At 48.0% G+C, this 115343-nt stretch carries 109 protein-coding genes, 7 tRNA genes, 4 pseudogenes and 1 riboswitch (1 of these 121 running past the window's edge); of the genes and pseudogenes, 32 read left to right on the top strand and 88 right to left on the bottom strand.

Annotation, left to right across the window (positions count from 1 at the left end; genetic code table 11):
• The 5 genes from cbiM to CAGA_RS09800 form a co-directional block, all read left to right on the top strand.
• A protein-coding gene (gene cbiM / locus CAGA_RS09820; RefSeq protein WP_135660331.1) for a cobalt transporter CbiM crosses the window boundary here: on the top strand, positions 1–873 show its 3' portion. 129 nt of this gene lie to the left of the window's left edge; the window shows 873 of its 1002 coding nt (coding positions 130–1002); its start codon lies beyond the left edge, outside the window; it ends in the stop codon at positions 871–873.
• A 20-nt stretch (positions 874–893) separates the two neighbouring features.
• The gene (locus CAGA_RS09815; RefSeq protein ID WP_135660329.1) at positions 894–1682 is read left to right on the top strand and encodes an energy-coupling factor transporter transmembrane component T; all 789 of its coding nucleotides are present in this window, start codon (positions 894–896) and stop codon (positions 1680–1682) included.
• Positions 1683–1687: 5 nt separating this feature from the next.
• Positions 1688–2473, top strand: coding sequence for an energy-coupling factor ABC transporter ATP-binding protein (locus CAGA_RS09810; protein ID WP_135660327.1), 786 nt, complete (start codon positions 1688–1690; stop codon positions 2471–2473).
• A gap of 271 nt (positions 2474–2744) precedes the next feature.
• Positions 2745–2927 (top strand): DUF1540 domain-containing protein, encoded by a 183-nt coding sequence (locus CAGA_RS09805; protein WP_413814395.1) that lies wholly within the window; start codon positions 2745–2747, stop codon positions 2925–2927.
• A gap of 402 nt (positions 2928–3329) precedes the next feature.
• Positions 3330–3737, top strand: a complete 408-nt coding sequence (locus CAGA_RS09800; RefSeq protein WP_135660323.1) for a phage holin family protein — start codon at positions 3330–3332, stop codon at positions 3735–3737.
• Between the two features lie 836 nt (positions 3738–4573).
• Here the strand turns inward: CAGA_RS09800 and CAGA_RS09795 are convergent.
• The 4 genes and pseudogenes from CAGA_RS09795 to CAGA_RS09780 all read right to left on the bottom strand — a co-directional run.
• The gene (locus CAGA_RS09795) at positions 4574–5005 is read right to left on the bottom strand and encodes a hypothetical protein (protein WP_135660322.1); all 432 of its coding nucleotides are present in this window, start codon (positions 5003–5005) and stop codon (positions 4574–4576) included.
• Positions 5006–5071: 66 nt separating this feature from the next.
• Entirely contained in the window at positions 5072–5839 is a 768-nt protein-coding gene (locus CAGA_RS09790; protein WP_135660320.1) for a DUF4367 domain-containing protein, read from the bottom strand.
• Entirely contained in the window at positions 5833–6399 is a 567-nt protein-coding gene (locus tag CAGA_RS09785) for a sigma-70 family RNA polymerase sigma factor (RefSeq protein ID WP_135660318.1), read from the bottom strand. Before CAGA_RS09785 ends, CAGA_RS09790 begins: the two co-directional genes overlap by 7 nt.
• Positions 6400–6813: 414 nt before the next feature.
• Positions 6814–7080: pseudogene (locus tag CAGA_RS09780) on the bottom strand (transposase); the annotation flags it as partial.
• A 508-nt stretch (positions 7081–7588) separates the two neighbouring features.
• Here CAGA_RS09780 and CAGA_RS09775 point away from each other — a divergent pair.
• Positions 7589–7702, top strand: a pseudogene (locus CAGA_RS09775) (sporulation transcriptional regulator SpoIIID); the annotation flags it as partial.
• A 225-nt stretch (positions 7703–7927) separates the two neighbouring features.
• A pseudogene (locus CAGA_RS12840) lies at positions 7928–8103 on the top strand (IS3 family transposase); the annotation flags it as partial.
• Between the two features lies 1 nt (position 8104).
• Here the strand turns inward: CAGA_RS12840 and glf are convergent.
• From glf to CAGA_RS09715, 11 genes are read right to left on the bottom strand one after another with little or no spacing between them, the layout of a single operon-like run.
• A complete protein-coding gene (gene glf / locus CAGA_RS09765; protein ID WP_135660311.1) occupies positions 8105–9268 on the bottom strand; it encodes a UDP-galactopyranose mutase in 1164 nt (387 codons plus the stop codon).
• On the bottom strand, positions 9269–9835 hold the full coding sequence (gene rfbC, locus CAGA_RS09760; protein WP_135660309.1) for a dTDP-4-dehydrorhamnose 3,5-epimerase: 567 nt from the start codon (positions 9833–9835) through the stop codon (positions 9269–9271).
• Positions 9836–10753 (bottom strand): NAD-dependent epimerase/dehydratase family protein, encoded by a 918-nt coding sequence (locus CAGA_RS09755; RefSeq protein WP_135660307.1) that lies wholly within the window; start codon positions 10751–10753, stop codon positions 9836–9838.
• Positions 10750–11808, bottom strand: a complete 1059-nt coding sequence (gene rfbG / locus CAGA_RS09750; RefSeq protein ID WP_135660305.1) for a CDP-glucose 4,6-dehydratase — start codon at positions 11806–11808, stop codon at positions 10750–10752. The genes CAGA_RS09755 and rfbG overlap by 4 nt, the downstream gene beginning before the upstream one ends.
• A 10-nt stretch (positions 11809–11818) precedes the next feature.
• A complete protein-coding gene (rfbF, locus tag CAGA_RS09745) occupies positions 11819–12592 on the bottom strand; it encodes a glucose-1-phosphate cytidylyltransferase (RefSeq protein ID WP_135660303.1) in 774 nt (257 codons plus the stop codon).
• 19 nt (positions 12593–12611) lie between these two features.
• Positions 12612–13580: a DUF4422 domain-containing protein gene (locus CAGA_RS09740; RefSeq protein WP_135660301.1), complete on the bottom strand. Its 969-nt coding sequence runs from the start codon at positions 13578–13580 to the stop codon at positions 12612–12614.
• Positions 13573–15513 carry a DUF4422 domain-containing protein gene (locus tag CAGA_RS09735; RefSeq protein WP_135660299.1) on the bottom strand — a complete coding sequence of 647 codons (1941 nt, stop codon included), beginning with the start codon at positions 15511–15513 and terminating at the stop codon, positions 13573–13575. The genes CAGA_RS09740 and CAGA_RS09735 overlap by 8 nt, the downstream gene beginning before the upstream one ends.
• Entirely contained in the window at positions 15510–16325 is an 816-nt protein-coding gene (locus tag CAGA_RS09730; RefSeq protein WP_167875214.1) for a DUF4422 domain-containing protein, read from the bottom strand. The genes CAGA_RS09735 and CAGA_RS09730 overlap by 4 nt, the downstream gene beginning before the upstream one ends.
• Before the next feature lie 25 nt (positions 16326–16350).
• Positions 16351–17079, bottom strand: a complete 729-nt coding sequence (locus CAGA_RS09725) for an ABC transporter ATP-binding protein (RefSeq protein WP_207669571.1) — start codon at positions 17077–17079, stop codon at positions 16351–16353.
• 15 nt (positions 17080–17094) lie between these two features.
• Positions 17095–18591, bottom strand: a complete 1497-nt coding sequence (locus tag CAGA_RS09720; RefSeq protein ID WP_135660295.1) for an ABC transporter permease — start codon at positions 18589–18591, stop codon at positions 17095–17097.
• Positions 18588–19715: a glycosyltransferase family 4 protein gene (locus CAGA_RS09715; RefSeq protein ID WP_135660294.1), complete on the bottom strand. Its 1128-nt coding sequence runs from the start codon at positions 19713–19715 to the stop codon at positions 18588–18590. Before CAGA_RS09715 ends, CAGA_RS09720 begins: the two co-directional genes overlap by 4 nt.
• Before the next feature lie 607 nt (positions 19716–20322).
• Between CAGA_RS09715 and CAGA_RS09710 the strand changes: the two genes are divergently transcribed.
• The 3 genes and pseudogenes from CAGA_RS09710 to CAGA_RS09700 all read left to right on the top strand — a co-directional run.
• Positions 20323–20505, top strand: a complete 183-nt coding sequence (locus CAGA_RS09710; RefSeq protein ID WP_135660291.1) for a hypothetical protein — start codon at positions 20323–20325, stop codon at positions 20503–20505.
• A 135-nt stretch (positions 20506–20640) separates the two neighbouring features.
• A complete protein-coding gene (locus CAGA_RS09705; protein ID WP_135660289.1) occupies positions 20641–22173 on the top strand; it encodes a recombinase family protein in 1533 nt (510 codons plus the stop codon).
• Positions 22160–22309, top strand: a pseudogene (locus CAGA_RS09700) (sporulation transcriptional regulator SpoIIID); the annotation flags it as partial. The gene CAGA_RS09705 and the pseudogene CAGA_RS09700, both read left to right, overlap by 14 nt.
• A gap of 99 nt (positions 22310–22408) precedes the next feature.
• On the opposite strand, the gene CAGA_RS09695 reads toward CAGA_RS09700, so the two are convergent.
• Positions 22409–23692: a phosphodiester glycosidase family protein gene (locus tag CAGA_RS09695; RefSeq protein ID WP_135660285.1), complete on the bottom strand. Its 1284-nt coding sequence runs from the start codon at positions 23690–23692 to the stop codon at positions 22409–22411.
• A 317-nt stretch (positions 23693–24009) separates the two neighbouring features.
• On the opposite strand from CAGA_RS09695, the gene CAGA_RS09690 reads away from it, so the two are divergent.
• The 3 genes from CAGA_RS09690 to CAGA_RS09680 all read left to right on the top strand — a co-directional run bounded on the left by CAGA_RS09690 (position 24010) and on the right by CAGA_RS09680 (position 28064).
• The gene (locus tag CAGA_RS09690) at positions 24010–25512 is read left to right on the top strand and encodes a spore germination protein (RefSeq protein WP_135660283.1); all 1503 of its coding nucleotides are present in this window, start codon (positions 24010–24012) and stop codon (positions 25510–25512) included.
• Positions 25509–26645 carry a Ger(x)C family spore germination protein gene (locus tag CAGA_RS09685; protein WP_135660281.1) on the top strand — a complete coding sequence of 379 codons (1137 nt, stop codon included), beginning with the start codon at positions 25509–25511 and terminating at the stop codon, positions 26643–26645. Before CAGA_RS09690 ends, CAGA_RS09685 begins: the two co-directional genes overlap by 4 nt.
• A gap of 228 nt (positions 26646–26873) precedes the next feature.
• Positions 26874–28064, top strand: coding sequence for a GerAB/ArcD/ProY family transporter (locus tag CAGA_RS09680; RefSeq protein WP_135660279.1), 1191 nt, complete (start codon positions 26874–26876; stop codon positions 28062–28064).
• A 29-nt stretch (positions 28065–28093) separates the two neighbouring features.
• On the opposite strand, the gene CAGA_RS09675 is transcribed toward CAGA_RS09680, so the two are convergent.
• From CAGA_RS09675 to CAGA_RS09660, 4 genes are all read right to left on the bottom strand, one after another.
• Entirely contained in the window at positions 28094–28684 is a 591-nt protein-coding gene (locus CAGA_RS09675) for a hypothetical protein (protein ID WP_135660278.1), read from the bottom strand.
• Between the two features lie 96 nt (positions 28685–28780).
• Positions 28781–29302 (bottom strand): transcription repressor NadR, encoded by a 522-nt coding sequence (locus CAGA_RS09670; protein WP_135660276.1) that lies wholly within the window; start codon positions 29300–29302, stop codon positions 28781–28783.
• Positions 29303–29441: 139 nt separating this feature from the next.
• Positions 29442–30347, bottom strand: a complete 906-nt coding sequence (locus CAGA_RS09665) for a DUF2156 domain-containing protein (RefSeq protein WP_135660274.1) — start codon at positions 30345–30347, stop codon at positions 29442–29444.
• A gap of 125 nt (positions 30348–30472) precedes the next feature.
• Positions 30473–32317, bottom strand: a complete 1845-nt coding sequence (locus CAGA_RS09660) for a hypothetical protein (RefSeq protein ID WP_135660272.1) — start codon at positions 32315–32317, stop codon at positions 30473–30475.
• 204 nt (positions 32318–32521) lie between these two features.
• On the opposite strand from CAGA_RS09660, the gene CAGA_RS09655 reads away from it, so the two are divergent.
• A complete protein-coding gene (locus tag CAGA_RS09655; protein ID WP_135660270.1) occupies positions 32522–33946 on the top strand; it encodes an amino acid permease in 1425 nt (474 codons plus the stop codon).
• 199 nt (positions 33947–34145) lie between these two features.
• Complete coding sequence (locus tag CAGA_RS09650; RefSeq protein WP_135660268.1) at positions 34146–35456, top strand: AAA family ATPase; 1311 nt, start codon at positions 34146–34148, stop codon at positions 35454–35456.
• Between the two features lie 191 nt (positions 35457–35647).
• Here CAGA_RS09650 and CAGA_RS09645 read toward each other — a convergent pair whose 3' ends face one another.
• The 9 genes from CAGA_RS09645 to CAGA_RS09605 form a co-directional block, all read right to left on the bottom strand.
• Entirely contained in the window at positions 35648–37573 is a 1926-nt protein-coding gene (locus CAGA_RS09645; protein WP_135660266.1) for a hypothetical protein, read from the bottom strand.
• Positions 37548–38447 (bottom strand): ABC transporter ATP-binding protein, encoded by a 900-nt coding sequence (locus tag CAGA_RS09640; RefSeq protein WP_135660264.1) that lies wholly within the window; start codon positions 38445–38447, stop codon positions 37548–37550. The genes CAGA_RS09645 and CAGA_RS09640 overlap by 26 nt, the downstream gene beginning before the upstream one ends.
• A gap of 3 nt (positions 38448–38450) precedes the next feature.
• Positions 38451–38822: a GntR family transcriptional regulator gene (locus CAGA_RS09635; RefSeq protein WP_135660262.1), complete on the bottom strand. Its 372-nt coding sequence runs from the start codon at positions 38820–38822 to the stop codon at positions 38451–38453.
• 181 nt (positions 38823–39003) lie between these two features.
• Positions 39004–39999 (bottom strand): ABC transporter ATP-binding protein, encoded by a 996-nt coding sequence (locus tag CAGA_RS09630; protein WP_135660259.1) that lies wholly within the window; start codon positions 39997–39999, stop codon positions 39004–39006.
• Complete coding sequence (locus CAGA_RS09625; protein WP_135660257.1) at positions 39996–40976, bottom strand: ABC transporter ATP-binding protein; 981 nt, start codon at positions 40974–40976, stop codon at positions 39996–39998. The genes CAGA_RS09630 and CAGA_RS09625 overlap by 4 nt, the downstream gene beginning before the upstream one ends.
• 15 nt (positions 40977–40991) lie before the next feature.
• Complete coding sequence (gene nikC, locus CAGA_RS09620; protein WP_135660358.1) at positions 40992–41900, bottom strand: nickel transporter permease; 909 nt, start codon at positions 41898–41900, stop codon at positions 40992–40994.
• A gap of 12 nt (positions 41901–41912) precedes the next feature.
• The gene (locus CAGA_RS09615; protein WP_135660255.1) at positions 41913–42929 is read right to left on the bottom strand and encodes an ABC transporter permease; all 1017 of its coding nucleotides are present in this window, start codon (positions 42927–42929) and stop codon (positions 41913–41915) included.
• Between the two features lie 108 nt (positions 42930–43037).
• Positions 43038–44624 (bottom strand): ABC transporter substrate-binding protein, encoded by a 1587-nt coding sequence (locus tag CAGA_RS09610; protein WP_135660253.1) that lies wholly within the window; start codon positions 44622–44624, stop codon positions 43038–43040.
• A 323-nt stretch (positions 44625–44947) separates the two neighbouring features.
• Entirely contained in the window at positions 44948–45700 is a 753-nt protein-coding gene (locus CAGA_RS09605) for a tRNA threonylcarbamoyladenosine dehydratase (protein ID WP_135660251.1), read from the bottom strand.
• Between the two features lie 210 nt (positions 45701–45910).
• Between CAGA_RS09605 and CAGA_RS09600 the strand changes: the two genes are divergently transcribed.
• Positions 45911–46492, top strand: coding sequence for an HD domain-containing protein (locus CAGA_RS09600; RefSeq protein ID WP_135660249.1), 582 nt, complete (start codon positions 45911–45913; stop codon positions 46490–46492).
• On the opposite strand, the gene CAGA_RS09595 is transcribed toward CAGA_RS09600, so the two are convergent.
• Positions 46484–48511, bottom strand: a complete 2028-nt coding sequence (locus CAGA_RS09595) for a thioredoxin domain-containing protein (protein ID WP_135660247.1) — start codon at positions 48509–48511, stop codon at positions 46484–46486. The two genes, CAGA_RS09600 and CAGA_RS09595, sit on opposite strands and share 9 nt — an antisense overlap.
• Positions 48512–48713: 202 nt before the next feature.
• Here CAGA_RS09595 and CAGA_RS09590 point away from each other — a divergent pair, with 202 nt between their 5' ends.
• Positions 48714–49160 carry a cupin domain-containing protein gene (locus CAGA_RS09590; RefSeq protein WP_135660245.1) on the top strand — a complete coding sequence of 149 codons (447 nt, stop codon included), beginning with the start codon at positions 48714–48716 and terminating at the stop codon, positions 49158–49160.
• Here the strand turns inward: CAGA_RS09590 and CAGA_RS09585 are convergent.
• The 9 genes from CAGA_RS09585 to CAGA_RS09545 all read right to left on the bottom strand — a co-directional run bounded on the left by CAGA_RS09585 (position 49103) and on the right by CAGA_RS09545 (position 57583).
• The gene (locus CAGA_RS09585; protein ID WP_135660242.1) at positions 49103–49741 is read right to left on the bottom strand and encodes a hypothetical protein; all 639 of its coding nucleotides are present in this window, start codon (positions 49739–49741) and stop codon (positions 49103–49105) included. The genes CAGA_RS09590 and CAGA_RS09585 overlap by 58 nt on opposite strands.
• Positions 49742–49763: 22 nt before the next feature.
• Complete coding sequence (locus CAGA_RS09580) at positions 49764–50462, bottom strand: ABC transporter ATP-binding protein (RefSeq protein WP_135660240.1); 699 nt, start codon at positions 50460–50462, stop codon at positions 49764–49766.
• Positions 50463–50482: 20 nt separating this feature from the next.
• A complete protein-coding gene (locus CAGA_RS09575; protein WP_135660239.1) occupies positions 50483–51133 on the bottom strand; it encodes a hypothetical protein in 651 nt (216 codons plus the stop codon).
• A gap of 15 nt (positions 51134–51148) precedes the next feature.
• Complete coding sequence (locus tag CAGA_RS09570) at positions 51149–52525, bottom strand: ABC transporter permease (protein ID WP_243113016.1); 1377 nt, start codon at positions 52523–52525, stop codon at positions 51149–51151.
• Positions 52522–54339 (bottom strand): efflux RND transporter periplasmic adaptor subunit, encoded by a 1818-nt coding sequence (locus CAGA_RS09565; RefSeq protein WP_135660237.1) that lies wholly within the window; start codon positions 54337–54339, stop codon positions 52522–52524. The genes CAGA_RS09570 and CAGA_RS09565 overlap by 4 nt, the downstream gene beginning before the upstream one ends.
• Positions 54340–54448: 109 nt before the next feature.
• Positions 54449–55813 (bottom strand): sensor histidine kinase, encoded by a 1365-nt coding sequence (locus CAGA_RS09560; protein ID WP_135660235.1) that lies wholly within the window; start codon positions 55811–55813, stop codon positions 54449–54451.
• Entirely contained in the window at positions 55776–56489 is a 714-nt protein-coding gene (locus CAGA_RS09555) for a response regulator transcription factor (protein ID WP_135660233.1), read from the bottom strand. The genes CAGA_RS09560 and CAGA_RS09555 overlap by 38 nt, the downstream gene beginning before the upstream one ends.
• A 283-nt stretch (positions 56490–56772) precedes the next feature.
• Positions 56773–57306 (bottom strand): hypothetical protein, encoded by a 534-nt coding sequence (locus tag CAGA_RS09550; RefSeq protein WP_135660231.1) that lies wholly within the window; start codon positions 57304–57306, stop codon positions 56773–56775.
• 31 nt (positions 57307–57337) lie between these two features.
• On the bottom strand, positions 57338–57583 hold the full coding sequence (locus tag CAGA_RS09545) for a hypothetical protein (RefSeq protein ID WP_135660229.1): 246 nt from the start codon (positions 57581–57583) through the stop codon (positions 57338–57340).
• Between the two features lie 180 nt (positions 57584–57763).
• On the opposite strand from CAGA_RS09545, the gene CAGA_RS09540 reads away from it, so the two are divergent.
• The 8 genes from CAGA_RS09540 to hydF all read left to right on the top strand — a co-directional run bounded on the left by CAGA_RS09540 (position 57764) and on the right by hydF (position 65965).
• The gene (locus CAGA_RS09540; protein ID WP_135660228.1) at positions 57764–58516 is read left to right on the top strand and encodes a DeoR/GlpR family DNA-binding transcription regulator; all 753 of its coding nucleotides are present in this window, start codon (positions 57764–57766) and stop codon (positions 58514–58516) included.
• Positions 58513–59436: a 1-phosphofructokinase gene (pfkB, locus tag CAGA_RS09535; RefSeq protein WP_135660226.1), complete on the top strand. Its 924-nt coding sequence runs from the start codon at positions 58513–58515 to the stop codon at positions 59434–59436. Before CAGA_RS09540 ends, pfkB begins: the two co-directional genes overlap by 4 nt.
• Position 59437: 1 nt before the next feature.
• Entirely contained in the window at positions 59438–61318 is a 1881-nt protein-coding gene (locus CAGA_RS09530; protein ID WP_135660224.1) for a PTS fructose transporter subunit IIABC, read from the top strand.
• A gap of 31 nt (positions 61319–61349) precedes the next feature.
• Positions 61350–61607, top strand: coding sequence for an HPr family phosphocarrier protein (locus tag CAGA_RS09525; RefSeq protein WP_135660222.1), 258 nt, complete (start codon positions 61350–61352; stop codon positions 61605–61607).
• Between the two features lie 367 nt (positions 61608–61974).
• Positions 61975–62241, top strand: coding sequence for a TM1266 family iron-only hydrogenase system putative regulator (locus CAGA_RS09520; protein ID WP_135660220.1), 267 nt, complete (start codon positions 61975–61977; stop codon positions 62239–62241).
• Between the two features lie 12 nt (positions 62242–62253).
• A complete protein-coding gene (hydE, locus tag CAGA_RS09515; protein ID WP_135660218.1) occupies positions 62254–63306 on the top strand; it encodes a [FeFe] hydrogenase H-cluster radical SAM maturase HydE in 1053 nt (350 codons plus the stop codon).
• A 13-nt stretch (positions 63307–63319) separates the two neighbouring features.
• Positions 63320–64738 (top strand): [FeFe] hydrogenase H-cluster radical SAM maturase HydG, encoded by a 1419-nt coding sequence (gene hydG, locus CAGA_RS09510; protein WP_135660216.1) that lies wholly within the window; start codon positions 63320–63322, stop codon positions 64736–64738.
• Positions 64739–64771: 33 nt separating this feature from the next.
• Complete coding sequence (gene hydF / locus CAGA_RS09505; RefSeq protein WP_135660214.1) at positions 64772–65965, top strand: [FeFe] hydrogenase H-cluster maturation GTPase HydF; 1194 nt, start codon at positions 64772–64774, stop codon at positions 65963–65965.
• Positions 65966–66009: 44 nt separating this feature from the next.
• On the opposite strand, the gene CAGA_RS09500 is transcribed toward hydF, so the two are convergent.
• From CAGA_RS09500 to CAGA_RS09425, 17 genes are all read right to left on the bottom strand, one after another.
• Positions 66010–66198, bottom strand: a complete 189-nt coding sequence (locus CAGA_RS09500; protein WP_135660212.1) for a ferredoxin — start codon at positions 66196–66198, stop codon at positions 66010–66012.
• Positions 66199–66339: 141 nt separating this feature from the next.
• Entirely contained in the window at positions 66340–66483 is a 144-nt protein-coding gene (locus CAGA_RS12695; RefSeq protein ID WP_167875212.1) for a hypothetical protein, read from the bottom strand.
• An 8-nt stretch (positions 66484–66491) separates the two neighbouring features.
• Positions 66492–66731, bottom strand: coding sequence for a heavy-metal-associated domain-containing protein (locus CAGA_RS09495; RefSeq protein ID WP_135660210.1), 240 nt, complete (start codon positions 66729–66731; stop codon positions 66492–66494).
• 42 nt (positions 66732–66773) lie between these two features.
• A complete protein-coding gene (locus tag CAGA_RS09490; RefSeq protein ID WP_243113015.1) occupies positions 66774–67319 on the bottom strand; it encodes a flavodoxin domain-containing protein in 546 nt (181 codons plus the stop codon).
• 15 nt (positions 67320–67334) lie between these two features.
• The gene (locus tag CAGA_RS09485) at positions 67335–67955 is read right to left on the bottom strand and encodes an HDIG domain-containing metalloprotein (protein ID WP_330566980.1); all 621 of its coding nucleotides are present in this window, start codon (positions 67953–67955) and stop codon (positions 67335–67337) included.
• Positions 67956–68148: 193 nt separating this feature from the next.
• Complete coding sequence (locus CAGA_RS09480; protein ID WP_135660206.1) at positions 68149–68613, bottom strand: methylated-DNA--[protein]-cysteine S-methyltransferase; 465 nt, start codon at positions 68611–68613, stop codon at positions 68149–68151.
• A complete protein-coding gene (locus CAGA_RS09475) occupies positions 68610–68858 on the bottom strand; it encodes a YwbE family protein (protein WP_135660204.1) in 249 nt (82 codons plus the stop codon). The genes CAGA_RS09480 and CAGA_RS09475 overlap by 4 nt, the downstream gene beginning before the upstream one ends.
• Positions 68824–69369 carry an RNA 2',3'-cyclic phosphodiesterase gene (thpR, locus tag CAGA_RS09470; protein WP_135660202.1) on the bottom strand — a complete coding sequence of 182 codons (546 nt, stop codon included), beginning with the start codon at positions 69367–69369 and terminating at the stop codon, positions 68824–68826. The genes CAGA_RS09475 and thpR overlap by 35 nt, the downstream gene beginning before the upstream one ends.
• A gap of 5 nt (positions 69370–69374) precedes the next feature.
• Complete coding sequence (locus tag CAGA_RS09465) at positions 69375–69656, bottom strand: DUF503 domain-containing protein (RefSeq protein ID WP_135660200.1); 282 nt, start codon at positions 69654–69656, stop codon at positions 69375–69377.
• A gap of 255 nt (positions 69657–69911) precedes the next feature.
• Entirely contained in the window at positions 69912–71384 is a 1473-nt protein-coding gene (locus CAGA_RS09460) for a transglutaminase domain-containing protein (protein ID WP_167875211.1), read from the bottom strand.
• 172 nt (positions 71385–71556) lie between these two features.
• The gene (locus CAGA_RS09455; RefSeq protein WP_167875210.1) at positions 71557–72507 is read right to left on the bottom strand and encodes a leucine-rich repeat domain-containing protein; all 951 of its coding nucleotides are present in this window, start codon (positions 72505–72507) and stop codon (positions 71557–71559) included.
• A gap of 580 nt (positions 72508–73087) precedes the next feature.
• Positions 73088–74848, bottom strand: a complete 1761-nt coding sequence (locus tag CAGA_RS09450) for a glycoside hydrolase family 9 protein (protein ID WP_135660193.1) — start codon at positions 74846–74848, stop codon at positions 73088–73090.
• A gap of 102 nt (positions 74849–74950) precedes the next feature.
• Entirely contained in the window at positions 74951–75724 is a 774-nt protein-coding gene (locus tag CAGA_RS09445; protein ID WP_135660191.1) for a response regulator transcription factor, read from the bottom strand.
• 102 nt (positions 75725–75826) lie between these two features.
• Positions 75827–76699, bottom strand: coding sequence for a carbohydrate ABC transporter permease (locus CAGA_RS09440; protein ID WP_135660189.1), 873 nt, complete (start codon positions 76697–76699; stop codon positions 75827–75829).
• Between the two features lie 13 nt (positions 76700–76712).
• Positions 76713–77609: a carbohydrate ABC transporter permease gene (locus tag CAGA_RS09435; RefSeq protein ID WP_135660187.1), complete on the bottom strand. Its 897-nt coding sequence runs from the start codon at positions 77607–77609 to the stop codon at positions 76713–76715.
• A gap of 122 nt (positions 77610–77731) precedes the next feature.
• Positions 77732–79123, bottom strand: a complete 1392-nt coding sequence (locus CAGA_RS09430) for an ABC transporter substrate-binding protein (RefSeq protein WP_135660185.1) — start codon at positions 79121–79123, stop codon at positions 77732–77734.
• Positions 79124–79245: 122 nt separating this feature from the next.
• A complete protein-coding gene (locus tag CAGA_RS09425) occupies positions 79246–81000 on the bottom strand; it encodes a sensor histidine kinase (RefSeq protein WP_167875209.1) in 1755 nt (584 codons plus the stop codon).
• Between the two features lie 261 nt (positions 81001–81261).
• A riboswitch (cobalamin riboswitch) is annotated at positions 81262–81443 on the top strand.
• A gap of 165 nt (positions 81444–81608) precedes the next feature.
• Between CAGA_RS09425 and CAGA_RS09420 the strand changes: the two genes are divergently transcribed.
• The 7 genes from CAGA_RS09420 (at position 81609) to hypB (ending at position 90845) form a co-directional block, all read left to right on the top strand.
• Positions 81609–82871 (top strand): DUF4430 domain-containing protein, encoded by a 1263-nt coding sequence (locus CAGA_RS09420; RefSeq protein WP_243113014.1) that lies wholly within the window; start codon positions 81609–81611, stop codon positions 82869–82871.
• On the top strand, positions 82855–83757 hold the full coding sequence (locus CAGA_RS09415; protein ID WP_135660181.1) for an energy-coupling factor transporter transmembrane component T: 903 nt from the start codon (positions 82855–82857) through the stop codon (positions 83755–83757). The genes CAGA_RS09420 and CAGA_RS09415 overlap by 17 nt, the downstream gene beginning before the upstream one ends.
• Positions 83730–85406, top strand: coding sequence for an ABC transporter ATP-binding protein (locus CAGA_RS09410; RefSeq protein ID WP_135660179.1), 1677 nt, complete (start codon positions 83730–83732; stop codon positions 85404–85406). The genes CAGA_RS09415 and CAGA_RS09410 overlap by 28 nt, the downstream gene beginning before the upstream one ends.
• Positions 85379–86110 (top strand): ECF transporter S component, encoded by a 732-nt coding sequence (locus CAGA_RS09405; protein WP_135660177.1) that lies wholly within the window; start codon positions 85379–85381, stop codon positions 86108–86110. Before CAGA_RS09410 ends, CAGA_RS09405 begins: the two co-directional genes overlap by 28 nt.
• Positions 86111–86179: 69 nt before the next feature.
• Complete coding sequence (locus CAGA_RS09400) at positions 86180–89578, top strand: DUF4430 domain-containing protein (RefSeq protein WP_135660175.1); 3399 nt, start codon at positions 86180–86182, stop codon at positions 89576–89578.
• Positions 89579–89809: 231 nt separating this feature from the next.
• Entirely contained in the window at positions 89810–90151 is a 342-nt protein-coding gene (locus tag CAGA_RS09395; protein WP_135660173.1) for a hydrogenase maturation nickel metallochaperone HypA/HybF, read from the top strand.
• Between the two features lie 43 nt (positions 90152–90194).
• Positions 90195–90845, top strand: a complete 651-nt coding sequence (hypB, locus tag CAGA_RS09390; protein WP_135660171.1) for a hydrogenase nickel incorporation protein HypB — start codon at positions 90195–90197, stop codon at positions 90843–90845.
• A gap of 93 nt (positions 90846–90938) precedes the next feature.
• Here the strand turns inward: hypB and CAGA_RS09385 are convergent, their stop codons facing one another.
• The 32 genes from CAGA_RS09385 to CAGA_RS09230 all read right to left on the bottom strand — a co-directional run.
• Positions 90939–92819, bottom strand: coding sequence for a type I phosphomannose isomerase catalytic subunit (locus CAGA_RS09385; protein WP_135660169.1), 1881 nt, complete (start codon positions 92817–92819; stop codon positions 90939–90941).
• Positions 92820–93319: 500 nt separating this feature from the next.
• A complete protein-coding gene (locus CAGA_RS09380; protein WP_135660166.1) occupies positions 93320–93544 on the bottom strand; it encodes a MerR family transcriptional regulator in 225 nt (74 codons plus the stop codon).
• Between the two features lie 525 nt (positions 93545–94069).
• Complete coding sequence (locus tag CAGA_RS09375) at positions 94070–94900, bottom strand: phosphoenolpyruvate hydrolase family protein (RefSeq protein WP_135660164.1); 831 nt, start codon at positions 94898–94900, stop codon at positions 94070–94072.
• Between the two features lie 49 nt (positions 94901–94949).
• A complete protein-coding gene (locus CAGA_RS09370) occupies positions 94950–95468 on the bottom strand; it encodes a DUF1097 domain-containing protein (RefSeq protein WP_135660162.1) in 519 nt (172 codons plus the stop codon).
• Positions 95469–95483: 15 nt separating this feature from the next.
• On the bottom strand, positions 95484–96692 hold the full coding sequence (locus tag CAGA_RS09365) for a Tm-1-like ATP-binding domain-containing protein (RefSeq protein WP_135660160.1): 1209 nt from the start codon (positions 96690–96692) through the stop codon (positions 95484–95486).
• Positions 96693–96875: 183 nt separating this feature from the next.
• Complete coding sequence (locus CAGA_RS09360; protein ID WP_135660158.1) at positions 96876–98078, bottom strand: phosphoenolpyruvate hydrolase family protein; 1203 nt, start codon at positions 98076–98078, stop codon at positions 96876–96878.
• 310 nt (positions 98079–98388) lie between these two features.
• A complete protein-coding gene (locus CAGA_RS09355) occupies positions 98389–98631 on the bottom strand; it encodes a hypothetical protein (RefSeq protein WP_135660156.1) in 243 nt (80 codons plus the stop codon).
• Between the two features lie 230 nt (positions 98632–98861).
• Positions 98862–98947 (bottom strand) — tRNA-Tyr (locus CAGA_RS09350).
• Between the two features lie 38 nt (positions 98948–98985).
• Positions 98986–99061 (bottom strand) — tRNA-Thr (locus tag CAGA_RS09345).
• A 297-nt stretch (positions 99062–99358) separates the two neighbouring features.
• Positions 99359–99535 (bottom strand): IS3 family transposase, encoded by a 177-nt coding sequence (locus CAGA_RS13005; protein ID WP_135660154.1) that lies wholly within the window; start codon positions 99533–99535, stop codon positions 99359–99361.
• Entirely contained in the window at positions 99462–99692 is a 231-nt protein-coding gene (locus tag CAGA_RS12690; protein ID WP_167875207.1) for a hypothetical protein, read from the bottom strand. Before CAGA_RS12690 ends, CAGA_RS13005 begins: the two co-directional genes overlap by 74 nt.
• A 502-nt stretch (positions 99693–100194) precedes the next feature.
• Positions 100195–100270, bottom strand: a tRNA-Lys gene (locus tag CAGA_RS09330).
• 89 nt (positions 100271–100359) lie between these two features.
• Positions 100360–100435 (bottom strand) — tRNA-Gln (locus tag CAGA_RS09325).
• Between the two features lie 45 nt (positions 100436–100480).
• Positions 100481–100557, bottom strand: a tRNA-His gene (locus tag CAGA_RS09320).
• Between the two features lie 7 nt (positions 100558–100564).
• Positions 100565–100641, bottom strand: a tRNA-Arg gene (locus CAGA_RS09315).
• A 7-nt stretch (positions 100642–100648) separates the two neighbouring features.
• A tRNA-Gly gene (locus CAGA_RS09310) sits at positions 100649–100722 on the bottom strand.
• Between the two features lie 71 nt (positions 100723–100793).
• Positions 100794–103076: an ATP-dependent Clp protease ATP-binding subunit gene (locus CAGA_RS09305; RefSeq protein ID WP_135660149.1), complete on the bottom strand. Its 2283-nt coding sequence runs from the start codon at positions 103074–103076 to the stop codon at positions 100794–100796.
• 47 nt (positions 103077–103123) lie between these two features.
• Positions 103124–103735, bottom strand: a complete 612-nt coding sequence (locus CAGA_RS09300) for a CDP-alcohol phosphatidyltransferase family protein (RefSeq protein WP_135660147.1) — start codon at positions 103733–103735, stop codon at positions 103124–103126.
• A gap of 16 nt (positions 103736–103751) precedes the next feature.
• Entirely contained in the window at positions 103752–104270 is a 519-nt protein-coding gene (locus CAGA_RS09295) for a CvpA family protein (protein WP_167875208.1), read from the bottom strand.
• Positions 104271–104332: 62 nt separating this feature from the next.
• Positions 104333–105571: a DUF5711 family protein gene (locus tag CAGA_RS09290; RefSeq protein WP_135660142.1), complete on the bottom strand. Its 1239-nt coding sequence runs from the start codon at positions 105569–105571 to the stop codon at positions 104333–104335.
• A gap of 2 nt (positions 105572–105573) precedes the next feature.
• Positions 105574–106323 carry a tRNA pseudouridine(38-40) synthase TruA gene (gene truA / locus CAGA_RS09285; RefSeq protein WP_135660140.1) on the bottom strand — a complete coding sequence of 250 codons (750 nt, stop codon included), beginning with the start codon at positions 106321–106323 and terminating at the stop codon, positions 105574–105576.
• Between the two features lie 90 nt (positions 106324–106413).
• The gene (locus CAGA_RS09280) at positions 106414–107229 is read right to left on the bottom strand and encodes an energy-coupling factor transporter transmembrane component T family protein (RefSeq protein WP_135660138.1); all 816 of its coding nucleotides are present in this window, start codon (positions 107227–107229) and stop codon (positions 106414–106416) included.
• Positions 107222–108088, bottom strand: coding sequence for an energy-coupling factor transporter ATPase (locus CAGA_RS09275; protein WP_135660136.1), 867 nt, complete (start codon positions 108086–108088; stop codon positions 107222–107224). Before CAGA_RS09275 ends, CAGA_RS09280 begins: the two co-directional genes overlap by 8 nt.
• Positions 108075–108950: an energy-coupling factor transporter ATPase gene (locus CAGA_RS09270; protein WP_135660134.1), complete on the bottom strand. Its 876-nt coding sequence runs from the start codon at positions 108948–108950 to the stop codon at positions 108075–108077. Before CAGA_RS09270 ends, CAGA_RS09275 begins: the two co-directional genes overlap by 14 nt.
• 23 nt (positions 108951–108973) lie before the next feature.
• Positions 108974–109837 carry a class I SAM-dependent methyltransferase gene (locus CAGA_RS09265; protein WP_135660132.1) on the bottom strand — a complete coding sequence of 288 codons (864 nt, stop codon included), beginning with the start codon at positions 109835–109837 and terminating at the stop codon, positions 108974–108976.
• Between the two features lie 33 nt (positions 109838–109870).
• Positions 109871–111220: a phosphoglucosamine mutase gene (gene glmM, locus CAGA_RS09260; protein WP_135660131.1), complete on the bottom strand. Its 1350-nt coding sequence runs from the start codon at positions 111218–111220 to the stop codon at positions 109871–109873.
• Between the two features lie 84 nt (positions 111221–111304).
• Positions 111305–112318, bottom strand: a complete 1014-nt coding sequence (gene ruvB / locus CAGA_RS09255) for a Holliday junction branch migration DNA helicase RuvB (protein ID WP_135660350.1) — start codon at positions 112316–112318, stop codon at positions 111305–111307.
• A 94-nt stretch (positions 112319–112412) separates the two neighbouring features.
• Positions 112413–113015 carry a Holliday junction branch migration protein RuvA gene (ruvA, locus tag CAGA_RS09250; RefSeq protein WP_135660129.1) on the bottom strand — a complete coding sequence of 201 codons (603 nt, stop codon included), beginning with the start codon at positions 113013–113015 and terminating at the stop codon, positions 112413–112415.
• A gap of 34 nt (positions 113016–113049) precedes the next feature.
• On the bottom strand, positions 113050–113565 hold the full coding sequence (ruvC, locus tag CAGA_RS09245; RefSeq protein ID WP_135660127.1) for a crossover junction endodeoxyribonuclease RuvC: 516 nt from the start codon (positions 113563–113565) through the stop codon (positions 113050–113052).
• Between the two features lie 188 nt (positions 113566–113753).
• The gene (locus CAGA_RS09240; protein ID WP_135660125.1) at positions 113754–114194 is read right to left on the bottom strand and encodes a threonine/serine exporter family protein; all 441 of its coding nucleotides are present in this window, start codon (positions 114192–114194) and stop codon (positions 113754–113756) included.
• A 3-nt stretch (positions 114195–114197) separates the two neighbouring features.
• The gene (locus CAGA_RS09235; RefSeq protein ID WP_135660123.1) at positions 114198–114962 is read right to left on the bottom strand and encodes a threonine/serine exporter family protein; all 765 of its coding nucleotides are present in this window, start codon (positions 114960–114962) and stop codon (positions 114198–114200) included.
• A 112-nt stretch (positions 114963–115074) separates the two neighbouring features.
• Positions 115075–115343: transketolase C-terminal domain-containing protein (locus tag CAGA_RS09230; protein WP_279222002.1), on the bottom strand; the 269-nt coding region annotated here is incomplete at its 5' end.

The following is a 115343-nucleotide window of genomic DNA, read 5'->3' as shown; positions in this document are numbered from 1 at the left end:
GGCATCGGTGCTTCGTTCTCATTTCTGATGATGATGTTTAACGTTCCCCTTCCGGGCGGGACAACCGGCCACGCCGTTGGCGGAACGCTGCTGGCAATCCTTTTGGGGCCGTATGCGGCGTGTATTTCCGTTTCGGTGGCACTACTGATTCAAGCGCTGTTTTTCGGGGACGGAGGGCTTTTGTCCTTCGGCGCAAACTGCTTCAACATGGCGTTTGTCCTCCCCTTTGTCGGTTATTTCCTCTACAAATTCATCAAAGATCACACAGAAGGTAAAAAGGGAGAATACATCGGTATCATTATCGGTTCCTACGCCGGACTCAATGCGGCCGCCCTGTGCACGGCAATTGAATTCGGTATTCAACCCCTTCTTTTTAAAAACGCGGCGGGGCAGGCGCTTTACTGCCCGTATCCCCTGTCCGTATCCATCCCCGCTATGATGATCCCCCACCTTGTGGTTGCCGGGATCGTGGAAGCGCTGTTTACGGTTGCCATCTTCACTTTTATAAAGAAAGTATCCCCGGGAACCATATATGAAGGAAAGAAAGAAAAGAACAAGGCCGTTTACGGCCTGCTCGCAGCACTTATCTGCCTTACCCCCCTTGGGCTTCTCGCCACCGGAACCGCATGGGGCGAATGGAGCGCGGAAGAAATTCAGGCCGTCCCCGCAAGCAGCGGCCAGCCCCTTGGTTTTATTCCGGAAGGTATGCTCAACGGAATAAATTTTGAAGCCGCCATGCCCGATTATTCCATCGCCGGGCTTCCACCGTACGCGGGGTATATCCTGTCTGCCGTAGCGGGGGTTGCTATCCTTATGATAGTATTTAAAATTATCCAAAACGTAAAATCCAAAAATAATAAGGAAATACAATAATCCAGCTGGAGGAAACCGCAATGCCCGAATGGCTACTGAAAGAAGAACAGTACGAACCCATACCGGACAGGGATTCCTTTATCGATAAAAGCATCCTGTCCCTGCTGGGGATTCTGTCGCGCATCCGGGCGCAGAGCGGTATTCCGTCGGGAAAACATTTTGTGCATGCGCCCTTCAAGGTCGCATGCACTTTTCTGCTCGTTATCCTGCTTTCCCTTTCGAAAAGCCTCTTTTTTATCCTGACAATCAACGTTGCCCTTTTGGCGGCGACAAGCCTTTTGCCTGCCGATAAAATTTTCCATATCTTGAAAGCGGGATTTGCGGCCGCGCTTTTCACGCTGGTCATCCTTCTTCCGTCTGCCTTCTGGGGGAACCGGTATGGCATCGTCATGCTCCCGCTTAAGGTATTCGCCGCCGTAACCGCCGTGAATATCCTTTCGCGGACAACGCAATGGCGGCATATAACTGGGGCTTTGAAAACCTTTTTTCTTCCGGATATTTTTATCTTCGTGCTCGATATTACCATCCGGTATATTTTTATGCTTGGGGAATTTTCGCTCCCCATGCTCTACGCGCTGAAACTCCGATCCGTTGGAAAAAACAACCGGAAATACGCTTCTCTTTCGGGCATTACAGGCACTATGTTTATAAAATCGAAGGAAATGGCGGAGGAAATGAACGCCGCCATGGAATGCCGGGGCTTTACAGGCGAATACCGTAAAAGCGGCCGCATCCGCATGAATTGGGCGGATGCCGGGTACCTGCTGGTCCATATTCTTGCTCTGCTGATATTCTTATATTTGGGATGAATAACATGATCGAATTATCGGATGTGTCGTATTCCTATGAAGGCACGCCGGCGCTGAAAAACATCACACTACGCATTGAAAAGGGAGAATCCGTCGCGCTGATGGGCATGAACGGGAGCGGTAAGTCTACCCTGCTAAAGCTGATCAACGGTATCCTCTTCCCCGACAGCGGCACATACCGTTTCGCGGGGGAGAAAATTACGCACAAAAAAATGCAGGATCCCCTGTTTTCAAAACGCTTTCATCAGAAAATCGGGTTTGTCTTTCAGAACGCAGATACCCAGCTGTTCTGTGCCGACGTATACGATGAAATCGCCTTCGGTCCGCGCCAGATGGGACTGGATGAGGACGAAACGGAAAAACGGGTGGAGGACTGCCTGTCGCTTCTGAGCATTGAAGCCCTGCGGCACCGCCAGCCCTACCATTTAAGCGGCGGTGAAAAACGGAAAGTCGCCATTGCCAGCGTTCTGTCGCTTAACCCGGAGGTGCTCGTCTTTGATGAACCGCTGTTGGGGCTTGACCCCCGCACGCAGAGATGGTTTGTCTCTTTTCTTATGAAGCTGCATGAAGCCGGAAAGACGCTGCTTGTTTCTACACATAATCTGGAAATGGTGCAGGAAATGGCGGAACGCGCCGTCCTCTTTGACGAAAGCCATACGATCGCCGCGGACCGCCCCGCCGGAGAGCTTTTGAAGGACGTCGACCTGCTGATCAGGACAAATCTGGTCGACGAATATTATCACCACCACCCAGGCGCGGGGCACCAACATTTTCATATTCATCCTTTTTAAAAAGTCTGAGAAAGCATAAAGCCAAGCCTATTGGAATACGAATTGTATCCCAATAGGCTTTAATACTGTCTGTATATAATTTTACCTTCTTCTAGATGCTCTCAATGTATATGAAATCAAAAAGCTTTGCAAAATTAAATTTGTACTAATCTCAGTTTTTGTTTATATAGAGCACGACAGATACTTCCGTTTTGCAGGTAAGTTCTTTTGCTTCTATTTTCTTGCTATATTTTCTCCCTTCGTGGACAAACTAATCCATGGAAAGGAGTGTATGAAAATGGAAAAATCAAATGCGAACCCAAGCATTGAATGCACAGTAACTGAGTGCGAATATCACTGCCAAGATCAACAATACTGCTCGCTGGACAGCATTAGAGTCGGCACGCATGAGCAAAACCCGACACAGAAAAGCTGTACAGACTGCGAGTCTTTTGAATTAAAAAAATCTTATTAAATCAAAAAATTTTTGTCATAAGCAAACAGGCAAAAAATATGAGGTTAGCAAAACTGGCGCCGTTTTTTCACGGCGTCAGTTTTGTTTTTACAAAAGCAATTCACAAAAAAAATTTGCGGTTTTTCATTTTTTCCTGTTGCAAAATATATGAATGGTTGTCCTTACATAACAGAGAGGAAATAAATGTAAACAATGGTATTTTTAGTAATTTAGGCAATGGGTATTGATCTCCATGGAGTAAGCCGGAAGCATCATTTTTGGAAAGAGTATGGGACAGGCTTATGAACAGAAAAGTTGCGTGAGTTTTTGGGTTGCAGCAGGTCAGAACCAAAGTAAAATCCCGCTTAATAAAACGCGGAATCCAATGCTTCGGACATGCCGCAGGAAACAGAAGGGGTCAATATGAATCCGTTTTTCGAAAGCTTAAATCGAATTCTAATTTTCTCAGGCAGCCTCATAAACTGGCTGCTCGGTGGTTTTGACTCACTCATTTTTGCACTAATTGCGTTTACGGCTATGGATACCCTCTCGGTCGTCTTGCTCGGTGTAACCGACAAACGAGTGACAAAAAAGATCGGAATAAAAAGTATTTCCAAAAAAATGATGATGTTTGTTCTAGCCTCTCTGGGGAATATCATTGACCAGCATGTAATAGGCTATGGCAGCTCTCTTCGCACAATGATCATTCTTTTCTACCTATCTAACGAGGGAATCAATATCATTGGAAACGCAGGCAAAATGGGACTTCCTCTACCGGATAAGCTAAAAGAAGCCATTCATCAATTAAACGTGAGCGACAACAAAAAATAAAGTTCTCATTCCTGTTAAACTACCTGCTCATACCCAGAATTCTGGGCTTTGCGCCGGGCAAAACGAGCAGGATGCTGAACGGTAAAAATTCTTCTACGCGAAGGTCGATCGAGCTTTGAGCGGCTGCACTTAATGGAGCAATACCCTGAACAAGTCAATTAAGGAGGTGAAATCCAAAAAAGGAGCGGCGGGAATGCCCCGCCGCTCCTTTTTTGCCTTTGAAGTATTCTTATTAACGCTTCCGCGTTGTAAAAAAAGAATGCAAGTTCATGGTTTGAATCAAGAGGATACGTCGACTTTTCTTACCCACGACCAGCTTTCTCCGCTCTCAGATGTTTTAATTGCGCGCAATTTTAGGGAATAGCATTCCCGAAGCGATTGGTTGCCCTTACCGCCAATTGGTGTAGATTTCACCGTTTAATACTGCTGTTAAAAATTATTTCTCGCTCCCAGCATTGCTGTTCGTCGTTTCCATTTACCGGATCTGTCTACACTTCTGTTGACAGTATTCATACGTTGCGTTTTCCAAAAATATTATTTTTTCCGTCCATTACTTCTCTTCCGAAATCATACCTTAGTGTGGGGCACGGAAGCTATTTTACTAGCGCCCCCGCAAGAACCGGTTGCGCCTTTATATCAGCGCGAAAATCCGAATCCTTCTCGGGGGCGCTATGCGGGAAGGCGTCCGAATTCGGGGAGACTGCCTCGGGAAGTGGATTAAATTCATAAAATTAGATTAAAATAATCAAAATTCCATACGCGAAATATTAAGGTTTTTTCATTCCATAATGGACGAAGTCGCCCTCATTTTAAGGGCCGTATGTAGATTAGACGGATTAATAAGTCCTTTCAGCAGAATACGCCGATTCCGTTTCCACCAGCTTCCCGGCCGTGTTGTAAACCCTTGCCGTAGTGCAAACTCTGTATTTACCGCTGGTAACGTAGTAGCTTTCGGACAACTGGGCACCGGCGTTTCCCTTTCCGTTCTTGCTCCAGGATTTCACACCGGACCAGCCGTTTCCATTGTACTTCTGAAGCGTAACAGTCATCTTGACTGTATAGGAATTGTCATAGAGATCAACCGAACCCGTGCAGGTGGCTTTACCGGCCGCGTTAATGGAAAGACCCGCGCTTAAGGACATAATGTTCACAAAGCTGGGACGAACCACACCCGACTGACCATCGGCTTTCTTCTCCGCCGCGTAAGCGGGCAGGGATGAAAAAGCAACTACAAGAACCAAAAGAATTACGCTGACCAACTTTTTCATACTGGACACTCCTTTTCTTTTATTTTTTATATTGATAAGACAACCTAGTTGGATTTTTGCAACAAATTATTTTACAAAATTTACATTTTGGGCAATTTTAATAACTTCATCCTCGTTTTGCTTTGCTTTTACAGTAAAAATGTGCCCATCCATTTCCCATGTAACGGATACTATGGAATTTTTTATAACGAGAGTCCCCTTATGCCCGTGAACCAGAATAATTTTAATCAGCGACGCATTTTCGGTATCAAGCTCCACATCGTTTGAAGCGTCGTATTCCGAATAAACGATAAATTCTTTATTGTTCCCCTTTTTATGGTAAGTGATGGTTTTCAAAGGGTCTGAATAGTAAAGACTGTCGGCCTTAAAGTCATCGGGGATGTACGCAGGCACATATGCATTTTTCCAGTTTACCGCCAGGTTTTGCTCCTTATTATTTTCACTCCCGTCAAGCTGAATGGAAGTATATTCCGGCTCGATACGGATTAAAAAATTCAATACGTCTGCGCGGAAAGCTTGAACCGTAAAAACGGCTCCCGTAAACGCAAAAACAACGACCAGCATGGCAACGGCAACCTTATTGGCAAAGCTGCACAGCAGCTTTCCGCCGGAGGGATATGTCCTTTTCCGAATATTGCGATTCAACTGTTTCCGGAACCGATTTTCTTCATCTGCAGACGGAAGATACGCCGGATCTTTTTTTAACTGCTCATTTTCTTCCAGGAATACCCTTCCTTCTTTTTCCGCCGCCTCAAACATGATGAGTTTAAACAGGCTGTTTTCGTAATCTTCGTAAAGCTTATTCCGAAGCTGGTCTTTGCCCCTGTCTAGCATTCCGATGAACCCCCGCTCTCTATTAATTTTTTCGCGGCCCTTCTGGCCCTAGTTAAATATTCGCGTACGCTGTCCGGACTGATGGAAAGATCTTGGGCAATTTCCATATCCGTTTTCCCCAACACATACTTAAAGTACAATAAATCCCTTTGCCGTTCAGGCAGCTTTAAAACAGCATTTGACAGGGAATTCATTGTCTCGTGACGAATAATAAAATCTTCAACACTATCCGCTCCGGCTATTTCATCTTGCATATCGGATTCGCCCCCGTAAAAACCATGTTTCCTCTGCACATCCCGATGCTTTATGTAATTGATTGTTACGCTTTTAGATGTATAGACAACATAGGCGGCCGTTTTGCAACAGTCTAAAGAGCGAATTAACGGAATTTTTTCAATTAATTTAATAAAAACATCATTTACAAGATCGTCAATATCCCTGCCGTCCAGCAGAATACGATAAATGGTTTTGCGCACAAGCGGGTAATATTCCTTATATAACTCCATCATAAACAATTTGTCATCGCTGTCATCCATAGCGGCAAGCATCAACAGGAACATATTATCACTCCCTATAACAACTAACGATTTTCTTCGATTATCTCGTGTTTTCATAGGATTACATCAAATCAAAAAGAGCAATTGCGAAGCAGCACCGCATCCGGTAGGCCATGGAAAAATGGGTATAAGAACCAAAGCGTCGCCAGTTTCACGATTTGGGGGCCATGGTAACCCATTCTTCCTGCGGCAGCAAACCTCCCATGTCTAACAGGGTCATTGCCCTAAATTCCTTCGTTCTGCCTACCCGCAGATGGGTATCAGTAATGCTCCTAAACCGTCATTGCTCTGATGGTTAATATCCGACTGACTACCTGCTCTTTTTTATTGACTTGCATTGCTTCAGCCCGGTTGTGACGCTTCCGAAAGGGCCAATCAATGGTGCTTTTTTACACTGCCACTACTACTGGATGGCGAAGCAATGAGGGATTGTTTTTTCTTCAGCGGATTACCCTTGCGACTGGTGTAATAGTTATGGATTTCGGCGAATTCTCTGTTTGTTGCTACCAGCGGAAGAACGGCTCGGAACAGTAACGCCCGAAGACACCGCCTTCCTTGTTTGCTGATTCCGCTTTGTCCGTGGTATTTACCGGAACTGTTTTCACGGATAGCCAAGCCCGCCAACTTCTGAATCTGTTTGGGGGATCGGAAGCGTCCCAAATCTCCGACCTCGGCAAAGAAGCCCGCGAATCCTTCTCCGTTATTGGAGAAGCGGTATACCTTTCCTAAGTCAATGCCCCGCCAGTCAAACGTTCTGGCGTAATGCGTTTCACTACCAATGTCTACTCCGATGACGATTGTTTCGATTGTGACTTGATTTAACTTCTCATTCTGGGTAAAATTCATATTGATGCCCCTCGTTATTTTGAGTTGGATTCCACCCGGCTAGGTTTCATCCGCTCAAATTTTACGTGAGGCTGTCTTTTTTTCAAATCTCATTTTTACCCCTTACAGGAATGCGCCTATCTTAAAAAAAATACAGGGAAGCTTCCATTTTTTCATGGTGACATTATATCACTTTTTTATATAGAAAAATATGGATTTTTGTTTAAAATAAAAAAGGCACTTAAAGAAGTGCCTTTTTTGAAAAGACTTGTTGTCCGGTGCAATTTTGCCCACATCCTACGGAATCTGTACTATTTCTCCCCCTCCATGCATAACTATTACCAATTGGAAGTTGGGAGGAAGAAACGTGAAAGGCATTGTTGAAGAGCGCGCCGTGGAGCTCGGCGAGTACATAATCAAAAATAAAACCACCGTGCGCGGCGCAGCCAAAAAGTTTGGTGTGAGCAAAAGTACTGTACATATGGTTGTAGCTTAAATGAACGATTTTACATTTTGGTAGGACAGAGAAAAAAGCCAGGGATTCCGGATCTTTGATTATGAGAAGGGAATCCTTGGCTTTTGTATTTCGAATGTTGCTCAACAAATTTTTCTAACCGGAAAGGGAAATCAGATATTATAAAATGCAGATGGAGTGATTAACATGAAGAAACGGTTCAGCGAGGAACAGATCATCAGGATTCTAAAAGAGCATGATTACAATACTTTTAAGGCGAAATTGATAAATCGATTCAACTTTCGAACCGATGAAGAATTGACACATGCTATTTCAGAATATGCATATGTTTGGTACAATCAGGTTCGTCCACACACTCATACAACGATTATCGAACGCCATATGAAGCAAGGTATGGATTGGCTTAATTTAGACAGTGGTGTTACAAAATTGCTTGACCATTACAATTTTACATAATTCCAAAGCCCGCTCTAGCGCCTGATCCATATTGTAATACTTAAAGTCCGCTAAACGTCCACAATAATAAAGGTTCTCCACCTTATCGGCCAGTTCCTTGTATCTGTCATATTTTCGTTTACTTTCTTCAGTTAAAACCGGATAGTATGGTTCTGATTTACTATTATCGCAATAAGTCAGGGGATACTCTACCGCATAAGTAGTCCCCTTTACATTTTGTACAGGCAACTTTTTATATTCGGTGATGCGAGTATAGCCTGCTGCCTGTGGATAAGCAACTACAGGTGCTTTCTGCTTGCTTTCAATGTCTTCGTGCACCCATTCAAAGTGTAGAGAACGATAAGGTAGTGATCCCTCTATACAGCCAAAAAGTTCATCAAGGGCTCCTGTATAAACGACCGTACAAGGACAGATTCTATCATCAAGAAACAGTTTGGAATCTTTTACCGAAAGACGCGTAAGCGCATCAATGTTAAATTTGACTGTAATATTAGGGTGGTTTATCAGATTCTTGAAAAAATCCGTATAACTAGGCCGGGGTATAACCTGATATTCATCATCAAAATAGCCCGTATCATATGAAAAGCGTAAAGGGACACGCTGTAGAATACTCACATCAATTTCATTAGGCGATACTCCCCACTGTTTTGCGGTATACAAGCTGTAATCTTTGTCAAACAAGAATTGGCCATAAGCCCGAATTAATGGGTCATCGTGCTGTATCACTTCCACCACAGTCGCTGTCTGCCTATCCCCAAAAGCCGCTTTGATATGTGCTTTCAGTTCTATGGCTTGCTTAGGAGCATAAAAATCATCAATCGTTTGAAAATTGAACGGAGTCGGCGTTGCAATGCCATCAATTTCAGTCATGCAGGTAAGTTTATAATCCACCCAGCTAGCAAAGCGACATATATAATCGTACAATTCTTTCTTCTTAGTATGAAAGGTGTGTGGACCATATTTGTGTACCAAAACACCATATGAATCCACGTAATCATACATATTCCCTGCAATATGATCCCTGCGTTCCCATATCGTAACTTTATAACCCCGTTCTGCCAGATTACGTGCTACAACACAACCCGACAAACCACAACCTACTACTAAAAAATCCATTTAAAAGCCACCATACTTTTCCATGAACTGTGAAAAAGTTTGAAGGTTCTTATCTTTATCGGATAGGATAATTTGATTATCTACACGTTCCAGCGGCCACTTTACATCGATGTCTGGGTCATTCCACATAATACCATCATCGTACTCTCCATAAAACTTTTCTGCACATTTATAAGAAACCACCGAATGCTCCAATACTAAATATCCATGGGCACAACCGGCAGGGACCAACAACTCATCTTTGTTTTCTTCCGAAAGTTCAAAGCCAAGCCATTTTTTAAAGGTAGGCGAGTTTTTGCGCAAGTCAACAACTACATCATAGACATGCCCCCATACACAACGAACCAATTTAGGCTGCTGTTTTTCACGTTGAAAATGCAATGCACGAATTACCCCTTTATGCGAATTCGTATAAAACACTTCTTTTAAATCATGTGTTATCCCATTTTGCTCAAACACTTCCTGAGAATAGTCTTTAATGAAATAACCACGAACATCTTCTGCTAAAAAAGGTTTAACTAAAATCAAACCATTAATTTCAGTTTCCTGAAAAGAAAACTTTTGCATTTATTTTTCCACCTCTTTCAACCACTCTAAAGTACGCTTACACCCTTCTGCAAAACTTACTTGAGATTTAAATCCGGTATCTTCTTCCGTTTTTGAACAGTCAAAAACAGGAAGGGGTAGGTTAATCCCCGTAAATCGGACATCTCCGAACGTAAACTCTTTCTCCGGTGCAACGGCTGATTTCATTTCCAGCACAAATTCTCTAAGTGGCTTTGCATTAGAGCTGCCAATTATATATTCACAAAATGGTTTTCCATTTTCTCCAATTAAGTGAAATGCACGTGCCACATCATCGATATAAACAAAATCATAGTTCTGCGTGCCGGAAGTAAATTGCAATGGTTCTCCATGAATGATCTTACGCAAAGTAGTATTCACAAAGCGAGGAGAGCGTTCCCCGACTCCGTAGGCGTTTGTGATCTGCACCCATACTAAATCGATACCAATGTCAGCAGCTACTGATTTACACATAGTATGTGCTACCAGTTTGCCGCTTCCATAGATATATCCCAGACCAGGTTTATTGCCAGCCGAAAAAGCAGCAGCAATGGTTTCATGTTCCATAATGCTGCCAGCACACACAAACCTCTTACATCCAAGTTCCTTAGCGAAACGTAAGCAGTCTACTGTCCATTGAGCATTTTTTAATTGAAGGGCTGTATCTGCACGGGCGGGTCCGGCAGAACCGGCCCAAGCAAAGTGGAAAAACGTATCACAACAGCCAATTTGTATTTTATCCTTTAGTGAAGTGAGATTTTCCAAAGACATGGGGATAAAAGTAACTAGTGGAGATTCTGGCAGATTTCCATTGCAACCTTCCATATCCAATGCTATGACTTCAATGCCATGGGTAATTAATTCGCGGGTTACGGCTCCACCGACAAAGCCATTCGCCCCAGACACAATAACTTTTTTCATTGCATTTTCTCCCTATAATCTTTAATTTGCCGATCCATTTCAGCCGGGATATCCTGTCCGGAAAGCCATACTCTTGTCCATTTACAGGTGTTCTCAATGGCGTCTGTAATATGCCAAGTAGGCTTCCAGCCGAAAGTAGCTTTAATCTTAGAACAATCCAGTTTTAAGAAATTAGCTTCGTGCGGGCCGCCTGTCCACCGATTCTCCCATGATGCTCCTTCGCCCCATGTTTTGCAAAACAGATCAACCAGTTTTCCTGTTGTTACACAATCGCATTCGTCAGGACCAACATTGTACCAATCTGCATATCTCCCATCTTGGTACTGTTTTTGAACAATCATGAGATACGCAAATAACGGTTCAAGCACATGCTGATATGGCCTGGTAGAATGAGGATTTCTTACGATAATGGTTTCTTTTTTCTGAACCGCGCGCACACAATCCGGTATAATACGATCTTTGGCAAAATCTCCACCGCCAATAACATTTCCGGCACGTGCGGTACTGATAGCCACGGAACCATCCGAAAAAAAGCTATTTTTGTAGCTGTGTGTTACCAGTTCGGAACAGCTTTTTGAATTAGAATACGGATCAAATCCGTCCAAAGGCTCGTTTTCACGATAGCCCCAATGCCATTCATTGTTTTGATATACTTTATCGGTGGTTACGTTTAAAAAGCTTTTCACACAAGTGTTTTGCCGAACACATTCCAAAATATTAACCGTACCCATTACATTTGTTTCGTATGTGTAGGCAGGTGTTTGATAGCTTTCTCTCACAATAGGCTGAGCAGCCAGATGTAAAACGATTTCCGGACGTGCCGTGTCAAAAGACTTCTTTAAATGTTCCACATCACGAATATCTCCAATAATGGAATCCATATTTTTTCCCAAATCCGCCATAGAAAATAAATTTGGTTTGGTAGGTGCCGGTAAAGAATATCCGGTAACTTCGGCACCTGCGTTTAAAAGAATACGGCAAAGCCAGGATCCTTTAAAGCCGGTATGACCTGTTACTAACACCTTTTTGCCATAAAAAAATTCTAAATCTATCATCGTATTCTCCTTACCACTTCATCCAAGGTGCTTTCCCGGACATCCACAAAGACTCTAATTTTTCTTTGTCGCGAAGCGTATCCATACATTGCCAGAAACCATCATGCTGATAGGCAACCAGTTGTCCCTCAGAGGAAAGCCTTTCAAGCGGTTCTCTTTCAAAGGTAGTGCTATCATCTTCAATATAATCGATTACCTTTGGATCAAGCACCATAAATCCGCCGTTAATCCAGCCGCCGTCTTCTTTTCTCTTTTCCGCAAATCTGGAAATAGTAAAATCATTCTGGATTTCCAAGGTTCCAAAACGCCCGCCAGGCTGAATGGCTGTCATTGTTGCCAATTTCCCGTGTTGCTTATGAAAAGCCAGTAACTTGTTCAAATCCACGTCACAAACGCCATCTCCGTAAGTCATCATGAAAGTCTCATTACCTATATAATTTTTAACACGTTTAATTCGTCCGCCAGTCATCGTGTTTAAACCGGTATCTACAACGGTCACCTTCCATGGCTCAGCAACATTGTTATGTACGGTAATATGATTATTCGCCGTAAAATCAAAAGTTATATCAGAGCGGTGAAGATAATAATTCGCAAAATACTCCTTGATAATATGCTGTTTATAGCCCGCACAAATAATAAAATCGTTTACTCCGTAATAGGAATAATATTTCATAATATGCCAAAGAATAGGTTGATCTCCAATTTCAATCATCGGTTTGGGCTTTAAATGGCTTTCCTCACTGATGCGCGTACCAAAACCGCCCGCTAAAATTACTGCCTTCATTAAACCACTCACTTTCTTCTTAAATATTGCGTAAACGCCTTAAGATTTTTTTTACATTCTCGCGTCTTACCGAACCCTTTGGTAAAAAGGCCTCAGAACTATGCCTTAATGCAGATGTCAGGTAAGCTAACCCAAACAACCAAGCTCTGTGTATAAAGTTCTTTGGTTGCCGTGTTTCCTCAAAATAAACCAGCTGAAGCTCCTTTATTTTGTATATATCCTGCTGTTCCAAATCATAAATAAAAATGCCATACATAATTTCGCCCATATATCCGAAAACCCGCTTCAAATTTCCTTGGTATGCGCTTATATCTATAAGGCGCTCCAATTCATCTAAAACATCAAATTGGAATTGGCACATCCTGAAAAACAAATCACGCCGCAGAACATAGCAATTATAGCCCCTATGAGCCGAACCTGAAAGATATTTCTGCGCAGAATCCATATATTCCGGATGCAAATCGCGTATGACCTGCAAAAGAATATCTAAATCTTTTTTATAAATAAAGACTCCGTCATGTCCTTCCCACAGCTCCCGGACAGTTTTGGGCAACCCGCCATTCGGAACAGGGATATGCCTTACATCTGCACATTCTGATACGATAGCATCATATTGGCTGATAACACTCTGCATTTTGCTACTATCCATCAGTCTGTGCCGCCGAATCGCTCCCGGCGATAATATAGGTTCTACAACCATATTTTGCTCGTTGGTACGGTATCGTTTGTCCGAAAAAGATAAGTAACGGCGGTAGTGGCACAGTCCATAATAATCCGCGTTTGCATTTCCCCACGCCCAGTACTGTACCGTCAGTTCCGAATAAAAAGGCTGTTTCTCCGAAATATTGTCACCGGTATTGTCTCCGATAAAAGGTAATGGTGGGTGTTTTCGAAAAGCACCGCACAGCATAGGAACATATAATGGGTTAGGAATTTCCACACTATCAAGATCCAACCGGCGCGAAACAAAAATTTTAATATTAATCATCTTCTGAAATGCAACTACTTATTTTTGGGGGTCTGTACTTAGGACAAAAAATGTAATAAATCTGTTTACAGAAATTCCAACGACGGGAACCTTTTGGCAATAGCTTTTTTGCAAATTCCCTGCGACGGCTTCCTTTAGGTAAGAGCTTATCCGCAAGTTTCCGAGCGCCTGTACGATGATCAACTAACGCACCATACTGATTACTGCACATAGCTGAAAGAATCAATTCATAGTATGGAGTCATCCTTGCATATTTCCAGAAATATTCTGCAAGGTCAACTTGTGGTACAAAACAAGGAATACAACGTCCTGCGTAATGAATAATCCAAGGGTCTTCCAATGCATCTAAATAATTTTGATAAATTGACTGTGGTGCGAAAAATTCAGCAAGCTGATAATCAAAGTCGTGCAAATGACTCATTACATTCCATCTATTATCAAGAAGTTTTACATGGCCTTCACATACTTTATTAAGTACATCTTGATCAAACCACTTCCATTTGCGCGAAGTTGCAATATTCATCAGTTCTTCTGTCGTAAATTTTTTTCTGAATTCCTTCAAATTTAATATAATTACACCAGCATTGAAGTATTCAAAATCGCGCTTTAAACCAATTACTTTCTTATTATATTCCCCTTGTAAATTATTTTTTACGTTGCACCAACCTGCCATTACTGAATCCCGGGCAGCTGCTATCATATAGTTTTCAATATCTATATAGTACAATTTCGCAATATCTACATTCACAACCATGTCGCAGTCCAAATATATTGCTTTATCATATTTCTTCAGCAAATCCAGCATAGCCAGTCTTAAATATGTCATCGCTGTGACATGCATACTCGTATGAAATGTACGTCCACTCAAATATCTATCTGCGTCAACAAAGCGAATTGAAAAATTGGGGTTTCCCTCAAATATTTGCCTAATCAATTTTTGATTGTGTTTTCTAATATGACTGCTTATAATTATGATATCATAATTGTACTGTGGAGATGAATTTTGTCTAATTGATGTTAATAACACAGCAAGAAAAGGTACATATTCATTACTAGAAGCCATAACTACAGGAATATTTATATCAGAAAAAGCAGGTTCTAACTCCACATGGCGTTGTGGATTCTGAATTAATACGAGCTGCATTTCTTTTAAGCGAAAAGTTTTCTGACGTTCCAAGTAATGAAAGTATATTCCCCAAAAGGCCTCTCCCATATATCCCAGCACACGTAACTGCTCTTGACTATAATAAGTAGAATCAAATTCTTTTTCTAAAGCAAAAAGTATATCAAAAAGCATTTCATTATACTCGAAGAAAATATTTTTCTTCATAATATAGCAATTAAATCCCCTCCAAGTATAACCATTAAAATAAGCATCTATATCTTCCTCAAGAAATGGATATTTCAATTTAGTAATTTTAATAAATCTCTCTACAACTTCAAAAGGGAATACTGTATTATTTTTTTTCAAAGACTCAAGTACTGTACGTTTAGGTTCATTTTTAATCTTATCCAAACGCATAGGAATTAAAGAAATTGCATCATACTGTTCTATCTTTTGACGCATATGATCTTCTGTTAATTTAAATTTTTTTATAAAATTTTCATCAATAATATTCTCAACAACGTGTTTATATACATTTGTTTTCTTAAATTGTATATCAGAAAAACTTAAATATCTCCTGTAATGACAAAGGCCATAATAATCAGCCTGAATATTTTTCCAAGCCCAATACTGTACAGTTAGTTCACAAAACGACATTCTTTTTTCTGAGATATTGTCCCCCGTATTATCCCCCAGCATGCCGCCGATCTCTTCAGGAGAACGCTTGTCATAAACAGCGCCACAACGCACATTAACGTATAAGGGATTATCAATGGTCTCGCTTTCCTGATCAATCCGGTGTGATACAAAAATTTTAATATCGCTCATGTGTTATCCTCCAAATGTTTTATAGTAAAACTCCGCAGCATTGCACGCCCTTGACTGCCGGGTGGGAGAAAAAAATTGACAAACTTCGCACGTAAAAAAGCATGATTCGTATCATCATACCCATAAAAATGAATCCTCGGCAGTTCCGCACACCGTATTCCAGGTTGACGACAAAGCCATGTAAAATAGATGCCAAAAAGCCGCTCCCCCAGATATCCGTCTGTTCTGGGCAAGGGGTTCTGGACTCTGTTATCAAATTCCTCTAGGATACTAAAAAGCCATTGACAATAATCATCAAAACATCGCCATTTCATAATAAAAATATTACCGTAATATTCTCCCTTTCCATTCAGATACTCATCTGCGGCAGATAGATAATCCGGGTATTTCTCACGGATAATATCATATACCAGCTTCAAGTCATCCCCACGCTGTCCCAAAGAAGCTGCATAGCGTTTCCATACAGATACTCCCGTGTATTCCCTGACCGGGGCAATCGCATCAAACCTGGGTATTATGGATCTAATCTTCTCTTCTATGTACTGCTTTTGCTGAGGGAAGCGCTGAATTCGATAGGGGACAGGCCTTTTCCCATTCGGCAACTGAACCAGCTTGTCTTCTGTTAATTCCAGATACCGACGATAATGGAAGAACCCGGCATAATCAGATTTTTGATTCTTCCAGACATAATATTGAGCCCGCAGCTCGCAGTAATCCTCTTTGTCTGCAATATGGTTCTTCCCATACAAATCAGAACGCAAAAAAGTTAGCGTGGGAATTTCCGGCAAAATCAGGTTTTTATGATATACCACATACAGCCGGACATCCGGAAAGTCCTTAAAGCGAGTAGGCATCACAGACCTCCTGAACGTCACCAAACATACGTACATTACCATGCTCCAGCCAAACAACGCGACTGCACATATTCCGAATTTGCTCCAAATTATGAGAAACTAAAAGGACTGTTGTACCGCCACTCATTAGTTCCATCATACGGGCATAACTTTTTTTCTGAAACGCCTCGTCTCCAACGGCAAGAATTTCATCTACAATTAAAATCTCCGGATTAACTAACGTAGCAATAGAAAACGCAAGGCGCATCATCATTCCGGAAGAATAATTACGAATCGGCATATCAATAAACTGTCCTAATTGTGAAAAATCTAAAATTTCCTGATACTTGCTTTCCAGAAATTCTTTCGTATATCCCAGAATAGCACCATTCAAAAAAATATTTTCGCGACCCGTCAAATCGGCATCAAATCCAGAACCAAGCTCCAGCATAGGGACGATATTTCCATGGCAAATAACAGCTCCTTCTGTTGGTTTCATAATGCGTGAGATGATCTTCAGGAGTGTGCTTTTTCCTGCGCCGTTGCCGCCAATAATTCCCACCACTTCGCCTTTCTTAACATTAAAAGAAACATTTTTTAGTGCCCAAAAGTCTTGGTAAGTTAACTTTCCGCGCAGTTTTGCCGTAACAAATTCTTTCAGAGATAAAATCCTGTCATTAGCAAATCGAAACCGCATAGATACATTTTGTATTTCAATCATATTTTCAGACATGGCTCTGCTCCTAAATCAAATATACAGGATAAACTTATCCTGCGTCTTTTTAAAAACAAAAGCCCCCACAAGCAACATCCCCAACGCAAGCAGAAACGACTGAATATACGCAATCGGTTCCGGCGAAATACCGCTGATAATGCAGGTACGGGCAAAGGTTATAAAATAATAAAGCGGATTAATCTGCAACACAAACTTGAATTGATCCGGCAATATGCTTTCCGGATAGAAAATAGGAGTGGCGTACATCCACATCATGCTGAAAACGCTCCATAGGAACTGTACGTCCCTAAAAAACACCATACCGGCCGCTAGCAACATTCCCAACCCCAAGCTAAAAACAGCTAGGCACAGCAAAAAGAAAGGAAACAATAAAAAAGATTTTGTAAACGGCACATTAGAAAAGCATCCTACCACAAACAGCGGAATTAGGGAAATTGCAAGATTAACCAACGAAGACAGGATGCGCGTCAACGGGTAAATGTATTTGGGCACATACACCTTCGTAATTAGGCTGGCATTCCCCAAAATAGAAGTGAGAGCCATCCCGCACGCTTCTGAAAAAAAATTAAACATAATGATGCCTGTAAGCAGATATACTGGGTAGAAAGCAATATCAGTTTTAAAAATCGTTGAAAAAACATAGTACTGTACGGTCATCATCAGCAGTGGATTTAAGAAACTCCAAAACACACCAAGAATAGAACGCTTATACTTGGTTTTGAAATCTCTGGAAACCAGTTGATAAATCAAAAAGCGATATTTTTTCATGGCAACAAGAGCGTTCAGAAGAACGCTTTTCTTCTTTCTCTTTGTCCGCATCAAGATATATAGCAGATAGGCCGCCAGCAAAATACCACCGGCAGCTATAAATTTCCAGTAGTGTAATCCAAGCCAAATATAATCCTGCCCTTCTGCAGAAAAGGCCAACACACCATTGACTGCCTTGCCGTTCAAATACAGCTGTTGCCCCGCCTTGGGCTCCGCATCTGTTTTCATCATTGGAGAAACGGCACTGCCAGCAACAGAATCTGGGGAAGTGATCCGCAGTAGTAGAGGAACTCCGTACAGGTTTTCCAGATACTTCTCAGAAGCCACCGTAGTAATAGCTCCTTCGGTCAACTTAGAAACATCCACCGTTTGCGATAAAATTCTGCTGTTATCCTTCAAATTATATAATTCAATCAAAACCGTCCCTTTATTATGACGGCCATAGGTACCCCACGTAACAGAAACCTGTTTAAAGCGTTGTATGGTCGGAATAAAAGTCTGTTCAACTTTAGCCCCTGCTACCATTTCTACGGTGCCGAAATTTGGAACCGGCATTTTTACATTTCCTCTGGAACTGCGAAAATGCAACTGCTCTCCAGCCAAAATATAAAAAAGGAATGCTAAAATAATATATCCTAATAAAATAACGGCGCAAACTTTTTTTAGATTAATTTGATCTGAAACGGCTTGCTTACCATCTGAAATCGAATTATATTTTCCCCTTTTTAGAAGCTTTCTCATAGGTTCCCTCTATCATTTATTGCATAAATTTGTTCAATTTGACCTTTTACATTTTGCAATGCATATGCTTTAACTTTTTCAATTCCTTCCTTACAAAATGTTTCGCGCTTGTTTTGATATGAATACAACATTAATAGTGCATTTTCTAATTCGGTTGTATCGCCATCCTGGCTATTAAATAAAATGCCTGTCTTTCCACTCTCCACAAGCTCTCTATGTCCTTTAATATCACTTGCTATTACGGGTAGTCCGCAGGCCATCGACTCCATAACATTGAAAGGTAAACCTTCAATTCGTGAAGTTGTTACAGAAACATCACACATAATATATAAGCGCCGCATATCTTCTACATATCCCAAAAAGTGTGTCTGCTTGCTTATATGTAATTTATGAGCAAGTTTTTTGCAATTTTCAAAAAGTGTCCCACTTCCGGCTAGTAAGAGTTTGGCATTGGGCATCTTTCCGCACACATTCGCAAAAGCTCTTATCAGTAGCTCCTGATTTTTACGTTTTGAAAACTCAGCTGCATAAACAAGTAAGAAATCGTTTTCAGAATAACCATATGTCATGCGTTGTAACTTTTTTTCATTTTGTGATGCCGGATAGAATTTTGATAAGTCAATCCCCATTCCATTAATATAATATAGGTTGCCTTTATAAAGCTTATGTTTTGTTGCAATCTCATAATCTTCATGATTCATAACCATTACATTATTTGTAACTGAAGCACAAATTTTTTCAGGTAGAAGATAGAGCCATTTTCTTAGACCATCCTTTTCGTGGAAAAGATAGCCATGACATGTATGAAAGACTTCTGGTCTTCTTCTTAATAGCTTAATACCCACCCGAACGATTGTACTGGCCAGAGTGGTATGCGTACTTACAATATCAAAATCGTGTTCTTTTATTAGTTTTCTAACAGTAAATATTGTTTTGATGTTTGTAATACTAATAAAGCTCTTATGAAATGGAAATGCAACCACATGTTCTGTGTATGGCATGGGTTCAGTTTTATTTGCAAGAACCCATACTTCATATCCTTTATCATAAAAAACTTTTAAATACGGAATATGAAAATTTCTAATATGTTCAATTGTCGAAGCACAATAAAGAATTTTTTTCAAGTACTCCACCCACTTTTATATATTTTTTATTCTATCTCATTACCCATAAAATAGCAAGTTGAATTCTATTTTGGGAAGTGTATTTGTGTAGGACTACAATAGATATTGGACAGTTAAAAATAAAGACAGGAATGGATCCATCGGTTAAAATTGAGTTACCACACAAAATTCATCGAAAGGACGTGCCATTCCTGCATGAACAGTGTAACACAAGACATGAAGTATAAGCAACACTAATTTACTATGCGGACAAGCTTGCACTCCAGTCGGAAATACAATAAGATCCGGTCATACATTTACTTTTGAAAGGCTAGATATGATGACATACTCTTTAATTTTGGCTAATGATCTATCTCAATATTTCATTCCTGCAGTCTGGTAGAATTTCAATGTTTATAGTACGTTCTCCTTCACTTATTATAGAAACCATTCCCCAAAGCCCGCCACAGATATATTCTCCTGCCGTTTTCGATAAGAAAACATACTTAAAATCGGTAAGCAGGGCACAAATTCCGGCAACGCGACGAAACCTGTCCCACGATTGTAAACATATTCGATTCATTCCCCTCATAGAATTTACCAGTCCAACAAAGAGGGGGGAGTAAATTTGAAACAGGGACAGGTTCTACATATTACGTTCCATAACCCGAATACCGACGAAGAAACCGCCAAATACCTGACAAAGCTGATCGCGGAAAATATTGCGGAAAAGATCATTCAGAAACAGGCAAGCCGGCAATACGCAGCCGATTCCAGCTTACCCTCCTCCCCGGTCAGCCTGACAATGTAATCAATATTAAGCTATGGACGTATCGTGCGTCTTGATTAAAATTGAATGATAGCACAAGGGCAGAACGAACGACTTCGTTCTGCTTTCGTTTTAAAGCCAAAAAACGTTTTGCATTTTATTAGGAAAGGTGATCGTATGAAAGCAGTTGCCTACTGCCGGGTATCCACCAACAAAGAGGAGCAGCTCGACAGTCTGGAAAGCCAGCAGCAATTCTTTCTGGAATACGCAAAGCACAATCAATACAATCTCGTAAAAATCTACGCCGATGAAGGCAAAAGCGGAACAAAAATGAAAAACCGCACCCAATTGCTCCGTCTGCTCGCAGACGCGCAAGCCCATCAATTCGATGTTGTACTAATCAAGGACGTTTCCCGCCTAGCCCGTAACACCGTAGACTTTCTGACCAGCATCCGTAAAATGAAAGCGCTTGGCATCAAAGTCATTTTCGTAAATTACGATCAGACCTCCTCCGACAGTTCCGAATTCATGCTTACTATGCTTTCCGCCATTGCCCAGGAAGAAAGCTCCAATACTTCAAAGCGTGTGAAATTCGGCAAAAAACAGAATGCGGAGAAAGGCCGGGTGCCCAACCTTGTTTACGGCTATGACAAGATTCCGGGAGACTATTTCAACCTGAATATTAACGAGCAGGAAGCAAAAGTCGTTCGTGAAATTTTCAATCTCTATCTGGAAGGAAACGGGGAGACGGTCATCGCGGTCGAGCTGAACCGGCGTGGGCTGAAAACCAAGCGCAATTGCAACTGGAGCCAAAACGCGGTCGCCCGCATCCTGAGCAATGAAATCTATATTGGAAAAATCGTCAACGGGAAACAGGAAGTATCAGATTTCTTAACCGGAAAGCGCCGGCGGCAGGACGAAAGCAAATGGCTGGTCACGGAATGCCCAGAGCTACGGATCATCGATGACGCTACGTTCCGGCGCGCACAAGCTCTAATCGCACAGAAACGGGAGACTTTCAAGAACAGCGGGAGGCGCAACAGCCAAAAAAACATTTTCAGCAAACTGATTAAATGCACCTGCTGCGGCAACTCGTTCCGGCGCTCCGTCCGTACCTTTAAAAATACCTATATCAAATGGTCATGCGCCGGGCGCAGCGCGAACGGAGTGGATACCTGTCCGAACCGCACAATCCTGGACGAACAGGAACTGTTGGATTCCATCCGCTCGTATTTCCGTAAAATCCTGTCGGACAAGCCCAACGTAATTCGCGGCATTGTGGCCGAATTTAATCGCCAGTATCGTACCAAAGACCAGAACCAGGTATCCGAGCGGGAACTTACCGCCCGGCTGAACAAAGAAAGGCGTTCTAAAAAGAAGTATCTGGAAATGTATGAGAACGAGATTATAACGATGGAAGAGTTGCGTAATAAGACAAAAGAGCTCAACGACTCCATTTCCAGTCTGGAAAAGGAACTGAAACTGGTAAGGAACCACATCAGCAAAAGCGACCTGCTGGAAAACGGACTGAACGAGACCTTCCGCGACATTGACGCCATTCTCAAAGCGGACACCACCACAAACAATCTGCTCCACCGCGTACTGGACTGCATTCGGGTTGACGAAAGCGGGAACGTGGATATTTACCTCAAGGTGCTGCGCGAGGCCGGCCTGCCGGAATCCGTCCATTTAAGCGACAACCGTACATAAAGATGTGGCGCAGCGTTTAAAATATGTCGACCCGCAGCTATACAGGCAGGTAAAGCAGGTGCTTGATATTAATAAAGCACAGCGCCATATAAGGGGCGGAATGGCGACCAGGCTAAAATACAAAAAGGGTGAATAAACTGCTGATATTTCAAGACTTCGAAGAAAAGGTGCTTTACACTTTCTGTAAAGCACCTTTTTCGTAAACATGAAAACCGGCCGTGAAGCAGCGAGTTCGTTATCTGCGCATTGTAAGAATAACTTCCCTGCCCTGATACGTCGCCGTTAAACCCTCCGCCGGGGAGGAAGGCGTAAATGTGCTCGCTTTCACAAAATCATCCGGTTCCGCAATCTCAATATACGTAGAGCCAACCACCGAGCCGTTGTACAAGAGCTGAACCTGAACTTGCCCCACATTCCCGTTGGAGGTAAACAAACCGGTTTGATCAATCGTGCCAAGGCTTTCATCGGAAAGTGCCCATGAAAGGCCGCTTTCCGGCAATTTTGCTGGAGCGCCCGAGCGATCCAGCCCTTTTGCGCTCATCTGTACAACGGATCTAGGGAGATAAGATTTATCGTAGGGCGTTATATAAGCCGCCGCAAAATTCCCGTCCGGCTTTGCATTGGAAAGGAAAAGCCAACTATTTGCAACACGGCGCTCCCGTCCGTCCGAAGGATGGTTTTTTATCGTCATGCTGGTATCTCCGGGGGTTCTTGTCAGGAACGTTGCGGAACCTCCGCCATCCAGATTTCCTGCCCAGACTGCGCCCATATCCTTCATCATCTGTGCAATCTGTTCCAGCGTCATGCCGTGGGAATAGGGATCCTTCCGGCCGTCGTTCATGACAAAGAAAACCGACTGATCCTCGCGGACGCCCACCGCCAACCGGGGGGCACGCGTATCGCTTTTGTCCGGATTTACGATTTTTCCGTTCTCTACAAGAATGCTGTGAATTCCCAGAGCCTGCTGAATTTGACCCTTATTGGTTTCATAGGTTTGACGGTCGCCGTAAATCGGCGTGCCGTCCTTTTTTATGCCGAAAAATTTCCACCATGTCCGGATGGGAGCATATTTATGGATTTCTTTCCCATCCTTAACGACGACACCCCAGGGGTCGCCCGTCCGCATATTATACATATCGCCGTTAACTGCCGCAACAACGCGTTTGCCGTTGCTGATCGCGGCGTTTGCCTGTTCTTTTACCGTCGCAAGACCTATCTTGCCGCCGTCGTTCGGCGTTCCCACCGCAAGAGATATATCAAGCTCACTAGGCTTAAATTCCAGAGCAAAGCATGCCTGCCGGTTCCCGTCGCTGCTTTTATAAGAGAATTCCTTTTGCGTAAGCCCCGGAACAATCGTTGTTTTCACTTCATTGACCACGGAAGCCGCCATTGACGTGGATATATCTGGCGCACCAAGGGCTTTCACGGGAACGGCAGCCGTAATCTGCACTGCCGCCAGGCAAGCGGCAGCCGCACAGAAAATGGTCTTCTTCATTTTACACCATGTTTCTTTTTTCATAAAATCTCCTGATCCCTCCAAGTAATATGATTCCAATTGTTCTGACTGAAAATATTATAATACAATATTTGCCGGATTCTGTTAAATACGTATTAACAGTGAAGAAAAAAGGGATATATTTCCTGAACGATGCTTAATACGGCTTTTGAAAACAGGAACAAAGGCATATCCACAATGGCGAACCGAGTATCCCGGAACGGACAGGTTTGCAAATTTCCTGCAAGACCTGCATGGTACATTTTCTGCAGGCAAAAACGCATAATTTCACAATCTTGTCAAATATTAGATGTGATAATTTATCTTCAGAGGGTGAAATCATGGGAAACAGCGAAAACACAAACGAAGCACAGGGAAAGATCAAATTCACCAAACAGATTCAGGAAAATATCAGACAAATAAAAAACGAATTTGCAAAGGATGAAACGCTGGTTTTGCGAAAGCTGGAAAATCCCGACGTTGGCGAGAGCTACATTGTCTATATCGACGGCATGGTAAATAATCGATTAATAAACCAGGACGTTATCCGGCCATTTCTGGAATTCCATCCAGAGTCGCATGAGACCGTAACGCTCGACGTGATCCAGGATCAGGTAATGCTGTCCAACAGCGTGGAACGGACTTCCGATCATGACAAATTGATTCAAGCAATTGTTTACGGGGATACTCTTTTGCTAATAGACGGCATTGAAGATGCATTAATACTTAACACGAAGGGCTGGACGAGCCGTTCTATCTCAGAACCGGAAAACGAAAAGGTTTTACGCGGCCCCCGCGAGGGCTTTACAGAATCAATCATTACCAATCTTTCGCTGATCCGGCGCAGGATCCTTACATCCGACCTAAAAATGGAATTCGAAACATTTGGTACAAGGACCAATACAAAAGCCTGTATTTGCTATTTGGACTCCATTGTAAATAAAGATGTGCTGGCCGAGCTAAAAAAAAGAATCCATATGTTTTCAATTGACGGTGCTCTGGATTCAAATTACATCAATGAGTTTATAAAGGATTCGCCATACTCCCCATTTAAAACAATCGGCACCTCCGAAAAACCAGACGCTATCGCAGCGAAGCTTTTGGAGGGCAGGGTTGCCCTGTTGATCGACGGATCCCCCAGCGCAATTACGGTTCCGTATTTGTTCACAGAGAACTTTCAAAGTGACGAGGATTATTATCTGAACTATTATTTCACTTCTATAAACCGTCTGCTTCGCTACATGGCCTTTATCATGGCAATCAGCATTCCCGCAGTTTATATAGCCCTTACCACCTTCCATCACGAAATGCTTCCCCTTGCTTTAACAATGAGTATCTCAAAGGCCCGTCAGGGAGTGCCGTTCCCAACGGCGATCGAAATGACTATCATGCTGGTCGTATTTGAAATGCTGCGGGAATCCGGTGCAAGAATGCCGGGTTCCATGGGGCAGGCGCTGAGTATTGTGGGCGCGCTGGTAATGGGACAGGCGGCCGTTTCCGCAAAAATCGTCAGCGCGCCAATGATCATTATTGTTGCAGTCGCCGGAATATGCGGCGTTATGTCGCCTCGTATAAAAGGCGCCACAATCCTTCTCCGTTTTATATTTCTGGTAATGGCCTCTTTTTTCGGCTTATATGGATTTATGTTTGCGGTACTTGCTTTGATGATTCATCTTTACAGCATAAGCTCTTTCGGAGTACCGATTATGAACAGCAGCTACACAAACACGCTTCAGGACAAAAAGGACATTATGGTCAGAGCCCCATGGTGGTTTATGAAAAAAAGGCCAAAGTATCTTTCTGAAAACGCCGTAAGACAAAAATCTACAAGGAGCACTAAATGAAAACAGCAAAACGTCTTTGTATCCTCATACTGGTCATGAATATGATGCTTCTAAGCGGCTGCTGGAATTACCATGAGCTGGAGGATATGTCCCTTGTGACCGGAGTTGCCATTGATAAGGGAATAAACGGAGATACCTATCACCTCACCTTTGAGTTTGTCGATCTGACCGGCGATCAAATAAAGTCCAAGCTCGTTGAATCCGACGGAAATACGATTTATGACTGCATCCGGAATGTTACCGGTAAAGGAGAAAAAAAGCTAAATTTCACCGAATGTAAAGTAATCATAATCAGCCAGGATTTGGCCGCCCAGGGGATATCCCCTATTCTGGACTGGTATATCCGCGACCATGAGCCCAGAATGAACTTAAATTTAATAATCTCAAAAGAAAAAACAGCAAATGAAATTTTACAGGAAAAGCCGATAACGGACGAGTTGATTTCTTTGGAAATCTGGAAAGCATTAAATAGGAATGTCACCACCCTGGGGAAAGTGCCCTGTGTGGAATTATATCAGGCCATTAACATGCTTTCCGATAACGGGATCTCGCTCATCCTTCCAACAATTAGGATTGAAAAGCTTCCTACCTCCACAGCATTGGTTCTGGACGGCACCGCGCTTTTTGAAGGCGAAAAGCTCTTTGGTTATATTGATAGTGAAAAGACCAAATATCTGCTGTTTATTAAAAATCAGATTGACGGGGGGCTCCTACTGGTGGATACGGATTCCGGAAAACTCACCCTTGAAATCGTGGAAAACGTCACAAAACTGACGCCAAAAATCGAGAATAACGAGCCTTCGGTAGATATCAAAATCAAAATGCGCGCCATGCTGTCGGAAGATCAGTCTTCAACAGATCATAACACCTCCGATGGTATTAAAAAAGTCCAATTGGACGCAGAGAAAACGTTGACAAATAATATTTCCGATCTGATCACATCGGTTCAAAGCCAAACCGGCAGCGACATTTTTGGATTTGGTTCCCTGTTCTACCAGAACTATCCGGAATATTGGAAAAAAGAAAAGCTAAAATGGAAGGAGCAGTTTCCGAAATTAAAATGTACAGTAAGTGCATCAGTGAAAATTGAGAACACAGAGCTTTTAAAAGAAAAAATTAAAGTTGGTGGTTAAATGGATTCTTTTATTGTTTTTTTAATCTTATATACCCTCTTTATCATCTTTGACCTGGTTCCCAGCTTTAAAAAAGAAGAAAAAAAAGTCCTTTTTTTTTCAATTCCCGTTTACATCCTGACATTTATGCTGGATACGATGTTCAGCTTTGGTTCAAACCTGGTAAATCCAAATCAGGCTATCACGGATTTTATTTCTTCTGTTTTTCATATTTCATGAGGTATCGCCATGACAAAACAAACAATTACAGAAAAACAGCTTCGGAGCCTCCTGTGCGTATTTTGGGGCGGAAGCCTGATGGTAACCACCTCCAGTTCAGATGTGAAACAGGATTTCTGGATTTCCATGCTGATTGCGAGCGTGCTGATCATCCCGCTTTTCCTGATCTATACACGAATTTTTACCCTTTATCCCAATAAAAACTTTTTTGATATACTGAGCATGGTATTCGGCAAGGTTATTGGAAAAATCATATGCTTTGTATATGTCCTTTTCACGATTCAAATCGCTGCGATTTTAATGTATATTTTTTCCTCGTTTATCCGCATGCTGAACATGCCTGAAACACCGGAAATTGCAACAGTTGCGCTCATCTCCCTTGTTGCGATCATGTGCGTTAAACAAGGCCCGGAGAATATTGCAAGAATGTCGAAGGTTGTCTGGGAATTCATCTTCGTAGCCATCTCTTTAACATTTGTTATCGGGTTAAGAAAGATGGATTTTAACAACTTAAAACCGATTTTGGGCGTGGACTTAAAAACCATACTCGGTGGAGCGGTCACTTTTTGCCTGCTTCCTCTCGCTGAAATTCCACTCTGCCTCCCGTTTTTCTCGTGTATGGACAGCAGCGCGAATTTTAAAAAAATCTTTATAAAAGGTTCTTCCCTTTTTATTTTTCTTACTACGCTGGCAAATATCCGGAATACCGCCGTTATCGGGTTTCCTTGCTCCAACATGCTTTTCTTTCCGTCTTATGCGTCCGTAAGCCTGCTTTCCGTCGGAGAGTTTTTCACTCGGTTCGAAGTAATTATCGGTCTGAACCTGGTATTGGCGGGACTTATAAAAATCTGCGTTTGCTTGTATACCGCTTCCTCGGGTTTAGCAAAAGTCATAAATCTGGAGGATCACAAGCCGCTCATAATTCCTTTGGCGCTGATCACAATCACCTTTTCGCTGATGGCACAGTCGAATGTGCAGGAACTGTTTCGGTTCCTCAGCGTCTATCCGATTTATGCCTTCCCATTTGAAATCATTTTGCCCATTATCATTCTGATCGGTGCGGAAATCCGGACTAGGACATCCAAAAACGGCGGTTCCGGCGGCCAAGCGACGGAATCCGGAAACCAGGCGCAAAACCCCGTGGACGAAAAAATACCCGAACCGAAGCACCAAAAGAAAAGCCCCTACGCCTCGGTATAATCGAAGCAAAGGGGCTTTCGCAAAATGATTTACTTAACGGCGGCCTTCTTATTCAGGACTTCCCTTGCATTTACCGGAATCTGAATCACCCGGCTCAACGGTTTCCAAACAAAAATGGAAATTCCAAAATCAACCATGCTGTGAATAATGGTTCCTACACCAACAAGCAGCAGGACGCTGGTAAAATAGCCATGCGCATAATAATCTGTCGGCATACGGTTGCCAAAATAGAATAGGGTAACCACGGTAATCTCACTTACGGCATGGATCACCGCAAGCAGCAACCCGAAGCCCGCGGTTTTTGCAAAGGAAGAAAGCAGGCTTGTATTCTTCTTTAAAAGCAACGCCCCGACCATTGCGAACAGCACATGGCTGAAAGCGCGAAGCACAATCACAATCGGAAAACCGGCGAAGAAAAACCCGAGCGTTGTCCCGACCGACACCGCCAGCGCAACAGGCGGAGAAATAAAAAGAGCGATAAAAGTCGGCACGTGGCTCGCCAAAGTAAACGAAGCCGGTTCCAAAACAATTTTCGGTGCGAACATGGGAATCACAATCCCGATTGCACAAAGCAGCGCCGCAATAACCATGCTGATCAATTTTGTTTCCTTTTCTCTCATATCCGTCCCTCAATTCAAACAGCAAGCAAATATTTACATGTGTCTTGACACTTGCTGTTTGTATTGTAAAGGATAAAATGCCGTTTGTCAAGGTATTTACCGTTCAAACAGGATTCCGTCTTTTCGAAGCGCGCTGAGAACGCGCTCGTATGCTTCCTCGGAAGGGCAGGAAAGCGTGTGAAGATGGACCCCTCCCGTCAGGTCGCACAGAGGAAGCGCTTTCTCCTTTTCCAGTTTTTCCATAAAACAATCTGCGTCGTACCGGGAGAACAGGTGGAGCTGACCCGAAATCTGCCCGTAAACCACATGCTCCACGATGACGTCGATAATGCCGCAGCCGTTGTCCACAATTACATAAAGCTCCCGGAGCAGGTCGTCCCGTCCGTGCCGGCACGCAACGGTCTTTATAAGACGCCCGGCCTGCGCGGTGGCATCCGCCAGAATATACCCCCGTGGCGTCGCTGCTATGGCATGATTTGCTGCTCTGAGCAGAGCGATATCGCCCACTATGATTTGACGGCTGACATTAAACCGGCCCGCAATCGTACTTGCGCTGACCGGCTGCGTACTCCCCCGTAAAATGTCGAGTATTTCTTCACGTCTTTGCGTGGCTTCCATTCATCATCCCGCCTTTTCCTGTACTCTTACCGCCAGCCGTCCGCCCGGCTGCATAGGATATGAAACCTATTTTCGCTTTTCGCTGAAAATTTCGCAGATTAAAATTATCCTAGTATCATTCTATTAGGAACAAACGATTTTATTGCCATGCGGAATCCTCAACGGTTACAAAATATTTTTCCAACAAACGAACCGGGTGGTACGATAGTTTTGATTTTCGTAGGCCGGGATCGCCGGCATCATCCTCGCGGTTAATATAGCGGACATTCTCCGTCACTTCGTGAAGGGCGAATTGCTTCACCATCATTTGGTAAGAGCCCTGGTATTCCTTCAACGCCTTTTCGATATGGACAAAAAGCGTATCCCCGACAATTTCACCAATGGAAAACGCAATGATCTGCCCGTCCACTTCCAGAAAACCGCCAAGCAATCCGAAGCGTACAAAATGCGTCAAGATTTCTTTTGCGCGCAGGGTTTCTTCCCTTGCAATGGGATTGTCTTTGACATGCTCTGGGGCATAACGGTCAAAAAATTCGATTACCCGCCCGATATTGTCCTTATTCATAGTGACATAACGGAAATCCGGATAAAGCTTTTGGAACTTATTCACATGATTCCTCTGCCCGCTGAATCTTCTGCCGGCAAAGCTGCGCATATCCTCCGCAATATAAAGGTAATCAAAACTATCGCGATTTTGGGTATAGGCAACTGCATCGCCATAGCGATTCTTCAGGATGGCGAGCCCTTCCTCCGGCACAGCACAAAACGCAAGATGCATTTTATTTCGACGGGCATAGTGCTCCAGCGTTTCCAGCGCGTCTTCTGTGGAACCGCATCCAGTCGGCAATGTAAAAGCGGTCTTTCCGTTTACATACCTCACCTTAAAAAACAGCTTATCACGATTAACTGCGTATTCGCTGTAGAAAAATTTTCTCCACATAAATATACCGGCGAGTGTATAGTCACAGGTTCTGAACTTTTGGCATTGAAAATATCTGGAAAATTCGGAAACATTATCTGCTTCAATCGGTTGAAATGCCAGCATAAAAACTCCTTAAAAACTTAAAATTTAACTTCTTTTATTATAGCACAAAAAATTCTGACAGATACACAAAAGAGCATATACGAAAAGCCTTTTGCGGTTTTCCGATATGCCCTTTCTTAAATCCGTTATGTTATTGCAACCATCCTGCCGCTCACACCGTGAGGCACAACCCCACTTGCCACAACGACCTGCGTTTGCACGGACTGACCACTACTGGTTTCAAAAATTACATATCCGGTTCCCTCGGCACCCGCCTCAACCAAATACAGGTCGGTACCCTTCTGGTCCTTTCCGGCGTAATTCACCGTGGTACAGCTGTTTGCGGAATGTACATTCAGGCCTTTCCGATCCAAACCGTAAAATTTCACTCCGATATAATACTTGCCGCCGGGCCCCATAGTGTAGAAAGAAGTATCCACCACAATGCATCCCGCCGCAACCGTTACAATCATCTTCTGACCGCCGATGTCAATGGTGACCTGCCCTTTGGAAACGCCGGTGACCGGATACAGCCACCCTTTTTTCCCGTCCTTATTGTATGCGGAGGGTTTCCCAACCACGGCAATCTCTGAATTGTAGGACATAGCAGACGGAGCGCTTGTGGAATCCGTCATAGCCAAAACGTAATAGACATTCCCCTTGCCGACCGTCACCGCACTGGTATCAAGGGAAAGGCTTCCCCCAAAACTCTGCGAAGCGGAGCCGGTTGTAAGGATACAGTAATCGGATTTATAATCAGCCAGCCTGGTTCCCCGGCTGTCTACCAGATACGCCACAAGCGTGGCCTTGCCGGTCCCGTTTCCCGAGGCTGTTACGGTGCAACTGCGTTTCTCGTTATTGGGGCTAATGGTAAACGCGGAGGTATCTCCGTGCAGTTCCCACACCAATTTGGTGCCGTCCGCAAACTCAGAAAACGCAGGCTTTATGGTTGTCTGTATCGTAGCGGATTTGCCTTTTTCAAGGTACAAGGAGGAATTACTCAGCGTAACGCCTTCCTTTAAGGTGCTTGTCAGGACAAAATCTTCATAGTCACCGGAAGCCTTCTTTTCCAGTTCGTAATCGTAAATCATGGGCTCGTCCCCCGTAAGCACTCCGCGGTCCGCCTTAAAAGCCGTTATCCCACTGCGAACCGGGTTGATAAAAGAAAAAAGAGGCTTATCGGTTATTGCGTTGTGAATCGTCAACTTTCCTGCTGTATAGGAAAGCGTACCCGGCCCGGTGAGCGTATCAATCTCCAGAGGATAATTGGTTGTAAATTCTCCCTTTTGCGCGATCACCAGTTTTCCCGCTTTTATTTTCCCGCTGGCGGTAACCGCGCTGCTACCATCAACATTAATCGTCAGCATATTGGAAATCGTCGGCAGCGAACCCTTATAGCTTTTTAAATTCAGTTCCGCCATATTCTGCCCGTCGATTTCCTTTATTTTTGCATTTTGATTGTTCAAGCTTACGGAATTGCCCGCTTTCAGGGCGCCGGAAATATAAGCCCCGCTGCTGGAAGTCACTTCAATATCCTGCGCAGTTACGGAACCGTAGATCGTAATTTTCCCGTTCACGGTCACCTTTTGGCCGGTCTCAACATCCCCTTTGATCGTGCCTGAAGTTAACGTCAATCCGTTTGAGGCATTCACGCCGCTCATTGTTCCGCCCTTGATTTCCGCGGTACCGTCGCAGTCGATTTTCCCCATCGTACCGCCGGAAACCGTCAGCTTTGAGCCGCTTCCCATCACTTCAACGTCTTTAATATCCCCCGCTTTTATCGTCAGGTTCCCTGTGAAGGAAACTTTTTTATTGGTTACTTCCCTAAAACTGGCCTCGTTCCATTCAGCCCCCCAGGCCGAAGAAGGCCCCAGGTACGTTTTGGCGCCATGCTTATCCACAATTCCGTCGCTATCCGCCGCATAGGCCGCCACCGGTATCGAAACGGCAATCAGCGCCACCGACAGAAGCATCGAAAGAAATTTTTTCATGTTAATCCCCTTTCCTATATTCCGTTTTTCCGGCAAAAGGGCCGGATTCACCATATCCCAGTTTTCATCTCATTTTATATATCGTCCGTTCTCTTGTTTTTTTAAGGAAAAAAACAAGATTTCTCCGCCGGCGGATATAAAAGAATTTTCCGTACCGTTCGCGGCATACTAAAAATACGCAAATGAACGCTTGGAGAGAAGAAGATGAACAAGAACGAAAAAGGGCTGTCGGCCTGGCAGCTAACCATGATGGCTCTGGGAACAGTAATCGGGGGTTCTTTTTTCCTCGGTTCCGCCGTCGCCATACACGCCGCCGGACCGTCGATTATCCTTACCTATATCATCGCGGGCGTACTGACGTATTTTATCCTGTTCGCTTTGTCGGAGCTGACCGTTGCCAATCCCGGAGCCGGTTCCTTCCGAAGCTTTGCGGCAAAGGCTTTCGGGCAGGGAACCGGTTTTGTTGTGGGATGGGTTTACTGGACAGGCATGGTTCTTGCCATGTCCAGCGAAGCTACCGCAGCATCCATTCTCATACGGGAATGGTTCCCCGGCCTTTCCCTGCCTGTTCTGGGAAGTGCCATTATCATCGGGGTCACACTACTAAACCTTCTGGGGGCAGATCGCCTCAGCAAGCTGGAAAGCGGGCTTGCCGCCGTAAAGCTCCTGGCCATCCTGTCCTTTATTGGAATTGCGGCGCTGCTGATTTTGGGGTTCTTTCCGGGTAAAGCCGCCGTAGGCTCCGGGGAGGTAACCCGCGAGCCCTTTATGGCAGGCGGCATTAAAAACATCGCAGGAAGCATGCTGATCGTTATGTTCTCCTATGCCGGTTTCGAAGTAATCGGATTAGCCGCTTCGGAGGCGGACAACCCCATTGTAACCGTCCCGAAGGCGATTCGTTACACGGTTTCCTCCCTGCTGGGCTTATATATCCTTGCCATTGCGGTACTGCTGCCGCTCATCCCTACTGCACAGGTCAACGACAGCATCAGCCCGCTGGTGGCCGCTTTGAACCGGCGTGGAATCAGATGGGCGGGCGCGGTTATGAATCTTGTATTGATCACCGCGATTTTATCCACTATGCTGGCGGCGATGTTCGGACTGGGCAGGATGATGCGGTCGCTTGTCGAAGACGGCCTCGCTCCCATATGGCTGAAAGACAACCGCGACGTTCCGTACCGCGGGATTCTTTTTTCGGGCTTCTCCATGCTGCTGGGACTGGGGCTCGGCCTTTTATTTCCCCGCGTCTACCTGTTTTTAATCAGTTCCGGCGGTTTTGCCCTTCTTTTCACATACGCCGTGATTATGGCCACCCACCTCCGGCTACGAAGGAAATACGGCTGCCCCCCGAACGGGAAATGCCAGTTGTGGGGCTTTCCGTTTACGTCCCTGCTCGTACTAATCGTTTTGATTATCGCCATTCTCAGTATGCCCTTTGTATCCGGACAGGAAACCGGGCTGATTGCCGGGCTGGTTATGGTCGCCTTTTATACGTTGTGCTACCTTGCCGTGCGGCATTACAGCCGAAAAAACGAGCCCGTGAAAGCGCAGGATTTTCCATCCGGCCTTTCCAGGCTTTCTATGGAATCTTCCGACGAACTGGTACAGGATAAAAGGAAAAAGAAGTAGTTTGCAAGCTCCCCCTGTTTCGGGGGAGCTTTGTTTCTTTCATTGTTTTTATACATATTATATGGAAAATAAAAGGCACGCACCATATTTTTGTCAAATAAACTTGTATTTTGGATATGTTTGGGATAATATTATGTATAGAATATCCTTGATATAAAGGAGTTCCACCTGTTTCGAATCTTTGTAGGGAGTGTTTGTAATGGAAAACGATGTAATGCTGGAGAAACTCCAAATCCCACGGTTCGGTGAGCGGATTATACAGAGAAACAGGTTATTGCAAAAGATGCTGTCATACCATGAAAAAACGGCAACCTGTATCGTTGCGCCGGCGGGATACGGAAAAACCGTATTGGCCCAGCAATTTGTCCGCAATACCGGTCTCCCTTGCCTATGGTACCAGTTGGATTCCACCGATAATGATTCCGGGCAGTTTTTTCAATACTTAACGAGCGGCTTCGCACTCGCTATCCCAGGATCCCAGATAGAGATTCCGCGCTTCCGTCTGGAGGAAGCAATATCGGGAAATCGCTGTGACCGTCTGTTTCCCCAGTTTATCCACGAACTGGAACAAAAAGCCAAGGATGGTTTCATCCTTGTTTTCGACGACTTCCATTTTATTAACGAACCCGAAATTCTGAATTTTATGGAAGCCTTTCTGAAAGGCCTGCCGTCCGGCTGCCATACCGTCCTTATCTGCCGGTACCTGCCGGATCTGCCGCTCAGCCGTCTTCGCGAACAAGACAGAATTCTTGACATCAGCCGCGATGAGCTGGCATTCAGCTTGGAAGAAACGAAGGCTTTGCTTTGTACCGGAAAAGGCCTTTCCTGCACAGACAGCATCCTGAAAAATATTGACCGGAGCATCAAGGGATGGCCTTTAGGGCTGTTCGCCATCCTTCTTGCGTTTGAACATGCACACCCCCAGCAATTCCCGCACACCTTCTATAAAAGCCGCATTGCGCTGTTTCATTCTTTCTTGCGAGATGTTTATGAAAATCTGCCGCAAAAAATACAGAACTTTTTAAAAAACACCTCCGTTCTGGAGTATCTTACGCCGAAAGCCTGCGATTTCCTGCTTGGAACCAATGATGCCGCGGACATCCTTTCGGATTTGCACAGAAGGGAGCTTCTCATTGCTTTCAACGATGGGCGTGGCGGCGTTTCCTATCGCCTGCATGCAGTATTCCGCGAATTTTTGCTGTCCTTGGTGGACAACCCCCGCGAAATCTTTATAAAAGCCGGAAATTATTTTGAAGAAATCGATTCTCCAAAGCAGGCCGTCCAGTTTTATTATTCGGCGGATCGGCCGGATCTTATGGAAAAGGCGGCCCGAAAAGCGGTCATCCCCGTCCTTTCGCAGGGCAAAATAAAAACGGTGAAGCGCTGGCTGCACTATCTGGAGGAAAAGCATTGCCTGAACAGTCCGGAGCTTATTTTCGCACAGGATACTGTTTTATCCGCCGGCAGCTCCGAATTTCAGAAACGGATTGAACACGCCATCTGTCTGTAGATTAGCAAAAGCGTGCGGAAGTGGCCGTAACAAGACACATAGTCAAAATGATATAAAAAAGGTGCGAGTTTTCATTCGCACCTTTTCTTTATGCAACTTTAAAATCCTGCAAAGCGGGACGCAGATACCTTGAGATTTTATCCTTTCTATTCGTTTCCATTATATTTTCATTTTGTATCTGGCGCCCGCCTTTACTTTGCAGCAGAGGTTGGTTTATCCCAACCGTATTTTTCGATTACGGCCCTTGTATTGGTTGCATTAGAATAAAGGTCAAAGCTGCTCGTTCCGGCAATATCGATTTTACCGCTGTATCCGCCGAGAAGCGTTTTCAGTTTCCCATCCTTCAAAGTGATCGAATCCGCGTAGCGGAAGTTGACTTGCAAATAGTTCGTTTCATCGCGGTATGGATTATACTTGTAATCGACGGCTCCGTTAAGGCAATCCTGCCGTAATGCTTCCAGCAATTCCTTCTTTTCGTTTCGGGTTAAAACGAGGGGAGATGCTTCTGCAAGTGACTTGTCATCTTTTGCAACCGACGAAATACTTACACTTTCAAAATATTCCGGTTCAAGATAGAACAAAATATTTGCGGTCTCTTGATATTCCTGAATTCCGTTAATCTGCTTTATCATCTTATCCCACGGGTTTTGATCCGTATCCTTTTTGCCTTGGATATGAAAACGAGGATAAGAACGAACAACCACACCGCCGTTTTTCAAGTGATAGGTAAGGGTAAAGCTGCTGTATCCCATGTCATTCACGGAGTAAGGAAATCTTGTTTCCCGGTTGTTTTCCACAAAGGCACGGTGAGCCGTCAAAACCTTTTCAATGTTCTTCCTTTCTTGAATGGTCGGGGAAAGCTCGCCTATTTTTCGGAAATGTTCGCTTCCGCTTGTAGTGTAAAAATAAATATCGTGATCCTCGGAATCAGCCACACTAACACTCTGTACCTCGACAGCATTTGGAATGCGGGTATCGTATCCAAAAAATCCGGTTGCCAGCACGGCATAGAACACCACAAAAGACGCCGCGAATACGCCGTACCATGAAAAGCTTTTCCGCATATGCTGGAAACCGCGCGAATACAGCGCCTCCGCCACAATGTGCGCGGCCAGCGAACCGGAAACAACGCCGATAAAGAAGCTGGCCTGCATACCGGTCGCGAACATGAGCATCAGGCCAAAGCCAATGCCGGCCACCGCCGTTACCATGAACCGAATGATAATTTTGGGAATTGGAAAAGCAAAATTGCTCTCCGCACACTCACTTTTGCGCTTGCGGCAGAGAAGAACGGACGCGCCAAGCAGAAGCAGCGTGCACAAAATCCACCAGATATAAAAGCCGGCGGAAACGCCGTCTGCCGGATTCCATTCGCTCCTATAGGAAGCGCACAACGGAAGAAACGCCGCGGCAAACGGAGAAAACGCGGTAAGTATAGTGGATTTCAGCGCCGCAGTAACCCGCAGCCCCGGAAGAATGCAGGACGCCAGCACATCGGACACGTAAATCAGAAGCGGATATGCGGCGTTCACACCGATAATCGAAAGCACCATATCAAAAGAAGTGCCGCTGCACACAGCCATAAATACGGAAAAAGTCAGAGCCGCCGCAGTCATCAGCAAGGTCCAGAACATCCTGTTAAAGACAAAATGGAAGCTGTACTGCAAGTTGACATGGTAGGAAAATCCAATAGCGAATACAAGCACAAAATTCAAAATAACCGGCACAAGAAGCGCCGTCAACCCCGCGCAGTACCGTCCGAGCAACATGGGAGTACGCCGAATCGGAAGGGAATGGAACAAATCCACGCTGCGCTTCCGGTGCAGGTAAGAGAACAGCATAACGGCTACAACCACCGTAAAAATCAGGATAAGCGGTATAATAAATATCAGGATAAAGGAAATGTAACCGAAACAGGCGCTATCCAACGTTTCCTGGGTAAAAGCCTCCTGATGATTGTTCTGCACGTTCCACATGGCGACCATGAAAACCATCGGGAAAACGATAAACAGGAGAAGCGCAAGCAACCCCATCATGCCGCGGACTTTTTTTAACGCCAGCCGGAAGGTTATGGTAAACTCTTTCCAACTGTCAGCTGAGAATATTGTCGATGTCATAGCCGGCCACCTCCATTTCACTAATAAATACTTCCTCGAGCGTAAGCGGCAATATTTCGACAAAAATCGGATTGAACGAATTGATTTTCTCTAAAATCTCTTCCTTTGAGCCACGCACGACAAGACTGACCAGCGAGCCGTGTTTTTCCATTTTTACAATGTCCAGCGGGGCAAAATCGCGGATATCCGGCGTCGGCTTCAGCACCGCCTGAACCTTATTGATTCCCAGTTTCATTTCGTCCAGATCACGTTCAAAAACCACCCCGCCCTTGTGGAACAGGCCGATATGGTCACAGAAGTCCTCCAACTCGCGCAGGTTATGCGAGGCTACAATCACCGTCATATCGCGCTGGGCAACCTCGTCGAAGACAATCCGCTTTAAAAGCTGTCGCATAACCGGGTCAAGCCCGTCAAAGATTTCGTCAAGCAACAAATAGTCCGGCCGTGCGGCGAGCGCGCAGATCAGCGCAGCCTGCCGCTGCATTCCTTTTGACATATTGCCGATTTTATCCTTTGCGTTAATAGGAAACAGCCCGCAAAGCTCTTCATAGCGCTTTCTGCTCCAGTTCGGATAAATCCGCTTGTAGAAATCCGCCATATCGTTCAGGGTGCTCTGCGGCAAAAAATACGGATAGTCTGAAATAAAATACAATCTGGATTTTACCTGGGAATTTTCAAAAGGGGATTTTCCGTCAATAAGGATTTCGCCCCCGTCCGGCGCATATATCCCCGCAAGGGTGCGCAGGAAGGTCGATTTTCCCGCTCCGTTGGAACCGACCAAGCCAAACAGCGAACCGGAGCCGATGGAAAACGAAATACCATCCAGCGCCTTGACGGAATTGAATTTTTTCGTAAGATTCTTTACTTCTATCATTCTCTATTCCTCCCTCCCGTTATAAATCGCATGAACCGTATCAAGAATTTCGGATGCCTTTACACCGCAGTCGGCAGCGGCCAGAACGGCTTCCTCCAGCTTTTTCATCGCAATTTCCTTTTGCTGGAGGATGGCCGCCTCCCCGCCGGAAACAAACGAGCCTTTTCCCGGGACAGAATAGATAATTCCGTCCCGTTCCAGCATCTGATACGCTTTCTGTACCGTATTGGGATTCACCCCCAATTCCTGCGCCAGCACACGAACGCTTGGCAGCGGCTCATCCTTATCAACCGCACCCAACGCAGCCATTTTCGTAATGGATTTATAAAGCTGTTCATAAATCGGAAGCCTGCTTTTATAATCCAGCGTAAACACCAACAACCCCCCTGCCGTATAAACTGTACTATGTGTGTTAGTACAGATACAGGATACCATTTGCTGAAAATATTGTCAATAAAAATTTTAAATTAGACGCAAAAAGCACCGTTCGGTTTTCAAGCCAAACAGCGCTTTCTAAAAATGAATTTCATATTCTTCCGGATTCGATTGGAAATTGCTAAATAGAACGGAAATCCGGTTTCTGTTTTTTGTAAAGATAGCAGGAAACAAAATGCCCGGGAGACACTTCGCGCAGCTCTGGCACGTATTCCTCACAGCCATCCGTTTTCTTAAAGCAGCGCGAGCAGAAGCGGCAGCCCTCGGGAGGATCGATCGGGCTTGGAACGTCACCCGTCAGGATGATCCGTTGCTTCGATTTCGCGGGGTCGATGGACGGAATGGCGGAAAGGAGCGCCTGCGTGTAAGGATGCAGCGGGTTCGCGTACAGTTCCTTTTTCGGGGCAATCTCCACAAGCTTTCCAAGATACATCACGCCGACACGGTCACTAATATGCTTTACAACATTCAAGCCATGCGCGATGAACAAATAGGTAAGCCCGAAATCTTCTTTCAGTTCGTCCAACAGATTCAGCACCTGCGCCTGAATAGAAACATCCAGCGCCGATACCGGCTCGTCGCAGACAATCAGCTTAGGTTGCACCGCGAGCGCTCGCGCAATCCCAACACGCTGGCGCTGGCCGCCGGAAAATTCGTGCGGATAGCGGTTGCGCTGATGACTGGCAAGCCCGACGCAGTTCAGCAGATAAGTAACCCTTTTCTCAATTTCATTGCTCGGAAGCAGCTTATTGATTTTAATTGGCTCGGCGATAATGTCGCCGACGGTCATGCGGGGATTCAGCGAAGCGTACGGATCCTGGAAGATCAGCTGGATATCCTTGCAGTAAGCGCGGCGCTTTTCCGCGGACAGCTTTGTCAAATCGGTGCCTTCAAAAAGGATTTCCCCGCCCGTAGGCGTATACAGGTTCACCAGCATTTTGCCGATCGTGGTCTTTCCGCAACCGGATTCCCCGACAAGGCCGAACGCTTCCCCCTTGTGAATCTGAAACGAAACATCATCCACCGCCTTTAAAACGGTGGTCGGGCGACCAAAAAAGTCATTTTCCAGATTAAAGTACTTCTTCAAATGTTTGACTTCAACCAAAACTTCGCTCATACCTGCGCCTCCTCTGTTTCCGAGTCATAAAGGAAGCATCGAACCTTATGGCCGTCGATCTCCTTTAACGCGGGCGCTTCCCTGCGGCAGCGCTCCATACACCGGTCGCAGCGATCCGAAAAAGGACAGCCCGCGGGCATTTTCAGCGGATTCGGAACCATGCCCTTAATCATATACAGCGGCCCGTCGCTTTCATCCTCCAGCCGGGGAATGGATTTCAAAAGCCCCAGCGTATAGGGATGCATCGGGTTTGCGAACAAGGAACGCACGTCCGCCTCCTCCACAATCTGGCCGCAGTACATGACGATTACGCGGTCGGCGGCTTCGGAAACCACACCGAGGTCGTGCGTAATGAGCAGCACCGCCATATTGAATTTTTCACGCATATGGTACAGCAGGTCAAGGATTTGCGCCTGAATCGTCACGTCAAGAGCGGTGGTGGGTTCGTCGGCGATCAAAAGCTCGGGGCGGCAGGAAAGCGCCATGGCAATCATGACCCTTTGCCGCATACCGCCGCTCATCTGATGCGGGTAATCCATCGCACGCTCGCGCGGGGAAGGGATGCCAACAACCTCCAGCATATGTACCGCTCTTTCCCAAGCCTCTTTTTTCGAGAGCTTCATATGGGTCATAATGCTTTCCATAATCTGATCCTTAATCCGATAAACCGGATTCAGCGAGGTCATCGGCTCCTGAAAGATCATGGAAATCTGGTCGCCCCGGATGGCCTGCATTTCCGCCTTGCTCTTTTTCAGAAGGTCCTCCCCTTTAAAGAGGATTTCGCCGCCGACCACTTTCCCGGGGTTCTGCACCAGCCCCATCACGGAAAGCGAGGTAACGCTTTTCCCGGAACCGGATTCGCCAACAATCGCTAGGATCTCGCCTTTCTCAATGGAAAAGCTGATATCGTTCACCGCCTTGACGGTGCCGTGCTTTAATTGAAATTCTGTTTGTAAATGGTTTACTTCAAGCAACATGAAAACTCACCGCCCTCAATTCTTTCTCAATTTCGGATCCAACGCGTCGCGCAGGCCGTCACCCAGCAGATTGAACGCCAGAACCGTCAGAGTAATGGCAATGCCAGGAAAAATCAGGGTGTAGGGCGCGGTGAAAACAAAGCCCCTAGCCCGGCCCAGCATATCGCCCCATTCGGCTGCCGGCGGCTGTACGCCAAGACCCAGAAAGCCGAGCGCCGCGGTGTCGAGCACGGCGGTGGAGATACCCAGCGTCGCCCGGACCACAATGGAGGAAAGAACGTTGGGAAGGATATGTTTAAAAATGATACGGCTGCTTTTATTGCCGATTACGCGCGCCGCCTGTACATAATCATTTTCCTTAACGGACAGGATGCATCCGCGCACAATGCGCGCGTATTCCGGAATGGAAACAAAACCGATGGCAATGACCGCCTTGTCGAGGCCCTTACCAAGCGCCGCCATGAAGGCGATTGCCAAAAGAATGGAGGGAATCGCAAGCATCATGTCCATAAAGCGCATGATTACGGTGTCCACCTTGCCTCCGCGGTATCCAGCGATGGAACCGAGCACTACGCCGATGGTCAGGGAAATGGCAACCGCGCTCAGCCCAACGGTAAGGGAAATGCGCGTGCCGGCAATTACTCGGCTGAAAATATCGCGGCCAAGCTGGTCTGTACCGAACCAGTGCTCCGAATTCGGCCAAATAAAGCTTTTTGTCATATTGGAAAGATTGGGATCATAGGGCATAATCAGCGGTCCGAACAGGGCGACAAGAACGAGGAACAGGATGACAAAAAGGCCAGTAAGCGCGGCTTTATCCTCGCAAAGCGACTCCCACATCTCTTTCAGCCGGGACTCCGGCTTTTCAAGGAGGTCGGCGGTCTGCTCCGGAAATTCAGACTTTGGAAGTTCCGCGTGTTGCATACTCATAACCGGCTAGCCCTCCTTCTTTGAAAATTTAATGCGGGGATCGATCAGCGCGTAAACGATATCGACCACAAGGTTGATCAGTACGAAAATAAAGGCAATCAGCAGAACCACACCCTGAACAACCGGAAAGTCAGATTTCAGGATGCATTCCACCGTATAATTGCCGATTCCCGGCCAAGAAAACACGGTTTCCGTCAATACTGCGCCGCCCAAAAGGGAACCGAGCTGCAGACCGATGACCGTTGTAACCGGAATCATCGCGTTGCGCAGGGCATGGTGGGTCACCACCCGGTTTTCAGAAATACCCTTTGCGCGCGCCGTGCGTATGTAATCCTGACTCATGGTTTCCAGCATGCTGGAACGCGTCATGCGGGTGATAATCGCCATCGAGTACATGCCAAGTGCCGCCGCAGGAAGAATCAGGTGCCGCAGCGCGTCGGCCAGCGCTTCGGTATCCCCGGAAACAATCGTGTCGTAAATATAAAAACCGCTCGACACAACGGGCTGCAGCAGCGGATCGATCCTTCCGCCGGAGGGCAGGATGTGCCAGACGCCGGCAAACAGAATGATCAGCAAAATGCCCAGCCAGAAGATCGGCATGGAAACGCCCACCAGCGCGAGCAACATCCCGGCGTGGTCAATGATGGAATTCTTTTTCACGGCGGAAATAATTCCGATGAAGATTCCAAAAACCGAGGCCAAAATAATTGCGGCAAGCGCAAGCTCGATGGTGGCCGGGAATCTTGAGAATATCTCCTGCGTTACCGGTGTTTTCGTGTAGTAGGAAGTCCCCAGGTCGCCGGTAAGGGCACCCTTCAGAAAATCAACAAACTGGATATAAAGCGGTTTATCCAGTCCGTTTGCCGCCCGCCATGCGTTGGCGTCCTCTATTGTTGCGTGCTGTCCCAGAACAATCGGGGCCGGGTCCGGTGAAAAGACCCGCATAATTAAGAACACAATAATAGAAACACCCAGCAAGACAGGGATCAGCATCAAAATGCGCTTGACAATATATTTGAACATGATTAACAACCTTTCGCTCATCCGAACAAGAAATGCCGGAAGTCGTGTTGTACAACCTCCGGCATTTACAGAACCGATTCAGAAAATTTCTGCGTTGTCTAATACCGGTTAACCTTTGGAAACCCCGGAAAGGAACACAACGCCGGTCATGTGGTAGTAGAAGTCTTTCACATTGCTTCTGTAACCGCAAAGGGTCTTTCCATGGGAAATCGGGAGCCATACGGCATCTTTCGCCGCTATTTTTTCAAGCTCGGTATAAATCTTGTTGCGCTCGTCCCCGGCAGGCGTAGCGACACCCTTGTCGATCAGCGCCTTGAAATCCGGATTGTTGTAACGTGCGACGTTCATGGTCGGATCCTTGTCAGCCAACAGATTCATAAAGTTATCCGGGTCGCCGTTGTCACCCGTCCAGCCGTAGAAGCAGATATCATAATCGCCTGCTTTTACTTTCTCTTTGTATGTAGTCCAGTCGTACGCATCGATCGTGGCTTTCACGCCGACCTTGCTCAGGTACCCCTGAACCGCTTCGGCAAGCGCCTGCCCGTTCGCTGTATTGTACGGTCTCGGATTGGAATAGGTAATCATATGCACCGACTTCACGCCAGCCTTGGCCAAAGTGCTTTTCGCCGCTTCCACGTCATAAGCAGCCTGCTTGATTCCAGCGTCGTAGCCGGGCATGAAGGTTGGCAGAATCGAAGTCGCCGCGTCAGCGTACCCCTGATAAAGACTCTTTACAAGCTCCGGAACATTTACCGCCTGCGAAATCGCGGTACGTACTTTTGCGTCATCAAAGGGCGCTTTGGTGGTGTTGTAAGCCATATAATTGATATTCATGCCGGGCGCTTCGTAAATTTTGTTGCCAGCACTCTCAATCTGGCTTACAACGGTGGCGTCGATTCCGTCAATAATGTCTGCTTCGCCGTTATTCAGCGCGACCACGCGTGCGGAATTGTCCTTAATAAATTTGAAAATAACGTTTTTGGTAACCGCTTTGGTCCCCCAGTAATTATCATTACGGGTCAAAACAACGTTCTGCCCCTTGGTCCAGCTCACAAATTTATACGGGCCGGTTCCGCAGGGATGCTCGTTCACGTTGTTGTTATTGTCCTGCAGCGCCTTTGGGCTGACTATTGGCGCGCCGAGGCACATGGCAAGGTTATTGAGGAACGGCGTACAGGCGGCTTTCATGTTGATCTTTACCGTATACTGGTCAACCACTTCCACGCTCTTTACCGAACCATAGACAAAGCTGGCGTAGCCCATGTCCTCGGTTACCTTCGGCGGGAGCTGGCGTTCAATGTTGAACTTGACCGCGTCCGCGTTGAAATCCGTACCATCCTGGAATTTCACGCCTTTCCTCAGGTGGAAGGTATAGGTGAGCCCGTCGTCGCTAACGTCCCAGCTTTCTGCCAAACCCGGTTCCACTTTCGTGGAATCCTTGTCATACTTTAAAAGGCCTTCGTAAATATTTACCATGATTTTTGCCGATTCGCCGTCGTCAACCAACGCCGGATCCAATCCTCTCGGGTCCGCGCCCTGCGCGTAAATCAGCGTGTCCTGCGCGCGGCTTTTGGTCCCGGAGGCTAATGCGGAACCGGATGCCGTGCTGCCTTTGCTGCCGGAGCAGGCCGTCAGGCCGGCACAGGCGATTACTGCCGCGAGTACAAACGACAGAAGTCTTGTTCTCTTTTTCATTGATAACCCTCTCTTCTTTATTCTATATTTTTACTCAATTCTTTATCCATGTTTCGTGTTAACACCAAAACGCTTTAACGCAACAAAGCGTCCAGGATAAAAAGACAGACGCCCAACATATTCAAGTTAAGCGCCTTTGCTTAAAAACGTCTTTATTTTATTATTATATCTGCAAGTTTGCAATAGGAAAGTTGCAGATATCCTGTAAATGTTAATTAATTTTTGTATTTTGCAGAAAGTCTGCAGCTAAATTTGCATAATTTTCAAATAATAAAATCATTTTGCAAAAAGCTGTTCTAATATCGAGTTTTTTACAAAACGGATTATTTTATAATATCCTTTATTACTTCACCCGCCAAAATCATTCCGGCAACCGGCGGCACAAACGAACTGCTTCCCGGAACCTGGCGCCGGATGGAACATTTGCGCTTTGTTCCCGGCGGGCAGACGCAGTAATTTTTACAGCTGCTTGACTCACTCTCGATTGGGGGCAGCGGCGGCTCTTTCGAATACACGACCTTCAGCGACTCCACCTTACGCTTGCGAAGCTCGGTTCGCATTACGCGGGCAAGGGGGCAGACCGATGTCTGGTAGATATCCGCCACCTCAAATTTCGTCGGGTCAAGCTTATTGCCCGCCCCCATGCAGCTGATAATCGGCACGCCGGCCGCCTTTGCCCTTTCAATCAGCACCAGCTTGGAGGAAATCGTATCAATGGCGTCCACAATATAGGAAAAACCGGTCAGATCCAACTCGTCTGCGGTTTCCGCCGTATAAAATATCGGGTAAATTTCGACCTGCGCATTCGGATTAATATCCAGAATACGGTCGCGCATTACCTCGACCTTTAGTTTTCCAATCGTTTTTCTTGTTGCAATCAGCTGGCGGTTAATATTCGTAAGGCAAACCTTATCGTCGTCAATCAGCGCGATATGCCCAACTCCGCCGCGCGCCAGCGCCTCCACCGTATAAGAGCCGACCCCGCCGATCCCAAAAACCGCGACGGCCGCTTCGTGAAGCTTTTGCATGGCGGCCGCTCCAAACAGGAGCTCCGCCCTTGAAAATTCGTTCAGCATAAAATTCCCACCCGTATGCGCCGCATGGGCGGCCTCCCGCCCAACAGCCCCGTTTATTTCGTTCTAAATTATAGCGTAATGGGAAGGAGTTTACAATAGTTCTCCTAAAAATAGATTACTTTTCCTATCATGATAGTAATAAATTGACTTTTCCCCTCCGCCACAGTATGATAATAAAAAAACAGTAAAAAAGGAAAGGGAAGGATTTACATGGATCTGAACATAACCCGTGAGCAGGCGTGGAACCTGCTCACAAAATATAATCAGGATTCGTTCCATTTGAAGCATGCCCTGACCGTAGAAGGCACCATGCGGTACTTTGCGGACAAACTCGGCTTTCAGGAGGACCGGGATTTCTGGGGGATTGTCGGCCTGCTTCACGATCTGGACTTCGAACGTTACCCGGAAGAGCATTGCATCCGCGGACAGGAAATCATGCGGGAAAAAGGAATCAGCGAGGATATCATCCACGCGACGGCAAGCCACGGGTATAACCTGACGGTGGACATCGAGCCGGAGCACACCATGGAAAAGGTGCTTTACGCCGTGGACGAGCTGACCGGGCTGATCGGCGCCGTTGCCCTGATGCGCCCATCGAAAAGCGTGCAGGACCTGGAATTAAAATCCGTTAAGAAAAAATTCAAAACCCTGAGCTTTGCCGCCGGATGTTCCCGGGACGTCATCCAAAACGGTGCGGAAATGCTCGGCTGGGAGCTGGACGAGCTGATCGAGCATACCATCCTGGCCATGCGGACATGCGAAGACGCCGTGAAGGCCGCTGTGTCAGAGTAATTTTTCCAATTCCTCAAGCGTATAGACGGGAGGAGCGCATACATTGTTTTCACAAACAAAGTATGCGCTTTTTTCTCTATCCAGCGCGTATGCTTTCGTAAACGGTGCAACCTGCTCAAGCTGCTCCGCGTTTTCGGCATTCTTCACGATTACTGTGGTGTTAAACAGGATTTTTTTGCGGAGCAGGGCTTTTAGTGGTTCCATCTCCGCTTTGTCCCGGATAATGCAGACAATCTCCTTCGAAGGATACAGCGCAGACATCATCGTAAGCAGGGCAAAACAGTATCCGGCGGGATAATCCTGTGCGGTGGCGGCTAAAAACTGGAGCTGTTCTTCCTCCGCTTCCCGCAGTTTTGTGTCGCCCGTCAGCGCAAACAGCTTCAGCAACCCGGCCGCGGCAACGGAATTTCCGGAAGGAATCGCGCCGTCGTAGGTTTCCTTCGGTCGGTAAATCAGCGGCTCAGCTTCGTTCGAGGAAAGGAAAAAGCCGCCGTTTTCCCGGTCGTAAAAGCGCTCGGTCATTTTCTGATACAGGTCCACGGCGAGTTTGAGATAACGGACGTCAAATGTAGCTTCGTACAGGTTCAGCAGCGCCCAGATAGAAAAAGCGTAATCATCCAGCCCGCCGGTTCCAGCGGCTTCGCCCTCCCGCCAGCGGATCAGCAGATTACCGTTCTTATCCATCAGATGGTCCGTTAAAAAACGCATGGCCTTTTCCGCCGCGTCCAGATACTGCGAATCGCCAAGAATACGGTAGGCTTTTGCAAAGGCGGCAATCATCAGCGCGTTCCATGAGGTAAGGATCTTGTCGTCTACGCGCAGCTCAGTACGTTCCTTTCGGTACTGATAAACGCGCGGAATCAGGCTTGCGATTCTTTCCTCCGTTGCCTGAGCCTCTTCCTGACCAAGCAAATTCGGAATGCTTTTCCCTTCGAAATTCCCTTCTTCGGTGATATGGAACGTGCGGTTAAACGCTTGCCCGTCTTCCTCCCCCAAAAGCGTTAGAATCTCCCCAGGGGAAAAGACATAGTATTTTCCTTCTTTCCCTTCACTGTCCGCATCCTGCGCAGAATAGAACCCTCCGCCGATGTCGGTCATTTCGCGTAAGACATAATCCATGACTTTCATGGCGACCATTTTATAAAAGCCGATTCCGGTAATCTGGTACGTTTCAAGATAGGCCATCGTCAGCAAGGCATTGTCATACAACATTTTTTCAAAATGCGGAACCAGCCACTTTTCATCTGTGGAATAACGCGAAAAGCCGTAGCCGATATGATCGAAAATGCCGCCGCGGTACATTTGCCGCAAGGTCTTTTCCACCATGGAAAGCGCCTGCTCATCGCTTTCCATCACGGCAAAACGAAGCAAAAACAAAAGGTTCTGCGGCGAGGGGAATTTGGGACTTCTGCCGAAACCGCCGTTGCGGGTGTCGAAGCTTTGGGAAAGCTGTTGCTTTGCGAGGTGTATCATTTGTTTGGACGGCCGACCCGCCTTCTTTTCCTCCCTCTCCCGGATTGCGTCCGTAATTTCCTTTCCAGAGCGGATAATCTTTTCACGGTTTTCACGCCACTGCTGCGCGGCCGAATCGAGCAGATCCAGCAGCCCCACGGTGCCAAACCATCCCTTTTTCGGGAAATAGGTGCCTGCAAAAAAGGGCTGCTGCTCCGGCGTCATCAGGATTGTCAAAGGCCAGCCGCCGCTGCCGGTTAAAACCTGGCATACCTCCATATATACCGCGTCCACGTCGGGGCGTTCTTCCCTGTCCACTTTAATGCAAACGAAATCGCGGTTCAGCCTTTCAGCGACCTCCGCATCCTCAAAGCTCTCGTGTTCCATAACATGGCACCAATGGCAGGTTGAATAGCCGCTGGAAAGGAAAATCGGCTTCTTTTCCCTTTTTGCCACTTCAAAAGCTTCCTTTCCCCAAGGGAACCAGTTCACGGGATTATAGGCATGCTGGAGCAGGTAAGGAGATTTTTCATTTATCAACCGGTTGGGTACTCTATTTGTGTTCATGGCATTATTCCCCTTATTGCTAATTTTCATTAGTATCGTCCATCCTAAACGGTATTATTAATTTCGGTAATAAATGCAGCGTCGGCGGGGCGTGCTTCGACGTTGCTCTCGTCAACCGTACTCAGAATGGAAATGTAGTGATTTTCTTCCAGAAAAACGCACACCTTTCGAAGGCTAAAAAAAGGGAGCGAGAGCCATTATCATGGAAAGAAAGGAATTCGAAAACATATCTGATTTTCCTCCATATTTCATCGGATTTAATGTTACTTTTGAGCCGGGTTGCCGTAACAATTGGCATATTCATCATGGCTGCGGGCAAACATTGTTCTGTGTTAAAGGGCGTGGCTGGTATCAGGAGTTCGGAAAAGAAGCACCGCCTTTTAAAAGCGGTGATATCGTGTATATAGCACCGGAAATTAAACATTGGCAGGGAGCGGCACGGGATAAAACATTTACACATCTGTCTTTGTCTGTTCCAACGGAAGACTCCTTTACACAATGGCGCGAACCTGTAGCGGATGAAGAATATAATAGGTATCTCCTTTTTATGTTCTATACCTACATTGACATTGAAATAACAATAAAAGCGCATCAAGAAACCGTAACATTTAAATACCCGCAATATTTGGTATTGGGGTCAATTGCGTAAACCGTCGCGGTACCGGCTGATACGCCCTGAATTTCCCCGGTTGTTTTGTTCACAGATGCAACCGCATCCGAGGAAGAAACCCACAGAAGGTTTGCCGCGCCGGTAGAAATTCCATTTACCTTGATATCATTTGCGGTATAGGAAGCGCCGCGGCCCACATTGACATTCTGCTGCGCAAATACAACGCCCGCTTCATCGGCGTTTACCGTGGCGGCCGAAGAGGACTGCCCGGAAACCGTAACCGGTACGATCGTGTTGACCCATCCCTCCGACACCGAATGCCTGCACCAGTAACTGACCGTGGTGCTGCCAGAGCCCACCGCAGTAATCACTACGCGGTTTTGGCTGTCAATGGAGGCACAGACAATATCCGTATTCTTAACGTTAAGATTGATTACGCCTGCATACTCCTCCGAAACATAGCTTGAGTTTTCTTTTAAGGTAATGCTCCCAAGTATAAGGTTGGAAGCGGCAATCTCTTCGCCGGCGGAAACCGGAACAGCAAAATGAAAAGCCGCAAAAATCCCCACCGCCAACGCCAGAAGGGTTCCTATCCTTTTTTGATTCCATAACCGTTTCATAATGCTTCTCCTCTCATTGCATTTAATCAAGAAGTTCGGATTTGCTGCCTTCGTACAATTGGCCGTCAATGATTTTTACAATACGTTTCGCGCTCTTAGCCACATGCAGATCGTGGGTAATCATAACGATGGTATTTCCCATTTCGTTCAACTGCCGGAACAGCGCCAGCACCTCTTCCCCCGTTTCCCGGTCCAACGCTCCGGTCGGCTCGTCGGCCAAAAGAAGCTTTGGGGAACCCACCAGCGCCCTTGCGATTGCAATACGCTGCTGCTGGCCGCCGGAAAGCTCGTTCGGCCGGTGGTTTATCCGCTGTTCCCCGATTCCAAGCATCTTCAGCTTTTCCATAGACTGCTCCGCCGCCTCCCGGCGGGATACCCCGCGGATGAGAAGCGGCATCATGGTATTCTGCAGAGCTGTATATTTTTGAATCAGATGGTATCTTTGGAAAATAAATCCGATTTTCCGGTTGCGGACGCGGGTCAACTCCGCGTCGTTCATTTTATAAACCGGTTCCCCCGTCAGCCAGTACTCGCCTTCGTCGAAGCAATCCATACACCCGATGACGTTCATCAGCGTGCTTTTTCCGGAACCGGACGGGCCGAGAATCGCAAGAAATTCGCCGTCCCCAACTTCAATGGATATCCCCTTCAGGACTTCCTGTCGGTTCTCTCCTTGGCCGTAGGATTTTCTCAAATTTTTAATTTTGATAATTTGTTCCATAGCAAACCCCTCAGGACACTTTATTTGGACAGCACGCTTACACGCGTAATCTGTTTTGTACCGTCGCTCTGCGTCTGCTCCGTAATCACAAGAACCATACCCACCTTAATACTGGAAAAATCGCTAGCCCGTCTGGTCGAAACCGTTCCCATGCCGGAGGACGAACGCCCTGCATCCTTGGAAGCGGCCGCATTTCCGCCAGCGCCCATTGCTCCCACATTAGGCGCACTCCTGCTGCTTCCCGATGCGTTCGAGCCGTCCTGCCCCGCATTGGAAAGGGTCAGCCCGACCGGAATCAAAAAGGTTTGCGTTTCCCCCGTCAGGGTGATATCGGAAGAATCGGAACCGGAGGCCGACGATTTTGCCGAGGAAGCTTCCTGCGCGGAAGAAGACGAGCTTTCCTGCTGTCCCTGCGTGGAACCCGATCCGAAGCGTCCACTTTTGTTGCTCGTTCCAATGGAAAGCACTACCTGGTTGCCGGTTACCGACTTGACTTTTCCGTAGATTCGGATCTGGGACGTATCCTTTTCCTCACGCCCGCTTTGGGCACCGAATTTTTTGAAACCGTCGCCCTGCGAACCGCTGTTCCCATTCTGCTGCGAGCAGCCAACCGCAAAAACGGCAGCCAACAAAACGGCCAGCCCTGTAAACAGCAATAATTTTTTCCTCATGATATCAACCTCCCGTTATTTCTGAGATAACGCTTCAATCGGCATTAAGGAAGCTGCTTTCCACGCAGGATAAAAGCCGAACAGCGTTCCCGTGCAAACCGCGAAAAGCATGGCGTAAATGCCGCTGACGGCAAGCGGGGCAACAGTCATGCCGCTCAGCCGGACAACCGGAACAAGCGCAAACCCGGCTGCAACGCCCATGACCCCGCCAAAAATACTGATAAAATTTGCTTCGGATAAAAACTCCAGAAGAATTTCCCGTTTCGAACAGCCCAGCGCTTTCAGAATCCCTATTTCCTGCGTGCGCTCCTTAACGGACACGAACAGCACATTCATGATTCCGATTCCTCCTACAATAAAGACAATGCAGGCAACCGTTATCAACAGCCGGGAAAGGGTCTTTGCAGAAGATGTCGCAGCTTCCATACTGCTGCCCGCGTCCGTAACAGTAAAGTTCGCGTTGGGATGGTCTTCCATCAGGATTGATTTGATTTCCTCCATTTTCTCCGCGACCTGATTTACGTCGGACACAATCGCCGTAATCTGCGACACCGCGTTGTTGCCAAACACATATTTCAGGGCGGTAGAATAAGGAACAAAAATCGAATTGTCGGGGCTGATCCCGGAGGAAACCGACCCCATTTTGGAAAGCACCCCGACAATCTCGTACGTTTTCCCTTCGATGGAAAGGCTTTCCCCCACCGCAGAATAGGCGCTTCCGAAAATATCCTGCGCCAGCGTGTATCCGATAACCGCCACCTTATTCTTGCTGTCCTGATCGTCATCGCTGATAAAATCGCCCTGCAGCAGTTCCAGATTGCATATGCTCTGATAGTTGCTTTGCACGCCAACCGTGGTGTATTCCGTTTCCTCAGTTAAATCGCCGCCTTCCACCTTCGCGGTTGCGCTGGTATAGATGGACACGTCGGAAAGCCCGGTGACGAGGGAAGAAATCGTATCCACATCGGTGGTGGAAAGGACTACGGATTGTTTTTTCGCAAGATTTCCTCCAAAGCCGCTTCGGCTGCCGGATCGGTTCCCTGCTGTTCCGCCGGGCATTCCACCAGGCATTCCTCCCTGCATGCCGCTGGGCATATCACCTGGCATATCGCCTCCTGGGCCGAAGCTCCCCTGCATCATCTGATCGCGCATTTCCGCCTCCGTACTGACGGAGATGTTAATGGATCCGGCATTTAGGGTTTTAAACTGCTTCTGAACATCCACCTCTCCCCCATGCCCGACGGCAATTACCATGACAATGGTTGCAGAGCCGACAATGATGCCAAGCGAAGTCAGAATCACTTTAAATTTATTTTCCATTATATTGATCCAGACAAGATGCAGAATTTCCGTAAAACGCATTTTGCCGTACAAACCCGTATCCTGCGTCATTTTGCGCTCACCGTACTTTCCGCCAGCACGGTATCTCCTTCTGCCAGGCCGCTGGTAACCTCTACATTCGTTCCGTTGGAAAATCCGGTCTTTACGTTTTTTTCCGTAGTGCTGCCGTCTTGGTTTTTCACAAGAACGGTAGAAACGCCGTTATCAAAACGGATTGCCTTATTGTTTACATACAGCACGTTCTTCACCCGCTTCTGAATGATGGTTGCTTCCCCGCTCATTCCGGTATAAACGGTGCCAACGTCGTTGTCGGTTCCGGTCATTTTTACAACCACCGTATAGGTTACGGAAGAGGAGCCGCTGCGGGCGGGTTCCGCCGTAATGCTTTCCACCATCGCGTCAAAGGACTGGTTGTCATAGGCGGAAAGGGTAATGGAAGCTTCCTGCCCGATGCTGATACCGGTAATGTCATCTTCGGAAATCGAGACGGAAAGCGACACGGAATCCGGCTTGGAAATCTCCATAATGGCCGTCGAGGCCGGCACGGTGTCGCCCGCCTTGTACGAAACGGTCGCCACAATCCCGTCGCATGGGCTGGTAATTACACCGTTCCCGTCCAGGGCATTGTTGATTTCATCCAATTCCCTTTGCAGCTTGTCACAGTTTTCCTGCTGTTCGCTTACTGCCAGAGCCAACTGATTCACCGTAAGGTTATACGTATCGTCAGCGTACGCTGCGGTATTCAAGTCCTTTTCCTCGGTTGTTTTCGCTTCGTTCGAGGTAATCTGCGCAGTCTTCTTCGCCTTTGAAAGGGCATATTCGTCCGATTTAACGCTTTGCTGAAGCGACGTTACCTTTGCGTCAAGATCCGTTCCCGCAACGGGATATTTGTCCGAATAAGTTTCTTTAAAATCATTGTAAGCCTTCGAATAGTTCGTATATTCCGCCTCAGCCTGGTCAAGCTTTGCCTGCAAATTCTCTTGCTGTTGGATGATATCGCCCGCTACGTTATTATAGTAAGCATCCAAGGCATCCTTTGCGGAATCATACTCGAGTTTGGCCGTATCCTCATCTTCCCCGTTCGAATCAGAGCCGTATTTTGCCGAAATATAATTTGCCCTTGCTGTTTCCACAGCGTCCTTTAGTTTCTCATATGCGCTGATAATCGCGTTATTATCCGTCTTAAAGACGGAAAGCTGATTGCTATAGCTCGTTTGGTTTGTCTTGGCGTCATCCATCCACTGCTTTAGCTTTTGAAGCTTCGCATAATCGGACGCCCACGTTTTCTGAAGCGCCTGATATTTTGCAAGCTCTTTCCGATCCTTTTCCAAATTTTCCTGTGCCACCGCAATATCGTTCTGAATGGACGCTTCTGTTAATGCCCTTGTAACCGGCGCGGTCTGCGCAAGTGCTTTGCTCGATTCATAGGTAATTTTCGCAGCGGCAAGCTTGCTTTTCTGGTCGGTTAGCGCCTGCTGAAGGGAAACCTTCGCTGTCTCAAGCTTCTGGCGTGTCTCGGAACTGTTATCGTTTACGCTGTCTAGGTTCAGTCGCAGCAGCGCGTCTCCTTTTTTTACTGTCTGTCCGGATTTTACCGATACCGAGCTGATGGTACACGCAATGGGAAAGGTAATGTTCTGCGTATCCAGCGACACGGTTCCGGATTCCGTTGTGCCAACCGTCACATCCCCTTTTGCGACGCTGTATTCACGGTAAGTCTTTGTGCTCTGGGGTGCATTGTGTTTCAATACAGCAAAAATTGCTGCAACCGAAATGGCGGACACTAATACCCCCGCCGTAACAAAAATCGTTATTTTCTTATGCAGTTGCGTAAAATTCCGGATACTTTCCAGTTTTTCTTTCATAGCAAACCTCCGATTCCATATATTCGCTAACTATTAAAGGATAATTATGGAATGTGATGGATTGCAAAAAACTGGATGAAAATTTGATGAAAAAAACGTCCGGCCTATGTCAGGCCGGACGTTCCGTCGTTTCTGTATTTCGTGTATCTGGGAAAATAAATGTGAATCTTGTTCCGCTGCCCAGCTTGCTTTCCAACCGGATTTCTCCGCTGTGGCGTTCGACAATCCATTTGACAATGGACAGACCCAAGCCGGACGAGCCTTTTGTTCCGCGTGAGCGCACCGCGTCGGCTTTGTAAAAACGATCGAAAATATACGGAAGGTCTTTGTCCGCAATTCCCATTCCCGTATCCACAATTTCAATCTCTACACAGCCCGGCCCCCGGCGGCAAGAAATACGGATTTCGCCCCCCGGAGGAGTATATTTCATACTGTTGTCCAATACCGCGCGGACAGCCTCTTTTATCAAAGCCGGGTCGGCTGTGAGGAAAACACCCGGTTCAATCTCCGATACGACAGCATGCTCCCTGCTGATCAGCTTGGTATCCTCGGTAATGCTGTCAATCAGGTTGCTCACGTTAAACCGTTCAAAGCTGATTAGCTGGGTTTGCTGGTCAGCCCGCGCCAGAAACAGCAGGCGCTCTACAAGCTGCTTCATATTTTCGGTTTCTTCTACGATTTTTTCAACAGACTCGTCCCTTACTTCCGGGTCCTCGCTGCCCCAGCGGCGCAAAAGGTTTGCATAGCCGGAAATAACCGAAAGCGGCGTGCGCAGCTCATGGGAAGCATCGGAAACAAACCGCTTCTGCTGCTCATAGGAGGCTTGAATCCGGTCCAGCATACCATTAAACGTTTCCGCCAATTCTTTCAGTTCATCGTTCGAGTGAACCGTATCAATGCGCCTACTGAGGTCTTTCGCGGAAATTGATCGCGCCGCTGCGGTCATATTGTAAATCGGCCGCATCATCTTCCGTATAAGGAGTGCCCCGCTGATGGAAATAACCAGAAGTAGAGCAGATAAGATCACTAAAAAACCCGTTGCGGAAATGTTCCCCGCAATCGAAATGCTTTCGCAGTCGACGACCGTAACAGTAGCTTTTCTGCAGGGGCGGTCTATACTCCTTACGGTATTGGCATAATTTCCCTTCCCGCCCGGCTTCTTCCCAAAGGTGAGGGTCGTACCTTCATGCTCATACCGGATTTCAATATAAACTTTGTTCGCCTTTGCAAAAGCATCAAAATCAAAATCTTGTCCTCTCCCATGCTTCAGACGTTCCTCTACCATCGAAGCGACGCTGTCCAGGTGCCGCATGTGAACCGCCCGAATCGTAATTGCCCATGAAAGGAATCCCACCGTGGCGGCAAGAAGCAGTCCGAACATTGAAGTGTAGATCGCGGTTGCCTTTAAAGCAATCGAGAATTTAATGTTTTTTCTGTCACCAGCGAATTTTTTTAACAGGTTCATTTTTTTCATTTAAGTTAATGATGTATCCTACCCCGCGGATGGTACGGATCAGCTCCACATGATAGCGGTAATCGATCTTATTGCGAAGATACCGTATGTAGACATCCACCAGATTGGTTTTCCCCTTAAAATTGTATCCCCACACCTGTTCCATCAGCCGATCGCGCGAACAGACCATGTCGTGATTTTTCAAAAGATAAAACAAAAGGTCGAACTCCCGCTTTGTTAAATAGATCGGTTCTCCGGCGTAAGAAACGGAGCGTTTCGCTACGTCAACGACCAGCTTTCCTGCCATCAGGATTTGGGGCGGTTCCGGGGGCTCCGCTTTTTTCAGCGCCAAACGCATACGAGCGAGAAGTTCTTCAATGGCAAAGGGCTTCGTCAGATAATCGTTTGCGCCGCCGTCCAGACCCGAAACCTTGTCTGCAACCGCGTCTTTCGCCGTAAGCATGATGACCGGCGTTTTTGAAGCGTTCCGAAATCTTCTTAAAACTTCCATTCCGTCCATTGATGGAAGCATAATATCCAGCAGAATAATATCAAATTTTTCTGTTAAGGCACGTTCAAGACCGCTGAAACCATCGTACTCCTTTTCCACGATGTATCCTTCGTGATTTAATTCCAATTCCAAAAAACGGACACTGTTTTTATCATCGTCTATAATAAGAACTTTTTGACCGGTCATAGCTTCGCATCCTCTCTATACGGGATTTCGTGATTCGAAAACCGGCTATATTTCTATGGAAAATTTTGCATAAAACATGGATATTTTATCCATTCATAAATTTATTATAAATTGGTGTTTGAAAAAAGTCAACGAACAACTCCCGATAAGGGTAAAACCTTGTAAAAAGCGGCAAACACAATCGTTTCCTATCCGGAAAGAACCGCTGAAATATAAAAAAGGGCCCGCGGCGGCTTCCTGCCGCAGGCACCTTTCCACTTATGTAAGAATGTTGAATCAGGCTTTAGAGCTTAATTGGGTGTTTTCTGTTGGCAGCTGATAGAAAAAGGATCGAAAGTACTAGAACAATCATGCTGAAAACGGCTACGACAATCACCACATGATACTGCCCGTTAAATCCATCAGGCGAAATATGTTTCATGAAAATCCCGGCAAAGGCCCACAGTACAGCCAGTCCGTACCCTATATTCTTTCGGTTGACCACACCGCAGACGCCTGCGACAAGTGCCAGCACCATTGCAATCGCCGTCCATGTCTGGTTGGAAAACCCGGTGAACCCTATGCTGACCAGCCACACGATGACATTAGCAATGGCGGCAACAGTCACCCATCCGAAATAAAGGCTGAACGGCAGTTTTACAAAAATCCATTCTTTCCCTGAAAATTCCTTTTTGTCAAGCCGAGACCCGATCACCGCCAAGCCGGCGAGCAGCGCAAGCAGAAGCAGGACGGAAAGGAAAATCATCCGGTAATGCCATGCAAAAAGCCACGCAACATTGGCCAAAGAAGTCGCCGCGAAAAGATATCCGATTTCCATTATGTAATCGTCCCTCGTATCTTCACTTCCGTTAAAAACGCCGAATTGGTAAAGCACAAACAGCGCCAGCAGAAAATAGATGCCCCCCCAAATCGAAAATGTGCAGGAAGCCGGGGTAAAAAGATTGGGATAGGCTTCGGATACCTCCCCCGTAGTAACTCCGTTTATTGGGAGAAGGTTTGCGAGGATATTTTGCGAGGATATTGATAATTACCAGAAAAACAAATGCGGCCGTATTCAGAATTTTTAAGGCGGCCGGCCCTTTCATGTCTGCCATGAATATCACCCCCCATAGTATATGAGAATTCATCGGATAAAATAATAAAAACAGAAAAAGATATATCGGATTTGTCATTTTGCTAAAATTTAATTGACTGATTTTGGTTGTTTATTTGGTTGAATTTGATTGACTATGACTGTATTTGAGTGTATTATAAAGTCAAAGGAGGGGATACCGTTGTTACCAGAAGAAAGATACGCCGCCATACTGAAAATGGTGGAAGAGAAAAGGGCTGTTACCGTATCGGAACTGACAGAAGCGCTTAACAGCTCCGAATCCACCATCCGCAGGGATTTGGCTGCGCTCGACAATATCGGGAAGTTAAATAAGGTCCACGGCGGTGCAACCGCAATCGACGTTTTCTATAGCACAAAGGACGACGACGTTTCTATCCGCCAGTCCCGCAATACGGAGCAGAAAAACGCCATCGGGAAATACGCGGCGTCTCTCATTCAGGAAAACGACTTTGTTTATATTGACGCGGGCACAACAACGGAAGCGCTCATTAATTATATAACGGAAAAAAACGCAGTTTACGTAACAAACGGAGCGGCCCTTGCGAAAAAACTGGCGCAGAAGGGCTGCAAGGTTTTTATCCTCGGCGGAGAGCTGAAAGTGGCAACGGACGCGGTTGTGGGCAACGAAGCGATTGCCTGCCTTCAAAAGTACAACTTTACAAAGGGTTTTTTCGGCACAAACGGAATCAGTACAAAAAGCGGCTATACCACGCCGGATGTGAGTGAAGCGTTGGTAAAAGCCGAGGCGCTTTCGAAATGTAGTGAAAAATACATTCTGGCGGACCCGAGCAAATTCAACAGCATTTCCCCTATCACTTTCGCCACCCTTGGATCGGCTGCGATCATTACAACGGTGTTAGAAGACCAGCAGTACAAAAAATATACGAATGTATTGGAGACTGATAAACCATGATTTACACGGTAACCTTCAATCCGTCCCTTGATTACATCGTGAAAGTAGATTCCTTCCGGCTGGGGGAGGTTAACCGCACCTACTCGGAAAAAATGCTTCCCGGAGGAAAGGGAATCAACGTATCCATCGTATTGAAAAACCTTGGCATCCAAAGCGTTGCCATGGGCTTTATTGCGGGCTTTACCGGGGACGAAATCCAAAAGCGCCTGAACGACTTCGGCTGTGAATCAGATTTTATTCGCCTCCAAAGCGGCTTGTCGCGAATCAACGTGAAGCTGAAATCAAACGAAGAAAGTGAAATCAACGGGCGTGGACCCCGGATTCGCGAAATGGACATAAAAAAATTGTTCGACCGGATTGACCGGATTTCAGACGGTGACGTGCTGGTCCTTGCCGGAAGCATCCCCAACACGCTTCCGGAGGATATCTACGAAAAAATCCTGGACCGCCTGAAAGGAAAAAACATTCTGGCGGTTGTGGACGCAACCCGCAACCTGCTTGTAAATGTTTTGAAATACCATCCCTTCTTAATCAAGCCAAACAACCATGAACTGGGCGAACTGTTCGGACGGAAACTGCAAAACGACGAAGACATCATCCGGTGCGCGAAAGAGCTGCAAAGCAGGGGCGCGCGGAACGTACTGGTTTCCATGGCGGGCGAAGGTGCGATTCTGGTAGAAGAAACCGGCAAGACGTATAAAAGCCCGGCGCCAAAAGGCGTTGTTCGTAACTCCGTAGGCGCGGGCGATTCCATGGTGGCCGGGTTCCTCGCCGGATATCTCGCCAACAGGGACTATCAGGAAGCTTTCCGCACAGGCATTGCCGCGGGAAGCGCAAGCGCATTTAGTGAGGATCTCGCTTCAAAAGAAGATATTCAGGCACTATTAAGGCAAATCGAAACAATTCAGAGGAGGAGTTAAAATGCGTATTACCGATTTGTTGAGCGAAAAAGGCATTGATCTGAATGCAAATCCGAAATCCAAAGCGGACGCGATCGACAGGCTTGTCGATCTGATGGATCAAAACGGAAATTTGAAGGACAAAGAAGAATACAAACGGCGCGTACTGGACAGGGAAAAAGAAGGTACGACGGGAATCGGCGAAGGCGTAGCGATCCCGCATGCGAAAACAAGCGCGGTATCGCGGGCCGGATTAAGCGCGATGGTCGTGAAAGACGGGGTCGATTATGAATCGCTCGACGGCGAACCCGCCCGCCTCCTGTTTCTGATCGCCGCGCCGCAGACAGAGGAAAACATCCATCTGGACGTGCTGGGCCGTCTGTCCGCATTGCTGACGGACGACGCTTTCCGCAAAAATCTGATTCAGGCAAAAAGCAAGGCGGAATTTCTTGAACTTATTAATGACGCGGAAACAAAAAAGCTTGCACAGGAGCAGAAGGAAGAAAAGCCCGAAGGATACCGCCTTCTCGCGGTAACCGCCTGCCCGACAGGCATCGCCCACACCTATATGGCGGCGGAGAGCCTGGAAAAAGCGGCGAAAAAGCTGGGCGTCAGCCTGAAAGTGGAAACCGACGGCTCCGGCGGAGCGGAAAATGTCCTGACCAAAGAGGAAATCGCCCAGGCGGAATGCATCATTATTGCGGCGGACCGGCAGGTCGAAATGCCCCGCTTCAACGGCAAAAAGGTTCTGCAGGTAAAGGCATCCGACGGCATCAACCGCGCCCCGGAACTGATTCAGCGCGCGCTGGACGGGAATGCACCCGTATTCCACAGCAGTCCCGACGGACAATCCGAGGAAGCGGCTCTGGAAAACGAAGGCGTTGGGCGGCAGATTTACAAGCACTTAATGAACGGCGTTTCCCACATGCTCCCGTTTGTCATCGGCGGCGGCATTTTAACCGCACTCTCCTTCCTGTTTGACAACTATGCAATCGATCCTTCCAAATTCGGAAGCAACACCCCGCTTGCCGCTTTTCTGAATACGGTCGGCGGCGCGGCGTTCGGCTTTATGCTTCCGATTCTTGCCGGGTACATTGCAATGAGCATCGGCGACCGCCCCGCGCTTGTGGCCGGTTTTGTCGGCGGCGCGCTGGCTGTTTCCGGGGGCTCTGGTTTTCTGGGCGCCCTGCTCGCGGGCTTTATCGGCGGATACCTGGCGCTCGGCCTGAAGAAGCTGTTCAGCGGCCTGCCGAAAAACCTTGAGGGGATCAAGCCCGTTCTGCTGTATCCGTTTTTCGGCGTGCTGGTGATGGGCCTGCTTATGACCTTTATCGTCAACCCACCCCTCTCCGCGTTCAATAAATGGCTGACAGACAGCCTGAACGGCATGGGCAGTGCCAGTAAGCTTCTGCTGGGCATCCTTCTTGGCGCGATGATGTCCATTGACTTCGGCGGTCCGATCAACAAGGCGGCTTACGTATTCGGCACCGCGTCCCTCGCGTCGGGCAATTTCAATATTATGGCGGCGGTTATGGTCGGCGGAATGGTTCCTCCGCTTGCGATCGCCCTTTGCACAACCTTCTTTAAAAACCGTTTTACAGCTCAGGAACGCCAGTCCGGCGTGGCTAACTATGTGATGGGCCTGTCCTTTATTACGGAAGGCGCGATTCCCTTTGCCGCCGCCGACCCCCTGCGGGTGATTCCCGCCTGTGCGATCGGCTCCGGAATTGCCGGCGGGCTTTCCATGCTTTTCGACTGCACTCTGCGCGCGCCGCATGGCGGCATCTTCGTATTCCCCGTGGTCGGCAACCCGCTGTTGTATATCGTTGCCCTTCTCGCAGGCTCCGTCGCGGGAATGCTTTTACTGGCTATTTTGAAAAAACCTGTCGATGAACAGGAATAAACCATATAAATCATGAGAAAAGGAAGCTGTAATGAAAGAATTCTGTTATGTTATTACCGACCCGGAAGGGATTCACGCAAGGCCGGCAGGAATGCTTGTGAAAGAAGCCGGAAAATTCACCTCCTCCATCAGGCTTATAAAAAACGGAAAAGCCGCGGACGCGAAACGCATTTTTTCCGTCATGAGCCTGGCCGCTAAAAAGGGCGAAACCATTCAAGTAACCGTCGACGGCCCCGACGAAGAAAACGCCGCCGCGGCAATCCGTGATTTTTTAGAAAAGAACCTTTGAAAATCTCCCTCTATTTGAGATAGTTCTCTCCCCTGGCCTTCGTATGCTACCACCATACGGAGGCTTTTCCTAAATTTGTACGGCGAATTCTTTCCTGCGCATCTTGACTCCGGCTTAAAATATGATATAATTTTGACAATACTATAGGTGAGTCGGAAAGACGAATTCTTACGGCAAACCTTGTGTACTTGAAAGAGAAATCGTACTGACTGCATGAGGGTTCGTCCCAAATGGAAAGGCGAGTGAATAGTAATGAAACCGGGGAACTGTCGTGCCCCGGTCTTGCTTTGCTGTCCCTGTGCCTTACCGGCACAGGGATTTTTTCTTTTCAGGCTTCACAAAATTTCGATAGGAAGAAGGGATGGAAATGGATTCACGAATCGCGCTTATTGGCATTGTGGTCGAAAACACCGACTCCGTCGAAAAAATCAACGCGATTCTGCACGAGTACGGAGAATACATTATCGGCAGGATGGGTGTACCCTACCATAAACGCCATATCTCCGTCATCAGCGTTGTCATGGACGCGCCCAACAACGTCATCAGCGCACTCTCCGGCAAACTGGGCATGCTGCCCCATGTCAGCACGAAAACCGTTTATTCCAAGCTGCCCGCTTCGGAAGCGCAACAGTAAGGACAACTGCCAATGAAAGAATTAATTGACAAGCTATATAAACAAAATATACTGCGTAAAGACGAGCTTTGCGCTCTGCTGGACAATCTGACGGCAAAAAGCGCCCCCTACCTTTTTGAAAAGGCAAGGAGCGTTACAAACAGGAATTTCGGCAACCGGATTTATGTACGCGGGCTGATTGAATTCACGAATTACTGCAAGAACGACTGTTTCTACTGTGGAATCCGGAAAAGCAACCGAAACGCCAAACGGTACCGCCTGACCAAGGAAGAGATCTTATCCTGCTGCGAAAACGGGTATTCCCTCGGCTTCCGCACCTTTGTTTTACAGGGCGGCGAGGACCCGTTCTATACGGATGACAAGATTGCCGACCTAGTGTTCTCCATCAAAAAAGCATACCCCGACTGCGCCGTAACTCTTTCCATCGGGGAAAAAAGCGAAGAATCCTACCGCAGATTCCGCGAAGCCGGTGCCGACCGCTACCTTTTGCGGCACGAAACGGCAAACCCGGAGCATTACGGAAAGCTGCACCCGCCGGAGCTTTCCCTTGCGAACCGCATGCGGTGCCTGGAACAGCTGAAAGGGCTCGGCTATCAGACCGGCACGGGCTTTATGGTCGACTCGCCTTACCAGACAACGGAAAACCTTGCCGAAGACCTGCTTTTTATCAAGCGATTTGACCCGCAGATGGTGGGGATCGGCCCTTTTGTCCCCCATCACGACACGCCCTTTGCCGATTTCCCGGCGGGAAAACTGGAAAGGACGCTGCATTTAATCAGCATTTTACGGCTGATGCTTCCGAACGCCCTGCTCCCCGCCACAACCGCCCTTGGCACCATTCATCCGGAAGGACGGGAAAAAGGGATTTTAGCCGGAGCAAACGTAGTCATGCCGAATCTTTCCCCGGTGGGCGTGCGGAAAAAGTACGAGCTTTACGACAACAAAATCTGTACTGGGGAGGAAGCCGCCGAGTGCCGTTTCTGCCTTCAGAACCGTATGCGGAAAATCGGATACGAAATTGTGGTGGACCGCGGCGATTACCGTCCCGCAAAAATGAACGATTAAAGGAGTTTTCACGATGTACGACTGCAAATCAAGAATCGCAACCGAATTCATCAACGACGAGGAAATACTGGACACCCTCGAATACGCGCGAAAAAACAAGAGCAACCGAGCGCTGATCGACAGCCTGCTCGAACGCGCGAAGGACTGCAAGGGCCTGACCCACCGGGAAGCCGCTGTGCTTCTTGAATGCGACCTGCCGGATGAAAACGAAAAAATGTTTCAGCTTGCAAAAGAAATCAAGTTGCGTTTTTACGGAAACCGGATCGTTCTGTTCGCGCCGTTGTACCTGTCAAACTACTGCGTCAACGGCTGCGTATACTGCCCCTACCATCATAAAAATAAGACCATTACCCGCAAAAAACTGACACAGGAGGAAATCGCCCGCGAGGTCATCGCGCTGCAGGATATGGGACACAAGCGGCTGGCGCTGGAAACCGGTGAAGACCCCGTCAACTGCCCGATCGAATACGTTCTGGAAAGCATCCACACGATTTACAACATCAAACATAAAAACGGAGCCATCCGCCGCGTAAACGTAAATATCGCCGCCACAACAGTAGAAAATTACCGCAAGCTGAAGGAAGCCGGAATCGGCACCTACATCCTGTTTCAGGAAACCTACAATAAAAAAAGCTACGAGGAGCTTCACCCAACCGGACCAAAGAGCAATTACGCCTACCATACCGAGGCAATGGACCGCGCAATGGAAGGCGGCATCGACGACGTAGGCATCGGTGTACTGTTCGGGCTAAATATGTACCGCTATGACTTCGTCGGGCTGCTGATGCACGCGGAGCACCTGGAAGCCGCCATGGGCGTTGGCCCTCACACGATCAGCGTACCGCGCATCCGGCCCGCCGACGACATTGACCCCGCCAACTTTACTAACGCCATTTCGGACGAAATCTTCGAAAAAATTGTAGCCGTCCTGCGGATTGCGGTTCCGTACACCGGCATGATCATTTCCACCCGCGAATCGCAGAAAACCCGTGAGCGCGTCCTTGATCTGGGCGTCTCCCAAATCAGCGGCGGTTCCCGCACCAGCGTCGGCGGTTACTGCGAGCCTGAGCCGGAAGAGGAAAACACCTCACAGTTCGACGTGAACGACACCCGTACGCTGGACCAAGTCGTCAACTGGCTGCTGGGACTCGGCTACATACCGAGCTTCTGCACGGCTTGCTACCGTTCCGGACGGACGGGTGACCGCTTTATGCAGCTTGTAAAATCCGGCCAGATTGCGAACTGCTGCCATCCGAACGCGCTGATGACGCTGAAAGAATATCTGGAGGATTATGCGTTGCCGGACACAAGGCAAAAGGGCGAAGCGCTGATTGCGAAAGAAGTCCAGAATATTCCGAACGAAAAAGTCCGCGCAACCGCCATGGAATATTTAACGGAACTGCACCATGGGAAACGCGATTTCCGTTTCTAAGCAGCGAAAGAAAAAGGAAAAGAGGGAAGAAAGATGAGTTTAACGGATACCCCAAGGGCAAACCGCCTGCACATTGGCATCTTCGGAAAGCGCAACAGCGGGAAATCCTCGCTGGTGAACGCGCTTACCCGGCAGGAAACCGCGCTGGTTTCGGATGTGGCCGGAACCACGGCCGACCCGGTCTTTAAGTCCATGGAAATCCACGGAATCGGGCCCTGCGTCTTTATCGACACCGCCGGCTTCGACGACGTGGGCGAGCTGGGGCAAATGCGCGTGGATAAAACCAAAAAGGTGATTGACCGAACAGATATCGCCCTTGTTGTTTTCAGCGGTCGGGACTTTTCGCAGGAAACCGCATGGGTGCATACCCTGCGCAAGCGGAAGATTCCCGTCATCTCGGTACTGAACAAATCGGACCTCCTTCCCGATTCGGGACAGCTCATTCAGGAAATTGAAAAAGCCTGCGGGTTAAAACCGGTTCTTGTCAGCGCGAAAGAAAGAACCGGAATGGAGAAAATTCGCGAGGAGCTAATTCGCCTTCTTCCTGAGGATTACGACGTAAAAAGCATTACCGGCGGCCTTGCGGAAAACGGCGACATTGTCCTGCTCGTCATGCCGCAGGACATTCAGGCCCCAAAAGGGCGGCTGATTCTTCCGCAAGTACAAACCATCCGCGACCTTCTGGACAAAAAATGTATCGTGCTAAGCGCGACGACTGACAAGCTGGACGAGTCCCTCGCCTGCCTGAAAGAACCGCCGAATCTGATCATCACCGATTCACAGGTTTTCAAGACTGTTTATGAGAAAAAGCCGAAGGAAAGCAAGCTGACCTCTTTTTCCATTCTATTCGCAAATTACAAGGGCGACCTGGATTACTATGTGGAAAGCGCCCATGCCATCGATTTCCTTTCGCAGGACTCCAGGGTACTGATTGCCGAAGCCTGCACCCACGCCCCGCTTGCGGAGGATATCGGCCGCGAAAAAATCCCCCGCATGCTGCGGAAAAGGTTCGGAGAAAAACTGACGGTGAACGTTGTGAGCGGTACGGATTTTCCGGAGGATTTAACGTATTATGACCTAGTTATCCAGTGCGGCGCCTGTATGTTTAACCGGAAATATGTGCTGTCCCGCATTGAACGCGCCCGCGCGCAGGGTGTACCCATGACAAACTACGGCGTTGCAATCGCCTATCTTTCCGGCATTCTTGACAAGATTGACTTACATTAAAAGAAGGGGAAGCCCGTTTGGGCTTCCCCTTCTTTTTCCCTGCGTTATTCTACTGTGATAACCGATACAGGGCAGCCTTCCTGCGCCTGAATGGCTTTGTCTTCCGCTTCGGGGGGAACATTCTCGTTCCAGACTTCGGCTACGCCGTCGTCGCCCATACGAAAAACTTCGGGGCAGGTCTCCGGGCAAAGCCCGCAGGAAATGCATCCGCTTCTGTCAAGTGTTGCTATCATAAACATCCCTCTTTCCGGTCAGAACTGACCAATTATCTTTTTAAGGAAAAGATTTCCTAATCCTATAGTTTGCCCCACCGCAGGAAATTATTCCACAAGGCCGATGAAAAATGTTCAAAATTCACCCAGAGCAGCCTGCTTTCACCGTTTGGTGTTCGGGCCTAAAGCAACCTTTTTCACATTATGCCCCTGATTCTGATTTTCCGCTTTCCCGGCGCGATTGGGCATATTATCCTGATCATCGGACCGTACCGTTTTTTGGTTATCCTCTCTCTTATTGTCCATAGCCCCTCCTACATCTTATGCGTCTGATTTGCTTCGGAAAGAATCCGGAATCCCATTTCCTGTATTTTGCCTTCAAGCCGGTTATATTCCACACCGGAATTGTCATAATCCACAGCTACCGTATCATTCCGATCATTGACGCTGACGGAAAGGACCCCGGGAAGGGAATCCAGCTCCTGTTTTATTTTCTTTACGTCTTTTTTACCGGACAAATTATCCAGCCGAAAATACACGCTTGCCTTCGACATACTATCACCTCAGCAATAGTATTTGACGAAACGGCGCAATTATCAGGCTTCCTCACCCGTTTTCTCATTCCGGATGCATGCAAGGATTGGTTTTAGGGCTTCGCGGTTTGTAAAGTCCGCCGGATGGTCGTAGCAGGCGAGCATGCCCTTCGCGTCCTTATCCGTGTCGGGCGCTTTTTTGAGCTTTACCTTCAACATATTCATCAGCATTTTATCGACCAAATTGCACTTACTGTAATTGAAACCGCCGCGCAGCAGAAAGAAGCGGATTTTTCCCCGTATTTCAGCAGGAAAATTGTATTTTTCTACCTTGTCGCAAATCTCGGGGCGGCAGGGGGATACTCCGACGCCGAAAACGATTATCTTCCTGTTCCCCAGTTCTTTCATATGTCTGGTAATCCGTTTTACTCCGTTAATCCCACCGGCATAAAGTCCGCCGCCGTACACGATCGTGTCATAACGAAGCAAATCTTCTACCTTTACATAATTCGCCTGCAAAAGGTCCGCGCCCGTATCCTCGGCCAGCCAGCGCGCATACCTTTCGGTATATCCTGTTTTGGATTTATAAACGACAGCTATTTTTTGCATAGCGCCCCTCCAAATCTATTTGGTCCGGCATTTCTCTAAAAAATCCCGGACGTTCCTCTCCTCTTTTTCCCGGTCGGGATTTAAACGCCCCAGCCGGTCACACAGACCCAGAAGGGCAACGTCGTCAATCGAAGTCTGGCTTTTCATTGCCGGAATGTCCGCGAACGGAAGGTCTTTGACCACGAACAGAATCTGCATGTGCCAACGCACCAGCGCGCATACTTTCTCAACAAATGTCGTGTCGTGGACAAACGGGGAAAGAAATTCATATGCCAGTTTTGCGCCGAGCTTATCGTGGTCATACGACGTAATCCTGCCCTTGCGGACTCTGGTTGTGCCCGGCTTCCCCAAATCGTGCAGCAGCGCCGCCCACATGAACACCCGCGGGTCGCTGCTTTTTTCTTTCGCCTTTGCGGCTTCGTCGATGACAAGCATGGTATGATTCCATACATTTCCCTCCGGATGGTGCTCCGGCGACTGCTGTGCGTCCTTTAAATGAAGGAGCATGGAAAACGGATGCTCCCGAAGCGCGCCTGCTTTGTCCAAACCTTTAAAATATTCGGAAGGGCAGCTGTCTTCCATCAGGTGCCGCTCCATTGCTTCAAACTGTCCCTGCTTTGATTCCATCCTATCCATCCCATCCGCCTAAAATTTATCCCGCTTTTTTATTTCGTCCTGCGCAATTACACCAATACCGTTTTAAGCGGCAAAATATAATTTTCCTTTATTATACAATACTATTATGCCAATGGACAATTCTTTTTATCAGCTTTATTGTAAAAAGAAAATGCAACCAATTTTAAAATCGATTGTGGCGCAAGGAGTAATTTTATCGACCTTGTTCCAGGCGAAGCAGCTTCTTTTTTATATCCAGCCCACCGCCGTAACCCACAAGCGAACCGTTCGCTCCGATTACACGGTGGCAGGGTATAAATATCGGAATCGGGTTCCGGTTGTTCGCCATACCCACCGCCCTGTATCCGCGGGGGCACCCTGCCATTTCCGCAATTTGCTTATAACTGCGCGTTTCGCCGTACGGAATGGACAAAAGGCATTTCCAAACTCTTTTTTGAAATTCTGTCCCTTCGGGAGAAAGTGGCAGGGAAAATTCCCTGCGTGTTCCCGCGAAATACTCCTTAAGCTGGCGGAACGCTTCCCTGTGCAATTGCGTTTCCGCAACAGTTCCCGTATCGTCCGGCAGTCCCCCGGGCAAAAGGGCATCGGTGATACCGGTATCCTTACAGCCAATCCCGATGTTCCCAATATCCATATCATAGAAAAACCACTTTTTCATTCCTTGCCCTTTCCTTCCTCCGGTAAAACCTGCTGAACACGGCTAACCTGACCGCCCTCCGCCAGCATAACCTTTATCCCATGCGGATGGCTGGGGCAGCGGGTAAGAATCCGCTTTACATGCCCGCGCGTCAGCCTGCCCGTCGGCTGATCTTTTTTCAGCACAATATCCACCAGCGCAAGATTTCGCTCTCCATTTTCCGTCCATAAGTCACCTGTTTTCCCGTGGTTCCAGCCGCTTTTCATAAATTTCCGTATAGATCAGCTTTCCACCGATACGTTCCGATTTCATCAGGCTGATTTTCCGCACCTGCTCCGTCAAGGGAGAAATCCGTCCCTCAAAATCGCGGATGGAAAAGCCGGAAGGGAAAACCACTTCCCGTCCAAGAGTGAGGTGCGGTTTGAACTCCCGGTTTTCAATGGAATATCCCGCAAACCGCAGAGCGGAGCAAAGCTGGCTGTGCACAGAAAGCAAAGTGTCGTTCTTTTCCACGCCGGCCCAACAGATATCGCCGCCATTCCGACGGAAGCACCCAAGCCCACCGACCGTCAGCACAAAGGGCTCTGCGGAAACCTTGTCCATTGCCTGCCTTACTTTCTCCACATTGTCCGTTTCCCCGATAAAGGCAAGCGTAAGATGCAGATTCTCCCGGCGGGAAAAGTTCCCGCCGGCGCCGTATTCCTTCAGCTTCTGTATCCACCCGGTAAGACGGTCTTTCACCGGTTCACTAAAATTTACAGCGATAAAAAGGCGCATGCCGTTCACCTGATTCCCCTTGCAATATTCGTAATTTGCGCATCGGTGTTCTCCTCAATAAAACCGATCACATGGTCAAGAATACTGTCCGCCTGGGAAACCGTACCGGCAACACAGGCAACCCCGATGACAGCCGTCTGATGCACGTCCTGCAAACCCGTTTCCGCGGCGGATACCGGAAAACGGTTCCGCACTTTATTAAGAATACTTTTTACCACCATGCGCTTCTCTTTGAGGGAACGAACCCATGGCGCGTACAGCGTTATTTCCGCCGCACCGATAATCATGCCCGCCGCCCCCTGTTCTGTCTTTGTTGCCAATATTATAGCAAAACAATTTTCCCCTGTAAAATCAAAAAATGGTTTGCAAAGGATCCGCAAACGCTCCGAACCGTGCCATTCCAATACCGTACAGAATATGGATATGCGGGCAGCTCCCCTGGAATCAGAATGTGGGCATGATCCGTTCCTAAAAACAGAATCCCCAAAACGCTGGCATCGCTGTGTTTGAACAGCCAACGTTTCGGGGGTATTTTTAAGGGATTATTGATAGGACAGGAAAATCGTCAAGCCGCGGTTATCCTTGTCAGTCAGATATTTCAAATTATTGGTATTGATCTTGCTGCCGGTACTGTTCGTATTTGCATCCAATACCCAATTCTGGATTTTATACGGCGAAACAGTTACCAGCTTCGCAAGGGTCTGGTCATAATCGACGCTGTCATCCACATAGAAGGAAACCGAAGCGCTCTTGCTCTGAATGGCGGAAGTGAAAGCGGCTATGGCAGCATTGTCGTCCGCACTATCCAGATTGCCGACCTTAATGCCCTTTACCTTAAAGTAGTTATCCGCCGTTGCGGTACAGACCGGAACCGTCAGGTTGCACTCCGCCGCCTTGCCGGTAATCTTGCCCTCAATCTGGGCATCGGTCAAGGTAGAAGCGCTCGGGAAAATCGTATGCGTCTTGGTAACCACCGCGTCGTTAATATTAAAGTAATTGTAAACCAGGGTGCTGCTGTCGCTCCATGTAATATCCAGATGATACCAGTTGCCGTTGATTTTGATAACATTCCACATATGGTTTACATTGTTGCTCTGCCCGGTCAAAAGCATGCACTGCAGGCCGGCATAGCTGCAAAGAAGCTGCATGGCTCTGGAGTATCCTTCGCATACGGCCTTGCCGTCAATCAGCACGCCATAGGCGGAAAACGCCTGCCAGATATTGTTATTGGTAACCGCGTCGTTATTGTATGTGCAATGGTCCGCAATATACTTAAAGAGGTACAGTTCGCGGTCAAACTCGTTCAACCCCGAGGGCATGCCCTTTATAATCTCGCTGATTTTCTGGTTCATTTTCTGAATCATGGTGTTGCACGTTGACTGCGGCGCAACCGAATATAGCTGGATATAGGTGCCGCCGCTGCCGTAAGAGTAGGAATACGCGTTTGCGAGCCAGAAAATCTGCGGGTTATCGTTCAGGAACGCCAACAGGATGATACGAAGCTGGGCTTCGGAAAGCTGCGTTCCGGAAACAAAGATTTTCTGCGTGGGGTAGTATCCCTCGGCGGTGGCCTTCACCGCGATTTTATAAACGCTCTGGAAAATCTGTTTATAAACATTCCGACTGGCAATGTCGGGAAGATAGTTATAGCCTTCCCGCTGGTCAATGTGTGTGTAGCCGCTCTGCGCCTGCGCCACGGTGCGGATAACGTTCAGGTGCGTACTGTTCTGCGCGGCAGAATCCTCTTTGATTTTTTTAATGGAAGAATTCCCGAAAACCTCTTTGGAAGACGCTTTAACAGCCGCCTTCTGCACAGCCTCCGGAGCTTTCGAAGCAACGGAACTTTTGGAATTTACAACCGAAGCAGCAGCTTGAGAAGACACCTCACTACCCAGCGCCGAATTGATATTAATATTTTGTATTTGCCCACAGCCGGACAGCGGCAGCGTCATCATTGCGGCAGCTAAAACACCCGCAACTACGGAGCGGATTCGTTTCTGGCTGATAAATTTCATTTTCCATTTCCTCCCGGTTGTTTTATGCGCACACATTATACCATGAAAATGTGAGTGTTGTGTGAAAATTTATAAAATAGTTAAAAAATTATTTTTTCACAACAGGGAAACAAGATTCGATTATGACAAAAACCCGCAATTTGCTTGCGGGCTCTATCTGTAAATTTAGATGCTAAAACTTAATTGTTTTCCGGGAAGAATTTCCGCGCGTCTCCGCTTTGAATTTCGCTTCAACCTTTACGCTTGTGGAAGCAATCGGTTTATTCTTCTTATAAACGGTAAAAACAATGTCGGACTTTCCGGCCTTCAGCGCGGTTAACTGGAAGGTCTTGTTGCTTATCTTTGTAACCTTAACGACCTTGCCGTTGTTGGAAGCCGCACGGACATAGACATTGGAGCCAACCAGATTCGCGCCGATTGTATAAGTGCTTCTGGGCGCGAACACCAAGCTCCTCGTATCCAAGGTAAGCGTACCATTGCCAATGGATTTAAAGGGGATTTTATTTTTCTCTGCATAAGTCTGGATGTAAGAATCTGTGTAGCCGTTGATCGTCAGACCACTACAGCCGTCGAACGCATATTTTCCCACCGATTTTACCGAGCTTGAAATGGTAATGTCCTTTAATTCCGTGCAGTCGCTGAACGCATAATTTCCAATGGAAGTTACGTCGTCGGGAATGGTAATCTGCATAAGGCTTTCGCACTCGCTGAATGTATGGACGCCGATGCTTGTCAGCTTATTGGAAAGCGTTACTTTTTTTAAGTCCCTACATTGGTCAAACGCATAAATCCCGATCGACTCAACGCTGTCGGGAATTACGATTTTCTTTAAGGAAGAGCATTCCTGAAAGGCATATTTCCCAATAGAAGTAACTGTGTTCGGAATTTTGACGGCGGTCATTTCCGTATGTTCCTTAAAAGCATAGTCGCCAATCGCAGTAACCGTATTGGGGATGGTGACCGTCGGCGCTGAACCATTGTATTTGGTAAGCACGCCGCGGACGATGGTGAAATCCGATTTTGCAGCCGAAGCAACCGCTGTGCCGCTATACTGCACAACTCCCGTCAGAATAGTCATAAGAAGAAAAAGGGACAGCACCTTTTTCATCCGTAATCGAATCAATTTTACTCCTCCTTCTATTTCCATAGAATAATATCCGTAAAGAATTGGTAATTTTTATTATACGCCGTTTATTCTGTTTTTTCAATATTAAAAAGTGCCGTCAAAACGCTGACAGCACTTTCAATTGGGAGGGGTATGAAAAAAAGTTATATATTAAATCCTTGAAAAGGAAGTTTTTTGGTCTGCCGGCCTATGGTTCGGTATTCCGTCCTGGGCCATAGGCTGATAGCAGTAATTTATTTCAGTATTTCGGTTATCCCCTTGGATTGATTTTAGTATACAAAGGAATTATGATATTAAAATGAAGATATTATAAAGGTAATAAGAAAAATGTGTTACGAAATTAAAAATGCGAATTTCCCATTAACCAGCGGTTGAAAAGCCTGAATGATTCTCATGGTCATTCAGGCTTTTTCGGCATAAGCTTATTTTATTTTATTGGATTTGTCCGGTCGTCATAGGCCGGGAAATGAGGCTCACGGAGAGTCCCTCCTTTCTGATTCTCGCCTCCCCTACAGAAAAACAGGAAACGGTTCAGATTCAACCTCGATTGCCTCCCCCCTTTCTATGGTTTCAAGTTTTATCGCTTCTTTAACGCATTGGCCAACAGAAACCAGCTCGCATGCGGAATCCATTGCTCCGCCCAGCGCCAGTTATCATCTATTTCATCTGTCGGCTTACGGATAAAGGCGATTCCTTCCTCGTCGTGCAAAGCACTGGTAATACCGTTGCAAATGCCGCCCGGGCAGTTCATAAAATCGTAGCGTCCTTTAAAGAAATACTGTATATTGTTGCGGCCGTAGCCTTCAATCATACAAGCGTCAAACGGATTGCACCCCATAATCCAGTTCAGCTGATCCTGCGCAAAGCGCAGCAAATCCTCTTGAAGCTGCCGGTCGGAAGTACGTTCCGCAACGGCGCGGGCTGCGCTGGAAAGGGAAGCCAGCCTTGCGTTGTCGCCCTGCCACCACGGCTTTGCCGAGGATTCATGGCAGTAGAAAAAACGATTAACAATCCTCCCGTCGGCGTCACGGTGCTGATACCGGGGATAGCCGAACGGGTTCACACACTGGGAGGCCATGTGCAGGCACCAGCGCATCGCCTTTTCAGCAGATGCCTCCGCCCGCACTTTCTCTCGCGCATCCGGTTCAATTTCCGCAAAGGCAAGAAGCGCAAGTACCGGCATTCCCTCATCGGTAGCCGAATAAAACGGCTCTCCGGGCAGGACCTCAAACCATGCCAAAGCATCCCCAAGGGGGAGCATGCGGTTCATAATGCGACCGGCCATTTCCTCCGCCCGGACAAGATACGCATATTCGCGTGTTGCCTTATACAACTCCGTCGCGGCAAACAGCGCGCAGTATTCGTCAATCAAATTCCATTGGCCATCATTTGTATAACGTTCGTTATTATGGTACAGGGTGTCCCATGCGCGTTTCGCCGCGGCAATATACTGACCCTGTGTAAAATCCGTACCGGGGTAATAATGGCGGGACGCCGCCGCCAACGCCGCAATACACATTCCCCCTCCTGAACGGAAGCTGACTTCGTAATTTTCATCGCCTATGGTTTCTTCGTCCGCGGTTTCCGCTTTTTCTGAAAACTGATTGCTGGAGTGATGGTATTCGAATCCGATCCCGCGGTTTCCATGCACGCATCCGAATGAATCGCTACGCAGGATTGCGGTAAAAAACGACCCCGACGGCGCCTGCATGCGCATAATAAAATCCGCACCGAAAGTGCCTTCATCCAGCATACGCCGCTCCAGTATGGAATAATTCTTATTTCCGGACTTCATCAACAAATCTGCCGCCTGTAAGAAAACATAGGCGCTCCACCCCAACTGCTGGGGATTGTGGGTCGTGCTGTGGGATAAGTGCGACATTCGGATACCGCAATCGCCGGTCGCGTCGAACCAACCTCCGTGAACGTCCCACACCCCCTCGCGCTCTCCATAAAAAGGCAGGCAGCGATCCTCCTCCAGCCATTCGCCGGTTGAGCGCTGCGCTTTAAAATAATACGTCACTGCATTCAGCATGCGCATGCTGTGCTGGCACACCGCAATTTCAAACGGGAAGGATCGAACCTTCCCGCGGTTCGTTTCCAATTCAACAACATATGTTCCCGGCTTTTGAACTGGGGAAAAATCCATCGTCCAGTAGCTGCCTGTATTCCAGCGTCCTACCGGGCCCGCATACAGCGCGGTTCCGGAAAAAACCGTTTCGCCGCTGCTTTCATCCACCAGCGAAAAGCGTTCCGCGCCGTCACCTTCCTTTCCCTGATATACCGCTTTTTTATAGTCCGCCGTTTCATAACCGAGATGATTCGTCAGTATTTTCATTGAATTACCCTTTCCAAATAAAATTTCCGGCGCACTTTGGAAGGGGAAACCGCTGTGCCGCAAAAGGGCGGAATCCTCCCCTTTCCCCACCGCCTTGCCGGACTATGCCGGAGACCGGTTCCCACAGCCGGAATTCCGATATTCAAGCGGTGTGCAATGTACAAATTTTTTAAAAGTCTTTGAAAAATGCGTTACATCATTAAACGCTAAATAGTCGCCGATTTCATGTACTTTCAGGGAAGGGTCGCAAAGAAGCTCCTTCGCTTTTTCAATCCGCATCTGATTCAACAGGTCATTAAAGCTCTGATGCGTATATTTATTCAGCAGCTTGCTTAGATGCCACTGACTTACATAAGCTTTATCTGCAACGTCGGTCAGCTTTATTTTTTCCGTATAATGTTCTTTCATATACTGGAGCGCCGCGCTCACAACCATATTGCCGGATTCTCCGTCCGAATCCACCGGGGAAAAATCCATTTTTACAACGGAATCCGAATACAACTGATCCAGCCTCGCCGTCATCACTTCCAGCGTTTCGTTAATTTCATCCATTTGCGAGGGCTTCAGTAAAAAGCGGGTGACCCCCAGTTGAATTGCCTTTTGCGCGTATTCGAAATCACGATATCCGGTTAGCACCGCAATCTGCATATTGGGGAATTCGCTTTTTACCCCGGCAAGCATTGTCAATCCATCTATATGCGCCATGCGGATATCCGTAAACAGGATATCCGGCTTGAATTTCCGGATTTTCTGCGCGCCCGTGGTTGCGTCGTCCGCAGTTGCAACCACTCTGCACCCGTATTTTTTCCAGTTTACGACTTTTTTCAGTCCTTCCACGATAACCAATTCATCATCCACGAGAATTACGTCATACAAATCCATAACCTCCCGTTCTGTAAAAACCTAAAGGCTACTATGTCCGTGCGCATACGGGCAGAGGAAGAAAAGATGTATTTTTAAAGCTGTTTCCGCTATAAATCAGCCTTTCACAGCACCTATCGTCATTCCCTTTATAATGTTTTTCTGTAGCAAGATGTAAATAATCAAAACCGGAATAACAACCAAAATGACCGAAGCATTCATAAATCCATAGTTTGTTCCAGCCTGGGACGTAATCTGGCTGAGCAGGAGCGTGATCGTGCGGGTTCCGGGGCGATCCAAAAAGAACATCTGCGTAAACAGGTCGTTATAAGACCAGAGGAACGTAAAGATGGAAACCGTAGCGAAGGATGGCTTTGCAACCGGCAAAATAATCTTCGTGAAAATCTGAACCACATTGCAGCCTTCCAGAAAAGCCGACTCTTCCAATTCAATGGGAAGCCCTTGAATATATCCGCGCAGTACAATAATGGCAAAGGAAAGGTTCCCGGCAACCTGTGGAAGGATTACGCTCAGCAGGGAAATCAGATTGTTGTCATTATTAACGATTCCCCACCGGTATTCCATACGGAATACCGGAATAATGGTAGCGAAAACAGGGAACATCATGCTGGCAACAATCAGGCTTTCCAGTATTTTTTTGCCCCGGAACTGGTAGCGGGCAAGCGCAAAGGCGCTGAGGCCGGCCAGAATAATCACCAGTATGGTTACCGCTATGGAAATCAGCAGGCTGTTCAGATAGGCGCTTCCAATATCAATGCGCTCAAAAGCCGTTTGAAAGTTTTGCATCGTGAACCTTTTCCCAACCGGTAGGGTAAACGAGCTTTGCTGAATATAGGCATTTTTCTTGAATGAGTTCATTATAACCCAGATAAAGGGGTAAATTGTGGTCAGCGACCACACGATCAGTACCAGATAAACAATGATCTTACTGACGCTGACCGGGCTTTTCCGTTTCGACAGAGCAGTCATTGGTTCCTTCCTTTCAATACTCTTTCTCTTTAAATATGCGGCTTGCGGCCTGAGAAAGGACAACTCCCAGAACCACAATTGCGATCGCAATTGTTGAACTGTAGTCTACGTCCCCCAGTTTCCATGCCTGCTGGTACATATATGTGCCGGTCAGCCATGTGGTATCCATCGGCATTCCGGAAGGGAACATGACCCATGGCAGATCAAAGACTTTCAGCGCACCGGTAATGGCTAAAACCAGGCAGGTACAAAGCGTATTGCGAAGCAAAGGCAGAGTGATGCAACCTATGCGCTGCATTTTGGTCGCACCGTCGATTTCAGCCGCTTCGTACAGCTCCTGTGAAATATTATTCAAGCCCGTCGCGAGAATCACGAAATAGAAACCCACGTACTGCCAGCAAACCGGAATGAACATGGTGGCAAGCGCGTGCGATTTATCCTTCCAATCAATCGGAAGGTCGGCCTGCTGAAGGTGAATGGCCTGCAAAAGCTGATTGATCATACCACCGTCATACAGAAAGACCAGATTGAACATCAGGCCGAGCGCGGAGGCGGAGATAACGATCGGGAAAAAAAACGCCGTACGGAAAAACTGGGTGCCAAAGCGAATGTTGTCGACTAAAAGCGCCAGCACTAGCGCGATGCCCACCTGAAAAACGATGGTCAGAAGGATCATCAAAAACGTGTTTTTCATGGCCACGCCCATAAGCGGGTCCTGAAAAAGCTTAACGTAATTTTCATACCAGGGCTGATTGACGCCGAGCGCCTTATCCCCCAACGCGGTAATATGTAAAAAGCTGTTAATAACGTTCATGACAAACGGGTAATACAAAAAAACCGCCATAAAAAGCAAGGACGGGATCAGGAATAAAAATAGTGCTCCCTTTTTTCGATATATCATTGCATTCATGTGACTGCCTCTTTTCAAAAAAGCCGGGGAGAGGCTTTCTCCCCGGCTCATCCAGTGTAATTCTTGGTAGGTCAATTATCATATCATACTGCAAATTTGCGTAACCGATTTCGTTTATTGACTCAGGAAGCCTCGGAAGAATTTGAGGTCTGCGCTTGGAAAGCTTTCTGGGCGGCAATAACATTGCCGACGGCTTTCGTAATATCCAGCTTACCGGTAACCATATTTTTTACGTCGGCAAAAAATGGAGTGCGCACGCTCTTGTTATCCATCAAATCTTCAACAGCGGCAGAAATTCCGGTAACCTTCTTGTTCATCTCATTTACCTTCTTTACCAGAGGGGATGCCGTGCTTGGAGAGATAACACCGTTCTTCAAAGCGGAAATCGAACCGGCGGCGCAGAAGGTGGAAACAACATCGTCCTGCGTCATATGAGAAACGAAATCCACGCAGGCGTCGCGCTTTTCAGGGTTGTTCCAAGCCTTGGTGGTAATAAAGTAACCCATGGAAATGCCCCCGATGTAATCTGTGGAAGCTCTTGTGGAACCCTTTACCGGCGGGAAAACAACATCAATATTCTCGATATCCGGCTTCCCGTCTCCGTCCATATCCTCTTTCATATTTTCCTCAAACCAGCCGACTTTCCAGGAACCGTCAATCATGAAGGCCGCCTTATTTTTTGCCATCAGGTTGTTGGTGTCCGCATCGGTTGTGGAATTGGTATTCTTGGGGAAATAGCCTTTTTCAAACAATTCCTTTAAGTCATTTAAACCGTTAATCCACGCCTTACCGGCATCATCTGTGATGGATTGTGGCATGGTGTTAAAGGTTGTCGGGCTCATATAATTGTAGGCTAAAAATTCGAACCAGTAATTCGGAACTTCCGCAAGAGAGGCTGCAATCGGCGTATAGCCCTTATTTTTAATGATTTCGCAGTCCTTTAAGAACTGGTCGTATGTATAGCCCACCATTGGAACCGTAATTCCGCAATCCTTCAGAACCTTGGTATTTACAAACATGGATTCCCAGTAACCGTTCACAGGTATGCTGTAATTCTTGCCATCCACAGGAGAAGCGCCCAGCATATCTTCCCTCATATTTTTCGCATAATCGGGATATTGTTTGCGGATTTCGTCGATTGAGACGACCTTTTTGTTTTTTACCAGCTTATTGGAATCCGCTCCGTTAAAGAAAAAGAGGACGTCAGGTTCGGAACCGACTTCAAAGCTGTTCATTACCTTGACCTTCCAGTCCTCGTTGCCGGTACCGGAAGAGTCCCTGATCGTATTGCCGGTTTTCTGTTCCCAGGCTTTTACCGCCGCTTCATAGTTTTTCCTGTTGCCGTCGTCTCCGCCGTAGGAAGTAACTACGTCGAGTGAAACCTTTTTCCCGGCAGCCGCAGCGGACGGCGTATCGCTTTTTGATTCCGTTGCGGCAGACTTGCTGCTTCCGCACGCTGTAAATACGGACGCAGCCATTAAGACTGACAGAACCATCGCTAAAATCCTTTTCATATTTTCCTCCATACTGTATAAATATTGTATTCGTCCTCTGCTAAATATCATAACTTTTTCACAATTCTATTACAATATATGAACTTGCCATTTGTTGTATAATATTGTTCATTATATGATTTTTAGGACTTTTGCTCCGCAGGAAGTGTTATTTTTGCAACGGTATTCCCGTTTTCCGCTGTGCTGATTTCCAGATTTCCATACGAACCGTAAAGGATATGCAGCCTCTGATAAACATTGTGAATACCAAGGCTGCCGGAATGCTCAATCTGGGAATTGTAGCCGTCCGTAAGCAGCCGGGCAATTTTCTGCTTGTCGTCTTCGGTCATGATTCCCGTGTTTTCCACCTCGAGGGTAAGCTGATTTTCCACCCGGTAAACCCGGATAAAGATTTCACCGTTTCTCTGGGAATCCACCCCATGCTCCACGGCGTTTTCAAGAATCGGCTGCATCACCAGGCGGGGCACCATACAGGTTAACAGGGATTCGTCAATTTCCATTTTTACCGTCAGCCTGCTTCCAAGCCGCTGTTTAATGATATACAGATAGGAATTTACGTACTTCATTTCTTCGGAAAGCGGAATCAGGCGGCTGTTCTTGCGGCACATGGCGGCGTTAAGCATCGTTGCCAGCGCATTAATCATATTGGATATCTTCTCATTGCCGATCATGCGGGATTCCCAGTTAATCAGTTCCAACGTATTATTCAAAAAATAGGGATTGATCTGGGCCTGGAGTGCCATGATTTTTGCGTCGCGCAGCGCCAGCTCATCATTATAAATCTGTTCAAACTGCGCTTTCAGGCGGTCGGACATCCGGTTAAAATCCTTGGAAAGATGTTCAAAATCCCGGTTCGGAAAATCTTCTTCCATATGGATACCGAAATTTCCATTTCCCAGCTTTTGATACATCTCCAGAAATCTGGAAATCGGCCGGGTTACGTTCCGGGTAAAGAAGTAATAAGCCCAGCAAAGAAGGGGGAGCACCAAAAGGCACAGCAAAAACAGGAGCAACTGAAAATGCGCAAGAGACGCCATAATTTCAGAGGAATTTATTCGGATGGCATAGTTTAGCGTTCCAATATTCATCTTTTTTGAACCGGTGATAAGCGCTGGATACCGGTTCGGGGAATTTACCGCAGCCTCGTATTCAACCTTTGAAATCAGCGAACCTTTTATCTGCATGGCGCTGTCGTCAATCCAAACAGTAGAATCCGTTCCATACACAACATTCATCAGGTTGCCAAAAACATTTGCCTTATTCAACTGTAAAACAAGCGTCGCGTAAGGCGCAAACGTATAACTGTTCACCAGATTACGTACCAAATAATATTTTCCGTCCATGCTGTAAAAGCCAACCCGGTTTCCGAGCGATTTGGCAAAATCACAGATCTTTTCATGAACATCCGTATGGTATTTCTGATATTGGACAAAGGTCATCCCCGACGTCTCGTTGTACGTATAATAAAGCGTATCGGGGTCATCATCGTAGTAAAGGACGGTCATGTCGAACTGGCTGCTGTTGCCGTACTGTACTTTGAGAAAGTTTGTTACATCGGCATACAGCTCATCCGAACTGTATTTCATAATCTTCCGGTTCAAATAACGGTAATAAGCATCGGAGATATCGGGATTATATGTAGCGGCATAGGAAGCGTTCACCGACGCATCAATCTGCGCCGCACAGATTTCCGCAGAAGCGATGACACTATTTGTAATATTTTCCATCATCCGATTCCGGATCTGATCCGAGGTGTAGACGCCCGCGATCCCGATAATAACCAAAAGCGGCAGCACCCAAAAGAAAATAACCGTAAATAACACATTTGTTTTCAAAGAGCGCTTCTTTTTCCCTTCCGGATTCTTTTCCCTATTCATAATGTTCCCCTTTCCCCTTTTAACTGTATTGAAAACGATATTCCTCAGTAGTATTATATCGTATCTGCGGAGAATTGGAAATTCATTTCCAATTCTAGCGTATCCTTCGGAGCATACCCTTTCCATTAAGGTAGGCCTGTCCGATAAAGCGGCCGAAGGCTCCCTTACAATAAATTGATTGCATTCCCCGGCAATTTATTGTGGAAAATCTCTCGGAATATGCTATAATAATAAAATCAGAAAAAACACTTGTTGATCACAAAACTGAATATTGATTTCGGTTTCATTTCACATGAATCAAAAGGGAATAGAGTGAAAATCTCTAACAGCTTACTCTACCGTGAACGGGGACTGGGTTTACATAACCATTGTGCTTTTGCATGAGAAGGGTAAACTCCGGGATAATCTGAAGTCGGGAGACCTGCCGGAATCTTTGAAAAGCAACTTTTGGTAAGAAAAGGGGATTTTCATAGTTTGCAGATATGCGCGCAGGCATACCTGCTTGTTTTTATGAATTGAACTGACGCTTATGAAAAGTGTCAGTTCTTTTTATATAATGGTTTTTGCTTACTGCCATGGAAAACATTCGGCAGTTTGGAGGGGTATTTATGAGGACACTAAAAAAAATGCTGGAGGCGTTCCTCGCCGTTTCAACGGCCGCAGTACTGTTTTTCGGCTGTTCCGTCAGCTCCGTTTCCAACACGTCCGCCTTGCCCGGCGACGGCATTATAAAGGAATCGGTCTTTGAAAGCGCAAAAAAAGACGCGCGGATTCTCACGTTCCAAGGGAAAAGCGGAGAGATTTCGTATTCCTGGTTCTTTGACGGCGCATCCATTTCTTCACCCGCCGCGCAGAACCTGAAAGTCGATATTTCGGACGCTGGAAGCGATTTGGGCAGCGCGGTGGTTTCTTCAAACCGGGTGAAACTGCATTTTCATGAGCAGAATCTGATACAGGCAAAAACCTCGCTGAAAATTGATTTTCCAACATTATGGGGCGTGCAAAAGGTACGCATTTACCGGAAAACCGCAGACGCAATCCAAATGCTGCGGGAATCGCCGCTGAATAACGACAAGACTTCTTCTGTGTTGCTCCCGATGGACAGCACCATGGACGACCTGTACCTTGCCGCGGTCGATTCCTCATTCCATGAGGATGCCGCGCAGGTTGTTTCCAGCCCGTCCGATAAGACGGGCGATCCGGCTTCCGCGGCGGCCAACCAAAGCCCAGAGGGCACAGGCTCCTCCGAAGCGGAGCAAAAAGCGGCGGTATCCGGCGCGCCCGCCCAAAACAAGGGCGGCGCTTCCGGGAAAGCCAAAAGCAAAACAGGTTCCCCTTCCGGCGGGAATGCTTCTTCAAAAGCATCCGGAAAAGACCGGTATTTGACAGACCCCACTCCGCCCGGAAAGCCAAAGCCGGTTGAACCGCAGGATGTTAAGAAAAACACGAAAAAGGCATACTACTGCACGCTTTCGATCGACTGCAAAACCATTCTGAACAACATGGATCGCCTGAACAAGGAAAAGCAATCGGTCATGCCGCCCGACGGAATCATTATGAAACCGCGGAGAGTCCTTTTTTACGAAGGTGAATCGGTATTTGATATTCTGCTGCGGGAAACGAAAAAAGAATCCATCCAGATGGAATACCGGGCGACCCCGATGTACAATTCCAACTATATCGAGGGAATCCACAATCTTTATGAATTTGACTGCGGCGAGCTGAGCGGATGGATGTACAAGGTAAACGGCTGGTACCCGAATTACGGCTGCAGCCGCTATCTATTAAAAGACGGGGACGTTGTGGACTGGCGGTTTACCTGTGATTTAGGAAGGGATGTGGGCTGTGACTGGGATGTTTCAAAAAAATAGTCCGGATGCGTTTTCAAGCTATCATCCGGTCATCTTATTCCTGTATTTCTGTGTTGTACTCTTTTTCACCATGTTCTTCCTACATCCCGTCCTGCTGGCCATTTCCTTCTGCTCCGTATTTCTGTATTCCGTACAGCTTAACGGACGGAAAGCCATCCGGTTCAACATTTTCTGCATGCTTCCTGTCACGGTCATCGTATCCCTGATCAACCCGCTGTTCAGCCACGCCGGCGTGACCATCCTGTTCTATCTGAACGAGAATCCCGTCACGCTGGAATCGATTGCATTCGGCATTGTTTCCGGCGGCGCTTTCATTACGGTAATCATCGCCTTTTCCTGCTTCAACAAAATCTTGACGAGCGATAAGCTAATGTATCTGTTTGGCAGGCTGATTCCCGTTTTATCCCTGATGTTTTCCATGACCCTGCGGTTTGTGCCAAGATATAAGGCGCAAATCAAAAAAATAGCGAACGCGCAGCTCTGCATCGGAATGGACGCTTCCCACGGGAATCTTCTGCAACGCGTAAAGAACGGCATCCAGATTCTTTCAATTTTAATCACGTGGGCTTTGGAAAACGCGATTGAAACGGCGGATTCCATGAAGGCAAGAGGATTCGGGCTGAAAGGAAGAACCTCGTTTTCCGTCTTTTCGTGGAAGCGTAGGGACAAAACCCTTTTGGCCACGGAAGCCGCACTGCTCTTTGCCCTTCTTTTGGGGCTTGGGCTGGGAAAGTTTGAATCGGTTTACTTTCCGGCCATCCGTATCGCATGGCCGGAAGGCAAAAGCGCCGCGTTTTATCTTGCGTACGCCCTGTTCTGCCTGCTTCCCATCATCGTGAATAGGAGAGAAAACATTGTATGGAACAAATTAAAATCACCGGATTGAGCTTTTCCTATCCGAATACAAACGGCACGGGGCTTTCCGATATGAACCTGTCCGTGCAAAAAGGGGACTTTATCTTACTGTTCGGCCGATCGGGCTGCGGCAAAAGCACGTTTCTGAAACAGTTAAAGCCGGTCATCGCGCCGTTTGGCAAGCGCAAAGGCAGCATCGAATTCTGCGGAAGGGACATCACCAGCCTTTCCCACCGGGAGCAAAGCACCGCCATCGGCTTTGTTTCCCAGAATCCGGACAACCAGATCGTAACCGACAAGGTATGGCACGAGCTCGCGTTCGGGCTAGAAAGCCTGGGCTGCGACAGTAAAACCATCCGTTTACGGGTTGCCGAAATGGCTTCTTTTTTTGGAATACAAGACTGGTTTTATAAACCCGTTACCGAGCTGTCCGGCGGGCAGCGGCAGATTTTGAACCTTGCCTCGGTTATGGTGATGCAACCGCAGGTGCTTCTGCTGGACGAGCCCACCTCGCAGCTAGACCCGATTGCGACCGCCAATTTTGTTCAGATGCTCCGGAAAATCAACGAAGAGCTGGACGTTACCATTCTGATTTCAGAACACCATCTGGAAGAAGTCCTCCCGGTCTGCTCCCGCGTCCTTTTTATGGACGGGGGCAGGCTCGTACTGGATACAAAACCCCGCGAAATCGGAAGGGAAATGAACAGAATAAACAGCGATATGGCGGCGGCGCTCCCCGACTGTGTGAAAATCTTTACCGCGTTTTGCAGCGGCGAATCGCCGGTCAATGTGAAGGAAGCCAAACAATGGCTGGAAGCAACTGTCCGGCCCCAAGCGGAACCGGAAACGAAGCCGGAGCAAAAGCAGCCCCTTCCTGACGGCGCTCCTGCAGTCACCCTGAGCGATGTCTGGTTCCGATACGACAAAAAAGAAAGGGACATTGTAAAAGGCGTGTCGCTTCAAATCCGGCAGGGGACTGTGTACAGCATTGTCGGCGGAAACGGCGTAGGAAAATCCACCCTCCTTTCCCTGATCGGCGGAGTCTATGCGCCGTACCGGGGCAAAGTGAAGCTGTTTGGGCAGGATTTGTTTAAAATAAAGCCGGAAGAACGGTACAGGGATCTGTTCGGCTACCTCCCGCAGGAGCCACAAAACCTGTTCCGGCGCAAAACCGTCCGCCTAGATTTGGAAGAGCTCGCGGCGCGGATTTCTCCCGACCGGGAAAGTGCCGAAGCGCAGATAAAAAACGTGTCGGAATTCTTTCATCTGGAACCTTTACTGGCGCGCCACCCGTTTGATCTGAGCGGCGGCGAACAGCAATGCGCGGCAATGGCCAAGGTTATGCTGACAAACCCGCGGATTCTCCTTTTGGACGAGCCGACCAAAGGAATCGATTCGGTCTTTAAACAGAAGCTGTCCCAATGGTTGAAAGCTTTGAAAGCACAGGGCAAAACCATTGTGCTGGTCTCCCACGACCTTGATTTCTGCGCGGACTGTTCGGATGTCTGCGCGCTGATGTTTAACGGTGAGATTATCGCGGAAAATACCGTTCGACAGTTTTTTACCGGAAACCGTTTCTACACCACCCCTTTAAACCGAATTGTACGGGATATCTTTCCAAACTGTCTCACCTATGAGGAAGTGATTCCATTATGCAGAGAAAATTTGATAAGAGGCTGATTCTTTCTTCCGTCCTGATTCTGATTGCCATTCCGCTCACTATCGCATTCGGCGTGGTGTTCCTTCACGATCGGAAGTACTACTTTATCAGCATTGCCATCCTGATTTACACCATGCTGCCCTTCCTCCTTGTTTTCGAGCAACGGGGGCCGAGGGCGCGTGAAATTATCCTGGTCTGTTCCCTTTCCGCCATTGCGGTAATCGGAAGGGCAGCGTTTTTCATGCTTCCCCATTTTAAGCCGGTCGCCGCCATCGTGATCATTTCCGCCGTCTGCCTGGGGCCGGAATCCGGCTTTCTGGTCGGCGCGCTTTCGGGCTTTGTTTCCAACTTTTTTTACGGGCAGGGGCCATGGACGCCGTGGCAGATGTTCAGCTTCGGGATCATCGGCTTTTGGGCGGGGGTCCTTCACCGGAAAGGTATTTTAAAGCTTCGCAAGCTGGATCTCTGCGTTTTCGGCGGATTGTCCACTTTTCTGATTTACGGCGGGCTGATGAACTTCGACTCCGTCCTGATGTTTTCATCTACGATCAACAAGGACCTTCTCCTTGCAGCCTATCTTTCCGGCATCCCATTCGATCTGGTTCACGCCGCGTCAACCGTACTGTTCCTGTTTTTTATAGAAGAACCCATGATTGAAAAAATCACAAGGATCCGAGTAAAGTACGGCCTGATTAACGAAAGTGAACTGCTCAAAGATTCCTAGCGAACTCAATTTGCAAATCCGCGTTTCCAAAAGGGCGCATCCATATACAGAAAAAAAGGAGGACTTTTCATGAAAAGATTGTTCCGGTCTGCGGTAGGCCTTGTCCTTGCGCTTTCTTTGGCGCTTGCAAGCTTTACCGCAACCGCCGGCGTGCATCCGGCTTTGTTCAGAAGCCCGGTTTCTGATTCAGGTGTAATGGATTCGGGTAAAAAGGATTCCGGTATAACCGGTATAAAGGAATCCGGCCCCGTGCCGGAGGGGCACATCATCATTGACGTAGAAAAATTCACATTGGGACAGGGCTATCTGGTTGAGCCGGCTGTGGTTCCCTTTTACAACGGTGACAACGGCGCGGCCATCCTAACACGCCTACTGGGTGAAGGGAATTACAGGCATACGGGAGAAATCGAAAGCGGGTTTTATCTTTCCAAGATAAAAGACGGCCCGCACCCCCTGCATATTCCGAAGTACATAACAGACAACGGCGGGCCGTCTAATACGGAAAACGAGGGAAAAGGCGATCCGGACTGGCTTGGCGAGTTTGATTATGGCTTTATGTCCGGATGGATGTACTTTGTCAATAACCGCTGTATGCCGTACGGCTGTTCCGATTACCAGCCCCAGGACGGGGACGTTATCCGGTGGCAGTTTACGCTGCACGGCTATGGGAGCGACCTTGGCACCGCCTTTATGGGGGAACCCATGGTCAAGGTTGCGAATAAAGACCGGCTGACCGCTCAGCTTGCCAAAATCAACAGTTCCAAATACAAGGACAAAATTATACAAAGCGGCCGGGCGATTTACGATGCCGCGCTGAAAACCGCCGAAAACATGGAGGCCTCTCAAATGGACACCGACGCTGCGGCGGAAGCGCTGTCGGGACTCTATGCCGACTACTTCTCGAAGAAGGAGGTTTCTTCCTTTCAATCGCTGGCGCCTTCCATAAGGGTACAGAAAGTGCGGTTTGGAACCGCTTTGCACGCGCTAAAACTGCCCCCATCCCTTGCTGCAACCGTAAACGGAAAATCTGCGATCGTCGACGGCGTTTCGTGGAATTCCACGCCGGATTATTCCCCAACGACCGCCGGCACCTATTCCTTCCGGGCGGAGCTTCCGGAAAAATACGTTTTGAAAGGCACATCCGCCCCGGTTATCACCGTAAGCGTTGACGAACATCCGCTCGGGAACGGCGGCACGCCAAAAGCGCTGAAGGTATCCGCGGAGGATATGAGCCAAGATGTTTCCAAAGTGCTTTTAAAAACGGTTCCGTCCGCTTCCTTCGGCACCTTCGCCGGGGAATGGACAGTTTTGGCGCTGGCCCGCTCTGGTGCGCAGGTTCCGAAGAACTATTACAACACGTACTATCAGAATGTCGTAAACTATGTTAAGAAAAAGGAGGGAAATCTTTCCAGCAGTAAATACACCGAGTATTCCCGTGCAATTATTGGCCTTACCGCCATTGGCCGGGACCCCAGAAACGTGGGCAGCTACAACCTGATTCGTCCGCTTGCCGATTTTGACAAAGTAAAATACCAGGGCATCAACGGTCCTATTTTCGCTTTGATTGCCCTTGACACCGCCAATTACGACATGCCAGAGGCGGAGAAGGGGAAAGCACAGAATTCGCGGGAGAAAATGGTGGAATATATTCTTTCCAAAGAGATTCCCGGCGGCGGATGGGCGCTTTCCGGTTCTACTCCCGACCCAGACATCACAGCCATGGCGCTGCAGGCACTATCGAAATACAAACAGCAGTCCGACGTTGCCGAAGCCATTGAGAGAGGTCTTAACACCCTTTCCCGGCTGCAGCGGAACGACGGCGGCTACCAAAGCTGGGGCACGCTCAACGCCGAAAGCACGGCGCAGGTCATCGTCGCTTTAACTGAGCTTGGCATAGATCCAAAAAGCGATTCCCGCTTTATTAAATCGGACGGAAGCTGGCTGCTTTCCGCTCTGTCAAGATTCTATATTCCGGAAAAAGGCTTCAGCCACATACTGAACGCAAAAGCGGACGCCATGGCCACCGACCAGTGCGCATATGCCCTAGCGGCTTACAACCGGCTGGGCGGCCATTCCCTTTACGATATGACGGACGTTATCCCTTATGAAATCGAAATTTCTTCGTTTGCCGAACTGCATCCTGCCGTAAAAAACCAAACCGCCGCGTACGGAACTGCACTGGAAAAGCTAAAGCTTCCGACATCGCTTACGGCTACCATCAACGGGAAAAAGGGCACAATCGCGGGAATTACCTGGACTTCCAGCCCGCAATATGACCCGAATACCGCAGGAACCTATCTCTTTACCGCAAAGCTGCCACAGGGCAATTATACGCTGTCCGGCAATGCGGAGCTACCGCAAATCACCGTAATGCTTGCGGAAAAGGGCAGTTCCGGCAATACGGTAAAAAGCCCGGGTTCATCAACCGCCCCCAAAGAAATCATTCTTCAGCCCGATGAGGCACCGGCTATAGCCGGTGAAAAAGCAACGATTACCACCACCGTTCAGGCGGATATCGCCGCTATTCTTGCGTCCGCAACAGCGGAAAAGCCAGAGGGAATAAAAATCGCCCTGCCGGCTGCATCCATTCTGGAACAGTTGAAAAACGACGGGATAAAAGCGGCAGCCCTAACGGTACTGGCACCAGAAGCCGTCGCGAACAACACCAATCCAAACGCAAAGCTGGAAATCACCCTAAGTCAAGCCGTTTTACAGGCGGCAAAGAACGGGCAGAAGGACCTTACGGTTTCCGTTGTGAATTCGGAAACCGGCAGGGAAGCCTACACCTGGATCTTTTCCGGCGCAGGCTTAAAGAATTCCATCGCTCCCGTCAATGATGTGAACCTTTCCCTGCATACCGTCCCGGCTGCGAACGACGCCGCTGTCCGGCCGATCGTGGAAGCAAACACGCAGGACAAAAAGGCTTCCGGCGTTCTTTTGAAATTTTCCGGTAGCGGCCTGCTGCCCGGTACAGCCAGCGTGAAGGTTTACGTAGGCGATCAGGAGGGCTGCGCCGCGAACGCAAAGGTATTCCTGTATTCCCTAAACCCGACGGAAAAATCGCTTGAGCAAATGCGAAAAAGCGAATATTCGGTGGATACATTCGGGTATATAACGTTTTCTACTGCACAGTACTCTGATTACGTGCTCCTACCGAACGCCGCTACGAATCCGTATCCGGTCATTTCCGATACGGTTTTCCCGACGGGTATCCAAAGCGGAAAAACCTATACCTTCGGGATTATCGTAACCGTCGGCGCGGCCCCGGCCTTTACAATTGGTAACGCGAACGCCTTCCGAAGCTCGGTAAAGCGCAAAGGCGATAAATATTATCTCAGCGTCACCGCCATCGGCGCTCCCGGCACAATGACTGCCGTATACAGTACGCTGCCGGGCCAGAAGCCGAACCGGCTCTGTTATATCGCGGTGAAGAATAATGAGAATTTCGCCCCTGCACCAGCCCTATAAAAACACAAGGGAAATATCCGCCGCCAATTGACAGTATGCGGTTTTGTGTGGTATGATCAATTGGTGCTCCGGTTATGAAAACCTGAAGCAAAGCGTTAAGACGGAATCCGGTTCTATCAAACCGTAAGGAAAGCCATGAAGGTTTACTCTGCGAGAGTATTGACTTCATGGCTTTTCATATCCTGAAGAAGGCGAAAAAGGGATACTCCTATCCCGGTGGAGGGCTGAAAAATGCATGAACTGCCCGTAGTTCTTGATATTATCCGCGTAATGGACGAAGAAGCGGAGAAAAATAAAATTAAAAAAATTAATAAAATTTCTTTGGTCATCGGAGAGCTATCTTCCATTATTGATGAATCGGTTCAAATGTACTTCGAAGTCGCAGCCAAAGGGCATCCCTGTGAGGGCGCAGATCTGGTTTTTGAGCACAGGCCCGCCATGCTTCGCTGCCAAAGCTGCGGGAAAAAATTTCCTCACACAAGGGATTTTCAGTGTCCGGATTGCGGCGGCGATTCCATTTTGATCAAGGGAACCGGCCGGGAATTTTATATTTTATCCTTTGACGGACAGTAAATGCTGATTTATAAGGTTAATAATGATGGAAAGGTGAAGAAAAATGGAAGTTATTATCATGAAAGAATTGCTCGAAGGCAACGAAAAGCTGGCGGAAGAAAATCGGAAATATTTTAAACAGCGGCATCTCCTTGCCGTAAACCTGATGGGTGCTCCCGGCGCGGGAAAGACCACGTTGATTTCCGCCATCGCCAAAGAGCTGAAGGATATTCCCGTCGGCGTGATCGAGGGGGACATTTCCTCATCCATTGACGCAGAAAATCTGGAGAAACAGGGACTGCGTTCTTCCCAGATCAATACCTGCGGGGAATGCCATCTGGACGCGCGCGTTATTCGGGACGGTGCCGATCAAATCGACATGCACGACGGCATTGTCTTTATTGAAAACGTGGGAAACCTCATCTGCCCTGCGGAATTTGACCTTGGCGAATCTGTGCGCCTGCTAGCCGCCAGCGTGCCGGAGGGCGACGACAAGCCGTTTAAGTATGTCCCGATGTTCAGCTATGTTGACGTGGTTGCATTGACAAAATGCGACCTGAAAGAAGCGGTCGGCTTTGACAGCGACAATTTTGTAAAGGGTCTGCGAGCCGTTTCGGAAGCGCCTGTCTTTGAGGTAAGCTTGAAAAAGAACGAAAAGGCAGCCGGAATTGACACCCTTGCCCGCTTTCTGAGAGAAAAATACGAGCAGATGTAAATTCCTTTTCCACAGAAAAGCTCCCGTAAGAATCCGCTTTGCGGTCTTACGGGAGCTTTTATTTGTTCTATTCACATTTACTAGCCTGCGGCATTATTTTAAAACCGCGGCGCCGATGATTCCCGCATCGTTTCCAAGCTTGGCGCGCACGACTTTCGGCGGTTCAACCTTATCGCTGCCAAAGCAGAGGCGGCGGACACAGTCGTTAATCGGGTCAAGCAGGCGCGCACCCTCGTTGCAGACACCGCCGCCGAGAATCACATATTCCGGTCGGAAAATATTGACGAAATTTATGACTCCCTCGCTCAGGCAAGCGACATATTCCTTCACAACCTGTTTCGCTGTTTCGTCACCCTGCCTTTCCGCTTCAAACGGGATCCGCGCGTCCATCCGCTCCAGATCGCCGCCGCACAGCTTCCAGAGCAAGGAATCTGGGTTCTTTTCCGCGGCGCGCTTCGCCTGCCGTATCAACGCGCTTGCGGACGCATACACTTCCAGGCATCCACGCCGCCCACAGGTGCAGGGCTCCCCGTCCTTCACCAAAACGGTGTGGCCAAGCTCCGCGCCGGCGGAATGGCAGCCTGCAAAAATCTTCCCATCCAGTATGATGCCCCCGCCGACGCCGGTGCCGAGGGTGAGAAGCACGGCGTTTTTACAACCCTTCGCAGCTCCCGCCGCCACTTCCCCCAGCGCAGCGCAGTTCGCATCGTTGCTGAGATAGCACGGGAGAGGAATCCATTTCTGCAATTCCGCCGTTAAGGGGATATTCTCCCATTTGATATTATTCGTATAAATGACCGTTCCGGTTTCTGAATCGCAAATCCCCGGGCTTCCAATGCCAACGGACGTGCACTGTTCCAGCGAAACGCCCGCTTCCTTCATCGCGGTGAACACTGCTTTCGCCATATCCTCAACAATCTGCTGATACGGGCGTTCCGCCTGTGTCGGTACGGAATGCTTTGCCACGAGCTGAAGGTTTTCATCCACAATTCCCACCGCAATATTGGTTCCTCCAAGGTCGATACCAATCCGGTAGGATGGAGGGGCGGGAATCCATGTGTGCAGAGCCTGGAAATTTCCGCTTACCTTACAGGCTCCCAAACCGGCAGGCAAAAAGACGCTGTCGCCTTTTTGAAATTCCAGCTTGCCGTCCTTCCATTCAACCTTTCCGATCCCGTCCAGGCACAGAAGATGGTGAAAACTCTTTTCGTCCGAATCAATCGCGATAGCCGTATTGGTTTCGATTTTATCTACTGTAAAATACCGGCAGCTTGCCAGATGCTTCTCCCACTTCCGCACCGGGGCGGGCTTCAGCGCCGCCACATCGAGCGCTTTTTGTATATGCAGCGGGCGCTTGTTGCCCTGCGCATCGGTGCGGTCGTAATCGTAAACGCGGTAGGTTACATTCGAATTCTGCTGAATCTCCGCAATCAGGATTCCCGCACCGATCGCGTGGATGGTACCCGCCTCAATGAAAAAAACGTCCCCCGGATGGACTTTCACCCGGTTGAGCACCTCCAGAAGGGTTCCGTCCTCCATGTGCTTTTGAAATTCTTGCTTTGTGACTTCACGGTTCAGGCCGTAGTACAGCGCCGCTCCCGGTTCGCAGTCGACCACATACCACATTTCCGTTTTCCCCTGCTGATGTTCAACCTGCGCGGCATAGCCGTTGTCCGGGTGCACCTGAACCGAAAGGTTTTCCTTCGCGTCAATCAGTTTGATCAGAATGGGGAAATCTTCAAACGCTTCGCAGTTTTTCCCGAGCAGGGCTTTCCCCTGTTCTTCAAGATAGCGGGCGAGTGTTTTGCCCTTTTCTTTCCCTTCCGCAATCGTGCTGGGTCCGTCCGGATGGCAGGACAGCTCCCATGTTTCCGCGATGATATCCTGCTCGCTCTGCTTTCCGAATTCATTTTTCAGCCTGTTCCCACCCCAAAGGTAGTCCTTGCAGGCCGGTGTTAATTTAATCGCTTCCATTTTCTCATCAGGCCTTTCCTTCCTAGCTTGATTCCGCTTCGCCTTCCCGCCCGATCGCCGACGGGCAAAAAGACGCCAAGGGAATCCTATCCATTTCAATATTAGCACAAATCGAACGATTTTCCCAGTCCGCTCAGTCCATGAAAACGCGTTTGGGGGACATGTATGCCACTCCGGCTTTGCCGCCGGTTCCCCCCGTTTCGATCCGCACCCCAAAGTTACGGAAATAAACTTCAGGTTCATCAAATTTTAGCTCCTGAAACAGCGAATTCTCAGGTTTGTACCCAATCGACAGAATTACGCTGTCACATTCCAGTTCTCTCACTTCACCATTTACATTAACCGCGAGTGTTCCGTTGCTATAACCGGTAACTCCATAATTCTCTTAACAGGGCAGGGATTTTATCATATATGCTCAGATAATCGTCTATTAGCTGCCGAAGATGTTCATAATAAAGAAGCAGATTTGTCGGCACCGGCGAACGCGTTTAATTACCAAATTACGGTTTCTCTTGCCCGCCGAAGTGCTTTCCTATATCCTTAAACGGCATACCAATAGAATGATATTTGAAGTAAGATAATAAACAAAATACATTCTCTTCGTCATAGTAACGGTATCCATTGCGCTCCTTTTTTGTGTTTATGATATTTTGTTTTTCAAAAAAGTGCAATGCCCCGGGTGTTATTCCAAGGATCCGAGCAACATCACGAACATGATATTTCATCTTGATCAACTCAAAAGTCTGTAGTTGCTACCGACTTTTACAAAAATTATATTACTAGAAATAACCAATTTCAACTGAAAGGCCTGATTGAAAAGCATATCTATGACGTGTTGCTCCATAGCTGAGCCTATTAAAGACATGACGCTTTCGGAACTGTGCAAGGACGACCCGGACGAAAGTTGCGATATTCTTGCAGAAATGATAAACCCTGTGCGGTAGTCAATGGCAAAGACGAGAAAGCAAGATTACAGAGATTATTTCGTACCATCATCTTTATACTAATTCTCAAGATCATCAACTCAAAGTGGAACAAGTAAACCATTCCATCCAAATATTTTGCACAACAGTTTAACAACCTATTATAATCATTATCCTCCTACAGAATCACACAATAATACCCCGAAACAGATTGCTCTGCTTCAGGGTCACATTATAGTCATGCCCCTCGGCTTGCCGGGGGCATGACTATAAGCCTATGTCCATTGTTAAGTTTAGAGAATGAACGGAACCGTTTGATGTCCTTATTTACTTTTTGATAGCCTTGAATGCGGCCGCCTGAGCGGTCATGCCGCGTTCAGAAGCCAAACGTTCAATTGAGGAAGCACCAAAGAAACCATCGATCTCAGGAATGTTCTTGATAATGTAAGCGGCATCCTCAGGATCAGCGATGGGTCCACCGTGGCAGATGACCATGATATTAGGATTGACTTTACGTCCGGCGTCAATAATGCTCTTGATAAGGGGGATGCAATCATCCAAAGTCTTAGCCGTGTTTGCACCGATTGAGCCTTTGGTGGTGAGGCCCATATGAGCGACCAGAATGTCTGCTCCGGCTTCCGCCATATCAACAGCCTGCTTGGGATCAAAGACGTAGGGACAGGTGAGCATATCAAGCTCATGGGCCTTGTGAATCATGTCAACCTCAAGTCCATAACCCATGCCGGTCTCCTCCAGGTTTTGGCGGAAAACTCCGTCAATAAGGCCTACCGTGGGGAAGTTCTGCACACCGTTGAAGCCCTGTGCTTTCAGCTCTTTCAGATAGATCTCCATAACGCGGAAAGGATCGGTACCGCAGACGCCTGCCAGTACTGGAGTCTTTTTAACAATCGGCAATACCTCATGCCCCATTTCAACAACGATCTGGTTCGCGTCCCCATAAGCCATCAGCCCGGCCAGAGAACCGCGACCCGCCATGCGGTAACGACCGGAATTATAAATAATCAGCATATCGACGTTGGCTTTTTCGGAGCATTTTGCGGTAATGCCGGTGCCCGCCCCAACGCCAACCAGAATCTTACCCGCAGCGATCTGTGCCTTGAAGTCAGCAATGATTTCTTCCCTGGATTTATATAGCATGATGTTATTCCTCCCATACGATAAGTTTATTAGGTTTCTTTAAATTTTTTTAGGTTTCTTGCCTGCTGCCGATTTTTGTGCCCAGCCTGATGCTAAGCCAACCGAAGCACAAACCAACTACATTTGAAAAGGCGAGCCATAGTGCTGCCAGCATGACGTTCTTCCAATCTGCCCAACCTCCATCATGAATGACGGCAGGAAAATTTCCGGCGTAGTAACCGGCGAACAGACAGGAAAAGGCATTAAAGGATGCCAGCGACATGGAGAAGAGATTACCCTTGCAGGACAACATGATGCCGAATACGGTTACACACACAACGGCGGCAAGCACCCAGATATTTGACCCGGCGGCATCGAAAACGATTGCGGAAATTGCGGCCATCGCATACCCGAACAGCATTGGGGGTATTGCGCGCTTAAAGGCGGCGGGCTTCGCTCCTTCAGCAAAGTACCATGCCCAACCTATAAACAGTCCCCAAACGGGGAACTTGACCACCGGAATAACCATAAAGAAGCAGGAGAGACCTGCAAGAACGGCAACGGAGAAGTCGAGTTTCGTAATTTTCAAACTAATCCGCCTCCTTCATGTCTCCATCATTTCGATGAGCTTCTTAGCAGCAGCAAGGGCGAATTCCCTGTCATTAATATGACAGTCCATTTCATAGAGTTGGACGACTTGGCGGTTTAGGTTCTGCCTCAGGGCATCAAACAGCGCTTTGTCCTCCTTAGGGCCATAAAAGGGTTGTCCCTCGGCATCGATCATGGAAACGCCTTTCAAGGGGAGAAAAAGGGCAGTCTTTCCTTTGGCCATATTCAATTTTTCCGCCAGCTTCTTGCCGATCGCCTCGTTCTCCGGTACGGTCGTACGCATCAGGGTAACGGTTGGATTGTGCCGGTAGAGATTTCTTTTCCGATGCTGTTTTGGCACAGTATCCCAAGGGCCGAAGTTGACCATATCGCAGGCGCCCACCGAAACAACCTGGGGTATTCCACAGAAACCTGCAGCTTCATTGCGGTGAGGCCCAGCGTTTAAAACGCCTCCGAAAAGCTCATCGCACCACTCTGTGGTGGTCAAATCCAACACACCTTTGAAATATCCGTTTTGAATGAGCAATTCCATGGTTCGCCCACCGGTTCCGGTCGCATGAAACACCAAGACCTCATAACCTTTGGATTCAAGGTAACTTTTTGCCTGGTCAATGCAGGGGGTAGTGACGCCAAACATGGACGCCGCAATCAGCGGCTTCTGTTCGATTTTTTTTGTCAACTTATGCTCCAGCATCCCGGCCATGGCAAATACGGCATTACTGAAAATTCTGGTAGAAATCAGGTTAAGCCCCGCCACGTCAACGATAGAGGGAATAAGGATCACATCACTCGTGCCCACATATTGCTCTGTATTTCCCGAAGCCATAGTGGAGACAACAATCTTCGGCACTCCTATGGGCAGAGCACGCATTGCGGGAGTAATGATTGAAGTGCCCCCCGAACCGCCAAGAGAGATGATTCCGTCAAATTTCCCTTCATTGTAAAGGCGGGGGATGATCTTCTCCACACCAAGGGACATCGCCGCGGTGGCTCTAGCACGGTCTTTAGATGCAACGATTTCGGACAGATTTTCGCCGGCCTCAGCCGCTATTTCATTGTTGGAGACGTCTGGGGAAAACAACGGACTGAAGGTTCCTGTATGGATCGTTAATGTTTTCAATCCGATTTCCTCAAACAACTCCTTGAGGAAAAGAAATTCTTTCCCCTTGCTGTCGAATGTGCCAGCAATCGCTACTGTTTTCACCTTCCAAGTACACCTCCTTTTGATTCTGAAAATTCCGCCGCCTGCCTTTTCCCGATGTTGGATCCTTGCATCGATAAAAACTTTGACGGTGGAAACTATGATAGATTTTATCATCAGAAAAATATTAATTGTATATGTTGATTTAATATGTTCTTGTGTTTATTTAATTTTTGTTATATTTATTCAATTTTTTGTATCAACACTCGCCCGGTATGCAGTTGGTGTCATCTTTTTGTACTTCTTAAAGATTTTGGAAAATTGTATGTAGTCAGGATATCCGACCAGTTCGGCAATTTTGCTGACAGGCGTTCCTTTTTCCTTAAGAAACTCGCAAGCTTTATTCATTCTGTAACGGATTAAATACTCTGTAAAACTACAGCCTACTGTTTTTTTAAACTTAGCGCTGAGATACGGAATCGAGATATGGGTGGCTAAAGCCAACTCGCTTAAACAGATCGGCTTCCCGTAATTATTTTTAATGTAATCCTTAATAAATTCCACATAGTCGTAATCGTAAGCCTGACCGGCAAGGGCCTTGATGAGACTGTCCTCTTCTTTGGTGTTCTCCGAATATTTGAAGGATTTTGTGGTATTTATAATAGCTTTTTCCGCGGGAATACGTTCGAAGGAAGAACCGCCGATGAATCCTTGACATTCGGTATTGTCATAAATATATTTTGCATCCAAGGGAGACTTAATTGGGCCGCCATAGACCATTTTTACAACACTTGGGTTTATTCTGTCGCAGACATCGAACACTTGCTGCGCCAGCACTCTGCTCCTGTCTAAGGATTGAACCTTTTTCGCGCCCAAAATACCGCCGGCTGTGAGTCCTAAATGGACACAGATCACGTCTGCGCCCGCTTCTAACATTTGCTCTGCCTGCACTACATCGAAAACGAAGGCCAGCGTAAACATGTCCTGCTTGTGGGCAAGCTTGATGACTTCTATCTCGAGAGAGTAAGAGAGACCTTCTTCTTCCAGCGCTTCACGAAATTGCCCGTCGATGAGTCCTATAGTAGGCCAATTGTTTATTCCATCGAAACCAGCGTTCTTGATTTGTGTTATGTAATTTTCCAAATTGATATTTGGGTCGGTGGCATTGATGCCAAAAAGGATGGGAGTCTTTGGCATGAGCGGCATAAGCTCCCTGGAAGCGAAATCCATAACAACCCAATTGCTGTTCGAATAACAAAGGTAACTGGCCAACGAAGCACGGCCGGTTTGCCGAAAGCGGCCTGCACTTAGTGCGAGAATGAGGTCTGCGCCACCCAGTACGCTGCACTTAGTAGTCATGCCGCTACCTGCAGCCACCCCGATAATATGCCCATTCACCTGTATCTGTGCATTTAGTCTTTTTATGATCTCCTTCCGCTCGATTTGCATATCAGCACCTCCAGCACAATAAAGCCGCACAAAAATATTAGCTGTTTACAAAAAAATTTGTCTCTATTATAAAATTATATGTACTGTTTAATCAGATAAATATGTCATTATATATTATTTTTATGTTGTTTCTTAATCTATCTACAAAACGGTTTTTGCAAATGGGATTCGAAACATGCCGGATAAGCAAACCCTCCGTCCATTTGGCAATGCGGATTTGCTACAACAATTATGCAGAAACAATTTCACCCAATCCATATTTTGTGAATTGGGTGAAATTTGAAGATTGAAAAGAAATTTAAATTGTCCTTTAGAACACCCCGAACTGCCTTGTAGAGTCGCCGCCCAGACGGATTCCGGTTTTTACATCAAGACGGACGGACACATGGGTGAGCAACTTGTTCTTGCTGTCATACACGTCATACATAATGTAAACCGTACCATTTTTTCTGCCGGTTATTTTATAATTTCCGTTTGCCTGCTTTGTCACGCTCGCAATATTGGGATTGGTGGAATAAACTTTTACCGAAGTTCCCCGGGGTTCCGCCGCCAACCGATTTCATAATTGCCGTTGATCGGCATGGTGTAGCTGTGGTATCAAGCAGAATGGAATCGCCCATGCGCCTGTATCATAGCGAACAGCATAGTGTAAGTGAGAATGAGTGACAGTACTTTTCCGGTAATCATTTTCATACCTTGGATTCTCCTTCGTATCGGATATTATTTCAATCTTTCAGCGCATAGCAAAACCCGCATGGTTATTAGACCATGCGGGTTTTCATCTGGTGGAGGAGGATGGATTCGGACCATCGAAGCTATAAAGCAACAGATTTACAGTCTGCCCCCTTTGGCCACTCGGGAACTCCTCCATATATGGAGTTTTGTTTCCAAAACTCCTTTTAACGCTTGGAGCTGGCAGACGGACTTGAACCCCCGACCTGCTGATTACAAATCAGCTGCTCTACCAACTGAGCTACGCCAGCATTTTCACAGCGCTTATGTATAATACCACGTTCTTTACCGAATGTCAAGACTTTTTAAGAAAACATGTCACAATGTATGAAACGGGGCGCGAACATGCGGAACGCAGAGCAAATATAAAAAATTTATGGGCAAAAAAAAGCGAATGGTGAAAGCAAGAATGTGGTCTGAAGCATGATATCGCAAGGTGTTTTACATCTGTTTTGGCAAATTAAAAAACGCGCCTGCAACAGTTCTATTGGACTGTTCCCGATTGAACAGACAAAGAAATAAAAGCCCTGTCGCAGAATAGCTCAGATTTAGGCGGTCTTGCTCCGTATTTCGGACGGAGTGAGGCCGTTTTTCATGTTAATACGCTCATAATTGTAAAATTGGACATATTCAGCTACTGCCTGTTCAACTTCAGCGCAACTGGAAAACTTGGTACGGTATTTTTCGTGGCCTGCCTTTAGGAAGAGGTATATACCCGTTGGCAATCAAGCACGCCTTCCAATGTTGGCGGCTGACCAACTGTTTGATTTGATATTTTGTTAGTCCGTAGCTTTCTCGTATTTCTCGGTTCGTTTCTCCAGATGCCTTTCGACGGAATACTTCCTCGCTTAACATTTCTACTTTTGTATATTTTCTGGGCATAAAATTACCTCCTGTTGTACTTTCCATTCTACAACAGGAGGTCTCTTTTTTACTGTCCGTTTTCTGGGGGATAATCCATTTAATTTAAGGAGGTACTTTTCATCGTTTTCTTTCAGCTTCTTTTGCGAAAATTCTTCAATATTGTTAATGAGACAAAATCTCTGATGGCTTTATCCGTTATAAGCATGCGGAAAACTTTCGCCTGCCGGGACGGAAATTAGAAGAATCTATCCTGCAGCTTTCTGAGCTGGTACACCAAGGAAAAAGCATCCAAATCCACCATGTCGTAGGTGATGACTTCGCCCTTCTTGACATCCTGCCGATTGCTCTGTTGATATTGAACGTTATATCTTCCAACCAGCCGAAAAAAGCAAATGAAAAGATACCATAAAAGCGGTAGTAACCGACGATAAATCAGCACAAATCTATATTTTGACAAAAAGAAAACCCACACAAATTACTGAAATGTTCAGCATTTATGCAGGTTTTCTCTGTTTTTGTTTGGTGAACCATCGGGGATTCGAACCCCGGACACCTTGATTAAAAGTCAAGTGCTCTACCGACTGAGCTAATGATTCATAACCAACTTATATATTATACCAGTTTTCGATACTGGTGTCAACAATTAATTTGCCTGTCCGCGTACAAAGCCCGCAGACAGGCGTTTTGGCTGGGCTGGCAGGATTTGAACCTACGGAATGACGGAGTCAAAGTCCGTTGCCTTACCCCTTGGCTACAGCCCAATATGAAGCGCGGAACTCTCAGCATGTCCGCGCCAAATTTTTATATGGGGTGGAAGATGGGATTCGAACCCACGGTCTCCAGTGCCACAAACTGGCGCTTTAACCAGCTAAGCTACATCCACCATCATATGGCGCGCCAAAAGGGACTCGAACCCCTGACCTACTGCTTAGAAGGCAGTTGCTCTATCCAGCTGAGCTATTGGCGCAAAGCCATGGAGCGAGTGATGGGAATCGAACCCACACAACCAGCTTGGAAGGCTGGAGTTCTACCACTGAACTACACTCGCATTTTAGCGACGGCTATTATTTTAGCATAGTTCAGTGGCAAATGTCAATACGAAATTCAATTTTCCTTCATTTATTTTAAAACATCCAGCCGAATTGCATTTGAATCATCCACGGTCACCGATATGCCGGTAATCGCATCTGCGTAATTCTCCACAATCAGGGAGGCGATTCGATCCTCCACTTCGCGGCGGATTAAATTGCGAAGATCCCTGGCGCCGCTCTTTTTGCCGAAAGCATGTTCCGCCAGCCACCGGGTCGCCCTGTCGTCATAAACCAAACGGATACCGCGTTCTTTCAGGGAATCCACATACTCATCCAGCATGAGATGGGAAATCTTCTCATAATCATTTACATCCAGCGTGCGGAATACGATGATTTCATCCACACGGCTCAAAAATTCGGGGCGCAAAAACTCCGACAGCGCCTTCAAAGCCTTTTCACGGGTAACATCGGATTCGTTTTTGGTAAATCCGAGCGTCCCTTCCTTTTTCTCGCTTCCCGCGTTGGAAGTCATCACAATTACCGTATTCTCAAAGTTCACGGAACGACCGTGCGCGTCGGTAATATGGCCTTCATCGAGTATTTGCAGCAGAATGTTCATCACATCCGGGTGCGCTTTCTCGATTTCATCAAAGAGCAGGACGGAGTACGGGCGGCGGCGTACCTTTTCGGTAACCTGCCCGGCTTCGTCATAACCGACGTAACCCGGAGGAGAACCGATAATCCGGGAAACCGAATGCTTCTCCATGAATTCGGACATATCGAGCCGTATAAGCGTCTCTGGCGTGTCAAATAGCTCTTTGGAAAGCACTTTCACCAATTCGGTCTTTCCAATGCCTGTGGGGCCTACAAAAATAAAGGAGGCCGGCCTGCGGCGGGGGCTGATCTGCACCCTGCTGCGGCGGATCGCCGCGGCAACAGCCTTAACGGCTTCCTGCTGGCCGATAACCTTGGAATTGAGGACATCCTCAAGATCGGAAAGCTTTTTCAGCTCATTTTCCTGTATCTTACTGGCAGGAATACCCGTCCAAAGCTCAATCACCCGGGCGATATCCCTTTCCTCCACCTCTGCGCCAAGCGCTTTGGGGGCCAGTTCCTTTGTTTTTTCTTCAAGGCGGGAAATGTCCGTACGGATGACGGCCAATTTTTCGTAATCCGGCTGCACATCCTCCGCGGTCAATTCCTCTTCCTCTTCCCGCAACTTTTCCAGCTCGAAGTTCGCTGCGTCGTAATCCGCCATCGAAATATTGCGCAGGGCGGCACAGGCACAGGATTCGTCGAGAAGATCAATTGCCTTGTCGGGGAGAAAACGGTCGTTAATATATCGTTCGGAAAGGATAACCGCCTTGCGCGCAATTTGCTCCGACACGTGCACGCGGTGGTACGCTTCATAATAGGATTTGATCCCCATCAGCACGTCGACGGTCTCTTCAATGGATGGTTCGGCAATGGTTACCGGCTGGAAACGCCGTTCCAGAGCCGCGTCCTTTTCAATATATTTCCGGTACTCAACAAAAGTAGTTGCACCGATGACTTGAATTTCCCCTCTCGAAAGCGCGGGTTTCAGAATGTTGGCGGCGTTCATAGAGCCTTCCGCGTCGCCCGTACCGACAAGGTTGTGTACTTCATCGATAAAGAGGATAATATTGCCCTCGGCCTTTACCTCATCAACCAGCCCTTTAATCCGGCTTTCAAACTGACCGCGGAACTGTGTCCCGGCTACCAGAGCGGTCAAATCGAGCAGGTGGATTTCCTTCTTCATCAGCCTTGCGGGAACCATCCCGTTCGCAATCCGCAGGGCAAGGCCTTCCGCCACCGCGGTTTTACCGACGCCCGGCTCGCCGATCAGGCAGGGGTTGTTTTTTGTACGGCGGCTTAAAATCTGAATCACGCGGGAAATTTCTTTCTCGCGCCCGATGATATTGTCAATTTCGCCGGCTTTCGCTTTCGCGGTCAGATTGGTGCAGTAAGCGGTCAGGTGCTTGCGCTTTGTCTTGCGCTTGTCTTTCTTTTCCCTTTTTTCTGTTTCATTGTCCTGTACCTTTTCAGGCGTATTTCCGCCGGTGGAAAAAATATTCTGCAAGAACGGAAAAGTCGCGGCGCCCCCTGGAATGAATCCATCGCTGCTGCCATCGTCCTCGTCATTCGGGTTGGAAGCCATCAGTTCGTTCAGCTCCGATTCCATCGCTTCCATCTGCTCCTCGGTAATCCCCATTTTTTCCATCAGGTCGTTTACGGGTTTAATTCCGAGCTCTTTTGCGCATACAAGGCAAAGCCCCTGGCTTTCCCTGGAGTTTACTGTCGGCGAAATAAAAACAACCGCCGGCCTTTTGTGGCATCTCGAACACATCATAGGAATAACTCACTTCTTCTCTTTCAAAAAATATATCGATAGGTCAGTTATTTGCGGAATGCTTTTTTATCCATTACCTCGTTGAAATCAATCGCGTCCTTCGGATCGTCGGAATGAAGGATCGACTGAAAAATTTTAAAGTACTGGATAAATGCGTATATCATAAATGCGGCTGTAATCGACAGCAAGGAAACGGTAACGGTCATATTTTCCATGTGCCAGATCCCCTTCATCGCGACAATAACAGCAAAGGAAATATAAAATAGAACCGTTGCAACCTTCCCGTACCATTTGGAACCGGTGGGCCTTTTTTTCTTTTTAATCAGAAGGCACGCCGCAAACACCATTAAAATCTCTTTTACGACGAAGATTCCCAGTAACGGAATAAGAACCGGCTGTTCAATCGCCAGACAGACCGCAACCGCTCCCTGCGTCAGCTTATCGGAAAGCGGATCCAGCATCTGCCCCAATTCCGTAAACTGATTGAATTTGCGGGCAATCAGGCCATCGAACATATCCGAAAGTCCGGATAAAATTAATACGACACCTGCGGGTATCAGCTCATCGCGCATAAAATAATAGACAAATGGAATGATAAGCAGAATGCGCAAAACCGACAGCCCGTTTGGTATATTAATATTCTTATTCCTGTTTTTCATTCACATTAACCTCATTCTAAATTTCCGCCTGATACAGCAAATATACTGGATTTATCGTATCCGCATACTTGTAAATACTTGACTGGCTGATATCCTTTTCATGAATCTGCGGGAATTTCGCCGAAATAAACGGAAGCACAAAGCGTAAAAGCGCACAAAGCACCAGCACAAGCAAAACGCCCTTGCAAAGGCCGAAAACACCACCAAGCAGAGAATTTATTGCGTGGAGCACCGGAAGCCTGCACACTGTGTCAAGTGCCCGGGCCGCCATTTGCACCAGAATCTGAAGGACAATGAAAACAACAAGTATTGATATCACCTTAACAAATGTGCGGTCAAGCGGAGTTACCGCCTGCTGTTTATTCAAATACCCGCAGACCACCGCGGTAACATAATCCGACAGCGCAAAAGAGGCGGCAATTGCAAAAAAATAGCCGACCAATTCTGCCAGAGAGCGCACCAGTCCTATTCGAAAACCCGATACAACCGAGCAAAGGGCTATCATGCAAAGCAAAATATCCAATACGGCGCCCATCTTTTCCTCCAAATGCATTGTTTCAAATTAATATAGCACAAATCAGAATTAAGCACAAGGACTCATTTTGCGCTGGCGTAACGAATCTCGGATACTCCCAGAATATAGACTGAAGTTTCGTTATGCAGGGAAATCGCCCTCGCGTCACTTCCGGCGGCACAGCTTCCGGCCGGTCTACCCGTTGAGGCGGAGTAAAACCGCACTTTCCCCTGTGAAAGAGCCGCCGCAGTATCACCGTAAAGGGACACCGACACCGGATCCTGTTCAAGCGTATTGTTTGCCGTTACGCTGCCAGAAGCGTTCAGCACGACCAGTCTTCCGCTTTGGGTGTTTCCGAAAGCAGAAAGTCCCAAGGCCGTCCGGCCGCTATCCATACAATATGCCTTTAACTGCATACCTTGATAATCATAATCTGTTTTTGTACGGCTGCCAGCATCAATGACCGAAGTCAACCGGTCGCCGACAGCAGAAACGGTGTCTTTATCGCTCCATGAAATATCGAGCATCATATTTTCCGCATATGCGGCGACAGGCGTAACCGTCTTATTCTCGTTAAAGTCGAAAAGGTATACCGCGGAGTTCATCCCGCCGTCCTTGGTGCCCACGGCGGCAACCGCGGCTTTCGTCCCGTCGTAGTTCAGCGCAACGGCGGCCGGGTAATAATCGGAAAACCAATAGCGGAACATTGCCTTGTTTTTTGTATTGTAGGCCGTCAAGCAGCCTAGGTAGCCGTCCGCTTCCGTAACCAACGCGTAGCGCCCATTTCCCGCAAGCGCCCCCGCCAGAATATTCTTCTGTGCCGTACTTTTCACAAGTGTGCCGCTCTGGCTTTCCAGCTGATATCCCTTTCCGCCGAGATTATAAATTAAAATACGGTTCCCGCTCACCTTCATCACGGGCTGTGAATAACTGTGCTGCCGGCTGCTGACTGCTTTCGCCGTGGAATTCAGCACAGTCAGCGCGGTATCGCTGAGAACATAGATTTCCTTGTTTACAGATTTAAAATTCCCAACGGCAACAGAATTGCCCACGATTTTCGACGGAAACCCGTCCCCGATGCCCATACCGACAACGCTGTCGTGCACCCAGTCCAGCACATTTTCAGGGGTCAGATTACTTCGGTTAAACCAAACGAGCATCGAAACTACGCAAAGAATCAGGATGACAATGATTTTATAGACCCAGCGCGGAATACGGGGCTCCCGGTGGCTGCGCCGGTTCCTTTTCCGCCTTTCTTTCTGAGGAAGATGTTTGGATGTGTCTATCTCAACTGTATCGTAACGCCGTCCCGCGTCGCCCATGCTCACTTCACATCCTCATAATAAACATGATTTAAATACAGGCCGCAGGGCGGCGCGGTCGGCCCGGCTGCTTTGCGGTCTTTGGCTTCGATAATCCGGGGGATATCCTCCGGCTGAAGCTTGCCCTGCGCCACACGCAGAAGGGTTCCCACCATTATACGGACCATATTGTAAAGAAAACCGTCGGCAGCTACCGTAAAGGTAACCATGTCGCCTTCCCGCGCACACTCCGCTTTCGTAATCGTACGGACAAAATTCCCGCGTTCACGCGCGTCCATTGTGCAGAACGAGCTGAAATCATGCGCCCCCAAAAAGTGGGCAGCGGCTTTGTTAAGCTTGTCCAAGTCAAGCGCATACCAGTAATGCAGCGCACGGTGATTCAAAAAGGGGTTGCGTACAGGATTGTTCCAGATTTGGTAAACATATTCCTTGCCGATGCAGGAATAACGCGCGTGAAAGTCGGGCGAAACCTCCCGGCAGTCCAGCACCGCGATATCCTCGGGAAGGAAATGGTTCAGCGCGCCCAAAAGCCGCGCGCAGGGAATGGTATGCTCTGTTTTAAGGCTGACGCAGTATTCCCGGGCATGCACGAACGAATCCGTACGGCTGCAGCCCTTAATATCCGGTTTTTCATGAAGCACCCGGACAAGGGCTTCCTGAAATACCTGCTGAACGGAAACGGCGTTCTGCTGGATCTGCCAGCCGTGATAGCCCGAGCCGTCGTAACAAATGGTCAGCAGAAGGTTCCGCATAACACCGCTCCTCTCTGAAATTTTGTCCAGGACGCCATTCTACCGAAAAAACTGTTCCAGTATTTGAACAGATCTTAAATAAACCATAAATTAATGCAGAACCGCCGGAAAATACAGGTTGCAGGCAACAACCGCCGCACAGACAACCATTGAAACAACAACCGCCACCGCGTCCAACGACGTTGCATGCAGCACCTTCATTTTGGTTCGGCCCTCGCCGCCGTGGTAACACCGGCATTCCATGGCCATGGCAAGGTCATATGCCCGCCGGAACGACGAAACGAAAAGCGGAATCAAAATCGGGATGAGCGCCCGGATGCGCTGCATGAGCCCGCCGCTTTCCATGTCGGCGCCCCTTGCCTTCTGCGCACTCATGATTTTATCGGTTTCTTCCAGAAGGGTGGGTACAAAGCGCAGCGCAATCGTCATCATCATGGCGATTTCATGCACCTTGACGTGCAGCAACTTCAGCGGCTTCATAATCCGCTCCAGCGCGTCGGTTAGCTCGGTCGGGGACGTGGTAAACGTCAGGACGGAGCTAAACAGAATCAGGCTGATGATGCGGATGGTAACAAAGACCGCGTTGGCCACCCCGCCTGAGGTAATCTGGATACCCCCCCAGCTCCACAGCACGTTTCCGCTCCCGTAAAACAGGTTCAGGACGGAAGTAAAGATCACAACGAATAAAATCGCTTTCAAGCTCTTGAAATACTGGCTGAGCGGTACGCCAGACAAGAGAAGAATACCGAGAATCAGCACCGACATCGTCAGCAGCCCTTCGAAGTTTGAAGCGACAAAAATAAATACAATATAAACAAAGGTAATAATAATTTTCACACGCGGGTCAAGGCGGTGAATAAAAGATTTTCCCGGAATATATTGACCGAGCGTAATATCCCTAATCATGGTTCCGGTTCCCCTTTCCCAAAAGCGGTATCAATTCTTTTAAAGCCTGCTCGACCGTCAGGGCGGTTCCCACCGGGTACCCCTTCGCCTTCAGTACCGCCATGATTTTTGTTATCTGCGGTACGCGAAGCCCCATTTTTTCCAGCTCCCGGTCGCACGCGAACACGTTTTCAGTTGTATCAAACATCGCCGCATGGCCGGCATTCATCACAAGCACGCGATCCGCTGTGCGGGCGATATCTTCCATGCTGTGGGATACCAGCAGGATCGTATTGTGCCGCGTTTTATGATAGGTGACAATCTGGCTTAACAGCACGTCACGGCCGCGCGGGTCAAGCCCCGCCGTGGGCTCGTCCAGAATCAGGACATCCGGGTCCATGGCAATCACGCCGGCGATCGCCACGCGGCGCTTCTCCCCGCCCGAAAGCTCAAACGGGCTTTTTTCAAGCAGTTCCTCTTTTAGCCCGACAAATTCGGCGGCCGCGCGCGCCCGTTTCAGAATTTCGTCCTTGCCCAGCCCCATGTTTCCCGGACCGAACGCAATATCCTTCAGTACGGTTTCTTCAAAGAGCTGATGCTCCGGGTACTGGAACACCATCCCCACCTTGAAACGTACGCTGCGGATTTTCTTCGGATCCTCCCAGATGTCTTTCCCGTTCAGGAGCACCGTACCGCTTGTCGGGCGCAGAAGGCCGTTCAACTGTTGAATCAAAGTGGATTTTCCCGAACCGGTATGCCCGATAACGCCGATAAACTCACCTTGCTTAATTGCGATATTTATATTTTCAACCGCAGTCTTCTGGAACGGCGTTCCCTGTCCGTAGGTATAGGTTAAATTCTTTGTTTCAATGATCGCCATAAGCTTCTCCTACTGTAGCTTTCTTTAAAAGCGGTTCCAGCGCCGCGACACATTCCTCAATCGTCAGCGGACAACCCGGCAAATCAAATCCGACCGCCTTTAAACGATAAGCCAGTTCCGTTACCTGCGGTACATCCAGCTGATGCTTTTTCAGCAGTTCCACCTGTGAAAACACCTCTTGGGGGGATCCTTCTGTGAGGATGCGGCCGCTGTCCATCACGATAACCCGGCCGGCCTGTACGGCCTCGTCCATATAATGCGTAATTAAAACAATGGTAATTCCTTTTTCCCTGTTCAGCTTGTGGAGTGTGTCTAGAACTTCCGTACGCCCGCGCGGGTCAAGCATGGCGGTAGGCTCGTCCAGCACGATGCAGTCCGGCTGCATGGCGATGATGCCCGCGATGGCAATACGCTGTTTCTGGCCGCCGGACAGCTTGTACGGCGCGTTCAGCCGGAAATCGTACATTTCCACCGCTTTCAAGGCTTCGTCCACCCTGCGGCGGATTTCCTCCGGAGGAATGCCCAGGTTTTCGGGCCCAAAGGCCACGTCCTCCTCAACCACGCTCGCAACAAGCTGATTGTCCGGATTCTGTAACACAAGGCCGACGCGGCGGCGGATTTCATAAAGGACACTTTCGTCCTGCGTATCCATTTTATCAACATATACCTTTCCGCCGCTCGGCAACAGCATGGCGTTAAAGGTTTTCGCGATTGTGGATTTTCCCGAACCGTTATGCCCTAAAAGCGCTACGAATTCGCCCTTGCGGATTCCCAGCGAAACGCCGCGGAGCACCTCGTGGCGCTCGGCGGCTTCCGGTTCGTCATAGCTGAAAGTGATATTTTCCGCATTGATATAATCCATTCCAAATCCTACCTGTTTCTCGTTTATCGGCTCTCCCAGATCGCGGTGCTTCCGCAGGGAAGAACCAGCCCGCTCCGGGTAACCGGCAGTCCGATTTCGTCCGACGAAATCCGGCCTCCGAATTTTTTCTGAATCAGCACGCCCAGAAGGTATTCCATAACCGCCGGGGACAGCCCCGTCGTATAGGAGTTTAAAAGGAAGAACAGCGGATGTTCCGAAAGGATCGGAACGCATAGCTCCACCAGCGAGTAAAGCTGTTCCTCCAGCTTCCACACTTCGCCGTTCGGGCCGCGCCCGTAGGAGGGCGGATCCATAATAATGCCGTCGTACGTATTTCCTCGCCGGTGCTCCCTCTGCACAAATTTAACGCAGTCGTCAACCAGCCAGCGCACAGGGCAGTCGGAAAGGCCGGAAGCGGCGGCGTTCTCCTTCGCCCAGGCAACCATTCCTTTGGACGCGTCCACATGGCAGACCGACGCCCCCGCCTTTAAGCAGGCAAGGGTTGCCGCACCGGTGTAGCCGAACAAGTTCAGTACTTTTACCGGACGGTTGGCGCTTTGGATTTTCTTCATTACAAAATCCCAGTTCACGGCCTGCTCCGGAAAAATGCCCGTATGCTTAAAGCCCATGGTCTTGAGCTGGAACGTCAGCTCGCCGTACTGGATTTTCCACATTGGCGGTACTTTTTTCATTTCCTGCCAGCTTCCGCCACCGGTGGACGAGCGGTTGTACCGGGCGTTTGCCCCGCGCCACAGCGGGTCGTCCTTCGGCGTATTCCAGATAATCTGCGGGTCGGGCCGGATGAGGATGACATTTCCCCACCGTTCCAGCCTTTCGCCCGCGGATGTGTCGATCAGTTCATAATCCTTCCAGTTTGCAGTTCTCAATTTGATACCTACTTTTTCTTTGATTCCGCCTTATTACGCCAGTCTTTCCCGAATCACGTCGGCTACGGAATTCGCCAGCGCACTAATATAATCCGGATCCTCGCCCTCGATCATAACGCGGAGCAGCGGTTCCGTTCCGGAGGGGCGCACGACGACGCGGCCGTTTTCGCCCAGCTTCTTCTTTGCTTTATCGATCGATTCCTTTACCTTATCATCAGTATAGAAACGAAGCTTGCCCTCCGCGCTGACGCCTACATTGACCATAACCTGCGGGTAGCGCGTCATCAGGGTGGCAAGGCTCGAAAGCTTCGCCCCCCTGCGGTGTACGATGCTCAAAAGTTGCGCGGCGGTCAATTCTCCGTCGCCCGTTGTCGCAAAATCAAGGAAGATGATATGCCCGCTCTGTTCGCCGCCAAAGTTGTAGCCTTCGAGAAGCATTTCCTCCAGCACGTAACGGTCGCCGACCTTTGTGGCGGAAAATTTCAAGCCGTTGTCGTCGCAAAAGCGGTTAAAGCCCATATTTGTCATGATTGTGCCGACCACGGTGTTTTTATTCAGCTTGCCGCGGCTTTTCAGATCCGCGGCACAGATTGCCATCAGATAATCGCCGTCCACCAGCTGGCCCTTTTCATCGACCGCAAGGCAGCGATCCGCGTCACCGTCAAACGCAACGCCCGCGTCCAGATGATTTTCCTTTACAAAGGTCATCAGGCTTTCGATATGGGTGGAGCCGCAGTTTTCATTCACATTTACTCCGTTCGGCTGGTTCGCCAGCATATGGCATTCGGCGCCCAGCTCGGTAAACAGCAGTTCCGCCGTACGGCTTGCGGAACCGTTTGCGCAATCAATGCCGATTTTCATGCCGTCCAGCGCAAAGGGGACGGTACTTTTAATATGATCTACATAATCGCGCACGGTATTCTCCGCCACCGACACGCTACCGATATCGCCGCCGATCGGGCAGGCCGGCTTCTGCGCATGGTCGAGCACGATCGCTTCGATCTGCTCCTCCAGCGCGTCCGGAAGCTTGTAGCCGTCGCCACTGAAAATTTTAATCCCGTTAAATTCACAGGGGTTATGGCTGGCGGTTAACATTACGCCCGCGTCCGCCTTGTATTTTCCAACCAGATAAGCGACCGCCGGGGTTGGGACAACGCCGAGCTGCACAACATTTGCGCCGACGGAGCAAAGCCCCGCGGTTATGGCGCTTTCCAACATATCGGAAGAAAGGCGCGTATCCTTTCCGATCAGGATCTTGGGGTGGCGGCGGTTGTTATCGGTCAGCACCATAGCGGCCGCGCGGCCGATGTTCATCGCCATTTCGCAGGTCAGCTCGCTGTTTGCAATTCCTCTGACGCCGTCTGTACCAAAAAGTCTTCCCATACTATGAACAACTCCCATTATTGATAAATATAAATTTGAAAGCGGCAACTTTTTCCGCCGCCGGGAACCAGTATTTTCTATGGATTAGAACAGCTTCTGCTGACCATCCTCACAGGAAGCCGGGGTTAACCCCAAATGCAGATACGCCGCTTGCGTGGCACATCGGCCGCGCGGGGTCCGGTTTAAAAATCCAATTTGCATCAGATAGGGTTCGTAGATATCCTCAAGGGTAACAGCTTCTTCGCCGATCGCAGCCGCAAGGGTTTCCAGCCCGACCGGGCCGCCCTTGTAAAATTTAATCAGCGCGTTCAGCATGCGCCGGTCGTTCGCATCCAGGCCGATTTCGTCAATCTCCAACCGGTCCAAGCCCTCTTTCGCGGACTCATACGTAATGACGCCGCCGCTGATAACCTGTGCAAAATCGCGCACGCGCTTCAAAAGCCGGTTGGCAATACGCGGCGTGCCGCGCGAACGCGAAGCAATTTCTAGAGCGCCGTCCGGTTCAATAGGGATATCCAGAATACTTGCGCTCCGGGTAACAATCTGCGCCAGTTCCTGCGGGGAATACATCTCAAGCCGGAGCACAACGCCGAAGCGGTCGCGCAAAGGCGCGGAAAGCTGCCCGGCGCGGGTGGTCGCACCGACCAGCGTAAACTTTGGAAGCGGCAGATGATAAGAAGCCGCCATCTGCCCCTTCCCAGTAATAATATCTAGTGCGTAGTCCTCCATCGCAGGGTAAAGGATTTCCTCCACGCTCCGCGACAGGCGGTGCACTTCGTCGATAAACAGAACATCGCCCGGGTTCAGGTTCGTTAACAAGGCAGCCAGATCCCCCGGCTTTTCAATTGCAGGTCCGGACGTAATGCGAAGGTTCACATTCAGCTCGTTTGCGATAATCCCCGCAAGAGTGGTCTTTCCCAGTCCCGGCGGGCCGTAAAGCAGCACGTGATCCAGCGATTCTTTCCGCTGCTTTGCCGCTTCAATAAAGATCGCAAGGTTTTCCTTCACCTTTTGCTGCCCGATATATTCTGAAAGCACCTTCGGGCGCAGAGGGTTTTCAACCTCGGCGTCCTCGGGAACGTACTCCGGCGCAACCATCCGGTTTTCAAAATCGTAATCACTTGTGTTTTCATCGTAATTCAATTTCCGGTTCTCCCTCCTTGAAAAAGGGGATTCCCTCTTTGATCATTCTTTATTTCATGCCGCCGCCCATTGCTTTCAGCGACAGGCGGATCAGTTCCTCCACGGGAAGAGCCGAATCAAATCCCGCCACCACCGCAGCGGCCTCTGTGGGCGAATAGCCAAGCACCGTCAGCGCATTCACCGCCGCATCCGCGTTTGCCGCGGCGGAAACCGGGCCCGCAGGTGCAAAACCGGCCGACCCCGTCTGCAAACCTTTCACTTTATCCTTCAGTTCAAGGGCAATGCGCTGCGCCAGTTTTGGTCCCACGCCGTTTGCGCGGGTAAGTGCCTTGCTGTCCCCGGTCGCCACCGCCGCAGCGACCTGTTCCGGAGTCAGTTCGGAAAGGATTGCCAAACCAACCTTCGGCCCTACGCCGCTCACTCCCGTAAGCATTTTAAAGCAGTTAAGCTCCCTCAGCGTTGCAAAGCCAAACAAATCCAGCGCATCCTCGCGCACATTCAAGTGCGTGTACAGCAGAACCTGCTCCCCGATTTTGGGCAGCGCGCGCTGGGTGCTGAGCGATGTCAGGCATTTAAACCCGATCCCGCCGCACTCTACCACGGCAACACCGGGTTCCATATGCGTTAAAATTCCTTTTATACTGTAAAACATCTTTTCTCCCGTAACCGGCCCATCCGGTCTTTTCTTATTTAAAACAGTCCGTACGTTTCAGAAGGTTTCGCCTTAAAGCCGAACCGGCCGCCTGACCGTGGCAGATCGCCATGGCAAGCGCGTCCGCGGTATCGTCCGGTTTCGGCATTTCCTTCAGGCACAGAAGCCTGCGCGTCATTTCCATTACCTGCGGTTTCAGAGCCTGCCCGTAGCCGGTAACGGCCATTTTTACCTGTAAGGGCGTATATTCAAAGACTTCAATTCCGGCTTTCTGCGCCGCTAAAAGGATAACACCCCTTGCTTCCGCAACCCCGATCGCCGTTTTCTGGTTGTTTTGGAAGTACAGCTTTTCAATCGCTGCGGCCTCCGGTTTCCATTGGTTCATCACCTTCGTGAGCGAATCATAAATCACCTCAAGCCGGCGGTTAAAATCCTCGCCCGCCTTTGTAACAACCGCACCATGCTCCAGCGGCTGATAGCGCCCGCGCTGTGCGCGGATAACGCCGTAGCCCACAATCGCATAGCCGGGATCAATTCCGAGTATGACCATTTGAAAACGCTCCTATATCCGGCTCTTTTTTCTGCCGCCAAAGCTCTGCCCTTCCTGCGGCTTGCTTTCATAATATCCGTTTTATTATAGCACATACCCGGGCATTAGGGAATAGCGGCCTTCCATTTTACACCTGTGAAGACATCGTAAAATCGTCAAAGTTTACTATGAAAGTACATAATTTTTTATTATATTTTCCTTCCCTGCGTAACGATGTGCCAGAGCCGCACAAGGGACGAAACAAGAAGCGTTCCCACAGCGAGCGCCCCGGCAATGCCCAATGTATGGATTCCCGTTTCAATAAACATTTCATTGTTCCCGATTACGCAGTATTCCATAGTGTAATAGATGCCGCCGCCGGGAACCATGGGTAGCATGGCCGCAAGCAGGAAGCCCGTAACCGGCATTTTAAATAGCCGCGCCATAATCTCCGAATAAACGGAGATGGCGATGGTTGCGACAAAATACTGCATAATATCATTCTGAAGGGGATTGCTGAAAAGGTAGAAAAACCAACCGATCCCACCGCCGAGCGAGGCGAAAAGCAATGTTTTTCCACGCAGGTTCATAACCGCCCCAAAGGGGATACAGGCGAGAAAAGCCCAAATGCAGGGGATAAAATCCGTCATTTCTCACACCCCCCAAATCATGCGCGACAAAGTCAGCGCGATACCCGCCCCAATGGCAATCGCCGTAGCCACCAGCATGCTCTCGGTAAAGCGGATCAGCCCCGCCATCAGGTCCCCGGCGATAATGTCGCGCATGAAACTGGTGATAGCAATGCCGGGAACCAGGTTCATCAAGGCGCCGATAATCACCTTATCAATATTCAGTGCCATGTCGAACTGCGCGGCATACATAACCAGCGCGGCAGCGGCAAAGCTGGAAACCATGTTCACAAAAAAAGGATTGGCGTCGAACTTATTCATAAAATGGCAGACGATTTTGATTACCGCGCCGCAAAACATAGAGCAGAATGCGTCTGAAAAATTACCGCCGAAAAAAAGCGTAAAGAAAAATGCGACCAGCGCGAACATGACAATTTGGAACCCCAGCCCGTAAACAGGCCGGTGCTCAATCTGGGCCAATTCACGGCGAACCGTCTTAAAATCGGGCCGCTCGCTGCAAATGCGGCGGCAAAGGGCATTGCCCCTTTCCACACGGTCAAGGTTGGTGCTGCGGACAGGAATCCGGCGGATCAGGGTAACTGGCCTGCCCTCGGGTGTAACAATAGTAACGTTAATACAGGTGGGAATCGCGAAAATTTCACCCGTATTCACCCCATAGGCACGAAAAATACGCTGCATGGACTCCTCTACGCGATAGATTTCCGCTCCGTTTGAAAGCAGAAGGCTGCCCACGTCGGTGGTCAGCGTAATCAGCTCGTCGTAATTCATTCGCAACACCCTTTTATCCTTCTGAACTTTGCCTTATTCTATCATATTTTCAAATCGCAAACAATATGAAGGGCGGCCGGAATTTCCGGCCGCCCCTTATTAAAGGAAATGCTTATTTTTTGAGAAATTTCTTTACTGCCTCCGCAATATGGCGGGTGCTGAGCCCGAACTCGTCGAGGAGATCCGCCGCCGGGCCGGAATGGCCGTACACATCGTTCACGCCGAGCTTCATGACCGGGATCGGGTATTCCTCGGCCACCACGCTGCAAACCGCTTCGCCAAGCCCGCCGATCACGCTGTGCTCTTCCACCGTGATGATCTTCCCGGTTTCCTGCGCCGCTTTCACGATAATCTCGCGGTCAATCGGCTTGATCGTGTGAA

The sequence above is a fragment of the Caproiciproducens galactitolivorans genome (assembly GCF_004768785.1).
Lineage (GTDB): Bacteria > Bacillota > Clostridia > Oscillospirales > Acutalibacteraceae > Caproiciproducens > Caproiciproducens galactitolivorans.
Note: the sequence above shows the minus strand (reverse complement) of the source record. Positions and strands in the feature narration are given on the sequence as shown.

Coding starts and splice junctions, on each gene's coding strand:
- CAGA_RS09360 (WP_135660158.1), bottom strand. CDS start 98,078: ATGCAAATCGAGCGGAAGGAGATCATAAAAAGACTAAATGCACAGATA.
- rfbC (WP_135660309.1), bottom strand. CDS start 9,835: ATGCAAAAGTTTTCTTTTCAGGAAACTGAAATTAATGGTTTGATTTTA.
- CAGA_RS09585 (WP_135660242.1), bottom strand. CDS start 49,741: ATGAAACGGTTATGGAATCAAAAAAGGATAGGAACCCTTCTGGCGTTG.
- CAGA_RS09590 (WP_135660245.1), top strand. CDS start 48,714: ATGGAAAGAAAGGAATTCGAAAACATATCTGATTTTCCTCCATATTTC.
- CAGA_RS09300 (WP_135660147.1), bottom strand. CDS start 103,735: ATGAAAAACAGGAATAAGAATATTAATATACCAAACGGGCTGTCGGTT.
- CAGA_RS09740 (WP_135660301.1), bottom strand. CDS start 13,580: ATGATTAATATTAAAATTTTTGTTTCGCGCCGGTTGGATCTTGATAGT.
- CAGA_RS09430 (WP_135660185.1), bottom strand. CDS start 79,123: ATGAAAAGGATTTTAGCGATGGTTCTGTCAGTCTTAATGGCTGCGTCC.
- CAGA_RS09640 (WP_135660264.1), bottom strand. CDS start 38,447: ATGATAGAAGTAAAGAATCTTACGAAAAAATTCAATTCCGTCAAGGCG.
- ruvC (WP_135660127.1), bottom strand. CDS start 113,565: ATGGTCATACTCGGAATTGATCCCGGCTATGCGATTGTGGGCTACGGC.
- CAGA_RS09680 (WP_135660279.1), top strand. CDS start 26,874: ATGACAAAACAAACAATTACAGAAAAACAGCTTCGGAGCCTCCTGTGC.
- CAGA_RS09645 (WP_135660266.1), bottom strand. CDS start 37,573: ATGACATCGACAATATTCTCAGCTGACAGTTGGAAAGAGTTTACCATA.
- thpR (WP_135660202.1), bottom strand. CDS start 69,369: ATGCGCCTTTTTATCGCTGTAAATTTTAGTGAACCGGTGAAAGACCGT.
- CAGA_RS09450 (WP_135660193.1), bottom strand. CDS start 74,848: ATGAAAATACTGACGAATCATCTCGGTTATGAAACGGCGGACTATAAA.
- CAGA_RS09560 (WP_135660235.1), bottom strand. CDS start 55,813: ATGAAAAAAATGAACCTGTTAAAAAAATTCGCTGGTGACAGAAAAAAC.
- CAGA_RS09695 (WP_135660285.1), bottom strand. CDS start 23,692: ATGAAAAAAGAAACATGGTGTAAAATGAAGAAGACCATTTTCTGTGCG.
- CAGA_RS09655 (WP_135660270.1), top strand. CDS start 32,522: ATGAACAAGAACGAAAAAGGGCTGTCGGCCTGGCAGCTAACCATGATG.
- hydG (WP_135660216.1), top strand. CDS start 63,320: ATGTACGACTGCAAATCAAGAATCGCAACCGAATTCATCAACGACGAG.
- truA (WP_135660140.1), bottom strand. CDS start 106,323: ATGCGGAACCTTCTGCTGACCATTTGTTACGACGGCTCGGGCTATCAC.
- CAGA_RS09810 (WP_135660327.1), top strand. CDS start 1,688: ATGATCGAATTATCGGATGTGTCGTATTCCTATGAAGGCACGCCGGCG.
- ruvA (WP_135660129.1), bottom strand. CDS start 113,015: ATGTTTTACAGTATAAAAGGAATTTTAACGCATATGGAACCCGGTGTT.
- CAGA_RS09565 (WP_135660237.1), bottom strand. CDS start 54,339: ATGAAAGAAAAACTGGAAAGTATCCGGAATTTTACGCAACTGCATAAG.
- CAGA_RS09555 (WP_135660233.1), bottom strand. CDS start 56,489: ATGACCGGTCAAAAAGTTCTTATTATAGACGATGATAAAAACAGTGTC.
- CAGA_RS09485 (WP_330566980.1), bottom strand. CDS start 67,955: ATGGATAGGATGGAATCAAAGCAGGGACAGTTTGAAGCAATGGAGCGG.
- CAGA_RS09395 (WP_135660173.1), top strand. CDS start 89,810: ATGCATGAACTGCCCGTAGTTCTTGATATTATCCGCGTAATGGACGAA.
- CAGA_RS09600 (WP_135660249.1), top strand. CDS start 45,911: ATGGATCTGAACATAACCCGTGAGCAGGCGTGGAACCTGCTCACAAAA.
- CAGA_RS09420 (WP_243113014.1), top strand. CDS start 81,609: ATGAGGACACTAAAAAAAATGCTGGAGGCGTTCCTCGCCGTTTCAACG.
- CAGA_RS09460 (WP_167875211.1), bottom strand. CDS start 71,384: ATGAAATTTATCAGCCAGAAACGAATCCGCTCCGTAGTTGCGGGTGTT.
- glmM (WP_135660131.1), bottom strand. CDS start 111,220: ATGGGAAGACTTTTTGGTACAGACGGCGTCAGAGGAATTGCAAACAGC.
- CAGA_RS09495 (WP_135660210.1), bottom strand. CDS start 66,731: ATGTCGAAGGCAAGCGTGTATTTTCGGCTGGATAATTTGTCCGGTAAA.
- ruvB (WP_135660350.1), bottom strand. CDS start 112,318: ATGGTTGCGCCGGAGTACGTTCCCGAGGACGCCGAGGTTGAAAACCCT.
- CAGA_RS09675 (WP_135660278.1), bottom strand. CDS start 28,684: ATGAGAGAAAAGGAAACAAAATTGATCAGCATGGTTATTGCGGCGCTG.
- CAGA_RS09545 (WP_135660229.1), bottom strand. CDS start 57,583: ATGGCAGACATGAAAGGGCCGGCCGCCTTAAAAATTCTGAATACGGCC.
- CAGA_RS09665 (WP_135660274.1), bottom strand. CDS start 30,347: ATGCTGGCATTTCAACCGATTGAAGCAGATAATGTTTCCGAATTTTCC.
- CAGA_RS09520 (WP_135660220.1), top strand. CDS start 61,975: ATGGATTCACGAATCGCGCTTATTGGCATTGTGGTCGAAAACACCGAC.
- CAGA_RS09440 (WP_135660189.1), bottom strand. CDS start 76,699: ATGACTGCTCTGTCGAAACGGAAAAGCCCGGTCAGCGTCAGTAAGATC.
- nikC (WP_135660358.1), bottom strand. CDS start 41,900: ATGCAACACGCGGAACTTCCAAAGTCTGAATTTCCGGAGCAGACCGCC.
- rfbG (WP_135660305.1), bottom strand. CDS start 11,808: ATGATAGATTTAGAATTTTTTTATGGCAAAAAGGTGTTAGTAACAGGT.
- CAGA_RS09720 (WP_135660295.1), bottom strand. CDS start 18,591: ATGAGAAAGCTTCTAAAAAGGGGAAAATATAATTCGATTTCAGATGGT.
- CAGA_RS09690 (WP_135660283.1), top strand. CDS start 24,010: ATGGGAAACAGCGAAAACACAAACGAAGCACAGGGAAAGATCAAATTC.
- CAGA_RS09805 (WP_413814395.1), top strand. CDS start 2,745: ATGAAAATGGAAAAATCAAATGCGAACCCAAGCATTGAATGCACAGTA.
- CAGA_RS09570 (WP_243113016.1), bottom strand. CDS start 52,525: ATGACGCAGGATACGGGTTTGTACGGCAAAATGCGTTTTACGGAAATT.
- CAGA_RS09405 (WP_135660177.1), top strand. CDS start 85,379: ATGCAGAGAAAATTTGATAAGAGGCTGATTCTTTCTTCCGTCCTGATT.
- CAGA_RS09575 (WP_135660239.1), bottom strand. CDS start 51,133: ATGAGGAAAAAATTATTGCTGTTTACAGGGCTGGCCGTTTTGTTGGCT.
- CAGA_RS09385 (WP_135660169.1), bottom strand. CDS start 92,819: ATGGAAGCGATTAAATTAACACCGGCCTGCAAGGACTACCTTTGGGGT.
- CAGA_RS09275 (WP_135660136.1), bottom strand. CDS start 108,088: ATGGCGATCATTGAAACAAAGAATTTAACCTATACCTACGGACAGGGA.
- CAGA_RS09465 (WP_135660200.1), bottom strand. CDS start 69,656: ATGATTATCGGTGCGGCGGAAATAACGCTGTACGCGCCATGGGTTCGT.
- hypB (WP_135660171.1), top strand. CDS start 90,195: ATGGAAGTTATTATCATGAAAGAATTGCTCGAAGGCAACGAAAAGCTG.
- CAGA_RS12695 (WP_167875212.1), bottom strand. CDS start 66,483: ATGGACAATAAGAGAGAGGATAACCAAAAAACGGTACGGTCCGATGAT.
- CAGA_RS09790 (WP_135660320.1), bottom strand. CDS start 5,839: ATGCTAGACAGGGGCAAAGACCAGCTTCGGAATAAGCTTTACGAAGAT.
- pfkB (WP_135660226.1), top strand. CDS start 58,513: ATGATTTACACGGTAACCTTCAATCCGTCCCTTGATTACATCGTGAAA.
- CAGA_RS09605 (WP_135660251.1), bottom strand. CDS start 45,700: ATGCTGAACGAATTTTCAAGGGCGGAGCTCCTGTTTGGAGCGGCCGCC.
- CAGA_RS09240 (WP_135660125.1), bottom strand. CDS start 114,194: ATGACGGATTTTATCCCCTGCATTTGGGCTTTTCTCGCCTGTATCCCC.
- hydF (WP_135660214.1), top strand. CDS start 64,772: ATGAGTTTAACGGATACCCCAAGGGCAAACCGCCTGCACATTGGCATC.
- CAGA_RS09725 (WP_207669571.1), bottom strand. CDS start 17,079: ATGTCTGAAAATATGATTGAAATACAAAATGTATCTATGCGGTTTCGA.
- CAGA_RS09670 (WP_135660276.1), bottom strand. CDS start 29,302: ATGGAAGCCACGCAAAGACGTGAAGAAATACTCGACATTTTACGGGGG.
- CAGA_RS09615 (WP_135660255.1), bottom strand. CDS start 42,929: ATGTTCAAATATATTGTCAAGCGCATTTTGATGCTGATCCCTGTCTTG.
- CAGA_RS09530 (WP_135660224.1), top strand. CDS start 59,438: ATGCGTATTACCGATTTGTTGAGCGAAAAAGGCATTGATCTGAATGCA.
- CAGA_RS09400 (WP_135660175.1), top strand. CDS start 86,180: ATGAAAAGATTGTTCCGGTCTGCGGTAGGCCTTGTCCTTGCGCTTTCT.
- CAGA_RS09650 (WP_135660268.1), top strand. CDS start 34,146: ATGGAAAACGATGTAATGCTGGAGAAACTCCAAATCCCACGGTTCGGT.
- CAGA_RS09475 (WP_135660204.1), bottom strand. CDS start 68,858: ATGAAAAGCGGCTGGAACCACGGGAAAACAGGTGACTTATGGACGGAA.
- CAGA_RS09785 (WP_135660318.1), bottom strand. CDS start 6,399: ATGTTCCTGTTGATGCTTGCCGCTATGGATGACAGCGATGACAAATTG.
- CAGA_RS09660 (WP_135660272.1), bottom strand. CDS start 32,317: ATGAAAAAATTTCTTTCGATGCTTCTGTCGGTGGCGCTGATTGCCGTT.
- CAGA_RS09235 (WP_135660123.1), bottom strand. CDS start 114,962: ATGAATTACGACGAGCTGATTACGCTGACCACCGACGTGGGCAGCCTT.
- CAGA_RS09815 (WP_135660329.1), top strand. CDS start 894: ATGCCCGAATGGCTACTGAAAGAAGAACAGTACGAACCCATACCGGAC.
- hydE (WP_135660218.1), top strand. CDS start 62,254: ATGAAAGAATTAATTGACAAGCTATATAAACAAAATATACTGCGTAAA.
- CAGA_RS09290 (WP_135660142.1), bottom strand. CDS start 105,571: ATGGGCGACGCGGGACGGCGTTACGATACAGTTGAGATAGACACATCC.
- CAGA_RS09705 (WP_135660289.1), top strand. CDS start 20,641: ATGAAAGCAGTTGCCTACTGCCGGGTATCCACCAACAAAGAGGAGCAG.
- CAGA_RS09525 (WP_135660222.1), top strand. CDS start 61,350: ATGAAAGAATTCTGTTATGTTATTACCGACCCGGAAGGGATTCACGCA.
- CAGA_RS09415 (WP_135660181.1), top strand. CDS start 82,855: ATGTTTCAAAAAAATAGTCCGGATGCGTTTTCAAGCTATCATCCGGTC.
- CAGA_RS09795 (WP_135660322.1), bottom strand. CDS start 5,005: ATGAAAAAGTTGGTCAGCGTAATTCTTTTGGTTCTTGTAGTTGCTTTT.
- CAGA_RS09595 (WP_135660247.1), bottom strand. CDS start 48,511: ATGAACACAAATAGAGTACCCAACCGGTTGATAAATGAAAAATCTCCT.
- rfbF (WP_135660303.1), bottom strand. CDS start 12,592: ATGAAGGCAGTAATTTTAGCGGGCGGTTTTGGTACGCGCATCAGTGAG.
- CAGA_RS09380 (WP_135660166.1), bottom strand. CDS start 93,544: ATGAAATATCATGTTCGTGATGTTGCTCGGATCCTTGGAATAACACCC.
- CAGA_RS09735 (WP_135660299.1), bottom strand. CDS start 15,513: ATGAGCGATATTAAAATTTTTGTATCACACCGGATTGATCAGGAAAGC.
- CAGA_RS09375 (WP_135660164.1), bottom strand. CDS start 94,900: ATGCTATATAAATCCAGGGAAGAAATCATTGCTGACTTCAAGGCACAG.
- CAGA_RS09410 (WP_135660179.1), top strand. CDS start 83,730: ATGGAACAAATTAAAATCACCGGATTGAGCTTTTCCTATCCGAATACA.
- CAGA_RS09550 (WP_135660231.1), bottom strand. CDS start 57,306: ATGGAAATCGGATATCTTTTCGCGGCGACTTCTTTGGCCAATGTTGCG.
- CAGA_RS09500 (WP_135660212.1), bottom strand. CDS start 66,198: ATGATAGCAACACTTGACAGAAGCGGATGCATTTCCTGCGGGCTTTGC.
- CAGA_RS09755 (WP_135660307.1), bottom strand. CDS start 10,753: ATGAAAAAAGTTATTGTGTCTGGGGCGAATGGCTTTGTCGGTGGAGCC.
- CAGA_RS09280 (WP_135660138.1), bottom strand. CDS start 107,229: ATGATTAGGGATATTACGCTCGGTCAATATATTCCGGGAAAATCTTTT.
- CAGA_RS12690 (WP_167875207.1), bottom strand. CDS start 99,692: ATGCCCAGAAAATATACAAAAGTAGAAATGTTAAGCGAGGAAGTATTC.
- CAGA_RS09610 (WP_135660253.1), bottom strand. CDS start 44,624: ATGAAAAAGAGAACAAGACTTCTGTCGTTTGTACTCGCGGCAGTAATC.
- CAGA_RS09425 (WP_167875209.1), bottom strand. CDS start 81,000: ATGAATAGGGAAAAGAATCCGGAAGGGAAAAAGAAGCGCTCTTTGAAA.
- CAGA_RS09305 (WP_135660149.1), bottom strand. CDS start 103,076: ATGATGTGTTCGAGATGCCACAAAAGGCCGGCGGTTGTTTTTATTTCG.
- CAGA_RS09630 (WP_135660259.1), bottom strand. CDS start 39,999: ATGAGCGAAGTTTTGGTTGAAGTCAAACATTTGAAGAAGTACTTTAAT.
- glf (WP_135660311.1), bottom strand. CDS start 9,268: ATGGATTTTTTAGTAGTAGGTTGTGGTTTGTCGGGTTGTGTTGTAGCA.
- CAGA_RS09580 (WP_135660240.1), bottom strand. CDS start 50,462: ATGGAACAAATTATCAAAATTAAAAATTTGAGAAAATCCTACGGCCAA.
- CAGA_RS09480 (WP_135660206.1), bottom strand. CDS start 68,613: ATGAAAAAGTGGTTTTTCTATGATATGGATATTGGGAACATCGGGATT.
- CAGA_RS09800 (WP_135660323.1), top strand. CDS start 3,330: ATGAATCCGTTTTTCGAAAGCTTAAATCGAATTCTAATTTTCTCAGGC.
- CAGA_RS09270 (WP_135660134.1), bottom strand. CDS start 108,950: ATGGATTATATCAATGCGGAAAATATCACTTTCAGCTATGACGAACCG.
- CAGA_RS09685 (WP_135660281.1), top strand. CDS start 25,509: ATGAAAACAGCAAAACGTCTTTGTATCCTCATACTGGTCATGAATATG.
- CAGA_RS09625 (WP_135660257.1), bottom strand. CDS start 40,976: ATGTTGCTTGAAGTAAACCATTTACAAACAGAATTTCAATTAAAGCAC.
- CAGA_RS09490 (WP_243113015.1), bottom strand. CDS start 67,319: ATGCAAAAAATAGCTGTCGTTTATAAATCCAAAACAGGATATACCGAA.
- CAGA_RS09435 (WP_135660187.1), bottom strand. CDS start 77,609: ATGAATGCAATGATATATCGAAAAAAGGGAGCACTATTTTTATTCCTG.
- CAGA_RS09295 (WP_167875208.1), bottom strand. CDS start 104,270: ATGGGCGCCGTATTGGATATTTTGCTTTGCATGATAGCCCTTTGCTCG.